Genomic DNA, 113,712 nt, shown 5'->3' on the forward strand with positions numbered 1-113,712 from the left:
CGCCCGCCCGCTCGCCGAAGGGCGGCAGCACAGGAGGGAAGCACATGGCGCAGGGACTGCGTTCTCAGGCCGCAGGCGCGGCGCTGGTGCTCGGTGCGGCCGCGGTCTGCGCCGCGCTGCTGGCACTCGCCATGGTCCTGGCGCCGCGGGACGGCATCGACTTCCGGGTTTACGTGGCCGGTGGGCAGACTGTCCTGAAAGCCAGCGGTGAACTCTATTCCGTGGGGATCCCCAATCCGCCTAATCCTTCGCTGATGTTTACCTACCCGCCCGTATCGGCACTGCTGTTCGCGGTCCTGGCGCCTTTCGGCGACGTCATCGGATTCAACATCTTCTTCGGGCTCTCCCTGGCCTTGACCGCGCTGACTGCGCTGTGGCTGGTGGCTCATTTCAGCGGTTCCGGCAGTGTAAGGGCCGTGCTGAGGGGGTTCTGGCTCCGGCCGGCGGCGATCGTGGCGTTTGGGCTCATAGCAGCCCTGGGGCCATGGCGGGACACACTGGCGCTGGGCCAGATCAACATCATCCTGTTCGCACTGGTAATGATCGACTTCCTCAACCGCAGCGAGCAGTGGCCGCGGGGGCTGCTCACCGGTGTGGCCGCCGGGTTCAAGCTGACTCCGCTGGCCTTCGCCTTCTACTACCTGGTGCGCGGCGACTGGCGGGGGCTGCGGAATATGGCCTTTGGCTTCCTTGCCACCTTCGGGCTGGGGTTCCTGATCCTGCCCCGGGAGTCGAAGACTTATTGGGGAGAACTGCTCCCGGACACGTCACGGGTCGGCGGGGGAGCGTACGTGGACAACCTTTCCTTCCGCGGCGCGCTGCTGCACTTCGCCGGACCGGATGCGGACGTGACTGCCCCCTGGCTGCTCTTGTGCCTCGCCGCAGCGGCTGCTGCAGCCGTCATCATCCGACTGGCAACACTGGCCGGGATGGATCTGCTGGCTCTGGCGGCCGCAGCACTGCTGATGCTGCTGGCCTCACCGGTCTCCTGGTCCCACCACTGGGTCTGGGTGGCCATCTTCCTTCCCCTGACCGCGGCAGCGGTGCAGGGGCTTCCCGGACGGCGAAGGACGATGCGTGCCACCGGCTGGATCCTGCTGGCCGCCACGACGGTGATTTTCTACCTGACACCCAAGGGCATTGCCACTCTGCTGGGCGCGGGGGACCTTGACTCCCAAGCCCCGGGACTGTGGCTGATGGCCGCCAGCGCCGGAGTCTTCTGCGGCGCCGGCCTGCTGGCCTGGTTCCTGGTCCTGCTGTGGCCCGCCCGGCCCCGCCGCTGGTGGCGCGCCGCACCCGTTTCCGGGGATATCCAGGTACCTCGGACCTAGACTGTTGCCCATGACTACCGGATCCCTCCTGGCTATCTGCCGCGTGCACGCCCTGCGGCCCACCTCCGACGCGGTGGGAGTGAGCGCGATCGACAAGCGTGCCGTTGAGGGACCCGTCAAGCTTTACTCGCTGGGGCTCACCGGCGATGTGCAGGCAGACCGCCGGCACCACGGCGGTGAATCCAAGGCTGTCTACGCGTACTCGCAGGAGGACGCGGACTACTGGGCTGCGGAACTGGGCGAGCCGGTGCCGCCGGGCCGTTTCGGTGAAAACCTCCGGGTGGCAGGCATCGACGCGTCCCACGCGGTAGTGGGGGAGCAGTGGCGGATCGGTGCGGATGTGGTCCTGGAAGTGACCTGCCCGCGCACACCCTGCCGGAACTTCGCCCAGTACATGGGCCAGCCGAAGTGGGTGGCCCGGTTCGCCGCGGCCGGACGACTGGGAACCTACCTCCGCGTTGTCAGCCGCGGCTCAATCCAGGCCGGAGACGCAGTGGAAGTCATTTCCCGCCCGGAGCACGGAGTAAGCGTGGCGGACGTGTTTACCGGCCTCTCCGCTGAGCAGCATTTCCGCCTGTCAGAAGCACATTCGGAGGGCATGTACCTGTCTCCGGAAATCCGCAAGGTGCTCCGCCGGCAGGCTGCAGTCCAGGACGCCGTTTAGGCTGTGTGCCGGACCTCACTGCCCTAATCTTCGGGGATAGCGGCTGCCATGCCGTACACTTGAGGAATCCCCCACTCCGGTATTCCCTGATTTCCCTGCGGACTTGAGTCCATTGCAGGTACGTTGTGTTGGGGCCCGCATGAAACATGCGGGCAGATTCATCTCCTGGGAGCGCCGGCAAAGAAATCGTCACACCGAGCCGCGGTCGCAACCCAGTGATACAGGCCCACAGCTGTGACGGAGAGTCCTGCCTGGGATTGCAACAGTGCCCGGACTTATGTACTCGCAGCCGTTAGAGCGCGCTGCCCGGTCCCACTGATGAGGAATACTCCTTTGCTTGATAACGCCCAAGACATTCTTGAAGAAAACACCACCCCCGAAGCTGAAGAAGCCGAGGTGCTGTTCTCTGATTTCGATCTGGACCCCCGCGTCCTTGCCGCTCTGAAGGACGTTGGCTACAAGACGCCGTCGCCTATCCAGGCAGCCACCATTCCGCTTCTCCTCGAAGGCCGCGACGTCGTAGGCCTGGCACAGACAGGTACCGGCAAGACCGCCGCCTTCGCTGTTCCCGCACTGTCCCTGCTGGCCGGACGCCCGGCCACCAAGGACACCCAGGTTCTGGTCCTGGCACCCACCCGTGAACTGGCACTGCAGTCCGCAGAGGCCTTCACCTCCTACGCAGCACACATGGATGCCATCACCGTCCTGCCCGTGTACGGCGGATCCGCTTACGGCCCCCAGCTTGCCGGACTGCGCCGCGGCGCCCAGGTGGTTGTTGGAACCCCCGGCCGAGTGATCGACCACATCGCCAAGGGCTCACTGGACCTGTCCAACCTTGAATACCTGGTGCTGGACGAAGCCGATGAAATGCTGCGCATGGGCTTTGCCGAAGACGTGGAGCAGATCCTTTCCTCCACCCCGGCGGACAAGCAGGTTGCCCTGTTCTCCGCCACCATGCCGCCGGCCATCCGCAAGATTGCCAAGAAGTACCTGAACAACGCTGCGGAAATCACGGTCAAGTCCAAGACCACCACCGGCGTCAACACCCGCCAGCGGTACGTTCAGGTCATGGGCCCGCACAAGCTGGACGCCATGAGCCGCATCCTCGAGACCGAGGACTTCGACGGCGTCATCGCCTTCGTGCGTACCAAGATGGCTACCGAGGACCTGGCTGACAAGCTGAAGTCCCGCGGCTACAAGGCTGCCGCCATCAACGGCGACATCCCGCAGCAGCAGCGCGAGCGCACCGTCGAGGCCCTGCGCGACGGCAAGATCGACATCCTGGTTGCCACCGACGTCGCCGCCCGCGGCCTGGACGTCGAGCGCATCAGCCACGTCTTCAACTACGACATCCCGCACGACACCGAGTCATACGTGCACCGCATTGGCCGCACCGGCCGCGCGGGACGCAGCGGCGACGCCATCCTCTTCATGACCCCGCGCGAAAAGTACCTGCTGCGCGCCATTGAGAAGGCCACCCGCCAGCCCGTTGAGCACATGCAGCTGCCGAGCGTTGACCTGGTCAATGCCAAGCGCCTTGCCAAGTTCTCCGAGCGCATCACCGAGACCCGGAACACCGAAGACCTCTCCGTCTTCCGTGACCTGGTTACCAAGTACATCGCCGAGAACGACGTTCCCGCCGAGGAAATCGCCGCTGCACTGGCCGTTATGGCCCAGGGCGGACGCCCGCTGCTGATGGAAGAGATTCCGCAGGCACCGGCCCGCCAGCGCGAGCGTTCCGAAGGCCGAAACGACGGTTTCGGCTCCCGCGGCCCGACGCGCCCGCTGACCGAAGGCAACGCGACCTACCGCATCGCCGTCGGACGCCGCCAGCGCGTCATGCCCGGCTCGATCGTCGGCGCCATCGCGAACGAGGGCGGCCTGTCCTCCTCGCAGATCGGCGGCATCGACATCCGTGCCGACCACACCCTCGTGGAACTGCCGGCTGACCTTTCCAAGGACCAGCTGCGTGCCCTGTCCCGCACCCGGATCGGCGGCGAGCTGATCCACCTGGAGCTGGACAAGGGACGCCGTCCTTCCCGCGAAGGCGGCTCCTACGACCGCGCTGACCGCGGTTTCAAGAAGGACTTCAAGAAGCGCGACGGCGAGCGGTCCTTCGGTGACCGCGGCTCGGACCGCCCGTACAAGAAGAAGTTCGACGGCGACCGCAGCTTCAGCAAGCCTGCCGGTGCCGGCGCCGGTGCGCGCAAGCCGCGTTTCCGCGACTAAGAGTTCCTAACAGGTTGGGTGTCCCCGGAAAGGGGGCACCCAACCTGCGTTTAACGCCCTTGGTGCTGCCGGTTTGCCGCCGGCGGCGCGGGTTCTGTCTGGTTTACGCGGCGGCTGCGCCGGACACGGTAGAGGTGGAAGAACCATACGCCTGGTCCCAGGACGGGAAACCCGAGAATGCCGAGCAGGCACAGGAACTTCGTGCCTGGCGTCAGGGTACGATCCCGGGCCAGGGAAATGACCGCAGCGACTGTCAGCGCCAGGATCACCGCTCCCATGGCGGTGACCATGAACTCCCATACTGCCGGAACGGCCGGATTGGTGCCTTGGTCCATGCTGGGCTCCTCTTTGAACGCTTGCCGCCTTTCGGCGCGGTTCCGAGTCAGTCTGCCACAGCAGGCTCGCCGTTCAGGAACTCAGCGGCATGCCTGGCGTCCCTGGCGTCCCTGCGCAGCTGCAGTACATCGGCTGCCAGTGCAGCGAAGTCGCGCAGCGTCGCTTCCTGCTCCCCGGTGAGGCTGCGCGCCCTGCGGTCCATGACACAGAGGGTGCCAAGGGCAAGCCCGTTGGCGTTGCGCAGCGGCACTCCGGCATAGAAGCCAAAACCGGGGGACGCGGCCACCAGCGGATTATCAGAGGTGCGCGGGTCCTTCTGCACGTCATCGACGATGAACAGATTGTCTTCCCGGACCGTCACCGGGCACAGGGAGCCGCTCTGATCCGTGGAACCCCTGCTGGCGCCGCTGCCGGACACTGTCCAGACCTGTTCCCCGCCCACAATTGAAACTGCCGCCACTGGAACGCCCAGCACGCGTGCGGTGAGGGCGGTGATCCGGTCCAGGATTGGATCCGCTTCGTCTTCTGACGCCGCTCCCAGCTCCTCGGCCGCACGGACCCGCTCGGGATCCTCACCTGCAGCCATGCTGCGGCGTCCGCGGCCTGCCGTCGCCAAGTCCTGCATGGCCTCGGACACCTCGTGGGCCGATGGCCGCTCAGCGGGGTCCAGGGCCGTCATGGCACGGAGGATTCCAGCCCACTGCCGTCCCAGGGAATCGGGGATCTCCGGACCGCGGAACAGGCGTGCCAGTGCGCTTTCAACCGCCAGGCCGGGAAAGGCGCGCTCTCCGGTCAGGCAGCGAAGCAGTACCAGTCCCAGCGAATAGACATCGCTGTGCGGCCCCGCCGGCTCGGAGCGCACCTGCTCCGGGCTCATGAACCCAGCAGTCCCGGTGAACTCTTCTCCCTGCGGGTTGGGATCTCCGGCCATCTGTGCCACGCCGAAGTCGGTCAGTTTGGCGCGCAGCCGGGTTTCGTCTTCCCGGTAGTCAAAGAGCAGGATGTTCGCCGGCTTGATGTCCCGGTGCACAATGCCGCCGCGGTGCATGTAATCGAGGCCGATAGCCAGGTCATACGCGAGATGCGCTACCTGGCGGGCAGGCAGCTTGCCCGTGGCCAGCCTGCGGCTCAGATCGGAACCCTGGACCAGTTCCATGGCCAGCCACACAATCGAGGTGCCCGACGGCGAAACTTCGGTACCGGCGTCGAACAGTGTGATCAGGCTGTGGTGGTTGAGCTGGGAGAGGACTTTGGCTTCCGCTTCGTTGCGGCTGCGTTCTTCTTCCGTCCGGGCTCGGGAAGCAATGAGTTTCACGGCTACATCGCGGCCCAGCAGTTCATCCACTGCGCGGTGGACCGAGCCCATGGAGCCGGAACCGATCCGCTCCTGCAGGCGGTATCTGCCGCCCACGACCGTTCCGGGACCCATTTGCCTAGGCATCCACGCACTCCTGTAAGAATCTGATCCGGCCGGCAGGGGAACGGCGGTGTGGAAACCCTGTTGTTCCCTGTTATGCAGTCTAAGTCCGCTCTTGCCTCCAGGTGCCGCAAGACAGGCCGCTGACATGCAGAAACAGTGTCTTCAATCACACTGGGGCGGTTTGGGGGAAATCGATTTCGTGATGCGCAGAAAGTACTGGTAGAGTCTTATGTCGTTGCCCCGGACAGGGGCGATGCCCCGATAGCTCAGTGGTAGAGCGCCATCTTGGTAAGATGGAGGTCCCGGGATCGATTCCCGGTCGGGGCTCTCAATGGGAGGGTCCGCGTTTCTAAGCCTGCTGTTCCACACTAGGCCAGGTGCGCGGGCTTGACTCATTTATGGCGGTGTAGCTCAGTTGGTTAGAGCGCACGACTCATAATCGTGAGGTCGGGAGATCGAGCCTCCCCACCGCTACCAAAAGAAAACCCCCGGGATCTTCCCGGGGGTTTTCTGTTTGCCCCGGCACCTGGAAACTACGCAGGGACACGCAGCGCCCGGACCTGGCCGGAAGGGACCGGCTTGTAGGATCACATCAGAGCGCCGTCCCGATCAATCGCACCGAGCACGGAACGAAAGATGCAGACCCGATGACAGAGAACACTCCCGCTGCTGCCGAGCAGGCCCTTCCGAGCCGGCGGGCCCGCAGGGCTGCGCAGAACCCCGACGCCGGTGCCTCCGCCGCGGACGGATCGGTTACACGGCGCGATTCAAGGGCAAAGTCTGATCCAGGGGCTCAATCCGGTTCAGGGACACATCCCGGTGCCGGCGACGGCATTGCCTCCGCTGTGAAACGTTCAGCAGTGCAGGCGCCTGTGGAGGAACCCCTCACCCGCCGGCGTGCCCGGGCGGAACTCCGGTCCTGGGGCGGCAGCACGGTTCCTGCGGCAGAGAATATTCCCGAGGCAGAGAGTGTTCCTGCGGAGCGGGTGCCGGTGGAGACCGCCGCGGATGTCACTGCCGGGCAGGAACCCGTTTCGGATGTTCCCACTGAGCATGCCGGTCCTTCCACCAGCCATGCCGGCCCATCCGCCGAAAGCGCCGGTCCCAGCGCCCGTCCCTCCACCGAATCCGCGGCGTACGATTCCGTGCCCCAGTGGTCCGTCCCGCAGGGCCCAGCCGAAACCGGCCAGGAGCCGGATATGGACTGGACCGAAGCGGCTCCGCCCGAACCCGTGATCCAGCCGGAACCGGCGGCTGCCATAGCGGAGGCGCCCAGCGCGGCGTCCTTTGATCCCCGCACCGCCGTCATCCTTCCCGAATTGCCGGAGGCTCCGCCGGCCCTGCCGCAGCCGGAAGGGGAGGACCGCCCGTTGGCAGACGGCTTCGGCTCCACGGCAGGCAATGCGTTTGAGCCCGTTTTCCTGGAGCCGGAACCGGAACTGGAACCGGAACCGGAATCAGAACCAGAATCAGAAGCTTGGGCCGTAGTTGAACCGGTCCCGGAAGCTGTAGTTGAACCGGAATCCGAAACCTCGCCGGAAGCCGCGGTGGACGCGGAACCGGACCTTGAGGCGGAACTGGACGTTGAGGCGGGGCATCCCGCGGGGTTGCCGCTTGATCCAGTACTGATGCCCTCTGACCTGCGCGAACGCACTCGCCAGGCAGTGCGCGGCGAACCGAACGACGTCCGCAGGGCCACCTTCCTGGATACCAAAACCGCAAAGATCCCCGCCACCCGCGGTTTCCGCGGATTCCTGGCTTCACTGGGGATCCGGATAGCGCCGTCTGCCCGTGAGCTGGAGGAACGGCGGGACACCCGCATGGTGAGCCAGCACTGGCCCGGCCCGCGCACCATCTCCGTGGTGAACGGTAAGGGCGGAGCTAACAAAACGCCCACCACCGTGATGCTGGCCGCCATCTTTGCCCGCAACGGCGGCGGGCCGGTCCTGGCCTGGGACAACAACGAGACCCGCGGCACCCTGGGCTGGCGCACCGAGCAGGCGCAGCACGATGCCACCGTTATGGACCTGCTCCCCGAAACGGGGCTCCTGCTCTCGCCTGCCGCACAGTCGGCCATGCTCGCGAAGTTTGTCCACCACCAGACGGACGACAAATACGACGTCCTGCGCTCCAACCCGAACGTGCTCGCCTCGGAGCAGAAGGTCACGAAGGCAGATTTTGATTCCCTGCACTCCGTGGCGTCGAAGTACTTCCGGCTGAACATCGTGGACTCCGGCAACGATGAAAGTGCCGAACGCTGGCTGCGGATGATCGACCACACGGACCAGCTGGTTATTGCCACCACTACGGTCGAAGAGCATGCCGAGGCCGGTGCCCTGCTCCTGGAAGCCCTCCAGGAACGTGGTGGGAAATATGCGGAACTGGCGCGCGGCGCCGTCGTGATTGTCTCCCAGGCAGACCGTAACGGGACCGAAGCCCAGGCACGCAGGGTGGCCGAGGCGTTCAAGGTGCTGGCACGGGCGGCGGTGACCATTCCTTACGACCCTGCACTGGTCAAGGGACAGATCCGGTATGCCTCGCTCCGGCCGGTAACCCAGCGGGCGTGGCTGAGGGCAGCGGCCGCTGTTGCGGGCGGCCTCTAGAAAGATCAGCTTGCTTATCTTTACCTCTTTTTCCTAGGGTAGGTAGCAGCGGCGGTTCAGACCGGACCGCCAGACCCACGAACGGAGGCAAAATGTCAGCACATGATATTTCCGGCAAGAAGGTCGCTTTCCTGCTCACGGACGGCGTAGAGCAGGTCGAACTCACCAGCCCCTGGGAAGCCGTAAAGGAAGCCGGCGGATCGCCGGTCCTGGTTTCGCCGTCCAGCGGCAGCATCCAGGGCTTCAACGGTGTGGACAAGGGCGACACGTTCTCCGTCGACCTCGATGTCGCCGATGCCAACGCCTCGGACTTCGACGCACTGGTACTCCCCGGCGGGGTTGTGAACGCCGACTACCTGCGCGTGAACAAGGACGCCCAGAAGTTTGCGCGGGACTTCTTCGAAGCTGGCAAGCCGGTCGCCGCGATCTGCCACGGACCGTGGCTGCTCATCGACGCCGAAGTTGTGAAGGGCCGTGACCTGACGTCTTTCCACACCCTTGCCACCGACCTGCGCAACGCCGGTGCCAACTGGAGCGACGAGGAAGTTGTCGTCGACCAGGGACTGGTCACCAGCCGCACCCCGGATGACCTGGAGGCGTTCAACGCCAAGGTTGTGGAGGAGATCTCCGAAGGCCAGCACGCGGGACAGCACGCCTAGGCCTCTTCCCGCCTTTCTCCGCCCCGGATGCCGGCAGGCATCCGGGGCGGAGTGCTGTCCGGGGTTCTGTGCGGGTTGACCCAGGCATTGGATGAGACGTCCATGGTCTTTTGCCCCAGGCTCCCTAGGGTGGGTGGCAACCATGGAGTCCGCATCGGCGGCCGAGCAAAGGGGGAGTATGCCTGCGACCAGCAGCGACAACGTACCGGCGGGCCCAGGCCAGCGGCCGCTGGAGGGGATTGTGGTGGCAGACTTTTCCCGTGTCCTCGCCGGGCCTTTGTGCACCATGACCCTCGCGGACCTGGGCGCCCGGGTCATCAAAGTGGAACGGCCCGGGACCGGGGACGACACACGCAGCTGGGGCCCGCCCTGGTCGCCCACCGGGTCCACCTACTTTGAGTCCGTCAACCGGAACAAGGAGTCGGTCTGCCTGGACCTGGGAGATGAGGGTGACAGGCAGCTGGCCCGCGAACTGGCCCTGCGGGCCGACGTCCTGGTGGAGAACTTCAAGCCCGGCGGCCTGGACCGGCTGGGACTCGGCTACGCAGAACTGAGCGCCGCGAACCCCGGACTCGTCTACGCTTCCATCTCCGGGTTCGGGTCAGCCGGAGGCCGTGACCTTCCCGGCTACGACTTTGTGGTGCAGGCCCTGGGCGGGCTGATGAGCATAACCGGAGAAGCCGACGGCACCCCGCTGAAGGCCGGAGTGGCGCTGGTCGATGTACTCACCGCCAAGGACGCCGCCATCGCCGTCCTGGCTGCGCTCTCCTCCCGGCGGGCGACGGGCAGGGGCAGCCATGTGCAGGTCAATCTGCTCTCAAGCCTCCAGGGTGCGCTGGCCAACCAGGCCCAGGCCTGGCTTGGCGCCGAAGTGGTCCCCGGCAGGATGGGCAATGCCCACCCGTCGATCGTGCCCTACCAGCTGCTGGACTGCGGCGATGTTCCGCTGGCAGTCGCGTGCGGCAACGACGCCCAGTTTGCCCGGCTTGCCGCGGAGCTCGGAGTCCCGGAGCTGGCTTCCGATGAGCGGTTCGCCACCAACAGTGCCCGGGTTGCACACCGGGAAGTGCTGATTCCCCTGCTGGAGCGCCGGCTGGCCGCCGCACCGGCAGCACAGTGGCAGGAACGGCTAAGCAAGGCAGGGATACCGGCAGGAAAGGTCTCCGGCATCGATGAGGGCATAGCGTTCGCCGAGTCCCTCGGCCTGGACCCGGTTCTGGAAGTCCTGGATTCCAACGGCGATCCGGCAGGCCGGCAGATCCGGCACCCGGCCACGTGGGAACCGCCCCTGGCGACCCGGGCTGAGGCTCCGCCAAAGCTTGGTGCGCACACGGAGGAGATCCGGGCGTGGCTTCGGACACCAGTGCACGAAGGTCATCTCTCGCGCTGACGCAGCTCCAGCCACAGCGGCGCCGAAACGTCCGGGTCATCGAGGTCGACGCCGAGCAGCGCCGTTGCGAGTCCGATGCGGTGGCGCAGTGAATTCCGGTGCACGCCCAACGCCCGTGAAGCGTTCTCCCAGTGGCCGCGGTGCCGCAGGTACTCCCTCACGGTTCCCGCCAGGTCCGTTCGCGGGTACTCCGCCAGGGCAGCAGCCCAGGCCTGGGCAGCCGGATGTGCCGGTCCTGCTGTCCCGGCGAGTGCGCCGGCGGCCGCCTGGCCGAGCGCACGTCGCAGGCCAGGAAGCACCCCGGGGACTTCGCCCAGCGTGACGGGTTCGCTGACCGCGCCGGACAGCTCCGGCACCTCTGCGGGCAGCGGCACGGACTCAGCTGCCGCCCAGGCCTCCTGGCCGTTGTCGGGCACCAGGACGTAGAGCACTCTGTCACGCTCGTGCCGGAGCGTGCAGGAAGTGCTCTGCGCCGGCAGCGGCTCTACCCCCGGAGCAGGTTCCAGTGACAGCGCCGCCCGCACCAGCTGCTCCGCAGCGTGCCCGCCGGGTGCGGAGAGTGCCAGGACCCGCACCCGCCGGGGGAGCTCGGAGTGCCCTGCGTCTTCGGCCAGTATCCGTGCTGCTTCGGTGAGCCCGTGCAGTATCAGCTTGGCTACTGCAGACTGGAGGACTGCCGCGGCACCGGAGGCAGCCTCACGCTGCCGCGCCTTGAGAGCCAGGAGCGTGCAGACCGTCATGATTACCTGGCGGTCGGGCGCTGCGAGCTTCCGCCCCGGGCCCACCGCCAGGAAGCCGTGGATCCGGCCGTTGACCGCAATGGGGTACTCCACCACAGGCTGGCCGTGCAGCTCGAAAGTCGCAGCCGAATGGGTACCAGCGCGGTTTAACCGGATGGTCTCTTCGCGCAGGGGCTCGAGCAGGGCGCCGGTGCTCTCCGGCCAGTAACGTGCAGGCTCGGTACCCGAGGGTAAAAACACGGCCCACCCGCCCAGCGCCTGGGCAAGTCCGCGGACGACGGCGGCGGCGCCGTCCGGCCGCATGGCGGCCTGTGCCAGCGAAGTCTGGGTTCCCAGGCTGCCCAGCAGCTCGGCCTGCCCGCTGCGGGCAGAAAGGGACCAGAATGCCCGGGAAACGTTTTGGAAAGGCACGCCGTCGGGGACGGCGAGCAGATGGATGCCTGCCTCGTCACACGCCTGGGACAAATAGTCCGGCACCTCCGCAAGCCAGGGCCCCAGGCCAATGCCGAGGGCATGCAGGCCCTTGGCGCGCAGCCGTTCCACGTACCTGGCAGTCGTTGCCGGACTCCCTCCCAGGGGCATGCCCGTGGTCAGCAGGAGCTCGCCGCCGTCGAGGTACGGCGTGGGATCCTCCAGCTCGGAGACGTGGACGCCGGTCAGCTGCCTGCCCCGGAGGGAGTGGCCGCTGACGGGAACCAGATGCGGGCCGAGCACCGCGCAAAGCTCAGAAAGGGAGACCATGGGATAAATCATCCGCTATCGGGCCGGAACTTGGCCGGAATGCTCAATGACGCATGTCGCAGGCGTCCGTAGCGTGTGGTCATGACTTTCACTGCATCCGAGGCCACGCTGCCCCAGACCCGTCATCTTGCCACCGCAGTTCCGGGGCCGCGCTCCCGGGAACTGCACGCTGAACGCAGGCAGCAGGTCAGTTCTGGATTCGGCACGGTGCTGCCGGTCTTCATCGAGCGGGCAGAGGGCGGAATCCTCCAGGACGTGGACGGAAACCGTTTCATCGATTTTGCCTCGGGCATCGCAGTGACCAGCGTTGGCGCGTCCAACGCCCGGGTCCGGGAGCGGGTCGCAGCACAGCTGGAGCGGTTCACCCATACCTGCTTTATGGTCACCGAATACGAATCCTTCACACAGGTGTGCCGCTGGCTCAATGAACACACCCCGGGAACTTTCGAGAAGCGGACGGCTCTCTTCTCCACCGGTGCGGAAGCGGTCGAAAACGCCGTCAAGATCGCCCGCGCCGCGACAGGGCGGCCGAACGTCCTGGTCTTTGACGAGGCATACCACGGCCGAAGCCTGCTCACCATGGCCATGACGGCAAAGGAAAACCCCTACCGCCTCAACTTTGGCCCGCTGCCGGGAGAAGTGCTGCGGGCACCGTCAGCGAATCCGCTGCGTCCGTCCCGGGCGTCCGTTCCCGGGGCCGATCCTGCCGCTGCCGCGCTGGCCGGCGTCGAAGAGCTCCTGTCCGAGCACGGGGCCGGGTCCTTCGCAGCAATGGTGATCGAACCGATCCAGGGAGAGGGCGGTTTCGTTGTCCCGGCCCCCGGTTTCCTGCAGGGGCTGCGGTCCCTGGCCGACCAGCACGGGATTGTGCTGGTTATCGATGAAATCCAGGCCGGCATGGGCCGCACCGGCACCCTCTATGCCAGCGAGCACGAAGGTGTGGCCGGAGACATCACGCTCAGCGCCAAGGCCCTGGCCGGCGGGCTGCCCCTCTCCGCAGTCACGGGGCGCGCGGACCTCATGGACGCAGTGCACACCGGTGGCCTGGGCGGAACTTACGCCGGCAACCCGCTGGCCTGCGAAGCGGCACTCGCCGTCTTCGAAGAATTCGAGGACGGCACGCTGCTGGCGAATGCACGTGCAATCGAAGAGACGGTCCGCGAAGTCCTCGAACCGCTGGTGGCCCAAGTGCCCGCGGTTGCCGAGTTCCGCGGCCGGGGCGCAATGCTGGCCCTCGAATTCGCGGACCCGGAAACTCTGGAACCGCGTGCGGACCTGGCCCAGGCCGCGTCCGCAGCCTGCCACGCCCAGGGCGTGCTGACACTCACCTGCGGCACCTACGGCAACGTCATCCGGCTCCTGCCTCCGCTGGTCATACCCCGGGACCTGCTCCTCGACGGACTTCATGTCCTGCGCTCGGCCATCCTCGAAGCCGCGGCGAATTCCTAGCCAGCTGCCAACCGGTCAACCACCGCCAGCCGGCTGACGCCGGCCGTCCGAAAGAGATGAAACACCATGAGCACAACCACCGCACCTGCCACGGAGACCCTGGACCCCTCGGACCTGATCAGTTTCGACTCGCTGCTGACCAGCGAGGAACTGGAGCTGCGCGCCCGCGTCCGCACTTTCGTGGATGAGGCTATCCGCCCCAACATTGCAGGATGGTTCGAGGCAGCACACTTCCCGCTGGAGATAGTCCCGGAAATGGGGAAGCTTGGCCTGCTGGGCATGCACCTGCACGGGTACGGCTGCGGCGGACGCTCGGCCGTGGAGTACGGACTGGCCGGGGCTGAACTGGAAGCCGGAGACTCCGGGCTGCGGACATTCGTCTCCGTCCAGGGGTCACTGGCCATGAGCGCGATCTCCAAGTGGGGTTCCGAGGAACAGAAGACCCGCTGGCTTCCAGGCATGGCCCGCGGCGAGGAAATCGGCTGCTTCGGCCTGACCGAGCCCACTGCCGGTTCGGACCCTTCAGCCATGAAAACCTTCGCCCGGCGCGACGGCGATGACTGGGTACTAAACGGCACCAAGCGCTGGATCGGCCTCGCCAACGTAGCCTCCGTGGCAGTCATCTGGGCACAGACCGAGGAGGGAATCCGGGGTTTTGTGGTTCCCACTGAAACTGCGGGCTACACCGCAACGCCGATTGAGCCCAAGCTGTCCATGCGAGCCAGCATCCAGTGCGAAATCGAGCTCAGCGACGTCCGCCTGCCCGCCGACGCGATGCTCCCCGGGGCACGCGGACTGCGCGGTCCGTTCTCCTGCCTCAACGAGGCACGCTACGGAATCATCTGGGGATCCATGGGCGCGGCACGGGATTCCTTCGAAGCTGCGCTGGCCTACTCCAAGGAGCGGCTGCAGTTCGACAAGCCCCTGGCCGGGTACCAGCTTACCCAGCAGAAGCTCGTGGATATGGCCCTGGAAATCAACAAGGGGTTCCTGCTTGCCCTGCATCTGGGCCGCCTGAAGGACGCGGGCACCCTGCAGAACCACCAGATCTCCGTGGGGAAACTGAACAACGTCCGCGAAGCCATCGCGATCGCCCGCGAAGCGCGGACGATCCTGGGCGGCAACGGCATCACCCTGGACTACTCGCCGCTGCGCCACGCGAACAACCTTGAATCGGTGCGCACCTACGAGGGCACGGACGAGGTACACACGCTCATCCTCGGCCAGCACCTCACCGGCGTCCCAGCCTTCCGCTAACCAGTCCGCACACCACACAGGAGAACCCCTTGGCCAACAACACACCTGCCGCAGCGCTCCGGCAGTTCATCGCCGGCAAATGGGAAGACGGCGAGGCCGCCCGGCTCAGTTCCGCCAATCCCGCCCGTCCGCAGGAAACCGTGGCGGAGGGGAACCAGGCGTCGGTGGAGCAGCTGAAGCAAGCGGTAGCTGCGGCTTCTGACGCGGCACGGTCCTGGGCAGCGGTGCCGATGCACGAACGCGGCGCCGTCCTGCTCCGTGCTGCCGCCCTGCTGGAGGGGTCAGCCGATGAACTCGGGCTGGAACTGGCACGTGAAGAAGGCAAGACCCTGGCTGAGGGCAGGGGAGAAGTGGCCCGCGCAGCGCAGATCCTGAGGTACTACGGGAACGAGGGAGACCGCAGTGCCGGAGAAATCTTCTCCTCTCCGAGACGCGGCGAACAGATCCTGGTAGTGCGCAAGCCGCTCGGCGTCATCGGCGTTGTCACCCCGTTCAATTTCCCCATCGCCATCCCCGCCTGGAAGATCGCTCCTGCCCTGGTGTACGGCAACACCGTGGTGTGGAAGCCTGCCAGCACCGTGCCGCTCCTGGCACAGCGGCTCGCCGAGGCCCTTGACGCAGCCGGTCTGCCCAAGGGTGTCCTGAACCTCGTGATCGGTCCGGGTGCCCTGGGAAGTGTACTGGTGGAACATCCACTGCTGGACGGACTCACCTTCACCGGTTCCACCGGGGTGGGCCGGAAGCTCGCGGCGGCCGGCGCTGCACGGGGAGTCCCCGTGCAGGCGGAAATGGGCGGAAAGAATGCCGCCGTTGTCCTGGCCGGGGCAGATCTTGACCTGGCCGCAGAGCAGGTACTGTTCGGTGCGTTCCGGTCCACGGGGCAGAAATGCACGGCAACGTCGCGGCTGATCGTGGAGGAACAGGTCGCGGATGACCTGCTGGCCAGGCTGACCAGCAGGTTGGGGGAGTGGTCCACGGGGGACCCGGCCGACCCCTCAATCCACATGGGCCCACTGGTCAGCGCGTCAGCGGCAGCGGACGTGCGCAGGGGGATCGACGCCGCAGTTTCCGCCGGCGCCCGTGTTGCCTTCCAGGGTTCAATTCCCCGGGACGCCGGCGAAGACTCGGCGTTCGTGGCGCCAACCATCCTGGAACTGCCGGAGGGCTCCGAAGCGGAACGCAACCCGGCCTGGACTGAGGAGTTCTTCGGCCCGGTGCTGGCAGTCCGCCGGGCGGCCAGCACCGCCCAGGCTTTCGAATGGGCCAACCAGGGAGACTACGGCCTCTCCGCCGCGGTCTTCACTCAGGACGTCACCCGGGTGCTCGACGCCGTGGACGGCCTCGACGTCGGGATCCTCCACGTAAATTCCGAGTCCGCCGGTGCAGACCCGCACGTTCCGTTCGGCGGGGCGAAGAAGTCGGGGTACGGACCCAAGGAGCAGGGCCAGTCCGCCAGGGAGTTCTTCACCCACACCACCACCGTTTACCTCCGCGGGGGTACCCCCGGCTAGTACTGTTCCCTCCAACAGTCGAACCGCTGGTTCTGCACCACCTTCACCAACGCTCTGCATCACACGCACCGCAACCAAAGGGGTAAGGGAATGGCTACATCGGAAGTCGGCGCCGCGAAAGCGGAACCCTCGCTGTTGAAGGTCCTGGGCAACTGGGACGTCCTGGCACTTGGATTCGGAGCCATGATCGGCTTTGGCTGGGTGGTGCTGACCGGGGACTGGATATCCTCCGCCGGAACCATGGGCGCCGTCCTGGCCATGGCGGCGGGCGGGCTGATCATGGCCGTCGTGGGGCTGACCTATGCAGAGCTCGTGGCGTCCATGCCCAAAGCAGGCGGCGAGCACAACTACCTGCTGCGGGGCATGGGGCCGCGCTGGTCGTTCATTGGGTCATGGGCGATCACCGGCGGTTACATCAGCATTGTTGCCTTTGAAGCCGTTGCCCTTCCCCGCACCGCCACCTACCTCTTCCCCAACCTCAACGCCGTGCCGCTGTGGGAGATAGCCGGGGACCAGGTGCACCTGACCTGGGCGCTGGTTGGCGTGATTGCCGCCGTTGTAATTACCGGCATCAACATCCTCGGCGTCAAGCAGGCGGGTATCGCGCAGACCTTCGTGGTCCTGCTGCTGCTCGTCATCGGCCTCATGCTGGTCTTTGGCTCCTTTACCGGCGGTTCCGCAGTGAACATGGAGCCGTTCTTCAGCGGCGGCCTGGGCGGATTCTTCGCCGTCCTGGTGGTGGTGCCGTTTATGTTCGTCGGCTTCGACGTGATTCCCCAGTCCGCAGAGGAAGCCAAAATCCCGCCCCGGCAGATTGGGCGCCTGGTAGTCATCGCCGTCGTGCTCGCCACCGTCTGGTACGTGGGTGCAATCCTCACGACCTCGTCCGCCATGCCCGCCTCAGAGCTGGCCGGAGCAGACATTGCGACGGCGGACGCCATGGGTGCGCTGTTCAACAGCGACACCATGGCCAAGGTCCTGATTGCCGGCGGTATAGCGGGCATCCTCACCTCGTGGAATTCCCTGCTTCTCGGAGCATCACGGCTGATGTACTCAATGGCCCGTTCCGGAATGCTGCCGGAGTGGTTTGGCCGCCTGCACCCGAAGTACCGCACCCCGGCCAACGCACTGCTGTTCATCGGCGGACTATCGGTCCTTGCACCGTTCTTTGGGCAGAACATGCTCGGCTGGCTGGTGGATTCCGGCTCACCCAGCATCGTGATCGCCTACGCGATGGTCTCGCTGGTGTTCGTCCTGCTGCGCCGCCGCGAACCAGGCATGGACCGGCCGCTGCGGATCGGAGGCCGGGGCAACGGCGGGCAGGTAATCGGGATCGCGGCGCTCATCCTGTGCCTGGGACTGCTTTCGCTCTACCTGCCCGGAATGCCCGCAGCCCTGGGCCTGGCGCCATGGGTGATGTTCGGCCTGTGGTGGATCCTGGGCATGGTTTTCCTGTTCCGGATTCCAGCCGGGATCCGTCCCGGGATCGGTGCCGAAGAGAACCTGCTGGAACGCCTGGCTGCCCGGAAGGGACGCTAGCGGCCGGCCCGGCTGTTGTCCGTGGACCGGCGCTAGGACCAGGCCACAACCAGCCTGGCAGCCTGCTGCGGGACGGTGACGTCGATTCCCGTCAGCTGCTCGAAGCGGTGCAGCCGGTTCATGAGGGTGTTGCGGTGGCAGAAGAGTTCCTCTGCTGACCGCGCCACGCTGCCGCTGGCCAGGTAGGAGCGGACGGCCTCGCTCAGCCGGGCCCTCTCCGCCGGGCCGCAGGAGGCCAGGGCGCTGTCAACATCGGGAACAACCGGAGCGCCGGTCTCCGCGAGGCGAAGCCGGGCGAGCCGGGCCCAGGCGTTGCTCATGGTCAGGGCCCCGGAGTCCTGTTCCCCTGCCAGGGACGCCAGGGTTCGTGCCGTCTGTGCTGCCGTCCGCACCCCTGCGAGCCCGGGTACCTGCTCCACCAGCCCGCACCGCAGGCTGCGGACCTGCGCGGTGGCTTCCTGGCGGGGACTTCCGGGGCGGTCGTCCGCCGCCCAGAAGGCGGTCAGCCCGTCAGGCATGGGGTGGGTGAAGAGGTCCGTTCCCCGGCGCGCGGCCGCAGCCACCACCAGATGCAGTGCGGGGGTGTTCTCGGTGGTCGTAGCTGCCACGACGAGGGTCGCGCCGGCCGCAACACCGAGTCCCTCGGCAATGCGGGAGAGTATTTCCGGGGGCGGAACGGCGGTACCGAACAAAGCGGCGACGTGTCCCTGACGCAGAGATGACGCTTCCTGGGCCATCCGCTGGCGTTCACGCATGTAGGTCGCCTGCGTCTGTGCAGCGTAGGAGTCCACCACCTCCCAGACAGTCTCGGCACGGTGGACCATAAGCTCCGCGTCGCTGCTGCCGGCCAGTGCGGTCAGCTCGCTCCATAGCACCGTGAAGTCCTGGCGGATCGCCGTCATGAGCGACTCCACCGGCAGTCCTGCCCGTGCCCGGGAAACTCCGACCTCCAGGGCAATGTCCTGCCGGGCAGCGACCAGCTCAGGACTGTCCTGGCCGCTGCGCAGGCTCTCGATCAGTGCTTCGAAGGATGCAGCGGCGGTACGCCGGATTTCACTGGCCGGCAGGGTGCCGTCACGGTAGTCCTCGAGCTGCAGGACCCGGTCCAGGAAGCAGTTTGTGAGGCGCTCTACACTCAGGCCGTCCAGGAGGGTGTTCCAGCGCTCAGACTCGGGCGTGTTAATACTGCGTTTCTGTGTGATTACCACGGCGCGAAAACCTCCATTTTTGGGCTTTCGCACATCCTAGCGGCCCAAACCCGCGCGATTTGTTACTCCCGCCACGTTAGGTTCCCTGACAAGCTTGGCTCGTTCCCGTCCGTTGGAGCGCAAAGCCGGTTCCTGCGGACTCCAGTTGACGCGGAGGCCCCCAATGGCACAGACAACGAACCTCGAGGTGGGTGCGGCACGCACCCTCACCGACAAGGAGGCCATGAAGGTCTCTGTCGGAGCCCTGATTGGTACCGCTATGGAGTGGTACGACTTCTTCCTTTTCAGCGCCGCTGCCGCACTCGTCTTCAACGTCCAGTACTTCTCCAACGAGAACGCAACTGCTGCAGCCCTGGCCTCCTTTGCAACCTTCGGCGTGGGTCTTGTGGCCCGCCCCATTGGCGGAATGATCTTCGGATCCATGGGAGACAAGATCGGCCGCCGGAAGACGCTCATGGTGACGATCGTGGGCATTGGAGTCATCACCGGCCTGATCGGCGCGCTGCCGACCTACGCTGCGATCGGAATAGCGGCACCGGTGCTGCTGGTCCTCCTGCGGATCGCGCAGGGCCTCTTCGTCGGCGGCGAATGGTCCGGGGCCATGACCATCGTCGTCGAGAACGCCCCGCTTGAACGCCGGGCACGCTACGCCGCCTTCCCGCAGATCGGTTCGCCCATCGGAACGATTCTTTCCTCCGGCGGCTTCTTCATCATGACGCTGATCTTCTCCCAGGAGAACTTCGACAGCTTCGGCTGGCGGATCCCCTTCCTGGCTGCGATCCCCATGCTCCTGGTCGCCGTCTACATCCGGAGCAAACTCGACGAGTCTCCGGTCTTCGCAGAACTGCTTGAACGCGGGCAGGTTGAAAAGACTCCGATCCGCACCACCCTGTCCGAATCCTGGCGGCAGATCTTCATCGGCATGGCAGCGGCGCTCCTGGGCGTCGGCGGCTTCTATCTCGTCACTGCATTCGTGGTCTACTACGGCGTGTCCATCCTGGGCTATTCCTCGCAGCTCATGCTGCTCGGCGGCATGGTGGCTGCCGTGGTTGAAATCCCGGTCCTGATTCTGGGCGGACGGCTCGGCGAGCGCTTCGGGGCCAGCCGCGTCATCCTTTACGGCGGAATCGGCTCTGCCGTCGCCGCTGTTCCGTCCTTCCTCCTGATTACCAGCGGCACCCCGGTGCTGGTGATCCTGGGCATGACACTGGCCGTAGCCACCCTTTCCCTGCCGTATGCCGCCAACGGGACCATTCTCACCGGCCTGTTCCCGGCCCGGACCCGGTACACGGGTGTTGGATTCGCCCAGAACACTGCAGGCATGGTCTCGGGGTTCATCCCGCTGGCGGCAACGGGAATGGTGGCCGCCGCGGCGGACCACTGGTGGCCCGCTGCCGCGCTGCTGGTTGGCCTGAGCCTGTTCACCGCGGCAGCGGGGATTCTCGCTCCGCGGCTGAGCGTTGACCTGCCCGGCTTCAAGCACTAGCACCACGAGGAGACCCGTATGACGTCCGCCGGCCACCTGATTGTCCGCCAGCTCGAAGCCCATGGAGTGCCCCGCATCTACACCGTGCCCGGTGAGAGTTTCCTTGATGTCCTGGACGGGCTTCATGACTCACCGATCGAAACCGTGGTCTGCAGGCATGAGGGAGGCGCGGGCTTTATGGCGCTCGCGGAGTCGAGGCTTACCGGTACCCCCGGCATAGCAATGGTCACGCGCGGCCCTGGGGCAGCGAACGCCATGATCGCCGTCCACACGGCCTGGCAGGACGCGACGGCGCTCGTCCTCTTCGTCGGTCTGGTCCCGGTCGGGGACCGGGGCCGGGACGCCTTCCAGGAATTCAGCCTGGAAGGATGGTTCTCCACCACGGCCAAGCGTGTGCTGGTGCTGGAAGATGAACTGCGGGCCGCCGAGGTGGTGGCAGACGCGATGCGCATTGCCTCGGCGGGACGCCCCGGCCCGGTCATCGTTGGCTTGCCGGAAGACGTCCTTGTGCGTACTGCCTCCGCCGGTACCGTTCCGCCCCGGCAGCAGTCTGCTGCGGACCCCGGTGCACCGGCCATGCAGGAATTCACGGAACGACTGTCCGCCGCCGGCCGCCCGCTGATGATCGTGGGTGGAGACGGCTGGGCAGCCCGAGACAGCCATGAGCTGGCGAGGTGGGCGGCGGCCGCCCGGATTCCGGTGGCAGGGGATTGGCGGGCCTACGACGCCGTTTCGCACCAGTCGCCGGCCTTCGCAGGCTGGCTGGGGTACGGAAGGGCTGACACGCTGGCGCAGCGCCTGGACGAGGCGGATCTCCTGGTCTATGTGGGCTGTGCACGCACCGACGTGCCAAGCGACGGCTACACACGGGGCATGGAGACACCCACCGTCCTGGTACTGCCGGACCCTGAGGCTTCCGGCCACGCCGGAAGGATCGACCAGCACATCGCGGTGCAGCCGGCGTCCTTTGCGGCAGCGCTCCCGGACCCCGACGCGGTCTCCGGCGAACGGGACCGCACCTGGGTGAAGGCGCTCGCCGCGGACCAGCAGCGTTTCTGCGCCCCGCGGGTCCCGGACATACAGAAGGACGCAGGCACCGGCGTCGACCTCGCTGCGGCTTTTGCGCTGCTGGACCAACGCCTTCCGCAGGACCGCGTCGTGACCTATGGCGCGGGAAACGCCACGATCTGGGGACACCGGTACCTGGCCCACAGCGGACCGGGCACCCTGGTGGGACCCCGCAACGGTGCGATGGGACTGGCCGTTCCGGCGGCCGTAGCCGCGTCGCTGGTCCATCCATCGCGTTGTGTCGTTGCCGTCTGCGGAGACGGGGATTTCCTGATGAACGCCCAGGAGCTGGCCGTGGCGGCAGCGCACGGGGCGGCGCCGCTTGTGATTGTGGTGGACAACGGCATCTACGGAACCATCGTGGCCCACCAGCAGAAGCACTATCCCGGCAGGCCTTCCGGAACCGCTATTCCCAACCCGGACTTTGCCGGCTGGATTGCCAATTTCGGCGGACACGGCGAGCGAGTGGAGAAGACCAGCGAGTTTGGCCCGGCGCTTGACCGGGCGATGGAGAGCGGACGGCTGGCGCTGATCCACCTTGTGGTCGATCCGAAGCTGATGCCACCCGAGGCGTCCAACTCTGAACAGACCGCTTCTGCAGGAGGCCCGGCATGAAACTTGACCTGATCCTGCGCGGCGCAGACATTCTCACCCTGGAACCCAAACGTCCCTCGGCCCACGCCGTCGGAGTGCTCAACGGGCGTATCGCCGGATTCGATGAGGAACTCGAAGGCTGTACGGCGGAGCGGGACATCGACCTGGGCGGCGCTGTTGTGGTTCCCGGCTTTATTGATGCCCACTGCCACACCACCTGGTGGGGTCTGGGGCTCAGCGCCGTGGATTTGGAACAGGCGCGCGGCCTTGAGGAACTGTATGGGCTGATCGAGGAGGAGGCCCGGCGGCTGAAGGACAGCCCGGGCGCCTGGATCAAAGGCACCGGGTTCAACCACAAGCACCACGGCGGCGCCTATCCTGACATCCGCCGGCTGGATGAGATCACCGGAGACCACCCGCTGTACCTGCGTCACGTCTCCGGCCATCTTTCAATCACCAACTCGGCGACGCTGCGGCTGGCAGGGGTCTTCGAGCCCGGGTTCGAAAACCCCACGGGCGGAGCGGTGCAGCGCGGTGCCGGGGGCTACCCGAACGGGATCGTGGAGGAATCGGCGCAGCAGCTGCTGCAGAACCTGCTCCTGCCGTACCCGGTCGAGGAGATCATCGAGGCACTGGACGCGGCCACCACCCGGTATGCGATGGCGGGAATCACCAGCTTTACCGAAGCCGGGGTGGGAGGAGGATGGATTGGCCACAGCCCGGTTGAACTCCAGGCCTACCTGCAGGCCCGGCTGGCCGGAAAGCTGCACGCCCGCGCACAGCTGATGCCGGCCCTAGACACGCTGCATCCGATTACATCGAACGCCGGCGACATGCACGGCACGGGAACCGGCAGGGGCCTGGACCTCGGAGCAGGCGCCGGCTTCGGCGATGACTGGATATCCCTGGGGCCGGTCAAGGTGTTCATGGACGGTTCCCTGCTGGGAGCCACCGCAGCGGTCACCGAGGACTACTGCGGACACCACCACACCAGCGGCTACCTGCTGGATGCCCCCGACACCTACCGGGAACGGGTCGATGCAGCGTACCGCGCAGGCTGGCCGATTGCGCTGCACGCCATTGGCGACGCCGCAATCGACCTGGCCACGGAGATCATCCTCAGCTGCCAGGAAAAGTACGGCCGCAACGCGCTGCCGAATCGGATCGAGCACTACGGCATCGCCCGGCCGGACCAGCTGGAACCGGTCGCAGCAGCAGGGATCGCCGTGACACCGCAGGCAGCCTTCATCGGCCCGCTGGGCGACCAGTTCGCACAGATGGTCGGTCCGGAGCGTGAGGGCTGGCTCTACCGCGGAAGGTCCCTGGTAGACGCAGGAATCCTGGTAGCGGGGAGCTCCGACCTGCCCGTTGCAGACAACAACGTGCTGCGGGCACTGCAGTCCTGCGTGGACCGGCGCACGGAAGGCGGCAGGATCCTGGGCGGACCCGAAGAATGCCTGACCCCTGAGGAAGCGCTGCGCAGCTACACCGAATGGGCTGCCCGCGCCACAGGCGCCCTCGCAGACAAAGGAACCCTCCGCCGCGGAAAACTCGCGGACTTCGCTGTCCTCTCCGGATCACCGCTGACCGCACCGGACATTTCGGAGCTCTCCGTGCTGGCTACAGTCGCAGGCGGGGAATTCACCTACAACCAGCTGGCAGCGTGGGACGGGTCCGTCCTGTCCCCGGCCAACCGACGTACAGGAGCACAGGCATGAGCACTTCCCCCGGGTCCGCGCAGGAAACAGGGTCCTTTCTCGCCGACTTCAGGTCCATGAGCACTTTCGGAGCTACTGCCGGGGGAGGCGTGGACCGGCAGGCCGGAACGGCAGCCGACGGGCAGGTGCGGAACTGGTTCCGGGGGCTGCTTGAAGGGCACGGCTTCGAGGTCCGCTACGACGCGGTTGGAAACCAGTTCGCCGTTCTGGAACTCGTGCCGGGAGCGCCGTGCATCGCCGTCGGATCCCACCTGGACTCCCAGCCGCTGGGCGGAAAGTACGACGGCGCGTACGGTGTCCTTGCCGGGGCCCACGCGGCGATCCGGCTGCTGGAGAAGGTGCGCCGCGGGGAACTCGACGCCCAGTTCAACATCGCAGTGGTGAACTGGTTCAACGAGGAAGGATGCCGGTTCAAGCCCTCCATGATGGGAAGCGCGGTCTTCACCGGGAAGCTGCCGCTTGGGCAGGTCCTTGCCACCACCGACCCCTCGGGCACCACAGTGCAGGAAGCGCTTGAAAGCATAGGGACCATCGGGGACTTTGAAGTTGACCTGGCAGCGTACCTGGAAATCCACATCGAACAGGGCCGCTCCCTCGAAGATGCAGGCCTGACCATTGGACTCGTGGAGTCCACCTGGGGTGCGAACAAGTATGAGTTCATCGTGCATGGCGAGCAGGCCCACACCGGGGCCACCGTCATTGCGGACCGGCACGATGCACTGCTCGGTGCCAGTGCACTGGTAATGGCAGCCAGGGAAATCGCGGATACCTTCAGCACTGCCGAGCATGCCGTCATCACCTCCTGCGGTGAGTTCACCGTGTTCCCGAACTCTCCCGTAGTGGTGGCGAGCAGGGTCAATCTCCTGGTGGACATCCGCAGCACGGACCCTGACGTACTGGCTGCGGCCGACACCGAACTGCACAGACGGGTGGCGGCGATCGAGAAAAGCGCATCCGTGCGGATCGAACGCGGCGCTGAGCATGTCTGGGCGGCCAAGGCCTACGACCAGGCCGGGATGGAGCTTGCCGGAGCCTGTGCGCAGGAACTGGGCCTTCCCCACGGAACTGTCCGGACTCTGGCCGGCCATGATTCCACCAACCTCAAGGACGTGGTGCCGACCATCATGCTCTTCGTTCCCAGTGTCGAAGGAATCTCCCACAACGAGAAGGAACTGACCAGCGATGAGGACATGCTGGCCGGCCTGGATCTCCTGACGGAGCTGCTGGGCCGGGTCGCGGCCGGAGGGTTCGTCTCCCGGAGCTAGCCCTCCCGCGCCGGTGGCAGCCGCCGGGTGGACGCTGTCCGGTGGCAGCTGCCCGCCTGCCCGGCCGGGCTGCCACCAGGGTGCGGTACCGTGAAATGGAACCCGTACCGCACCCTGGAGGCCTCCGCAGCATGACCAGTTCCTTCTTTCTGTGCGGCGGCACCGCCTGGGACGGCGACGGTGCATTCCTGCGCCTGGCCGAACCCGGGGGAGCAGCAGCGTTCCTCCGCCTCGCCCCGGGAACGGAGCTGCGTTTCAGGAACCGTTCCGAAGCCCGGCGCTACTGCCTGGGCTATGAACTGGTCCGGGAAGACGGCCGCACGTCCCACCCCTGTCCTGACCAGGCCTGCGCCGAACGCGGCTACCAGTGCCGGCGCTGCTTCTTCCAGGACGAGGGAAGGCTGGTTCACAACAGCCACCGCGGAGGTGACCTGCCGGCCGGACTTCGCAGCTTCCTTGCCCGCCCGCAGTGGCTCTACATCGCCACGTTTGCGGACGGCACCACGAAGGTCGGCACCGCAGCGGACCGGCGGAAGGTCCTGCGGCTGACCGAGCAGGGTGCCCTGGCCGCCCAGTATGTGGCCCGCGCAGACAACGGAATCCGCGTCCGGGTCCTGGAAGACACTCTCTCCTCGGCACTGGGACTTACCCAGGCGGTGCGTTCCGGCCACAAGTGCGCTGCCCTGTCCGCGCCGCTGCCCTCCGCGACCCTCGAGGCCATCAACGCCGGCCACGCCGATGCCGCCCGTACCGTGCTGTTTGATCTTGGACAGGACGGTTTTGAAGTGGTGAAGGAATCCTGGGGCCGTCCCCGGGAGTTCGATGCAGTGCTGCAGAACTACGGGGCGGGGGTGTATCCCCTTCCGCTCACGGCGGGAGAACACGGGCTGGTTCTGCGCGGCGTACTCGGCAGCACGGCGCTCGCAGGCACAGACGACGCCGGGCTCGACTTCCTCGCCGATCTCACCTCGCTGAAGGGGCAGCGGCTGGAACTGGGCGACTACTCGACCAGTCTTCCGGCCCTCCAGGAGCCGCTCTTCTGACCTGTGGTTCCCCTGCGCCTGGCTTGGCCGTTTCGGCGGGTCAGGTGCCCCGACTGTATTCTGAAGCCATGCTTAACACCCCCTGGGAAACCGGTTCTCCGCTCTACCGCCGCCTGGTTGTCATCGCCCTGTCGGTGACGGGCGCGGGAATCCTGATGGTCCTTCTGGGAGCCGTGACCAACCAGCAGATCATCATGTACCTGGCGCTGCCGGTGATCGTCGTGGGCATGAGCGCACACCTGAGCGGTATGGTGGTGCGAGCCCGCGACGCCAAACGCCGGATGAAGGACAACCAATGAGCATCAACACTGAATTGCAGGGCCGCCGGTACCCGGCCACTGAGCCGTACCAGGTGGGCCGGGAGAAGATCCGTGAGTTCGCCCTGGCCGTGAAAGCGACCCACCCCGCACACTTCGACACCACGGCGGCGGAAAAGCTCGGCTACTCCGACGTCGTTGCTCCGCCGACCTTTGCGATCATTGTGGCGCAGCGCGCCGACGCGCAGCTGATCAATGATCCCGAAGCCCGCATCGACTTTTCCCGTGTGGTCCACGCTGACCAGCGGTTCACCCACCACCGGCCGATTGTGGCCGGAGATGAGCTTCTTGCGGAGCTCCACGTGGACAGCATCCGGGCGATGGGCGACGGCGCACTCATCACCACCCGCGCCGAAATAACCACCGTCGAGGGAGAAAAAGTCGCCACCACTCTCTCATCCATTCTCGTCCGCGGAGAGGGCCAGTAACCGTGTCCATTGCACTCAGCGAACTTGTTGCCGGCCAGGAAATAGGCCGCACCACTGTTGAAATCAGCCGGGCGGACCTGGTCCGCTACGCCGGTGCTTCCGGAGACTTCAACCCGATCCACTGGAACGAACGGTTTGCCCGGTCCGTTGAGCTGCCCGGCGTCATTGCACACGGCATGTTCACCATGGGTGCCGCCGTCCAGCTGGTCACCGACTGGATCGGGGATCCAGGGGCCGTCCTGGACTACCAGACCCGCTTTACCCGGCCCGTCACCGTGGAGGACGTCGATGACGCGCCCGGTGCCGTCGTCGAAATCACCGGCACCGTGGGCGCCCTGGACCCCGACAACTCAACCGCGCGGATCGACCTGACGGTCACGTTCAACGGTCAGAAGGTGCTGGTCAAAGCACAGGCGGTTGTACGGGCCTGGTGAGCGCGCTGACCTCGATGCAGCTTGCATCGCTAACTACCTCACGGGTGGGCGGACCTGCCCGCCGCTACCTTAACGCTGAGACCCCGGATGAGCTCATCTCCATGGTCCGGGCAGCCGATGAAGCATCCGAACCGCTGCTGATTGTCGGCGGAGGATCAAACCTCCTTATTTCCGACGCGGGCTTCGACGGCGCCGTTGTACACGTGGGTAACCGCGGCATTGAGTTCCGGACCGGAGAAGGCGGCACCGCCGTCGTTGATGTCCAGGCCGGACATCCCTGGGACGAGCTGGTGGCGACTACCGTTGCTGAAGGCTACTCAGGCTTGGAGGCTCTCTCCGGAATACCGGGGCTGGCGGGTGCGACGCCGGTGCAGAACGTGGGTGCCTACGGGTCCGACGTCTCGCACAGCATCGTCTCCGTGCTGGCCTGGGACCGGCACGCCCGGGAGCGGCGGCGTTTTGGTGCCGCCGAGCTGGAGTTCGGGTACCGGGATTCACTGCTCAAGCGCACCACGGTTAACGGCTCGCCGCGCTACGTAGTCCTGTCCGTTCAGTTCGCCCTGGCCCGGGGAAGTGCCAGCGCGCCGGTGCGGTACGCCGAACTCGCCCGGGCACTTGGCGTCGAAGTGGGAGAGAGCGCCGACACCGCCGACGTCCGGCGTGAAGTGCTCCGCCTGCGGGCCGGGAAGGGCATGGTCCTGAACCCGGAGGACCCTGACACTTTCAGCACCGGATCGTTTTTCACCAACCCAATCCTTCCCGCCCCGGATGCCGACCGGCTGCCTGCAGACGCTCCGCGCTATCCGGTTGCCGAACCGGGGATGGTCAAGCTCAGCGCTGCCTGGCTGATTGAGCATGCCGGGTTTACCAAGGGCTTCGGACTTCCCGGAACAGCAGGTGCCGGCCTCGCCGGAGGCCGGGCTTCACTGTCTTCAAAGCACACCCTTGCAGTCACCAACCGCGGGTCGGCCTCGGCAGAGGACCTGCTGGCCGTGGCACGGGCGGTGGCCGACGGCGTCGAGCAGGCTTTTGGAATCCGGCTCCGGCCGGAGCCGCTGCTGATCAACTGCGCGCTGTAGCAGCCGCCTAACCACCGAGATTACAGAAACTGCCCGTCTGGAGCTCCAAACGGGCAGTTTCTGTCATTTCGGGGTGTCCGGATACGGGCAGGATTGTGCTTAGGGATTCTAATACTTAGAATCTTTAACTATGAGTTTCGATGACTCCCTGCAACTGTCCCGGCAGCTGCGCCCCATGCTGCCCCGGCTCTACCACCTCAGCCGCCGCCGCATCCCGGGCTGGGACCTGACGGGCTCCCAGTCCTCGGCTATGGCCACGCTCGTAGACAGAGGTCCGCTGCGCATGGGAGAGCTCGCGGCCCTCGAAGGCGTTCAGCTGCCCTCGGCCACCTCCGTGGTGAACGGCCTCGTCAAACTGGGCCTGGTGGAACGTCGGGCCGACCCCGCTGACCGGCGGGCCGTCGTCATTGACCTGACCGCGAAGGGCCGCCGCCAGGTAGACCAGCTCGTGGAGCGCCGCAACCATTCTTTTGCGCTGCTGCTGGAACGGCTTCCGGCCCAGGACCGCAGGCTGCTTCAGGACGCGTTGCCGGCTGTTGAACGGCTCCTGTCCATGGGGCCTGCCCCCGAAAACACCCCGGATCCCGAGGCCCGAAATACTGCCGGCGCCCCCGCCGCCGACTAAAAAGACATTCTCCGAAAGGCACCACAACCAATGACTAAAGCTGCAGCCGTGCGGGAGGCTCCCGCACATCCACGGCTCGCGGATGCGCTGAGCGGACAGCCGAAAACTGTCTGGGTCACGGCATTCGCCGCAGTAATCGCGTTTATGGGCATTGGCCTGGTTGACCCGATTCTGAACACCATCACCGAGGACCTGGGTGCGTCCCCCACGGAAACCACCCTCCTTTTCGGCTCCTATCTAGGCGTCCAGGTCCTCGCCATGCTGCTGACCGGCGTGATGTCCTACCGCTTCGGCGCCAAGCGCACGCTTGTGGCCGGGCTTGTGCTCATTGTGCTCGCTGCAGGGGCCTGCTCTCTGGCGAACAGCATTGAGACACTCGTGTGGCTGAGGGCAGTCTGGGGGCTGGGCAACGCCTTCTTCATCGCCACGGCACTCTCTGTCATCGTTGGCGCCGCAGCCGGCGGACAGGCCGGAGCCATCTTGCTGTATGAGGCAGCACTGGGTGTCGGCCTCGCTGTAGGGCCGCTTCTGGGCGCTGCCCTGGGCACCATCTCCTGGCGCGGTCCGTTCGCCGGAACGGCCGTGCTGATGGCCATCGGCGTGATCCTGTGCTCAGCCATGCTGGCCAAGGACAAAGGCAGGACGCAGCGGCAGAAAATCCGCCTGGTTGATCCGATCCTGGCGCTGCGCAACCGGAACCTGCTGATGACATCCCTCGGTTCGGCGTTCTACACCGCTGCGTTCTTCTCGATTATTGCCTGGTCGCCGTTTGTGCTGGAAGAAGGTGCCTTCTTCGTTGGCTTTGTCTTCTTCGGCTGGGGCCTGTGCGTGGCGGTCTCATCAGTGGTGCTGGCACCGAAGGTGGCCGGCTGGTTCGGTGAGCGCGGGGGAGCGGTGATTACGGTGCTCATCTACGCACTGGTGCTGCTGGGCATGGCTGCCGGAAACAAGACCGTGGTGGTGATCGGGATCGTTGTCTCAGGCATCTTCTCCGGCATCCTGAACACCCTTTTCACCGGCACCGCGATGAGCTCGGGTACGGGACCGCGAGCGGTGAACAGCGCCGGCTACAACTTCCTGCGCTGGTTCGGCGGAGCTGTCTCGGCCATCCTGGTGGGCCACATCGCGCAGTGGCTGGGTATGCGCGCACCGTTCTGGGTCGGAGCCATCTGCTGTGCCGTAGCTGCGGGACTGCTGCTCCTGCGCGGCGGTGCCGGCGATCCGGAACCGCACGCGGTACCGGAGGAAGCTGCGGCCGTCGGCGCCGACTAGCGCGCCGCCGTGGGGACGTCCGTCCCCCCAACCAGCGAGAGGCCACTTACGGCTCTTTCCAGGCGTGAAAAGAGCTGCAACTGGCCTCTCGATGAGGGGAAGCTGGAACCTAGAGGTTGCCGGTCGCGATGCGCAGCATCCGGCGCAGCGGCTCGGCTGCACCCCAGAGCAGCTGGTCGCCGATGGTGAACGCGCTGATGTACTCCGGGCCCATTTCGAGCTTGCGGATACGGCCCACGGGGATATCCAGCGTGCCGGTCACGGCCACGGGGGTGAGCTGCTCCATGGTGGCTTCCTTGGTATTCGGAACCACCTTGGCCCACTCGTTGTCTGCGTCGATGATCCGCTCGATCTCTGCGACGGACAGATCCTCGGTGAGCTTCAGGGTCAGTGCCTGGGAATGTGAGCGCATGGCGCCGATACGGACGCAGAGACCGTCGAAGGGGATGCGGGCCGCGTCAACGGTGTGGCGGCCGAGGATCTTGTTGGTCTCCGCGCCGCCCTTCCACTCTTCCTTGGACTGCCCGTTGCCCAGGTCGGCGTCGATCCACGGAATCACGGAGCCGGCCAGCGGTACGCCGAACTGGGAGGAATCCATGGACGGATCCTTCTGCTGGGCCAGCACTGCGCGGTCGATTTCCAGGATGGCCGACGCCGGATCGGCCAGGTTCGAAGCCACGGCGGAGTTCAGCGCGCCGAACTGGTTGAGCAGTTCGCGCATGTGCCGGGCGCCGCCGCCGGAGGCTGCCTGGTAGGTCATGGACGTGCCCCACTCAACGAGGCCGTTGCGGAACAATCCGCCCAGGCCCATGAGCATGCAGGACACGGTGCAGTTGCCGCCCACGAAGTTCTTCACGCCGCGGGCCAGGCCGGCGTCGATGACGTCCCGGTTGACCGGGTCCAGCACGATGATGGCGCTGTCATCCATGCGCAGCGTCGACGCAGCATCGATCCACAGGCCGTCCCAGCCGGCGTCGCGCAGCTTGGGGTAGACCTCGGAGGTGTAGTCGCCGCCCTGGGTGGTGACAATAATCGGCAGCTTGGCCAGCGTCTCAATGTCATAGGCGTCCTGCAGGGCGCCGGCACCTTCAGCGAAGGACGGCGCTGCGCCGCCCGCGTTGGAGGTTGAGAAGAAGACGGGGTTGATCAGGTCGAAATCGCCTTCGTCCTGCATGCGCTGCATCAGGACGGAACCGACCATGCCCCGCCAGCCGACGAAGCCCGCGGTGGGAACAGAAGAAGCTGCTGAAGTCATGCCTTCAGTCTAGGGCAGCCGCTCTCAGCCGTCCTGCTCGGTTACGTTCCGGTTCCGGGTCCACAGTGCGAACCGGTACTGCAGGCCGTTCGCGGACGTGTACCAGTCCTGGGCAGGGCTGACGCCGCTGAACGTCCAGTCTGACCCAAGATGAGGGGCATAGCTGTCGCCCTCGGTCTCGGTATTGATCACTGTGACAACCGCAATGTCTGCCAGCGGTTCGGCCGCGGCATACACCTGCGATCCTCCAACGACCCAGATTCGGCTGCTGCCCTCACTGCCTTCAGCGGCTTCCAGCGCAGCTTCCAGGGACGGCACGACGACGGCGCCCGTCGGTTCCAGCTCGGCGGCCAGACCCTCGCGGGAGGAGATCACGATGTTCTTGCGGCCAGGCAGTGGCCGGAACGCCTCCGGGAAGGACTCCCAGGTGCGCCGGCCCATGATGACGGGGTGGCCAAGCGTGCTGGCTTTGAAATGGGCAAGGTCCTCCGGCAGGTGCCAGGGCATACCGCCGTCCTTGCCGATCACGCCGTCGGTGGTCTGCGCCCAGATCATTCCAACGAGCGGCACGCCGGTGTTCCCGTAGCCCCGGGCTGCCAGGGCGTCGTCGAGTTCCAGCCCCTCTTCGCCGGCGCGGCCGACGGGGTAATAGCGGGTTGAATCTGCGAACCTGTTCGATTCAGTCAAGACGGGTGCCCTTTCACACGGCGATAGGTGCCTTGATGCCGGGGTGGTGCTGGTAGTCCAGGACCTCGAAGTCATCAAGCTCGTAGTCGAAGATGCTGTCAGGCTTCCGCCTCAGCCGCAGTTTAGGATACGGGAACGGCGAGCGGGACAGCTGTTCTGTGACCTGGTCCAGGTGGTTGTCGTAGATATGCACGTCGCCGCCGGTCCAGACGAACTCGCCCGGCTCCAGGCCCACCTGCTGCGCCACCATCAGTGTGAGCAGCGCGTAGGAAGCGATGTTGAACGGGACGCCCAGGAAGGTGTCCGCCGAACGCTGGTAGAGCTGGCAGGAGAGTTTGCCGTCCGCCACGTAGAACTGGAACATGGCGTGGCAGGGCGGCAGGGCCATGTTCTCTACCTCTGCGGGGTTCCAGGCCGTGACGATGTGACGCCGAGAGTCCGGGTTGTTCTTCAGGCCATCGATGAGCTTGGCAATCTGGTCGATCTGGCCCCCGTCCGGAGTAGGCCAGGAGCGCCACTGGACGCCGTAAACCGGGCCCAGCTCGCCGTCGTCGTCCGCCCATTCGTCCCAGATGGTGACGCCGCGTTCCTGCAGCCAGCGCACATTCGACTCCCCGCGCAGGAACCACAGCAGCTCCAGGGCAACGGACTTGAAATGCACCCGCTTGGTGGTGATCAGCGGGAAGGATTCGCTGAGGTCAAAGCGCATCTGCCGGCCGAAGACACTGCGCGTTCCGGTGCCCGTGCGGTCGGATTTTGGGGTGCCGTGCGCCAGGATGTCGCGGAGCAGGTCTTCGTACGGTGTGGGAATCGTGGTCACGGCTCCAGTCTAGTGGGGCGGGCCAGGGCTGAAGCCAGCAGGCTGTGCACAACGGCGTCGCTGAGTCCGTGCCTGCGTGCAGTTTCGGCAAGCTGCCCGACGGCGGCGCGTACCTCGTCCGGAGCAGCATCCGGTTCGGCGGCGGGCGGGGCAGCGCGCTGCGCTATGACCGTGCCTCGGCGGCGCAGGGCGGTGACGGTTCCCTCGGCTTCGAGTTCCTTGTAGGCCCGGGCCACCGTCCCCGGGGCTACACCAAGGTCAGCGGCCAGCATGCGGATGGTGGGCAGCCGGTCTCCCACCGCAAGGGTGCCGGTGGACGCAAGCGTGCTCACCTGTGAACGGATCTGCTCGTAGGGAGGTACAGGGGAGGCCAGGTCGACCCGGATCTGGGCGCTCATGCCCGCTGCGCCGGAGGAAGGTCCGCCTGCTCCGTGTAGCGGGGATCATCCGGGAAATGGGACGGGCCGAACTGGCGCCATGCGACGACGATCGCAGCGAGCAGCAGCAGGGAGGACAAAGCATTGGTCTGCTGAACGAGCGGAGTGAGCCAGGTCAGCGGCGGCTGGAGGTCGATGTCCCCGTTGTAGGTTCTGGCCCAGCGGTTGTCAGAGGACAAGTCCCAGAAGACCAGGCCCGCAGCGGCGAGGCACGTGGCAGTGCTGGCGCGGGTCAGCCGGAACAGGGCAACCCGGCGCAGACGAAGGTCAACGTCACGGTCTGCAGGCAGAGCCGGCCGGAAAAGCACCTTCCGGGACACCAGATCTGTCAGCAGCGGCAGGAGGAGGACCAGCAGCGCAATGGTCAGCGCGAACCGCCAGTCGAAAAAGGGCTCCGGGGCAATAACCGGACTGGCTTCCTGGACGGCACCGAGTCCTCCGGATGGATCCGGGCGGCTGGCGATGTCCCGGGCGTACTGCCACGCCGCCCGGTCCACTGACGGTCCGAGCATCGCCGTTCCCAGAAGGACCGCGAGGCTCAGCGCTGCGGCAACCGTTCCGGTCCAGCCGAGCCAGCGAGGCGGCCGGAGGAAGTTCTGCGCATCCGGGCCGGGCTGTTCGTTGCCGGGGGTGTGCTGCCGGATCCGGCGGGCATGAATGATTTCCGTTCCGAGGCAGAGCACGGTGAAGAGCACAGCGGCGGCCGCCAGTGCCAGGGGAGCTGCCATTCGATGGCCCCAGCTCAGGGCAAGCACGCCCGCACCGGCTGCTGCCGCAGCTACGGGACCGGCAATGCTCAGGCGCAGGCTGGTAGCCATCGACTTTACAGCGAGCCTGGATGGAGCAGAAACTTCGGCGTCCGTGGTGGACGGCTCCGGCAGGGGAACCCGGGGCGCCCGGACCAGCAGAGCCAGAATGCCGGCAAAGACAATCCAGAGAGACACATACCGAAGTGCCTCGCCGCCTGCGCTGAGCCCGGGAGGGTTCGGATAGTTGGAGAGAAAGACGCCTCCGGACCAGGCCAGCATGATCAGGATGCCGGCCGCTGTGCGCATTACCCGGTGGGCCGAGGCCAGGCGGAGTGCGGCGTCGGCTTCCGGGGCCGTGCCCGGAACGGCAGGCCGCACGGAGATGAGTTTGAGGACCCCGGCAACCGCGGCCACGGTGACCAAGAGCCAGGGCGCCCAGCCTGTCAGAAGGTGCTGCGCGGAAGCGGATCCGGGATCACGGGCCAGCGTCGTCGCCAGGATGAGCAGGTTGTAGGCCAGGAAGGCGCCGGCGATGCCTGTCATGTAGCGGGGGATCAGCGCGCGGGCTCCGCGGTGCTCCAGCCGCGCAGTGCGGACGGTTCCCCGCGGCCGCGGCCACGTGATTTCTCCGACGGCCAGCACCGCCAGGGCGAAGACTGTGGGAGCTCCCAGCTGCACCAGGGCGGAGGAAAAGGCATAGTGTCCGTCCCACCAGAGTTCGCCGCCGGTTTCCCGGAGCACCGGCTGCAGAACCCCCGGAAACCACAGAGCCGTGCCCAGGGCCACCATCCCAATCCGGCGGGCATACTTCTGCGCTGCTTCGGTAATGGTCCGTGGATCCGTGCCGGGTTTTGGCCGCACCGTGAGGACCAAAAAAGCGACGATTACCGCGCAGAACGTGATTGTGCCGAAAACCGATAGAGCGGCTGCAGCCATGGGATCCCCCGAAACGATGGACAAAAGATTGTGCCAAGTCTCTGGTACATAACTTTCTCCGTCAACCCCCCGCCCTGGTCCGTCGAGAGGTCAGTTGCGGCTCTTCTGAAGGCTGAAACCAGCCGCAACTGGCCTCTCAGGGGTTAGAGGGCGCCGCCGGCAGCCTCGGGAGCGCCGGCGTCGTCGCCGCCGTCACCAACCCGCTCGCGCGCCATGAAGTTCTCCAGATCGAACAGGTTGTCGGCACGGCGGGCGACGGTCAGCAGCGTGCTCATCGAGGCAACTTCCTCGACCTGTTCCTTCAGGAACCAGAGCATGAACTGTTCACCCAGGGCGTCGCCTTCTTCGCGGGCTGCCGCGAAGAGCGCTTCAATCTGCGAGGTGACCTGCTTCTCCTGGTCCAGGGCCAGTGCGATCGGCTCCACCACGTCACTGAAGTCGTTCTTTACGGGGTCCACGCCGGGAATGCGGACGGGCAGGTCCCGGTCCAGCATGTACTGCACCAGCATCATGGCGTGGTTCCGCTCTTCCACTGACTGGGCGTAGAAGTGGCGGGCCAGCTGCGGAAGGTCTTCGCCGTCGAAGTACACGGCCATGGCCACGTACTGCTGCGAAGCGTTGAATTCGTTCCCGATCTGGGCTTCCAGAAGATCCGTGAATTTGCTCATGGTCTCACAATATGCCCGCTGACCTGCGCAAAGAAAGGACGGATAGGCTTAGCTCGCTAAGGGTTGGCTCAGCTCAGCTCACCCCAAAGCTAGTCGTCGAACGGGCGGTAGCGCTCCAGGGAGACTATCCGGCGCGGGTTTCGCCTGCTCACCTGGCAGATGATCATTTCCCCGGGCGCCAGATACGGATCCTTCTCCGGAAGAAGGGAGGACATTGAATTCGTCATCTGCTGCGAGAGGACCTCGAAGACGAGGGGGAGCACCGGCCGATGGGTGCAGAGCGCCACCGGCCGTGCTTTCTCAAACAGGTTGTCCACCGCCAGCCGGGCCTTGCCGGGTTTCCGCTTGGCGTTGTGCTCGGTAAGGGCATCGACTGTCTTGAACTTGGGTTTGCGGGCATTCACGTAGGGGCCCATGGTCTGGACGCACCTCAGCCACGGACTGGATACCACCCGGTCCGGATGCCAGGCCTGCAGCAGGCGCGCCACGGCCTTGGCCTGACGCTGCCCGGTGGCGGCCAGAGGGCGGTCACCTTCTGCACGTGCCCAGGAGGAGCGCGGCTTGGCTTTTGCATGCCGCACGATGATCAGGGGCCAGGTGTCCAGGTCCCCGGCTTCATGCGCGACGGCGAGTGCTTCCAGCGGCAGCCGGTCCGTGGGGTTGGTGAGGAGGGACGCCGCTTCTTCCGGGGAACACCACCGGACACCGTCCACCTCCTTGCCGTCCGGACGAGGCTTGGCAGTGCTTACATGCGCTGCCCAGTAGTGGACCGACTTCAGCCCGGAAGCAACCGGATAACGGGTTTCCGGGAGGGCAATACCCAGCCGGATCTCCAGGCCCACCTCTTCCATGACTTCCCGCACCGCGCACTCGGGAATGGTCTCCCCGGAGTCGAGTTTTCCCTTCGGCCAGGACCAGTCGCCGTAGCGGGGGCGATGGATGAGCAGTACTTCAAGCTGCTCGGCACGGACCCGCCAGCACAGCGCACCGGCCGCGATGACCTTTGGTTCGCCGGTGAGATCGAGGGCGATTTCACGTTCGCCAAGCAGCAGTGCGGCGGTTTCCGCGGGGGCATCCCGGCCGTCCCCGGGAACCTCCAGATCCGGCTGTTCGCCGCCGCTCTTCTCTGTCCCCTGCATCAGCGGCGTGCCAGGGCGCGCAGGCGCGAGCGGGAGGCGAGCAGCCAGGACTGCACGTCCTCAAGCGGGCTGCCGTCCTCGTCCTTGTGATGCCGGGTCCAGATACCGTCGGCGTCCAGATGCCAGCTGGCTGTCTTGGGATCCAGGTAGCGGTCCATGAGCTCAATCAGATCCGCTATGTCGTCCGTGGAACCCAGCTGGACCAGCGCTTCAACACGGCGGTCCAGATTGCGGTGCATCATGTCCGCTGAGCCGATGTACACCACGGGATCGCCCCCGTTGGCGAAGGCGAAGACCCGCGAGTGTTCCAGGAACCGGCCCAGGATCGAACGTACGGTGATGTTCTCGCTGAGGCCGGGTACCCCGGGACGCACGGAACAGATGCCGCGCACAATCACGTCCACGCGCACCCCTGCCTGCGAGGCGCGGTAAAGGGAATCAATGATCGCCTCGTCCACCATGGAGTTGACTTTGATGATCACCCGGGCGTCCAGTCCCGCCTTCTTGTTGGCGATCTCCCGTTCAATCCGGTCGATGAGGCCGGAGCGCACGGAACGCGGCGCCACCAGGAGCCGCTTGAACGTTGATTTCGGGGCGTACCCGGAGAGCTGGTTGAACAGCTTGGTCAGGTCTTCGCCCACCTTTTCGTTCGCCGTCAGCAGGCCCAGGTCCTCGTAGTAGCGGGCGGTGCGCGGATGGTAGTTGCCGGTGCCGATGTGGCAGTAGCGCCGAAGCCCGTCAACCTCCTGCCGCACCACGAGGGACAGCTTGCAGTGCGTCTTGAGTCCCACGATGCCGTAGACCACGTGGACACCCGCCTGCTCCAGCTTCCGGGCCCAGGAGATGTTGGCCTGCTCGTCGAAGCGGGCCTTGATTTCAACCAGGGCAAGGACCTGCTTGCCGGACTCGGCGGCGTCAATCAGGGCATCGACAATGGGGGAGTCGCCCGAGGTCCGGTACAGAGTCTGCTTGATCGCCTGTACGCGGGGATCAGCCGCTGCCTGCTCCAGGAACGCCTGGACCGAGGTGGAGAACGAATCGTAGGGGTGGTGCAGCAGGATGTCCCGGCGGCGCATGGCAGCGAAGACATCCGCAGGCTTGGAGGTTTCGGATTCCTTCAGGTGAAGGGAAGTGTGCGGCACCTGCTTGGGGTAGTGGAGATCCGGCCGGTCAATCTGGCTGATCGGGCTCAGCCCGCGCAGGTCCAGCGGGCCGGGCAGCGTGTATACCTCGTCTGCCTCCACACCGAGCTCACGCACCAGCAGTTCCCGGATGCTCGGGTTGATGTCCGGGGTGACTTCCAGGCGCACGGGCGGCCCGAACCTGCGGCGCAGCAGTTCCTTCTCCAGGGCCTGCAGCAGGTTCTCGGCGTCGTCCTCCTCGACTTCCAGGTCCTCGTTGCGGGTGACGCGGAAGGTGTAATGCTCCATGACGTCCATGCCCGGGAAGAGCTGGTCCAGGTGCTCGGCAATCACGTCTTCCAGCGGGATGAACCGGGCTGTCCGCCCCGCAATGTTCCCCGCGCGGGGGCCATCCACGGAAATCAGGCGGGGAAGCTGGTCCGGAACCTTCACCCGGGCGAAGAACTCCTTGCCGCTCACGGGATTGCGGACCACGACGGCGAGGTTCAGGGACAGCCCGGAGATGTACGGGAAGGGATGGGCCGGGTCCACAGCCAGCGGCGTGAGGATGGGGAAGACCTTGGCCGCGAACTGGCGGTGCAGCTGGGCCTTGGACGCGTCGTCGAGGTCCTGCCAGCCAACCAGATGGATGTTCTCCTTCTCCAGCGCCGGGCGGATCTGCCGGGCGAAGACCTCGGCATGCCGCTGCTGCAGCCGGTAGCCCGCTTCGGTGATCTGCTCCAGCTGTTCCACCGGGCTGAGGCCGGCCGCGGAGGGTACGGCCAGTCCCGTGGCAATGCGCCGCTTGAGTCCGGCAACCCTGACCATGAAGAACTCGTCCAGGTTGGAAGCGAAAATCGAGAGGAAGTTGACGCGTTCCAGGAGATAGAGATCCGGATCCTCCGCAAGCTCCAGCACCCGGGCGTTGAAGTGGAGCCAGCTGATCTCCCGGTCAAGGAAACGTTCCGGCGTGATGTCACCGCTGGGCAGGAGCGCCGGCCCAAAGTCCGGAATGTCGATGCGGTCCTGCGTGGCCCGCGGTGCCGGCATCGCCTCGGACGAACCGAAGGGTGACCGCGCGCTGGCTACGGTGTCGGAATCCATAGTGTCTCTCCCTGGCAGTTCTGGCAGGCCCGGAACCACTGCTGTGCAGCGGCTAAGGCCATCATCCTCAACACTACAAGCAGCCGGTGCCTATTCGGCCGCGTACATCACGTCCACGTCCCACTGCACGAAACCGAGCTTGCGGTACAGGGCAACTGCGGGAGTGTTGTCAGCGTCGACATAGAGCATGACTGCGTCCAGCCCGGACTCGTGAAGGTGGTTGATGCCGGCCAGGGTCAGTGCCTTGCCCAGTCCGCTTCCCTGTGCCTGTGGCGTCACGCCTACTACGTAAACCTCCCCGATGGCCGGATGGTTACCGGTGCGGGGGTGGACCTTTGTCCAGTGGAAGCCCAGCAGCTCGCCGTCGGACTCGCGTACGGCAAGCAGGAAACCGCTGGGGTCGAACCAGTCCTCAGCCATGCGCGCTTCGAGGTCTGCGCGCGTCATTGCCCCCTGCTCGGGGTGATGGGCGAAGGCCGCGGCGTTGGCAGCAAGCCAGGCATCTTCGTCCTGTCCCGGCACGAACGGACGCAGCAGCACACCTTCGGGCAGCTTTGCGGTCGGCAGGCCGTCAGCCAGGGCATCGTGGGAGAGCCGCATCCGCCAGAGTTCGCGCACCGGCCGGTAGCCGAAGCGGGCTGCGAGCTTGACCGCTGCCTCATGATTGCCGTGGGACCAGGCCTTGAACTCCAGTCCGGTGTCCTGCCGGACAGCAGAGGCCAGCGAGGAACCGACGCCCTTGTTGCGGTAGTTCGGATGCACCACGAGTTCCAGCACACCTGCCGGGTCTCCGGCCTGGGCGGTGAGGACAGCGACGCCGGCGAGCTCCTGTGCGGTTGCGGGGTCAGACCCGTCGTCGTGGGTGAGCGCGAGATACACCCGCAGCAGGTCCGGGTCGGCTGAGGCGGAGCGCAGCTCCACCAGGGTCTGTTCCGAGAGGGGAGGATTGCCGTCGGCTTCGGCGGCGGAGGACGCCAGCTCCAGGACACCGCGCAGCGCTGCCGCTTCCGGGGTTCCGCGGGTAGTCAGGACAGGCCATGTGGTCAGGGGGTTCTCGCTCATTGAAGAAGACTAACCAAACAGAGGGCGCCGCGGGAGGCTGCCTATGCTTCGTGCCGCGCCCCGGCAGCCTGGTCCTCATGGATCCGGGCCTTTGCAAAGCGGTAACCGACGTTGCGGACAGTACCAATGAGGTTTTCGTGGTCCGGGCCAAGCTTCGCCCGCAGCCTCCGGACGTGCACGTCCACGGTGCGGGTGCCTCCGTAGTAGTCGTAGCCCCAGACCTCGTGCAGCAGCTGGTCCCGGGTGAAGACACGTCCGGGGTGCTGGCAGAGGTACTTCAGGAGCTCGAATTCCTTGTATGTCAGGTTCAGCGCGGTGCCGCTGACCCGTGCCGTGTAGCTGGCCTCGTCAATGACGACGCCGGAAGCATGGATTTCGGAGTTGGTGTCCTCGGCGGCGGCCTGGGTGCGGGAGACTGCCAGGCGCAGCCGGGCCTCCAGCTCGGCCGGCCCAGCGGTGTCCAGTACGACGTCGTCGGCGAGCCAGTTCGCGGCGACGGCTGCCATTCCGCCCTCGGTCAGCACCAGGACCAAGGGGGTGCCCAGCCCCGTTGCCTTCAGCAGCTGGGTCAGCGACCGTGCTCCAACGAGGTCCTTGCGTGCATCAATCAGGACGACGTCACAGGGGTCGATGTCCAGCAGCGCAGTCGGTTCAGCGGGGACGATATGGACCCGGTGGTTGAGGAGTTCCAGGGCAGGCAGGACGTCGACAGATGACCCAGGGCTGTTGGTCAGGAGCAGAATGTGCGACATAGATCCTCCGAAAGTTAGGCGCACATCATCGGGCACGTTGTTCCATCCGGTCCCCAGCGGCCGAAGAGTGGTTGAAAGTATACCCAGCAGGGGTCCGCCAGCCCGTAGCTTTTATCCGCGCTGCGTAATAAGGCAGTATGGCTAGGGTGAAACTCTGGAGCATAGCGGTGCCGGCGGCAACTGTACTGGTCGGCATTGTGGTGGCATCCTTTGTCTCACCCGGGGCCACGGCGCTCTTTACCGGGGCTGCTGCGGCACTGGCCGGCTTCAGCTGGCCATATCTGCTGGGTGTTCCGGCCCGCAGGAGCCAGGGCCTGGTGCTCGGACTCGTTGGCGCCGGCGGGGTTGCCGCGGCCTACTTCGCTCCCGCCACAGCCATGCTGACCTGGCTTCCCGGCGTCGTCGCCGTTGGCGTAGGCGCCGTCTTCCTCATCCAGCTGCTCCGCGGTACAGGACAGCCGCACCGGCTGGAATCCACCATCGGCGTCATTGCCGGAGCCCTGGTAGCCGGAATGGCAGCGGGCTGGGTGGCGGCAGACCGCCTGCCGGGCGCAGCCGGATCCGAAGGTCTCATAACCTCAAGTGCAGCCGCAGTCCTCGTCGCCGTCCTCGTTTCCCTGATCCCCCTGCCGGACCGGATCATCGCTCCCTTCGGAGTGGTTGCCGGCGCGCTGGCAGCAGCTGCGGCAGCGGCCCTGGTACCGGGACTGCCCGTCCTGTCCGGAGCTTTCCTTGGCGCACTGTGTGCTGCGGTGATCGTCGCCGTCCGCCGCCTCGCGCTCACCCGGGACGACTCTCCCGGAGTCCTCGGGATCCTGGCCGCGGGCATGGCTCCGGTGCTGGCGCTGGGCACGGCGGTCTACTTCGCCGGACGCCTTTTGGTCCCCTGACCACCCCTCGCACAGGGAGTCACAAGAGACAAAGCACCCGCCGGGCGGGTTAGGATGTAGGCATGTCGCTTCTTGCTCTCGAAATCTTCTTTATTGTCCTTCTGGGTATCACTGGCCTGGCCATGGCGGGTTTCGCAGCCCTGGTTGTTGCTCGCCTGTACAAGGGTCAGAAGTAGCCCGAACCCGCTAACACCACCCGAATTCCACAGGGAAGGGTCCGGCCATGCCAATGGAGATCCCCACAGACCTCACGCCCGAACTCGTTCCCCTCTCCTGGTTGCTGGGAACCTGGGAAGGATCCGGCCGCCTAGGTGAGGGCGACGCCGAATCCGAGCACTTCTCCCAGCGTGTGACCTTTAGGCAGAACGGGCTGCCCTACCTGCAGTACACCGCGGAGAGCTGGCTCACGGATGAGGCGGGCACAGTGCTGCGCCCGCTCGCCGTGGAAACCGGCTTCTGGGCGCTGGACCGGCCGCTGAACGACTCCGACGGCGGTCCCGGCCTTATCCCCGCGGACATTGTTCCTGCCCTCCGCAGCGCGGACGAGGTTGAGGCGCTCCGCAACGATTCCGGCGGCTTCGACATCACGGCAACGATCGTGCACCCGGGCGGAATCGCCGAACTTTACTACGGCCAGATCAAGGGTCCGCAGATCCAGCTCACCACGGACCTGGTGATGCGCGGTGTCAACTCAAAGGAGTACACCGCGGCCACCCGCATCTACGGCCTGGTCAACGGTGACCTTTACTGGCGCTGGGACGTTGCGGCAGAGGGCAAGGCGCTTGAAGCACACGCTTCCGCCATCCTGAAAAAGCAGGCCTGAGCCACACCGTTCGCCCAGGTCATCCATTCGTTCGGAATACCGGTCCCCGGATAGGACGTTGCACCTGACATGAGCATTCAAAGCCCCCTCCTTGCCCGTCCCGGCGCCGTTGAAGCGGCCGGAGCGGATGCAGGCACCGCAGCGCACTACGGCGACCCGCTGCGTGAACAGCGTGCCCTGGCCCGAGGTGAAGCTGTAACCGACCTTTCCAGCCGCGGCGTGGTAACCGTATCGGGGCCGGACCGGCTGAGCTGGCTGAACACCCTTTCTTCACAGCAGGTCCTTTCCCTGGCTCCCGGAGAAAGCACTGAGCTGCTGCTGCTTAGCGTGCAGGGCAGGATTGAGCACGATGCCCACGTACTGGACGACGGCGAACGGGCCTGGCTGATTGTGGAAGGCTCCGAGGCTGCGGACCTGGCGGCCTGGCTCGAAAGCATGAAATTCATGCTCCGGGTGGAGATCAGCGACGTTTCAGGGGACTGGGCTGTTGTCGGTTCCACGGCTCCGGTTCCGGCCTGGGCTGACTTCCTGGTCTGGACCGACCCGTGGCCCCGCGTGGGATCCGGGGGCCACGCCTACACCGAAACCGAAGATGCAGCCCACCCGGGCTATGAACGGCCCTGGTATGAGTACCTGATTCCGCGCGATGGACTTGAAGCGGCCGTGGACGAATCCGGCCGGTCACTCGCCGGCGCGATGGCCGCCGAGGCACTGCGGATTGCAGCGTGGCGTCCGCGGCTGGGCGCAGAGACGGACGACAAGGCAATTCCGCACGAGCTGGACCTCATTCGTACCGCAGTCCACCTCGCAAAGGGGTGCTACAAGGGCCAGGAAACAATCGCCCGCGTCCATAACCTGGGCCATCCTCCGCGCCGGCTGGTCTTCCTGCAGCTGGACGGATCGCAGCACACGCTTCCGGCCGCCGGCAGCCCGGTGAAGCTTGGTGAGCGTGCAGTCGGCCGGGTTACGTCGGTCGCCCAGCACTACGAAATGGGCGCTGTGGCCCTGGCACTCATCAAGCGCTCGGTTGCCCCCGATACCCAGCTGGTTGTGGAAGACGAAGGCGAACTCTACGCAGCGGCCCAGGAACTGATTGTTTCCCCTGATGCCGGAGCTGCCGTGGGACGTCCCGCCGGACTGCTGCGTGCCCCCAGGTCCCGCAGCTAGCCTGCCAAGGTCCCGCTGTACGGTCAGCGGATACAGAGGACTGCCGGCTGCAGCCGGCACGGAAGGACACAAACATGACGATTTCCCCGGAACCGGCCCAGGACGGCGCAGAAGACCAGGAGATGCTCGAACTCGCCGAGCGGCTGTTCGACGCCGCCCGGCAGGGAGACACGGAGCTGCTGCGCAGCTACATCAGCGCGGGAGTTCCTGCGACCCTGACCAACGCCGCCGGTGATTCACTGCTGATGCTGGCTGCCTACCACGGGCATGCGGGGACAGTGCAGCTCCTCATTGACCTTGGTGCGGACGTGGATACCCTCAACGACCGGGGACAGTCCCCGCTGGCAGGTGCGGTGTTCAAGGGCTACGCGGACGTTGTGCGCACCCTGCTGGCCGCGGGCGCTGACGCCGACACCGGCAACCCGTCCGCCCGGGCAACAGCCGCCTACTTCCAGCGCGGGGACCTGCTGGATTCCTAGCGTTCCCGGCCGTTCAGGCGGGGAGGGAAACCGAAGTGCAAAGGCCTGCCGGGATAAACCCGGCTCCGGCCGCGGTGCGCGTAGCCCCCAGGTTATTGCTCTGGATGCGCGACTGGGGGATCAGCCCGGCTGCCATGGCGTCTTCCACGGCGATGGATGTCACATAGGATCCCAGGCCCCGCATCCGGTGGTCGGGCGCAGTCAGCGTACCGACGTCTGCAAGGATCCCTTCCCGGATGGTGTAGCCGGCACCGGCGACGGGCACGGGCGTACCCGGCCCCCGGTCATCTACCAGCACGAACAGGATGTCGTGGCGGGAGAGCTTTGCCTCCACCACGTCGTCCGGCGGGCACAGCCTTTCCAGGGCCTCCGCGTACCGCGAGTCATCAGCGACTGCGAGTTCCTCCGCTGCCGGGACCGGGGGATAGGAATCCGTGTAGTACAGGTGCTCTTCGGCCATGCCGCGCCCGCCGTGGTCCATGGAGAGACGCAGCAGGGTGGACTGCCTGACCATTTCCGCGGTGCTCTTGGAACGTACCTGGTCCGCTGCCCACTCGGGCCCCGAGAAAACCTCGCGGTCGAAGAGACGGACAAACCGAACCTCGCTGGCTGTATCGTGCACGTCGTAGATGCGTTCTTCGCACTCCGCGCCGGATAGTGCGTCATCCTCAAGGCCGAGCCTGCGCGACCAGGCGAGCTGAATGATGGCAATCGTGCCGGGGTCAAGATCCATAAGAGTCAAGCTACACGCATGGGCGGCGGACAAAGCAAGGCTGGGGAACGAATTTGATAGGCGCCCTAACCAAATAAGATGGCGGCTTCTTCATAGCGGTGCTGTGGAACGGTCTTCAGATTGCCCAGGGCCTTCTCGAATCCGACGCGGACTATGTCCGTTCCATCCAGGGAAACCATGGTTCCCCAAAGCCCGTCAACCACGGAGTCCACCGCCGCCATGCCCAGCCGGGTAGCGAGCACGCGGTCAAAGGCCGTGGGCACGCCGCCGCGCTGGATGTGTCCAAGGACGGTGGCACGCGTCTCGATTCCGGTACGCGCCTCAATCTCAGGTGCAAGCAGTTCACCGATGCCGCCCAGCCTCGGACGCCCAAAGGAATCCAGCCCGCGTTCGGAGTGCGGAGCTTCCATATCCGTGGTGACAAAGCCTTCGGCAACAACAACCAGGGGAGCACGTCCGCGTTCCCGGGCTTCGTTGACCCACTGGGCAATCTGGTCCAGGCTTACGGGCTTCTCCGGAATCAGGATGGCATGGGCACCGGAGGCCATGCCCGAATGCAGTGCGATCCAGCCGACGTGGCGGCCCATGACCTCGGCCACCATGCAGCGGTGGTGGGATTCACCCGTGGTCCGAAGACGGTCGATTGCTTCGGTGGCGATCTGCACGGCGGTATCGAAGCCGAAGGTGAAATCAGTGGCGTCGAGGTCATTGTCCACGGTCTTGGGAACGCCTACGATCTTGAGCCCGGCATCGGTGAGGCGCTGGGCGGCGGCCAGGGTTCCTTCGCCGCCAATAGCGATCACGGCGTCAATGCCCAGCCGGTCCAGGGTCTTCCGGATGTTCTCCGGTCCGCCGTTGGGGCCCTCGAAGGGATTGGTGCGGGAGGTACCCAGGATGGTGCCGCCCTGCTTGGAGATGCCGCGGACGCGGGCACGCGGCAGGTCGATGATGTCGCCGTCCACCACTCCGCGCCAGCCGTCCAGGAAGCCGACGAACTCCACTCCGTGGGTCTTGATTCCGTTGAGTACCGCTCCGCGGATCACCGCGTTGAGTCCGGGGCAGTCGCCCCCGCTGGTAAGGATGCCGATCTTCATTGCGTGACCCCTGGATCTGGTAGGTGGGCGGCGGCCTCTCCGATTCTATCCACCAGCGGGCGGCGGCCCGGTACTTCGTGCCTGGTTGGGCGCGGTGTGACGCCCAATATTGCGCTGTTGACCGCTGCTCAGCGGTTCAGAAGCTTCTGCAGCACGATCGTGCCGTCGGTTTTCGGCAGCAGCAGCCAGGCTACAAGGTAGGTGCCCAGGCCAATGAACGGGAGCAGGAAGCTGAGCAGGACCGCAATGCGGACCAGCGAAACATCCCATCCGAACTTCTGGGCGATGCCGGCGCAGATGCCGGCCACCCAGCCGCCGGGGGCACGTTTGATCGGGGAGGTGCGCAGTACGTCAAAGAACTTGTCCATCTGGAGATTCTGCCTTCTTTCGAGGGGACGGGTGGGGTTTCCTGCCGCTTTTGGCCAGCGGCGAAATTGGATGCGGGGTGGGGCGGAGCAGCGCTGTTAGGTCCGCTTTCTGCCCATGACTGCCAGCAGGCCGCCGATCACCAGTGCGGTGCCGGCTCCGATCAGCAGGCCGAGCAGGACCATGCCCGCATCGAGCCGGATTCCCGTGAGCTGGACCGTCAGGATCAGGGCACCGACCGCCGCCAGGACAAGCCCCCACACGATGGTTCCGACCCGCAGCGGGCGGTGCTCCGGCTCAAGCTCGGGGACGTACCTTCCCTCGGAAGGCGTACCGAAAGAGGCGGGATCGGCGTCGTAGTTCTTCGGCTCGTTTCTGGATTCGCTCATCGGTCCAGGCTGCTTTCATTCGTGGTTACCAGCACGCTGCTGGCAATTCCCTTGATTTCGATGATGATGCGGTTGCCCCGGGCATCCGGGTTGAGTTTCCGCTCCTGCGGGCCAACCCACAGCCCGCCGGACGACGTGTGCGTCCCGTCGTGCTCCAGTTCCACATTGCCCATCGCCATTTCCGAGTACACGGAAACGGGAACGTCGTCGGGAACCAGGATCGTGAGGTCGCCCGCGGCGACGCTGACGGGCACGGTAACGTCTCCGTCCCTCAGGTCCGCAGCCACCCCGCGCAGGTCCAGGTTGCCGTCCGCAGCCGCGACACTGTAGCCCTCGGCTGCTGTCCCGGAACGGTCCGCACTCCAGTTGGACTGGTTGGCCACCACGAGATTCCGGTAGGCAAAGCTGCCGGTGAACAGGAGGGCGGCGATGAGCGTAATGACACCGAGGCCTCCCGCCAGCCCGGAGGACCTGCCTGCAGCGCCGAGCCCGACGATTCCCAGGCCGAGGACCACCCCTGCCGCTGCCAGTGCTACGGCCGCGGGGGACCCGGTTTGGTAAATGCCGGAGTAATCCAGTGCCAGCAGGACTCCTGCTGCAAGCAGTGCAAGGCCGCAGATCAGGGCTACCCAGGCCCCGGGCGGGGTGGTGCTGGGCGGTTTAGGCGTGTCCTTGACCACAGCCGGCGGCGGGAACTGCACATACAGTCCGTCGAACGGGCGCTCGGGTGCTGGTGGCTGGCCCGTGGAGCCGGCAGCGTGCGCACCGAACGGCAGCGGCATGGTTGGAGCATCGGGGCCGGGGTATCCGGCTGCCGGCGGGTTGGCGGCCGGCGTTTCGGGAAACGGACCGGGGAGATTGGTGCCTTGGCCAGGGGCAGTAGATCCGCCGGCGGAAGGCCAGCCCTGCTGGCCGGGCGCTGACGGTCCCTGCGTCTGCGGGGCACGGTTTGGGGAATTGTTGTTCCGCGTGGTGAGCCAGTAGATGACGAGCACCACTGCGGCCACCCAGAACAGGCCCCAGAAGATTGAGCCCAGCCAGCCGTCCCAGGCCCAGAAGGAAATGCCCGGGCCGCTGAAGCCCAGGATGGTGAAGGTCAGGGCGCCGGTCATTCCCGCGGTCCAGGTGCCGCGCGTTGCTGCTTCCAGGTGGATGCGGCCGTCGGGCTCCGGAAGCAGGGCCCAGGCAACGCCGTAGAGCACGATGCCGATGCCAAACAGGGCAAGGACGATCACGATTCCGCGGACGAGGATTGGATCCAGCCCGGTGCGCTGGGCGATTCCTCCGGCGACGCCGCCGATCCAGCGGTCCGGGGAGCGCCGGATACCCAGCTGCCGCAGCCAGTTGAAGAACGAGTTTTCGCCCGGAGCACCGCTGGGTGTGCCTTGGGGTGCTGCGCCGGGAGCAGCCGGGGGGAAGGGCTGGGACGGGTCCCCGGACGGGCGTCCGGGGTCAGTTGGATGCGAGTTCATGCCTTCAGTCTTCCCGGAACGGTCCTGCACCACATCGGGGATTCCCCTGAGCCACCCCTGAACGTGTCCCTGATCTGTGCTGCGGGAACCGAAATGATGGCGGTTCGGGCCCTCTGCCGTGCTTGGATTGGAGCATGAGACCCCCATTGCTCCGTTCGCCCGAGAAGGTGGTTGCCGGCGTGTGCGCCGGCCTTGCTGCCCATCTGGGCATGCCGGTGCGCACGGTCCGCATTTTGATGATGGTGCTCTCGGCCCTGGCGGGCGCCGGTGTTGTCCTCTACGGCTGGCTGTGGATCATGGTCCCGACGGCGGAGGAGGAAGCTGCAGCGGGCCCGCAGAACCCACGCAGCGTGGCGGAGAACTTTGCACGTTATCTCCAGCAGGGACAGGGAACCGCCAACGGCACCGGTGCCTCTCTGCTTGGCACCCGGGAGATCCTCGTGGGAGTGGGGCTGCTGCTGGCGGCAGGGGCCATGGTTGCGCAGGCGCTTGGTGCACAAATCAATCTGCAGCTGCTGTTCCCGTTCGCCGTGATCGTGGCCGGCGCAGTCCTGGCCTGGTCCCAGCTGGACGCAAGCAGGAAAGCCGGGCTGGTTGCCGGGGCAGGAGCAGACCGGAAGATGGGCCTGGTCCGTCTGGTCACTGGACTGGTGCTTGTAGTTTCCGGGTTCCTGCTCGTGATTTCCGGATCCTTTAGCTGGGATGTCCTGCTGGCGGCGTCGCTGGCTTCCCTGGCTGTCCTCGCCGGCATCGCACTGGTGCTTGCACCGTGGGCCGTGAAGTCATGGCGTGCCTTCCATGCAGAGCGTGCCGGCCGCATTCGCCAGACCGAACGTGCCGAGATCGCGGCCCATCTGCACGATTCCGTGCTCCAGACACTGGCCCTGATCCAGAACCGTGCCGGTTCCGAGGCCGACGTCATCAAACTTGCCCGGGCCCAGGAACGCGAGCTGCGCCAATGGCTTTACGCTGATCCGGAGAAGGGGACGGGGACCCTGGCGGACGCCCTGAAGAGCGCTGCCGCCGAGGTGGAAGACGCCTACGGGCACCCTGTGGATTTCGTGGCCGTGGGGACCGCTGAGCTCACTGCCCAGAGCTCCGCACTGGTCCAGGCAGCCAGGGCCGCGCTCTTCAACGCCGCCCAGCACGCGGGCGGACAGATTTCGCTCTACCTCGAGTGCAGCCCGGAAGCGGCGGAAGTCTTCGTCCGGGACCGGGGTGCCGGCTTCGATCCCGACGCCGTTCCGCAGGACCGGCTGGGCCTGCGGGAATCGATCATCGGCCGTATGCAGCGCCACGGCGGCACAGCAAGGGTGCGAAGCGGCGCGGACGGCACCGAGATACATTTGGCATTGCCCCTGGCCGGAGCAGACGCTCCGGCGGCGCAGGAAAGGGAAGCGGAGAACTCGTGAGCATCGCGGCAGAACCCATAACGGTGGTGGTGGTGGACGACCACGCCATTTTCAGGTCCGGCCTCAAGGCAGACCTGGACGGACGGATCAGGGTCCTGGCTGAGGCCGCCACCGTTGAAACGGCTGTAGCGGCCATCCGTGAGGCCCGGCCCCAGGTTGTGCTCCTGGACGTGCACCTGCCCGGCGGGTCCGGAGGCGGCGGGGCCGAAGTGATTGCCGGCTGTACCGACATGCTGGGAACCACGCGGTTCCTTGCCCTCAGCGTTTCCGATGCCGCCGAGGACGTGGTCACGGTGATCCGTGCCGGAGCCAGGGGATACGTCACCAAAACCATTTCGGGTGCGGAGATTTCCGACGCCGTTACGAGGGTCGCCGGAGGGGACGCCGTCTTCTCGCCCCGGCTGGCGGGCTTTGTCCTCGACGCGTTCGGGGCATCGACCACCGTCAGCGTCGAGGACGAACTTGACCGGCTCTCAGTCCGGGAACGCGAAGTGATGCGCCTGATTGCCCGGGGCTACAGCTACAAGGAAGTTGCGAAGGAGCTGTTTATCTCGGTCAAGACGGTCGAAACCCATGTTTCCGCCGTCCTGCGGAAGCTGCAGCTCTCATCCCGGCATGAACTCACCAGGTGGGCTGCAGCCCGCAGGCTGCTTTAGGGCTTGGCTTGGCCCAGGAAGTCCTTGAGGCGTTCCATTCCGGTGGCCAGGTCCTCATCGCCCAGGGCATAGGACAGGCGCAGGTATCCGGACGGTCCGAAGGCCTCGCCGGGAACCACGGCGACTTCCACCGCGTCCAGGATCAGGGCGGCCAGCTCCGCTGAGGTCCGCGGACGCACGGGACCTGCGGCATTCGGGAATTCCCTGCCGAGGAGGCTGCGGACGTCCGGGTAGGCGTAGAACGCGCCCTGCGGCATGGGGCAGTCGACGCCGTCAATCGAGTTGAGTGCCTCCACCATCGCCTTCCGGCGGCGGTCGAAGGCAATCTTCATCTCGTCCACGGCCGTCAGCGGACCGGAGACGGCGGCCAGCGCAGCCATCTGGGAGATATTCGAAACGTTGGATGACAGGTGGGACTGCAGGTTGGTGGCTGCCTTGATGACGTCGGGGGCGGCAATCATCCATCCCACCCGCCAGCCGGTCATGGCGTAGGTCTTCGCAACGCCGTTGAGGATAACCACCTTGTCGCCCAGTTCGGGGCAGCGGGTCGCAATGGAGGTGAAGGGCACGTCGCCGTACGTGAGGTGCTCATAGATTTCATCCGTCACCACGAACAGTCCGTGGTCGGCGGCCCACATGCCGATCTCCGCGACGTCGTCCGCCGGGTAGACGGCTCCGGTGGGGTTGGACGGGGAAACGAACAGCAGCACCTTGGTCTTCTCCGTCAGGGCCGCATCCAGCTGGGACACGGTGACCAGATAATCCTGCTCGGGGCCCGCGAAGACCTCCACCGGAACACCTCCGGCAAGGCGGATGGCCTCCGGGTACGTGGTCCAGTACGGGGTGGGTACCAGGACTTCGTCGCCCGGGTTCAGCAGGGTGGCGAAGGCCTCGTACACAGCCTGCTTGCCGCCGTTGGTAACCAGCACCTGCGACGGGTCCACGGAATAGCCGGAGTCCCGCAGGGTCTTCTCGGCGATGGCTTTCTTCAGTTCGGGCAGTCCCGAGGCAGGGGAGTAGCGGTGGAACCGGGGCTCCCGCGCGGCGGCCACGGCGGCGTCAACGATGTACCCGGGGGTGGGGAAATCGGGCTCGCCGGCGCCGAAGCTGATGACCGGCCGGCCGGCGGCCTTCAGGGCCTTGGCCTTCGCGTCAACTGCAAGGGTGGCGGATTCTGCAATGGAGGCGATGCGCTCTGAGATTCGGCCGTTGGAAGGCATGGCGTTCCCGTCTGGTTTTGTACTGGATGCGTGCAGTGTTCGGTTTGGTGTTGCCTGTGACCTGCGCTGGAAGTCCCTCTGAGCCGGGGGGCTCGGGATTGTCCGCACCGTCACTTTATGCAAGCCAAGCTTAGGCGTGCGGGGAGCACATTTCAGTCTTTTACACTTCCGCGGCCCGGTTCAGGGCCGCGATTTGCCGGGCTCACAGCACTGCCTGCCGGAGGAGGCAGCGGGGGCCCGATGCCCTGTTGCGGGCCCGGTTCGACTCCGGGCAAAAGATTGCGTAGACTAGTTCCTCGGTGTTGTTCTCTCGATGCTGGAGCATGCCCGCGAACCGGTTAGGCCGGAAGCGGGATGTACCGGTAGAGTGGAACTCTCCCGAAGGGTAGTGGCGCAATTGGTAGCGCAGCGGTCTCCAAAACCGCAGGTTGCAGGTTCGAGTCCTGTCTGCCCTGCGCATGACGTCGGTTTCGCCGTCTAAAGCAGTCCTTCATGAAGCAGCAGTTCCCGGCCTGAGGCTGCGGCACTGTGAACCGAACAGATGAGTGAGGCGAAAGGTGACCGAGACAGCTGCCAGCAGCTCCAAGGGACACCCCTCCGGCAAGCCAGCGAAGAAGCGGGGCTTCTTCGGCGCCATCGCCCTCTTCCTGCGCCAGGTCATTGCCGAACTGAAGAAGGTGGTGACCCCCACCCGCAAGGAACTGCTTCGGTTCACCGTCGTGGTTCTCGCCTTTGTGGTGGTCATGATCATCATCGTGTCCCTTTTGGACTTTGTCTTTGGAACTGGCGCACTGTGGATCTTCGGTTCGGGCGGCGGCGAAAGCTAGCCATCGAAGTCCCTTCCGCCCGCAGCGCGGGGAAGGTCCGTTCGAAGAACTGAGCTAGTGACAAACCCAATAGAGCTGAAGAAGAAAGCAGGAATCTACGTGTCCGAGCAAGAACTCGATTCACAGATCAATGACGAAACCGCTGATCTGGACACCGAGGATCAGGTGACCGAAGCAGACGCCGCGGCGGCTGCCGGTGACGCATCGGCCGAAGACGCTGAAGAAGCTCCCGCTGAGGAAGCCGAAGAGGCTGCCTCCGAGGACGCTGAAGCGGCTCCTGCTGCTGAGCCCGAAGAAGATCCCGTTGTTGCGTTCAAGGCAAAGCTGCGCCGCCAGGAGGGTGACTGGTACGTCATCCACTCCTACGCCGGCTACGAAAACCGCGTGAAGGCAAACCTCGAGACCCGCATCCAGACGCTCGACATGGAAGACAACATCTTCCAGATCGAGGTCCCGATGGAGGAAGTCGTCGAGATCAAGAACACCACCCGCAAGATCGTGAACCGCGTGCGCATCCCCGGTTACGTCCTGGTCCGGATGGAACTCACGGACGCTTCCTGGGGCGTTGTCCGCCACACCCCCGGTGTCACCGGATTCGTCGGCAACGCACACAATCCAGTTCCGCTGAGCCTGGACGAAGTCTTCTCCATGCTTGAGCACACCGTGGTTTCCCCGAAGACAGCTGCTTCCGGAGCTCCGGCCAAGGCCGCGCAGTCCGCCATTGCCGTGGACTTCGAGGTCGGCGAGTCCGTGACCGTCAACGAGGGCCCGTTCGAGACCCTCCCGGCCACGATCTCCGAGATCAAGCCGGAATCCCAGCAGCTTGTGGTTCTGGTGACCATCTTCGAGCGCGAAACCCCGGTTACGCTCTCCTTCGGACAGGTCACCAAGATCCAGTAACAGACTTCGCTCCGCGCAGGACCGCTTTATCCTGTACGGCAGCGTACGGCCGCCGCGCCACGGCGGCCACCAACCCGGACGGACGCTCCTGTCCTTCGGGAACTTATTTTAGAGAAGGACCCTTTCATGGCCCCCAAGAAAAAGGTCACCGGCCTTATCAAGCTGCAGATCAATGCAGGTGCCGCAAACCCGGCTCCTCCGATTGGTCCTGCCCTTGGCCAGCACGGTGTCAACATCATGGAATTCTGCAAGGCGTACAACGCTGCAACGGAATCCCAGCGCGGAAACGTTATCCCGGTCGAGATCACGGTCTACGAAGACCGCTCCTTCACCTTCATCACCAAGACGCCCCCGGCGGCTGAACTGATCAAGAAGGCTGCAGGCGTTGCCAAGGGCTCCGGCACCCCGCACACCGTCAAGGTTGCGAAGCTGACCCAGGCACAGGTCGAAGAGATCGCCACCGCAAAGATGGAAGACCTGAACGCCAACGACGTTCAGGCTGCCGCCAAGATCATCGCCGGAACCGCCCGTTCCATGGGCATCACCGTCGAAGGCTAATAAAGCTTCACCGCACGGCTGAGAAGCCGGGCATCACCAAATTCATTCAGCCGGACGGCCCATGAGGGTACGCCGGCACGTGGCAGGGCCGAGCGCGGTCCGACAGACCACAACTGCACAAGGAGAAAAAGCAGATGGCAAAGCGCAGCAAAGCATATGAAGCCGCTGTGGCAAAGATCGACGCGGACAAGCTGTACGCGCCGGTTGACGCCGTAGCACTGGCCAAGGAAACGAACCCGTCCAAGACGGATGCAACCGTTGAGGTTGTCTTCCGCCTGGGCGTTGACCCCCGCAAGGCTGATCAGATGATCCGCGGCACGGTCAACCTGCCCAACGGCACGGGCAAGACCGCCCGCGTCCTCGTCTTCGCCACCGGCGAGAAGGCTGAAGCAGCTATCGCTGCGGGCGCCGACTTCGTTGGTTCCGATGACATGATCGAAAAGGTTGCAGCAGGCTGGACCGACTTCGATGCCGCAGTGGCTACCCCGGACCTCATGGGCAAGGTCGGCCGCCTGGGCCGCGTGCTCGGCCCGCGTAACCTCATGCCGAACCCGAAGACCGGCACCGTTACCCCCAACGTCGCCAAGGCTGTCTCCGACATCAAGGGCGGCAAGATCGACTTCCGCGTCGACAAGCACTCCAACCTGCACTTCATCATTGGCAAGACGTCCTTCGACGCCCAGAAGCTGGCCGAGAACTACGCTGCTGCCCTTGAAGAAGTACTCCGCCTGAAGCCGTCCGCTTCCAAGGGCCGCTACATCCAGAAGGCAACCGTGAGCACCACCTTCGGCCCCGGCATCGCCGTGGACCCGAACGTCACCAAGGTTCTCGCAGACGCATAGTCAGCGCATTACTTCGGGAGGCCTCCTCCCCAAAACGGCCGCAGCTCCTAAGCTGCGGCCGTTTTGTGTTTCCGCGGCGGAACCCGCTTTGGTTCCGGCGGAGCTCTCCGGCAGGATAAGGGCCATGACTCCCTTGGCTGTGGAACCGTTTGTCCTGCCGCAAAGCTCCGACTCCCCGGACGCGGGCGGCTTCCTGGCTGTTGCCCGGCTCTTCAATGACCAGCAGCGAGAGATCTGGGGAAATGACGACTTCTTCGAAACGCCCCAGGCGCAGCTGGCCGGGCTCCGGAGCACGTCCACCCGACGGCGGCAGCTGCTGGTTGCACGGGCCGGTTCCGGGCAGGAAATCCTCGGCGTTGCCCGGCTCAACCTTCCCCTGACCGACAATCTGCACACGGCCACCCTGAACGTGGTGGTGGATGCCCGTTCGCGGCGGAGAGGCGTCGGTGCGGCGCTTTGTGCTGCGGCTGAGGAGCTGGCTGCCGCTGACGGACGGCGGACCCTGATAGCGGAGACCGACCATCGGCAGGACGGCGGGGAATTAACCGCCGGCGACGTTCCGGCGCCGTCGATCCCGCAGGACGCAGCGGCTTCTTTCGCCTCGGCCTGTGGCTTCAGCCTGGAACTCATTGAGCGGATCAGCCGGCTCGACCTTCCGGTGCACAGTGCCGGCGAAGGGCTCCCGGGCAGCACCGATGGCTCAGGCTACGAACTCGTCTTCTGGCAGGACGCGTGCCCGGATGCCCTGGCGGATGCCTACGCCCAACTAAGGCAGAAGATGAGTACCGACGCCCCCCTGGGTGGCTTGGACCTGACGCCGGAGGTCTGGGACGTGCCGAGGGTCCGGGAAGCTGAGGAGAAGGCACGGGGGATGGGGTATGACGTGCTGGTGTGCGCCGTGCGCCATACGGCCTCGGGCGAGCTCGCGGGCCATACCGTGCTGGAAGTCGCGCGGAGTAACCCAGGCGTGGCCTATCAGGACGATACGCTGGTGCTGCAGCATCACCGCGGCAACCGGCTGGGCATGATGTTGAAGGCCGGAAACCTCCAGCGGCTGGGCCGGCTCTTTCCCGAAGTGCAGCGGGTTTACACCTGGAACGCCGAGGAGAACAGGTACATGCTGGCCATTAACGTCCAGCTCGGGTTCCGCCCCATCGGCTATGCGGGGGAGTGGCAGAAGGAGCTCTCGGTGAGCTAGGCACCCCGATTTGTCCCTGCCCGGGATCTCCCGTACTCTTGAACTACCAAAGACCGTCGGTCGATGTGCCTTCAATCCCACAGCCAAGCTGAACCTTCAGTTTACGTGTGTGGAATCCGGTTGGAGAACCATCCGAAAGTCCCTTCCAAGGGCGGCCTGCGCAGGTGAACGAAGTGAGCTCCGGAAGATTATTCCGTTGAGTGCCGCCCCGTGCATCTGCCCGGGGCGTTTTTTGTGTTCGGGACCCGATCCACCGGCATTATTTTCCCCGGAAGGAGGGTTATGGCAACGCCAATCAAGGTGTCAGCAGTTGAAGAAATCACCAATGATTTCAAGGATTCAACCGCTGCTGTCCTAACCGAATACCGCGGGCTCACCGTTGCACAGCTCAAGGAGCTGCGCCGTTCGCTCGGCCAGGACACCAAGTACTCGGTCGTCAAGAACACCCTGACGGGCATTGCAGCCAAGGAAGCCGGCATCGACGCGTTCGATGGCCAGCTCTCCGGCCCCACTGCAATTGCCTTCATCAAGGGTGACGCAGTTGCCGCTGCGAAGAGCCTGACGGATTTTGCAAAGACCAACCCGCAGCTGATCATCAAGACCGGTGTCTTCGAGGGCAATGCCCTTGACGCCTCCGGTGTTGCTGCCCTGGCTGCGCTCGAGTCCCGCGAGTTCCAGCTTGCACGGGTCGCCGGTGTCCTCAAGGCCCCGATGTCCATGCTGGCCCGCTCGGTTGATGCCCTGCGCGTCAAGCTCGAAGAAGAAGGCGGCGCTGCTGCTCCCGCTGCGGAGGAAGCTCCGGCTGCCGCAGAAGAAGCACCGGCCGCCGAAGCAGCCACCGAAGAGTAATAACTCTTCACCCTCAACTCCCGGTGCCCAGCGCACCACTTATAGGAAGGACGCCACATCATGGCGAAGCTCACCAACGAAGAGCTCATTGAAGCTTTCAAGGAACTGTCCATCATCGAGCTCTCCGACTTCGTGAAGCTCTTCGAAGAGACCTTCGACGTCACCGCTGCTGCTGTTGCAGTTGCCGGCCCGGCAGCAGGCGCTGCTGAAGCTGCTGAAGAGAAGAGCGAATTCGACGTTATCCTCGAAGCCGCCGGCGACAAGAAGATCGCAGTGATCAAGGAAGTCCGCGCGCTGACTTCCCTGGGTCTGAAGGAAGCCAAGGACCTGGTTGACGGTGCTCCGAAGGCTATCCTCGAAGGCGCCAACAAGGAGACCGCTGACAAGGCCAAGGAGGCCCTCGAGGCTGCCGGCGCCACGGTTACCCTTAAGTAGTACTGCTTCTGCGGCACTGCCGCAGTACAGAAAGAACCCCCGCTTCGTTTCGAGGCGGGGGTTCTTTGCGTATCCGGGATGCCGGCAGCCTAGGGGAGAGGGTCGGTGATGTCGGCGATGGTTGCGTCCAGGGCCGCCAGCAGGGCATCTCCGTCCACGAAGAGGCTGGCCCCGTGCTCGCCGGCACCCATCGATACACGCCGGCCCCGGATGTCCGGAGCAGCAAAGACAGGCCATGCCACAGTGCTGCCCAGCGGCGTAATGGTTCCGCGGGTATACCCGGTAGCCTCGAACGCCTCGTCCGCGGGCGGCAGCATCAGCTTGTTTGCCCCTGCTGCGGCACGAAGCTTGGGCCAGGAGATCTGGGCGTCGCCGGGGACCAGGACAAACAGGTACTCACCGGCCTTGCGGCGGACAACGAGCGACTTGACGATATCTGCCGGGGTGATGCCGAGCAGTGCTGCCGCCTCGGCCAGGCTGGCAGCAGCAGGGCGCTCGGTGACCTGGACATCCAGGCCAAGGCGCTCCGCAGCTGCCAGCACCCGTTCACGGCCGGCGGGGGAGGACTCCGGCACTAGTTCCGGTACAGCAGCAGGGCTTCACCCTGGCCGCCGCCTCCGCAGAGCCCGACGGCGGCGCGCCCGGAACCGCGGCGGTTCAGTTCGTGTGCGGCATGCAGCGCAAGACGCGCACCGGACGCACCGATCGGGTGGCCCAGCGCGATCGCTCCGCCGTGGATGTTGCAGTCTTCAAGCTCAACACCAAGCTCCTGCAGGGACTGTACGGCCACTGACCCAAAGGCCTCGTTGATTTCCACGAAGTCCAGGTCTGCTGCAGTCCAGCCTGCCCGCTTCAGGGCCTGGGCGATCGCATTCGAAGGCTGGGAGTGCAGGCTGTTGTCCGGCCCGGCCACCTGTCCGGGCATTCCCACACCGGCCAGGATCTCCAGTCCCTGCTCCTCGGCGAAGGCACGGGTGGTAAGGACCAGGGCGCTGGCGCCGTCGGACAGCGGAGAGGAATTTCCAGCAGTGATAGTGCCTTCAGGATCAAAGGCGGGACGCAGCCCGGCCAGCGTGTCCACGGTGGTGGAGGGGCGGATGCCCTCGTCCGCGGTGAGGACCACCGGGTCGCCCTTTCGCTGCGGCACCGTTACGGGGGCAATTTCGACGTCGAAAATCCCCGCCGCGGCTGCGGCAGCGGCGCGCTGGTGGGAAGCAGCAGCGACCTCGTCCTGCGCGGTACGGCCAATCCCCAGTGCAGAGTTGCCGCGTTCAGTGGAAACGCCCATCGATTCGTTGTCGAAGGCATCCGTCAGGCCGTCGTGCGCCACGGAATCCAGCACGGACATGCTGCCGTAGTTCCAGCCCTGCCTTGAACCGGGCAGCACATGCGGGCCGCGGGTCATGGATTCCTGGCCCCCGGCCACCACCACGGTGGCCTCGCCCCCGCGGATCAGCCGCGCAGCGTCGATGACCGCTGCCAGGCCCGAGAGGCAGACCTTGTTGATGGTCACGGTGGGCACATCCCAGCCCAGGCCGGCCTTGATGGCGGACTGCCGTGCGGGATTCTGGCCGCAGCCGGCCTGCACCACGTGGCCCATGATCACGCTGTCCACCTGGGACGCGTCCACGCCCGAGCGCTCCAGGGCGCCGGAGATGGCGAAGGCGCCGAGTTCAACGGCCGTGAAGGACGCGAGCTGGCCGTTGAGCCTGCCCTGCGGGGTGCGTGCCCCGCCGACGATCACTACCTCCGGGATCGAGTCCGTCCCGGGTCCTGCAAATGCCTCAGTGCTCATGCGGTAAGTCCACTTTCATCGAAGGCGAGTCGTACTTTCCAACAGGTTTTGCCCTTAGGCTACCCGTTTGACGTGGCCGGGAACACACTCCGTCACGTGGGCCCGGGCCCGCGTGATGCCATCGGATGCCGTCGGACGGTGCGTCCCGGGCGCCTGCTGTGCAGTGCCGGGAGGAGGGCAGGGAAGAGTGCCGGGAAGAGGACAGGGAAGATCACCGTGCAACCTGGGGAGGGAAAACGCGCGCATCCGCCTGACTTGGGGTACTCTATGTGGGTAGCCAAGCGTCATATCGGTTCGCTGGCACCGCCCGCAGCTCCCCGACAGGAAGCCTCAGAGCAGGAACTTTGAAGTTCCGGCCTCAGGATCCGGGGTCGAGCTGGCAGGGGTTTCGATTACCGGGTAGACTTCTGTGTCCCCAATGCCCTATAGTAGATATTTGCTTCCCTCTCTTAACCTTCAGCCTTCATATAGCGGTGGGCTGTGTCACGGGCCAGGCGGCGTCCGGAGTGTTCATGCAGGCGTTTCTCGTAAACGCGGCAGACAGTTACGGTGCCCAAAACCCGTTCAGGACGCACGCGGACCAGGTCCGTCAGTGCAGAGTGGGAGCGCGAACACGCCTGAAGGTCTGTGGAAGGATCCCTCTTGGTCGCCTCGAGCACCTCTAATAATGCAACCGCTACCACTCCGGAGAACGCAGCTTCCCGGATTTCATTCGCAAAGATTCACGAACCGCTGGATGTTCCCAATCTTCTTGCCCTGCAGACAGACAGCTTTGACTGGCTTGTAGGCAACGAGCGCTGGAAGGAACGCCTGCGCAAGGCCCAGGAAGAGGGCGACGCGGGCTTCGCGACAACCTCCGGCCTCGCGGACATCTTCGAAGAAATCTCCCCGATTGAAGATTTCCAGGGCACCATGTCCCTGAGCTTCTCGGAGCCGGAATTCGCTGACCCGAAGTACACCATGGCCGAGTGCAAGGACCGGGACGCAACGTACTCGGCCCCGCTGTACGTTAAGGCCGAGTTCATGAACAACAACACGGGCGAAATCAAGCAGCAGACCGTGTTCATGGGCGACTTCCCGCTGATGACCGACAAGGGTACCTTCGTCATCAACGGCACCGAGCGCGTCGTCGTTTCCCAGCTGGTCCGGTCCCCGGGCGCCTACTTTGAGCGCGCCGCTGACAAGACCAGTGACAAGGACATCTACACCGCGAAGATCATCCCTTCCCGCGGTGCCTGGTTCGAACTTGAAATCGACAAGCGCGACCAGGTGGGCGTCCGCCTGGACCGCAAGCGCAAGCAGTCCGTCACCATCCTCCTGAAGGCCCTGGGCTGGACCGAAGGCCAGATCCTGGAGACGTTCGGCGAGTACGACTCGATCCGTGCAACCCTGGAGAAGGACCCCACGGAGACCCAGGAAGATGCCCTGCTGGACATCTACCGCAAGCTCCGTCCGGGAGAGCCGCCCACGGTCGAGGCTGCCAAGACGCTGCTGGAGAACCTGTACTTCAACCCGAAGCGCTACGATCTGGCCAAGGTTGGCCGTTACAAGATCAACCGCAAGCTCGGTGTCGAGAAGCCGATCGGTGACTCGGACGCTTCGGTACTGAACATCGATGACATTGTCGCGATGATCAAGTTCCTGGTGGCCCTGCACGCCGGCGAAAAGACCATCCCGGGCAAGCGCGACGGCCAGGACGTGGATATCCGCGTTGAGGTCGACGACATCGACCACTTCGGCAACCGCCGCATCCGCGCAGTCGGTGAACTGATCGAGAACCAGATCCGCACCGGCCTGTCCCGTATGGAGCGTGTTGTCCGCGAGCGGATGACCACCCAGGACGTCGAAGCCATCACGCCGCAGACGCTGATCAACATCCGTCCGGTCGTTGCTGCGATCAAGGAGTTCTTCGGAACCTCCCAGCTCTCGCAGTTCATGGACCAGAACAACCCGCTGGCCGGCCTGACGCACAAGCGCCGCCTGTCCGCGCTGGGCCCGGGCGGTCTGTCCCGTGACCGTGCAGGCATGGAAGTCCGTGACGTCCACCCCTCGCACTACGGCCGTATGTGCCCCATCGAAACCCCTGAAGGCCCGAACATTGGCCTGATCGGTTCGCTGGCGTCCTACGCCCGGATCAACGCCTTCGGCTTCATCGAGACCCCGTACCGCAAGGTTGTGGACGGCGTCGTTACCGATCAGGTTGATTACCTGACCGCAGATGACGAAGTTGAGCGCACCATCGCACAGGCAAACGCCCCGCTGCGCGAAGACATGCACTTCGAAGAGGACCTGGTCCTCGTCCGTGCCCGCGGCGGATCCGGCGAGCCCGTGCTCGTTGAGCCCGAAGGCGTGGAGTACATGGACGTTTCCCCGCGCCAGATGGTGTCGGTCGCAACGGCCCTGATCCCGTTCCTCGAGCATGACGATGCCAACCGTGCACTCATGGGTGCCAACATGCAGCGCCAGGCTGTTCCCCTGCTCCGTTCCGAGCGTCCCGTTGTGGGCACCGGCATGGAGAAGTACGCAGCCATCGACGCCGGCGACTCCGTCACCGCCGTCAAGGCCGGCGTCGTCACCGAAGTTTCGGCTGACCTGGTCACCGTCATGAACGACGACGGCACCGAGACCAGCTACCCGATCATGAAGTTCGCGCGCTCGAACCAGGGCAACGCCTACAACCAGCGCGTGATCGTCTCCGAGGGCACCCGGGTTGAGGTCCACGACGTCATCGCCGACGGTCCCTCCACCGATCAGGGTGAACTGGCCCTGGGCAAGAACCTGCTGGTCGCGTTCATGTCCTGGGAAGGCCACAACTACGAAGATGCCATCATCCTCTCGCAGCGCATGGTCTCCGACGATGTCCTGACCTCGATCCACATCGAGGAGCACGAGGTTGACGCCCGCGACACCAAGCTTGGTGCCGAGGAAATCACCCGTGACATCCCCAACGTGTCCGAGGAAGTGCTCTCGCAGCTCGACGAGCGCGGCATCATCCACATCGGTGCCGAGGTTGAAGCCGGCGACATCCTCGTTGGCCGCGTCACCCCGAAGGGCGAAACGGAACTGACCCCCGAAGAGCGCCTGCTGCGCGCCATCTTCGGCGAGAAGAGCCGCGAAGTCCGCGACACCTCCCTGAAGGTTCCCCACGGCGAGTCCGGAACCGTCATCGGCGTGCGCATCTTCGACCGCGACAACGACGACGAGCTGCCCCCGGGCGTAAACCAGCTGGTCCGCGTCTACGTGGCACACAAGCGCAAGATCACGGACGGCGATAAGCTGGCCGGCCGCCACGGCAACAAGGGCGTCATCTCCAAGATCCTCCCGATCGAGGACATGCCGTTCCTGGAAGACGGGACCCCCGTTGACATCGTCCTGAACCCGCTGGGTGTTCCGGGTCGAATGAACGTCGGCCAGGTTCTGGAAATCCACCTGGGCTGGGCTGCCAAGCAGGGCTGGAAGATCGAAGGCGAGCCGGACTGGGTCAAGGACCTGCCTGCACTGCCGCGTGAAACCGGTCCGACGACCGTTGCCACCCCGGTGTTCGACGGCGCCAGCGAGGATGAGATCACCAACCTCCTGGACTCCACGAACGTCACCCGCGACGGCGACCGCCTGATCGGTGCTTCCGGCAAGACCCGTCTGTTCGACGGCCGCTCCGGCCAGCCGTTCCCGGATCCGATTTCCGTTGGCTACATGTACATCCTGAAGCTGCACCACCTTGTCGATGACAAGATCCACGCTCGCTCCACAGGTCCGTACTCCATGATCACCCAGCAGCCGCTGGGTGGTAAGGCACAGTTCGGTGGCCAGCGCTTCGGTGAAATGGAAGTCTGGGCCCTGGAGGCCTACGGTGCCGCCTACACCCTGCAGGAACTGCTCACCATCAAGTCCGATGACATCCACGGCCGCGTCAAGGTCTACGAAGCCATCGTCAAGGGTGAGAACATCCCGGAGCCCGGCGTTCCGGAATCGTTCAAGGTGCTCATCAAGGAAATGCAGTCGCTCTGCCTGAACGTGGAAGTACTCTCCACCGAGGGCAACACGATTGAAATGCGTGACTCGGATGAAGAAGTCTTCCGGGCCGCGGAAGAGCTGGGTATTGATCTGTCCCGCGCAGAGCCGAGCTCAGTAGAAGAGGTTTAGGTTTCATCCGTCCTGGCTCCGCACCGGTGCCCGGAACGGCGGCAACGAAATTCCCAGCTCGCAGAGCTCGCAAGGAATATTAAAGCCGCCTTCCTCCGGACACCGGCGCGGGGCTGGGGTTGGATGGTTGCCTTCGCTTCTTCCCGTACCCGAGACATTCAGATTTAGAGAACAAGAGAGAACAGGGACCCATGTCCAACGATTCCACGTTCGGCCTCATGCGAATCGGCCTTGCCACTGCGGACGAAATCCGCAACTGGTCTTACGGCGAGGTCAAAAAGCCGGAAACCATCAACTACCGAACCCTGAAGCCGGAGAAGGACGGTCTTTTCTGCGAAAAGATCTTCGGTCCCTCCCGTGACTGGGAGTGCTACTGCGGCAAGTACAAGCGCGTGCGCTTCAAGGGCATCATCTGTGAGCGCTGCGGCGTCGAAGTTACCCGCGCAAAGGTTCGCCGCGAACGGATGGGCCACATTGAGCTCGCCGCTCCGGTAACCCACATCTGGTACTTCAAGGGTGTTCCCTCCCGCCTGGGCTACCTCCTTGACCTGGCTCCGAAGGACCTCGAAAAGGTCATCTACTTCGCTGCCTACATGATCACTTCGGTCGACGAAGAGAACCGCCACGCCGAACTGCCGAACCTGCAGGCCGAGCACGACCTGGAGCGCAAGCACCTGGTTGACCAGCGCGACTCCGACATCGCCGCGATCGCCAAGGACCTCGAAGGCGAACTGGCGCGCCTTGAAGGTGAAGGTGCGAAGGCAGCGGACAAGAAGAAGGCACGCGACTCCGCCGACCGCCAGATGGCCAAGGTCCGCCGCGACGCCGACAACAACATCGAGCGCCTCGAGCAGGTCTGGGAACGCTTCAAGAACCTCAAGGTCGGCGACCTCGAGGGCGACGAAGGCCTGTACCGCGAACTGCGCGACCGCTACGGCCTGTACTTCGAAGGCTCCATGGGTGCCGAAGCCATCAAGAAGCGTCTTGAGGACTTCGACATGCAGCAGGAGTCCGAGAACCTGCGCGAGATCATCCAGAACGGCAAGGGCCAGCGCAAGACGCGTGCCCTGAAGCGCCTGAAGGTTGTCAACGCGTTCCTCACCACGTCGAACAGCCCCATGGGCATGGTCCTCGACGCCGTTCCGGTGATCCCGCCGGAACTGCGCCCGATGGTGCAGCTGGACGGCGGCCGTTTCGCGACGTCCGACCTCAACGACCTGTACCGCCGCGTGATCAACCGCAACAACCGCCTGAAGCGCCTGCTCGATCTCGGTGCCCCCGAGATCATCGTGAACAACGAAAAGCGCATGCTCCAGGAAGCTGTTGACTCCCTGTTCGACAACGGCCGCCGCGGCCGTCCGGTCACCGGACCGGGCAACCGTCCGCTGAAGTCGCTCTCCGACATGCTCAAGGGCAAGCAGGGCCGGTTCCGCCAGAACCTGCTCGGCAAGCGCGTGGACTACTCCGGCCGTTCCGTGATCGTCGTTGGTCCGCAGCTGAAGCTGCACCAGTGTGGCCTGCCCAAGCAGATGGCACTGGAGCTCTTCAAGCCGTTCGTGATGAAGCGCCTGGTTGACCTCAACCACGCCCAGAACATCAAGAGCGCCAAGCGCATGGTCGAGCGATTCCGTCCGCAGGTCTGGGACGTGCTGGAAGAGATCATCACCGAACACCCGGTGCTGCTCAACCGTGCACCTACCCTGCACCGCCTCGGCATCCAGGCCTTCGAACCGCAGCTGGTTGAGGGCAAGGCACTGCAGCTTCACCCGCTGGTCTGTGGCGCATTCAACGCTGACTTCGACGGTGACCAGATGGCAGTACACCTGCCGCTGAGCCCCGAAGCACAGGCTGAAGCCCGCATCCTGATGCTGTCCTCGAACAACATCCTGAAGCCGTCGGACGGCCGCCCGGTCACCCTGCCTTCGCAGGATATGATCATCGGCCTGCACCACCTCACCACCAAGCGGGCAGACGCTGCCGGCGAAGGCCGTGTGTTCTCCTCGACGGCTGAAGCCGTTATGGCACACGACCTGGGCGAGCTGCACCTGAACGCACCGGTGCGGATCCGCGTTGACGGTTTTGTGCCCAGCGATGAGCAGCCGGCTCCGGAAGGCTGGGAAGAGGGCACTCCTGCGCTCATCCCGACCACCCTTGGCCAGGTGCTGTTCAACCAGACCCTGCCCGCGGACTACCCGTGGGTCGAGGCTGTTGCCGACAAGGGCCAGCTCTCCAAGATCGTCAACGATCTCGCTGAGCGGTACCCGAAGGTCGTCACCGCTGCCACGCTGGACAACCTGAAAGATGCCGGTTTCTACTGGGCCACGCGCTCGGGCGTTACCGTCGCCATCTCCGACATCGCTGCTCCGATCGACAAGCCGGCCATCATGGAGGTTTACGAAGCACGCGCTGCCAAGGTTGAAAGCCAGTACGGCAAGGGCCTGATCGCTGAAGACGAGCGCCGCCAGGAGCTCATCGACATCTGGAACCAGGCGACCAACGAGGTTGCCAAGGCTATGCGTGACAACATGCCGATCCAGAACAACATCAACCGCATGGTTTCCTCCGGTGCACGAGGCAACTGGCTGCAGGTCCGGCAGATTGCCGGTATCCGTGGCCTGGTGGCCAACCCGAAGGGCGAGATCATCCCGCGTCCGATCAAGTCCTCCTACCGTGAGGGCCTGTCGGTTCTGGAGTACTTCATCGCCACGCACGGTGCCCGTAAGGGTCTGGCCGATACCGCTCTGCGTACCGCCAACTCGGGTTACCTGACCCGTCGTCTGGTGGACGTTTCGCAGGACGTCATTGTCCGCGAAGAGGACTGCGGTACCGAGCGCGGCCTGAACGTCACCATTGCCGTTCCGGATCACAACGGTGAACTGGTGCTGCACGAAGAGGTCGAGAACTCGGCGTACGCCCGTACGCTGGCCACCGACGTCACCGATGCAGAAGGCAATGTCCTGGCCAAGGGCGGCGACGACGTCGGCGATGTGCTGATCGAGAAGCTGTTCAAGGCCGGCGTCACCGACATCAAGGTCCGCTCCGTGCTGACCTGTGAGTCGGCTGTCGGAACCTGCGCCCTCTGCTACGGCCGCTCGCTGGCCACCGGCAAGACCGTGGACATTGGCGAAGCCGTAGGCATCATCGCCGCACAGTCCATCGGTGAGCCCGGTACCCAGCTGACCATGCGTACCTTCCACACCGGTGGTGTTGCATCGGCCGAAGATATTACCCAGGGTCTGCCCCGTATCCAGGAGCTCTTCGAAGCACGTACCCCCAAGGGCGTTGCTCCGATCTCCGAGACGGCCGGCCGGGTCACCATCGAAGAGACCGACCGCCAGATGCGCCTGGTTGTCACTCCCGATGACGGCTCCGAGGAAATCGCGTACCCGGTCCTGCGCCGTGCCCGCCTGCTGGTTGCCGACGGCGACCACGTCGAGGTTGGCCAGCAGCTGGTTGCAGGTGCAGTGGATCCCAAGCAGATCCTCCGCATCCTCGGCCCGCGCAAGGCTCAGGAGTTCCTGGTGGACGAAGTCCAGCGCGTGTACCGCAGCCAGGGCGTAGGCATCCACGACAAGCACGTGGAAGTCATCGTCCGGCAGATGCTGCGCCGCGTAACCGTGATCGAATCCGGCGATTCCGACCTGCTCCCGGGTGAGCTGGCCGAGCGCCGCCGGTTCGAAAGCGAGAACCGCCGTGTGGTCTCCGAAGGACGCCGTCCGGCCGCTGGCCGTCCGGAACTGATGGGTATCACCAAGGCATCCCTGGCGACCGAGTCCTGGCTGTCCGCTGCTTCCTTCCAGGAAACCACCCGCGTCCTGACGCAGGCGGCCATGGAAGGCAAGAGCGATCCGCTGCTCGGCCTGAAGGAGAACGTCATCATCGGTAAGCTGATCCCGGCCGGAACGGGCCTGCCCCGTTACACCGAGGTCACGGTTGAACCGACTGAGGAAGCAAAGGCCAATCTCTTCACCGGCCCGAGCGCCTTCAGCGACTTCGACTACGCCGGAGTTGACGGTGGCCTTAGCCCCGAGTTCCACGCCATCCCGCTGGATGACTACGACATGGGCAGCGAGTTCCGCTAAGGCTGAAAAGCTAAAACGAACCGCACACCGCGAAGGAAGGACCCTGCCGAAAGGCGGGGTCCTTCCCCGTTTAAGTCCGTGGCCTGAGGCCATAGTTCCGGTAGGGGGATGAACTTTTTATCCGGGCGCAGAATTACGGAGACTCTCCAGCCTGACCGCCGCAGTACACACGGCGGGAGGCGCCGCCGTCGTATGCCAAAGTACTGGTATGGCCAATTCCCCCTCCGGCGACTCCATGGCGGAGCGCATCGTGCGCGTGATCTCGGCTTTCGACGCCGAGCGCCCCGCAATGCCGGTCGCCATGCTTGCGCGCAGGGCAGGACTGCCGCTGTCCACCGCCCACCGGCTGGCCGGGGAACTGGTTTCCCTGGGACTGCTGCAGCGGACGACGTCAGGTGAGTTACGGCTCGGCCTGCGGCTGTGGGAACTTGCCAGCCGCAGTTCATCTGCCCTGGACCTGAGACAGGTGGCGATGCCCTTTATGGAAGACATCCAGGCAGTCATCCGCCAGCACACGCAGCTCTCCGTGCTCCAGGAGGATGAGGTCCTCTTCATCGAGCGCCTTTCCAGCCGCGGATCAGTCTCCAACTTTGCAAAAGTGGCAGGGCGCCTGCCGCTGCACATCTCCTCCTCGGGAATGGTCCTGATGGCGCATTCGCCCCGCCATGTGCAGGAGGAATTCCTGAAGCGGCACCGTGATGCACCGCGCCCGTTCCCGGCAGCAGACGTCCTGCGCCGGCAGTGGGCCGGGATCCGCCGGGAGGGGTGCGCCACGCTGCCCGGCGTCGTAGACCCGGACACCACCGGAATCGCGGTACCTGTCTTCGGTCCCGAGGGGTCCGCCGTCGCAGCGCTGGGTGTGGTGGTGCCGCGCGGGCAGGAGAACACGGCAGCCACGGTACCTGCCCTCATGACGGCTGCGCGGGGGATCTCCCGGGGCCTTGGCACTGCTGCTTCAGAAGCCGGTCCGCGTAATGAGGGGCCCGCGGACTAGGACTCCGGGGGAGTTGTTCTCATTGAATGGGAAACGGCTCGCGCCGGGATTGTGCCGGTCCTCACACTGGAGAAAGGCGTTCCGCGCCCCCGTCCCGCCTGCCCGCATTAAAGGAGTCCTGCATTGGCTGCAGTCCGTACCGTCCTGAAGACCAAAGTCGGCATAGTCGGAGGTGGTCCTGCAGGACTGATGCTCTCCCACCTGCTGGCCCAGTCCGGCATCGAGAGCATTGTCGTGGAAAAGCGTGACCACGAAACCATCCGCACCACCCACCGTGCAGGCATCCTGGAACACGGCAGCGTCCGGATGCTGACCGAAGGCGGCGTCAGCAAGCGTGTGCTGACCGACGGCTACAAGCATGACGGAATCGACCTGCGCTTCGGCGGGGAAAGCCACCGGATCGATTTCGAAGACCTGGTGGGGGAGTCCGTCTGGCTCTACCCGCAGAACGAGGTCTTCGTGGACCTCGCCGCAGCGCGGGAGCGGGACAACGGAGACGTCCGCTATGCGGTCAGCGACACTGAAGTCCTGGACCAGACGACGTCCGTGCCCAAGATCCGTTTCACGGACGCTGAGGGAGCCGACTTCGAAATCCACTGCGACATCCTGGTTGGCGCTGACGGCTCCCAGGGCATCTGCAAGCGCTCCATCCCCAGGGAGCTGCGGACGGACAACTTCATCGAATACCCGTTCGCCTGGTTCGGCATCCTCACCGAAGCTCCGCCCAGCGCGCCCGAGCTTATCTATGCGAACTCCGAGCACGGCTTCGCGCTGATCAGCCAGCGCAATGACAACGTCCAGCGCATGTATTTCCAGTCCGATCCCAACGAGGATGCCGATGCCTGGAGCGATGAACAGATCTGGAATGAACTGCAGCGACGGGTCGACGGGCCGGACGGATTCCAGCTCAAGCGCGGTCCCATTTTCGAAAAGACCGTCCTGAAGTTCCGGTCCTACGTCTGCGAGCCGCTGCGCTACGGCAACATGTTCCTGGCCGGCGATGCCGGGCACACCGTTCCCCCCACCGGTGCCAAGGGCCTGAACCTGGCCCTGGCTGACGTCAAGGTCCTGCATGAGGCCATCGATTCCTTCTATGCGACAAAGTCCGCGGACCTGCTTGACGGTTACAGTGACAAGGCCCTGCAGCGGGTATGGAAGGCGCAGAACTTCTCCTACTGGATGACTTCGATGCTGCACACCCGTCCAGATGCCACGGACTTCGAGCGCAAGCGCGCGCTGGGTGAGCTGAACGGCGTCGTGTCTTCCCGCCACGGCCAGGCGTACCTTGCCGAGGCCTATACCGGCTGGCCGGAACACTAGGGTCTGTCAGCAAATGTTCACATTGTGAACGTCTGTACTAAGAGTGAACACGGGTGTACTGTGGGTTCCATCCACGGGATGCCTACCCATCGCGGGACGCAGCGACGCGTCCTGCCCTGACAGGAAGAAGGACCATGGACGAGAACACCATGGACACGGACAACGGTTCCGCGCTTGCGGAAGACCTCTTCGCGGACAGCCATGTCATCGAGCGGCTCGATGCCGCTGAGGCATCGCAGGACCAGATCTCCGATGAGATCCGGACAATCCACGAAGCGTACCGGAAGGGCGTGGAAAACGGTGCTGCTGAGGAAACCCAGCCGCGCGTGGACTTCCGTCCCTACCGCAGCTCGCTGCTGCGCCATCCCACCAAGAACCTGCACCACACCGACCCGGAGACCATTGAGCTGTGGTCGCCGGCGTTCGGGCACCAGGACGTGCATCCCCTGGAATCAAACCTGACCATCCAGCACAACGGTGAACCCCTGGGCGAGCGCATCATCGTGCGCGGACGGGTGCTCGACGGCGATGGCCGTCCGGTCCGCAACCAGCTGATCGAGGTATGGCAGGCCAACTCTGCCGGCCGCTACATTCACAAGCGGGACCAGCATCCGGCGCCGATCGATCCGAACTTCACCGGTGTCGGCCGTGCCATTACCGGTGATGACGGCTCCTACGAGTTCACCACCATCAAGCCCGGCCCCTACCCGTGGAAGAACCACTTCAACGCCTGGCGCCCGGCACACATCCACTTCTCCCTCTTCGGGACTGACTTCACCCAGCGCATGATCACCCAGATGTACTTCCCGGGTGATCCGCTCTTCGCACTGGATCCGATCTACCAGTCCATTACCGACCAGAAAGCCCGCGACCGCCTCGTGGCGACCTACGATCACGGCATCACCTCCCATGAGTGGGCCACCGGCTACAACTGGGACATCGTGCTGACCGGCAGCAACCGCACCTGGATGGAAGAAGAGGACGCAGAGTAATGAGCGAGAAACTCACCGCCACGCCCGGCCAGACTATTGGTCCCTTCTACGGCTATGCCCTCCCCTTCGAGAAGGGCGGGGAACTGCTGGCCCCGGGCCTGCCCGGGGCGATCCGGCTGCAGGGAACAGTCCGTGACGGAGCCGGAGACCCGATTCCCGACGCGCTGCTGGAGATCTGGCAGGCCGACGCAGACGGCAACATTCCGCAGAAGACCGGTTCGCTGGTCCGTGACGGCTACACGTTCACCGGCTGGGGCCGGGTCCCCGTTGACAACACCGGCAACTACACGTTCACCACGGTCAACCCCGGGCCAACCGAAGAAGGATCGGCGCCCTTCATCTCGGTGGTCATTTTTGCCCGCGGCCTGCTGAACAAGCTCCACACCCGGATGTACCTGCCGGAAGACGAAGCTGCCCTGGCCAGCGATCCGCTGCTGTCCTCCCTCCCGGAGGACCGCCGCCGCACCCTGATCGCCACCCGCGAAGCCGACGGCGGACTGCGCTGGGACATCAAGCTGCAGGGCGAAGACGAAACCGTCTTCCTCGCCTACCCGGAAGCGTAATCCCTTGGCCTCTGCGGAAACTGCCGACTACGGACTCCTGTCGCCGGCATGGGCCGGCACCCGCGCAGCCGCGCTGACCTCTGATGAGGCGCTGCTGCAGGCGATGCTCGACGTCGAACTCGAGTGGCTGCGGGTGCTCGCTTCCGCGGGCCTGATCGATGCGCATGTTCCCGACGCCGTTGCCCCGGCCTGCCAGGCCGCCCGCTATGACATTGCGGACCTGGCAGCCCGGGCGCAGGGCGGCGGTAACCCCGTCATTCCGCTGCTCGCAGACCTCCGGGCAATTGTCCGCGAAGAAGCTCCGGCAGCAGTGGGACCAATTCACAGAGCTGCCACCAGCCAGGACATCCTGGACACAGCACTCATGCTGATGTCGGCGCGGGCGCTGGAAACCATCCTCGCCGACGCCTACCGGGCCCAGGCGGGACTGGCCGCCCTCGCACGCGGCCACGCCGAAACCCTCAGCGTGGCGCGCACCCTCACCCAGCATTCGCTCCCGTCCACTTTCGGGCTCAAGGCAGCCCAGTGGCTCCACGGAATTGGGCAGGCAACGGCGGCGCTGGAGAGTGCAGCTGCGTCGCTGCCCCTGCAGTGGGGCGGAGCATCCGGCACCATGGCAGCGCTCACCGCAACGGTTGAAGGAACCCAGGCGTCGCCGCTCGATCTTGCTGCCGAGCTTGCCGCCCGCCTTGGCCTCGCCGATCCAGTGGCTCCGTGGCAGACCAACCGGCTTCCGGTCACGTCTCTGGGCACAGCCCTGGCGGACCTGCTGGCTGCCGCCGGGAAGGTTTCAAACGACGTTCTGCTCCTCAGCCGGCCGGAGATCGGAGAAGTCAGCGAGCCCCGGGCAGCCGGACGCGGCGGATCCTCCGCCATGCCGCAGAAGCAGAACCCCGTTCTTTCGGTGCTGATCCGCAGCGCTGCCCTGTCCGCCCCCGGCTACGCAGCGATGCTGCAGGCTGCCGCGGGCGCCGCCGACGATGAGCGTCCCGGCGGATCCTGGCATGTCGAATGGCAGGCACTGCGGCAGATGCTGCGGCTGGCCGGGGGAGCAGCAGCCAAACTCGCCGAACTCACCAGCGGTCTGCAGGTCCATACCGACGCTGTTGCCGGGAACCTCTCCCTCGCCGGCCCGCTCGTTGTCAGCGAGAAGGTCATGGCACGCGTGGCCCCGCTGCTGGACGCCGGTACGCCGGGCCAGGGAAAGAAGAAGGTCCAGGAACTGGTGTCCCGCTCACTGGCAGGCGAGGACTTCGCTGCGCTGCTGCGCTCGGCGGTTCCGGCCGAAGCCCTCAGCGATGCCGAAATCAAGGAGCTGCTGGACCCGGCAAATTACGTCGGCCAGTCCAGCGCACTGATCGAACGAATTATCTCGGCCTACCCCGGAAGGAACAACGCGTGAGCGTCCCGCAGATCAAAGCAACCCAGCTCTCCAACGCAGGCCCCTCTGCACCCGTGCTGATCGCCGGCCCTTCCCTGGGCACCTCCGGCACTGCACTCTGGGCCAGCACCGCGGCGCTGCTGGATGGTTTCACCGTCATCGCCTGGGACCTGCCCGGACACGGAAACAGCCCGGCCGCCGCCGACGGTTTCTCCATGGAAGAACTGGCCACCGCTGTATCCCGGCTTGTGGAAGGCGCCGTCTCTGCCGGCGATATCTCCGCGGCACAGGAGCTGCACTACGCCGGTGTCTCGCTGGGCGGAGCCGTGGGCCTGCAGCTGGGACTGGACTTCCCGTCCACCTTCAAGTCCCTGGCCATCCTGTGCTCCGGCGCGAAGATCGGCGACGCCGACAGCTGGGAAGCCCGCGCTGAGACCGTCCGGAACCAGGGCACGCCTGCGGTGCTGATTGGCTCGGCCCAGCGCTGGTTCGCCGAAGGGTTCATCGAACGCGAGAAGGGCGCCTCCGCGGCACTGCTTCACTCCCTCCAAGACGCCGACCGGTTCTCCTACGCCTTCTGCTGCCAGGCCCTGGCTGCCTTCGACGTCCGCAGCCGGCTGGCGGAGATCCAGGTCCCGGTCCTGGCCGTGGCCGGCGCCGAAGATGTGGTGACGCCTGCATCCTTCGCCGAACTGATCGCCGACGGCGTACCAGGCGGCCGTTCCGCCGTCGTCCCCGATGCCGCCCACCTGGTGCCTGCCGAACAGCCGGCCGATACCGCCGAACTGCTTGGCAGTTTCTTCCGCGCGGCACAGTAACCAACGCATCCGAGTACCCCTGAAGTCCAGAGAACAGGCAACACAGTGAACGAATCCTCCAGCGCCAAGACCCAGCAGGAAATCTACGACGAGGGCATGGCGGTACGCCGCGAAGTCCTGGGTGACGCCCACGTGGACCGCGCCAACGCAGCCAAGGATGACTTCACCACCGACTTCCAGGACATGATCACCCGCTACGCCTGGGGGACCATCTGGACCCGCCCCGGACTGGACCGGAAGATGCGCAGCGCCGTCACGCTCACCGCGCTCATCGCCCACGGACATCTGGAAGAACTCGCCATGCATGTCCGTGCAGCGCTGCGCAACGGGCTGACCCGGGACGAGATCAAGGAAATCCTGCTCCAGTCCGCCATCTACTGCAGCGTGCCGTCCGCCAACGCGGCCTTCAAGACGGCGCAGAACGTCTTCAGGGAACTCGACGCCGCTGAGAAATAAGGCTGGCACAAACAGCCGATCTCGGATAAATTCGCATCTTGTACGCATGTTCGCTGAATGAACATTCGGGGTTTTGCCCGGAACGATGCGTACAGGAACCAGCCAAAGGAGCCATGGTGAACCAGGCCTACATTTATGACGCCGTCCGCACTCCGTTCGGGCGCTTTGGCGGTGCCCTTGCAGGCATCCGGCCCGACGACCTCGCTGCGCAGGTGATTCAGGCCTCGGTGTCCCGCGCACCGGAACTTGATCCAGGACGGATCGACGAAGTCATCCTTGGCAACGCAAACGGTGCCGGTGAGGAAAACCGAAATGTGGCGCGGATGGCCACGCTGCTTGCAGGCCTCCCGGTATCAATTCCCGGCACGACGGTGAACCGCCTCTGCGGTTCCTCACTCGATGCCGCCATGATCGCTTCCCGCCAGATCAACACGGGAGAGGCCGACCTGATGCTGGTGGGCGGTGTTGAATCCATGAGCCGGGCGCCCTGGGTGCTCCCCAAGAATGAGAAGCCGTTCCCCGCCGGCGACCAGACCCTGGCGTCCACCACCCTCGGGTGGCGCCTGGTGAACCCGAACATGCCCAGGGAATGGACAGTTTCGCTGGGCGAAGCCACCGAGCAGCTGCGTGAAAAATACGGAATCACCCGAGAACGCCAGGATGAATTCGCCGCGAAGTCCCATGAGGCGGCAGCCCGCGCCTGGGATGAGGGCCGCTACGCGAACCTCACCATTGCGGTCGACGGCGCAGACCTGGCAAGGGATGAAAGCATCCGTGCCGGTTCCACGGTGGAAAAACTCGCAACCCTGAAAACGGTCTTCCGTCCGGTCTCCGATTCGCCTGCCGGCGGCACGGTCACGGCGGGCAACGCCTCGCCCCTGAACGACGGCGCCTCCGCCGCATGGCTGGGCAGTGAAGCAGCAGCGGGGATGCTGGGCCTGGCGCCCCTGGCCCGGATCGCAGGCCGGGGCGCTGCGGCCAATGAGCCCCAGTTCTTCGGCTACGCACCCGTCGAAGCGGCAAATACCGCGCTGAAGCGCGCGGGGATTTCCTGGGGTGACGTCGGTGCTGTGGAACTCAACGAGGCTTTTGCGGCACAGTCGCTGGCCTGCCTTGATGCGTGGGATATCGACCCGGACATCGTCAACGCCTGGGGCGGCGCCGTATCCATCGGGCATCCGCTGGGCGCCTCCGGCACCCGCATCCTGGGCACACTCGCCCGCCGGCTCGAAGCCACCGGCGAACGGTGGGGCGTCGCAGCCATTTGCATCGGCGTCGGGCAGGGCCTCGCCGTCGTACTCGAAAACATCAACGCCTAGGAGAACCGTGCTGAACATACTGCAGGATGTCGACGAAGCCGTCGCACCGATTTACGACGGAGCCACCGTGATGATCGGCGGATTCGGCAAAGCCGGACAGCCGGTTGAGCTCATTGAAGCGCTGCTGCGCCAGGGAGCGACAGACCTGACGGTCGTGAACAACAATGCCGGCAACGGAGAAGAGGGACTGGCGGCACTCATCGGCGCCGGCCGCGTCCGGAAAATTGTCTGCTCCTTCCCGAGGCAGTCCGACAGCCAGATCTTTGATGCGAAGTTCCGTGCCGGGGAGATCGAGCTGGAACTGGTGCCGCAGGGCAACCTTGCTGAACGCATCCGCGCCGCCGGAGCCGGCATCGGCGGGTTCTTCACCCCCACCGCCTACGGCACTCCGCTGGCGGAGGGCAAGGAAACCCGTGTCATCGACGGGCGCGGATATGTCTTCGAGACTCCTCTGCACGCGGACTTCGCGCTGGTGAAGGCACTTAAAGCTGACAAAGCCGGAAACCTGATCTACCGCAAGACTGCCCGCAACTTCGGCCCGATCATGGCGGCAGCGGCAAAGAACGCAATTGTCCAGGTGCGCCAGATCGTGGAAGTAGGCGGGATCGATCCGGAAACCGTCGTGACTCCAGGCATCTACGTCAACAGCCTGGTCCAGGTATCCCGCGAGAAAGAACCGGCAGCAGCATGAGCGAGAAGGCAGTGAATACCACCGTGAGCGAAAAACTGGACCGCAACTCCCTGGCAGAACTCGTTGCCGGGGACATTGCGCCGGGTTCCTTCGTCAACCTGGGCATCGGCCAGCCGACCCTGGTCTCCAACTACCTCAAGCCTGAGCAGCATGTCACCCTCCACACCGAGAACGGCATGCTGGGCATGGGTCCGGAGGCCCGCGGCGAGGAAATCGACGGTGACCTCATCAACGCAGGCAAGATCCCGGTCACGGAACTGCCCGGTGCGTCCTATTTCCACCACGCGGATTCATTCGCGATCATGCGCGGGGGACACCTGGACGTCTGCGTCCTTGGGGCCTTCCAGGTGTCTGCCACAGGCGACCTCGCCAACTGGCACACCGGCGCACCTGACGCGATTCCCGCCGTCGGTGGTGCCATGGACCTCGCCACCGGCGCCAAGGATGTCTACGTGATGATGTCCCTGTTCACCCGCGAGGGCGTGAGCAAGCTCGTGGCGGAGTGCTCCTACCCGCTCACCGGCGTTGGCTGCGTCACCCGCGTCTACACTAATGAGGCGGTCTTTCTCCTGAAGGAGGACGGGGTCCACGTTCGCGAGACCTACGGGATCAGCTTCGAGGAGCTTGCCGCGAAGGTGGACGTGCCGTTGATCGGCCCGTCAGCCGGTACCGACTAAGACCATCAGCGGGGGAGACATGAGCGAAACCATCGCGGCCAGTGACCAGTTCGTCCAGTCACTGGCCCGCGGCCTGGCCGTCATCCGGGCCTTCGACGCAGAACACGTCCAGATGACGCTGAGTGATGTCTCCCGCCGCACCGGCCTTACCCGGGCAACCGCCCGCCGGTTCCTGCTGACCCTGGTGGAACTGGGATATGTCCGCACGGACGGACGCAGCTTCGAGCTCACGGCCCTGGTGCTGCAGCTGGGTTATTCCTACCTGGCCGGGCAGTCGCTGCCCCAGCTGGCACAGCCGCTCCTGGAGGATCTCTCGCGGGAAATCCACGAATCGACCTCTGCCTCGATCCTGGACGGAAACGAGATTGTCTACGTTGCCAGGATCCATACCCGCCGGCTTATGACCGTGGGTATTACCGTTGGTACCCGCTTCCCCGCCTATGCGACTTCCATGGGCAGGGTGCTGCTGGCCGGACTGGACGCCGAAGCACTCAACGCCTACTTCGCCGCGGTGGAACTCACCCCGCTGACAGAGCGCACCATCACCACTGAGTCCGGGCTCCGTGCGGAGGTCCGGAAAGTGCGTGACCAGGGCTGGGCCGTGGTCGACCAGGAACTTGAACGGGGCCTTCGCTCGGTGGCAGTGCCCATCTTCAGCCCCGGCGGGGAAGTGATCGCTGCGCTGAATACCTCCATGCAGGCGACCCTTGGGCTTGACGGGCCTACACTGGAGGAAGCGGCGGCGCAGGTGCTGCCGCATTTGCAGGAGGCGTCACGGAAGATCACGCAGGCGCTGGCGGCACGGAGCTAAACCGAGCTAAACCGGTCCGCTGCAGCCCCGGATTAATCCAGCCGGGAAGTCTGCTAGACTGTTAATAATTGTTTGTGTGGCAGTGGATGAAGGCCGCTCGCATGTTCTCTCGGATTCCGTCTCCGAGGCGCGGGTGGGGGCCTGTTTCCGGGTTGCAGGGTTCTTGTGCAACGAATGCCACACTTTTGCACGCCTACGGTCGCTTCGGATCACGGAACGTCTCGGGGGTACTGCGGCAACAACTTTGAAAAGCCTCGCTGAGGGCCTGCAGGATGCGGGCCGGAGCAAGCGCAACCAGAGAATTTTTCTCGAGATAAAACGGAGAACTGATAAGTGCCTACGATTCAGCAGCTGGTCCGCAAGGGCCGCTCACCCAAGGTCTCCAAGACCAAGGCTCCTGCCCTTAAGGGCAGCCCGATGCGCCGTGGTGTGTGCACCCGTGTTTACACCACCACCCCGAAGAAGCCGAACTCGGCTCTGCGCAAGGTAGCCCGTGTCCGCCTCAACGGCGGCGTGGAAGTTACTGCCTACATCCCCGGTGTGGGTCACAACCTGCAGGAACACTCCATCGTGCTGGTCCGCGGTGGCCGTGTGAAGGACCTGCCCGGTGTCCGTTACAAGATCGTTCGCGGCGCACTGGACACCCAGGGTGTCAAGAACCGCAAGCAGGCTCGCAGCCGCTACGGCGCGAAGATGGAGAAGAAGTAATATGCCCCGCAAGGGTCCGGCCCCCAAGCGGCCGCTCGCAGTCGATCCCGTCTACGGCTCCCCGCTGGTCACGCAGCTGATCAACAAGGTCCTCGTCGACGGCAAGAAGTCCACCGCAGAGCGCATCGTTTACGGTGCACTTGCAGGCGCACAGGAGAAGACCGGCCAGGATCCGGTTGCAGCCCTGAAGAAGGCCATGGACAACATCAAGCCGAGCCTTGAGGTCAAGTCCCGCCGTGTTGGTGGCGCCACCTACCAGGTTCCGGTTGAGGTCAAGCCGGGCCGTGCAACCGCACTGGCCCTGCGCTGGCTGGTTGGCTACTCCAAGGCCCGCCGCGAGAAGACGATGACTGAGCGTCTGCGCAACGAAATCCTGGACGCCTCAAACGGTCTTGGTGCTGCTGTGAAGCGTCGCGAAGACACCCACAAGATGGCCGAGTCCAACAAGGCCTTCGCCCACTACCGCTGGTAATAAGCACCACGTACATCTTTTCAGCCAAGGCCCTGCGGCCCGCTTCGGCGGGCCCAGGGCCGAAGGCCGAATAGGTGACCGGCGGGGCCAGAACCAAAACTAGGGAGTAACCGTGGCACTGGACGTGCTTACCGACCTCAACAAGGTCCGCAACATCGGCATCATGGCGCACATTGATGCCGGCAAGACCACCACCACCGAGCGCATCCTGTTCTACACCGGTGTCAACCACAAGATTGGCGAAACGCACGACGGCGCTTCGACCATGGACTGGATGGCACAGGAGCAGGAGCGGGGTATCACCATTACCTCCGCAGCTACCACGTGCTACTGGGACAACAACCAGATCAACATCATCGACACGCCGGGTCACGTTGACTTCACTGTCGAGGTTGAGCGGTCCCTGCGCGTGCTTGACGGCGCCGTAGCCGTATTCGACGGCAAGGAAGGCGTGGAGCCGCAGTCTGAGACTGTCTGGCGCCAGGCTGACAAGTACAACGTTCCGCGTATCTGCTTCGTCAACAAGATGGACAAGCTGGGCGCCGACTTCTACTTCACCGTCGACACCATCATCAACCGCCTTGGCGCCAAGCCGCTGGTCCTCCAGCTGCCGATCGGTGCTGAAAGCGAATTCGAGGGCGTTGTTGACCTCCTCGAAATGCGTGCACTGACCTGGCGCGGCGACGCCAAGGGCGACGTGACCATGGGCGCCAAGTACGAAGTTGAGCCGATCCCCGCAGACCTGCAGGAAAAGGCCGAAGAGTACCGCGCCAAGCTCGTTGAAACCGTTGCCGAAGCCAGCGAAGAGCTGATGGAAAAGTACCTCGAAGGTGAAGAACTCACCGTTGAGGAACTGAAGGCCGGTATCCGCAAGCTGACCGTCAACTCCGAGGTCTACCCGGTGCTGTGCGGTTCCGCGTTCAAGAACCGCGGCGTTCAGCCGATGCTTGACGCCGTCGTCGCCTTCCTGCCGTCCCCGCTCGATGTCCCGAACATCAAGGGCCACGACATCCGCGACGAAGAGGTCATCCTCGAACGCGCCGCTGACGCTGATGCTCCGTTCTCCGCACTGGCATTCAAGGTTGTGACGCACCCGTTCTTCGGCCGTCTGACCTACATCCGCGTTTACTCCGGCAAGGCTGCTTCCGGCGCCCAGGTCATGAACTCGACCAAGCAGAAGAAGGAGCGCATCGGAAAGCTCTTCCAGATGCACGCCAACAAGGAGAACCCGGTGGATGAAATCACCACCGGCCACATCTATGCAGCCATCGGCCTGAAGGATACGACCACGGGCGACACCCTGTGCGACCTTCAGAACCCGATCGTCCTGGAATCGATGAGCTTCCCCGAGCCCGTCATCTCCGTGGCAATCGAGCCGAAGACCAAGGGTGACCAGGAGAAGCTCTCCACGGCCATCCAGAAGCTCTCCGAAGAGGACCCGACCTTCCAGGTCTCCCTCGACGAAGACACCGGCCAGACGATCATCGCCGGCATGGGCGAGCTCCACCTGGACATCCTGGTGGACCGCATGCGCCGCGAGTTCAAGGTTGAGGCAAACGTGGGCAAGCCCCAGGTTGCCTACCGCGAAACGATTCGCCGTACGGTCGAGCGCTACGACTACACGCACAAGAAGCAGACGGGTGGCTCCGGCCAGTTCGCAAAGATCCAGATTGCCATCGAGCCGCTGGATACTGCAGAAGGTGCGCTGTACGAGTTCGACAACAAGGTCACCGGTGGCCGTGTTCCGCGCGAGTACATCCCCTCCGTTGACCAGGGCATCCAGAGCGCCCTGAACGACGGCATCCTCGCCGGCTACCCGGTGGTGGGCATCAAGGCAACGCTGATTGACGGCGCTTACCACGATGTTGACTCCTCCGAAATGGCGTTCAAGATCGCCGGCCGCCAGGCTTTCAAGGAAGCTGCGAAGATGGCCAGCCCGGTTCTTCTGGAACCGATCATGGATGTCGAAGTCCGCACCCCTGAGGAATACATGGGTGAAGTCATCGGTGACATCAACTCGCGCCGCGGGCAGATGCAGTCGATGGAAGACGCCAGCGGCGTGAAGGTCATTCGTGCCCTCGTTCCGCTGTCCGGCATGTTCGGGTACATCGGTGACCTGCGGTCCAAGACCCAGGGCCGCGCCGTTTACTCGATGCAGTTCAACAGCTACGCAGAGGTCCCGAAGGCAGTAGCCGACGAGATCATCCAGAAGACGCGCGGCGAGTAAGACCAAGCCGGCGTTCCGGACATCCGGAACGCCGGCCGTGTGTGGCCCGTCCTAAGGGGAAACCCGGACGGACGGGCCGCACGGCCAGACTGGGCGGGACCTGCGGGAACCGTGGCACAAGGCAATTTCATCAAATAAACAGCCCCCAGTAGACTTGTATCGGATCAGTTGCGAGAAGCGCGGCTGGTGATTGAGTCTTCTAACCTTTCTAGGAGGAACCCGTGGCGAAGGCAAAGTTCGAGCGGACTAAGCCGCACGTCAACATCGGCACCATTGGTCACGTTGACCATGGAAAGACCACGTTGACCGCTGCCATTTCGAAGGTGCTTGCTGACAAGTACCCTGACCTGAACGAGCAGCGCGACTTCGCTGCTATTGACTCCGCGCCGGAAGAGCGCCAGCGCGGTATCACCATCAACATCTCGCACATTGAGTACCAGACCGAGAAGCGTCACTACGCACACGTTGACGCCCCGGGCCACGCTGACTACATCAAGAACATGATCACCGGTGCTGCTCAGATGGACGGCGCAATCCTCGTGGTTGCCGCTACTGACGGCCCGATGGCTCAGACCCGCGAGCACGTTCTGCTGGCCCGCCAGGTTGGTGTTCCCTACCTGCTGGTCGCACTGAACAAGTCCGACATGGTTGAGGACGAAGAACTCCTCGACCTCGTGGAAATGGAAGTTCGCGAACTGCTGAGCTCCCAGGAGTTCGACGGCGACAACGCTCCCGTCGTTCGCGTTTCCGGCCTGAAGGCACTGGAAGGCGACCCCAAGTGGGTTGCGTCCGTCGAAGAACTGATGGAAGCCGTTGACAACAACGTTCCTGACCCCGTTCGCGACAAGGACAAGCCGTTCCTGATGCCGATCGAGGACGTCTTCACCATCACCGGTCGTGGCACCGTTGTTACGGGCCGCGCCGAGCGCGGTACCCTCGCTATCAACTCCGAGGTCGAGATCGTTGGCATCCGCCCGATCCAGAAGACCACGGTTACCGGTATCGAGATGTTCCACAAGCAGCTTGACGAAGCATGGGCCGGCGAGAACTGTGGCCTGCTGCTCCGCGGCATCAAGCGCGAAGACGTAGAGCGTGGCCAGGTTGTCGTGAAGCCGGGTTCCATCACCCCGCACACCGACTTCGAGGCCAACGTCTACATCCTGTCCAAGGATGAAGGCGGCCGCCACAACCCGTTCTACTCGAACTACCGCCCGCAGTTCTACTTCCGCACCACCGACGTCACGGGTGTCATCACCCTGCCCGAGGGTACGGAAATGGTTATGCCCGGTGACAACACCGAAATGACCGTTGAACTGATCCAGCCGATCGCAATGGAAGAGGGCCTCGGCTTCGCTATCCGCGAAGGCGGCCGCACCGTTGGATCCGGCCGCGTCACCAAGATCATCAAGTAATTTGATCTATTGACGCTCGGACCATCCGGTTCAGCATTAAAGGGTCCCGCTGCTACGGCAGCGGGGCCCTTTTGCGTTCCCGGGTGACGCCGGCCAGCTGCTGCGCGACAGCTGTGCCGGCTTCCAGCCCCTGGGCGAAGGCGCGGACGGCGTTGAGTCCCGCGGCGGAGGCAGCACCGCCGATCACGGTGTGGGGCACGCCGGCGCGGCGAAGATCCCGCTGCAGGCGGGTGTTCTCCACCTGTCCCGCAGCGACAATGACCGCCTCCGCGGGGATGAGTTCCTCAGTGCCGCCGGCAGCGGTGATTTCAAGGCCGCCGGGAGCCAGCCCCCGGTAGCTCACGCCGGTGTACAGGCGGACCCCGGCGCTGCGCAGGGCCTGCAGTGCCGCCCAGCGCGTCGACGGTCCGATTCCTTCGCCGATGCGTCCGCCGCGGCGAAGCAGGGTGACGCACCGGCCGCCCGGCTGCGCGGTTCCGTCCCGCAGGTGTTCCCGCGCGAAACGTGCCCTTGCGGCATCCGTTGATTCCGGCCCGGAGCGGGGGAGTGCATGGGGCTGCAGGAGCAGGTGCGCCAGGTCCACGGCTATGCCTCCGGCGCCGACGACAGCGACCCGCCCGGGAAGAGCATCCGGGTCGGCGAACGCCTGGTGGTAGTCCAAAACGGGCACACCGCCGGAACCGGCCAGCCGGACTGCGCGGGGCAGGACACCGGTGGCGTCCAGCACGTGGTCGAAGCCGGCCAGGTGCACCGCACCGGCACGGAATCCGGTGCGGATCTTCACGCCCAGGCGGGGCAGTTCCACACTGAAATAACGGATTGTCTCGTCGAAGTCGGCTTTGCCGGGCACCAAACGGGCTAGGCGGAACTGCCCTCCCAGCTCCGCTTCGGCTTCGAAAAGGACTACTTGAATACCCGCGGCGGCCAGCGTGGCAGCAGCCTGCATTCCGGCAGGTCCACCACCGACTACAGCGGCACGTGCTCTGTCTCCGGAAATGCGCCCGGTTAAACGGAGGGCAGGATAGTCCAGTTCACGCCCGGCACGCGGATTCACCAGGCAGGAAACAGGTTCAGTTCCCAGCGACCTGTCGATGCACGCCTCATTGCAGGCAATACAGGTATTCACCAGATCCATCCGTCCGGCCTCGGTCTTCGCCAGGATCCGGGGATCCGCCAGAAACGGCCGCGCCATCGACACGAAGTCCACGGTTCCGTCCGTGAGCACAGCCTCCGCCTGGGCCACGGAGTTTATCCGGTTGGAACCAATCACCGGGACGCTGAGTCCCTGCCCGCGCAGGTTCCTGCGGATCCGGCCGGCGACCGGCAGCCAGCTGCCGTGGGGTACCAGCGCCTGGACCGTTGGTGTCCGTGATTCATGCCAGCCGATGCCAATATTGAGTGCGTCGGCACCTGCGCGTGCCAGGGCCGCTGCCAGTGCCAGATGTTCCCTGGGCGGGCCGCTGCCTTCAACCAGGTCATCGCCGGACATCCGGAAGATTACCGGAAAGCCGGAGCCCGCTCCCTCACGGACTGCAGCCAGCACCGCCAGCGGAAATGCCTGACGGCGCTCCGCGTCTCCGCCCCATTCATCGTCCCGCAGGTTTGTCAGCGGGGAAGCGAACTGGTTGACCAGATAACCTTCGGAGCCCATGATTTCGACCGCATCAAAGCCCAGTTCACGGGCCAGCGACGCCGCGGCGGCGAAGTCCTGGACGGTGCGCGCGATGTCGGACTCGTTCATGGCACGCGGCAGGACGCTGGAATAGGCGGACCACACAGCCGATGGCGCCAGTGGCTGCAGCCCGTAGGTGTCCTGGAAGCCGTAGCGCCCGGCGTGGAACAGCTGCAGGGCGAGCCGCCCGCCGGCGTCGTGCACTGCCTCCAGCGCTGAGCGAGCGGCTTTGAGGAAAGGCTTTTCGGCGCTGACAAGGTAGGTACTGCCGCCGGAACCCTCCCGGTTGACGGCAGCACCTCCCGTGACGATCAGTGCCGCTCCGGCAGCAGCGCGCTCCCCGTAGAAGGCGGCGAGAGCCTGGGGATTGGACTCGAAGTTCAGATGCATGGAGCCCATGATGATCCGGTGCGGCAGGGCGAGCCCGCCTATGCCGCCGGGTGAGAACACGTGCGGAAAGCTGCGGACTCCCAGCCGCGGATCATCGGGCACCGGGCTGCTCCTAACCCAGGTCCCCGCCCAGCAGGTCCCTGGCGATGACCGCCTTCTGGATCTCATTGGTGCCCTCTTCGAAGCGCTGCGCACGGGCGTCGCGGTAGACGCGCTCAATGGGCTGGGTCTGCCAGTAACCGATTCCGCCGTGCACCTGCAGGGCTTTGTCCGTGACCCGGGTGAGCATGTCCACGGCAGTCAGCTTGGCCATGGAAGACAACGCCGCGGCACCCGGATCCGCGTCCTGCCATGCCGACGCTGCCGTGAGGGTGAGTGCCCGCGCAGCAGCGATGTCCGCCGCATTCTCCGCAAGACTGAAGGCTATTGCCTGCCGCGAAGTCAGCGGCTTGCCAAACGTGGTGCGCTGCCGGGCATAGTCAACGGCGAGCTGCTGGGCACGCTGCGCCAGGCCCACACAGCTCATGGCCACGGAGATGCGGCTTGGGGTGAGGAAACCGCCCAGGGCTACCGCCAATCCGTCCCCTTCGGCGCCAAGCCGGTTGGCCACAGGAACCGGGGCATCGGTAAAAGTCAGTGATGCATGGTCGGTGCCGTGCACTCCCATGGTCCGGGACGTATCCTCCACGACCGTGCCCGGCGTGTTCCGGTCCACGAGCAGGGCAACAGTGCCCCCGCGTCCCGTACTTCCCTCCAACCGGGCGAAGAGCAGCCAGTAGTCGCAGCGGACTCCGAATGTGATGAGGTGCTTGCGCCCGGTGAGGTAGTAGGTGTCGCCGTCACGGCGGACCGAAGAGGTAATGTCCACGCCGCTGCCGTTCGCCGGTTCGGTCAGCGTGAACGCCACCACGGATTCCCCGGCCACCGCCGGAATAATGAACTTCTGCCGCTGCGTTTCGTCTGCGAACGGGTTCATGGCGCGCCACGTTCCGTTAAGCACGTGCACGATCATCCGCACGGAGGCATGGGATCTGGAAAAGACTTCCATGAGGCCCATCCACTGCAGGAAACTAAGCCCCGCCCCGCCTAGGCTGCGCGGCGCGGCCAGGGACAGGAAGCCTTCCCTTCGCAGCTCCTTCCACAGGTCATCGGAGACGCTTCCGGAGGACTCGATTTCCTCTGCCCAGGCCTCACCGGGCCCCTGGACCCAGTCCGTCACCCGGGCCAGCAGTTCCCGGTACTCGCCCTCCGGGATTGAACTTCCGCGTCCGTCTGCGGTCACGGTGCTGGAGATGACGCTGCTGGGGTTGACGCTGCTGGTCTTCACGACTGGCTCCTGTCTGTTCCGGCAGAGGGATTCCCCGCTGCCTGCCGTGCCCGCTCCCGCAGCAGGAACTTCTGTACCTTTCCGACCGGGTTGCGGGGAATGGCCTCGAGCAGTTCCAGCCGTTCCGGCCAATAGTGCTTGGACACCTGGCAACTGTCCAGATAGTCCGTGAGTTCCGCCAGGGTCGGTGCAGGGGTGCCCGGAGCCGGGACAACAAACGCGCAGGCACGCTCACCGAGCCGGGGGTCGGGCATGGCTGCCAGTGCGACGTCGTCCACGGACGGGTGCCGGTACAGCAGCTGTTCGATTTCGGCCACCGGGATCTTCTCCCCGCCGCGGTTGATTACGTCCCGAACCCGCCCCGTGATGCGCAGGTAGCCGGCGTCGTCGAGCGCGGCCAGGTCTCCCGTCCGGTACCAGCCGTCTTCGGTAAAGGCTTCCTTGGTGAGGTCCGGCCGGTCCAGGTAACCCTCGAACATGGTGGGGCTCAGCAGCTCGAAGTTGCCTTCCGTCCCCGGCGGCAGGAGCTGTCCGTTGTCGCTGACGATCCGGGCCCGCACACCGGGCAGCAGCTGTCCGTCCGTTCCCCAGACCAGGGCCGGGTCGCCCCCGGGGGAGGAGACCGCGCCAAGACAGGTTTCTGTGGTGCCGAACGCTCCGCAGACCCAGGCGCCGAGGACCCGGGTGGCCCGCTCGGCCAGATGGCGCGGGACGGCTGCACCGGTATTGACGAAAATCCGCAGGCTGGCAGGTGCCGGTGCCCCGGCTTCCACGGCCTTCACCAGGTCGCTGAGGAAGGGGGTGGCTGCCTGGACAAAGCTGCCTTTCCAACCCTGCAGCAGGTTCAGTGCCCGGTTCGGATCCCAGACCGGCTGCAGGATCTGGGGAATTCCCAGTACGAAGGAAAGCCACATTCCGTAGAGAAAGCCCGTCTGGTGAGCCAGTGGCGAAGGCACGAACACGGCGTCCTGCGGCTGCAGCCCAAGATGCCGGGCCTGCAGGGCGGCAGCCATGGAGAGGGTGGAATGCCGGTGCAGTACCCCTTTGGGTTCGCCTGTGGTGCCCGAGGTGAACAGCAGCTGGGCCGGGGCATCGGACGCCGGGGCCGCTGCATCGATTCGGGTACGGTCCACGAATGTCTCAGCGAGTGCCTGCTCCCAGGCGTGCCAGGTGAGGCCGCCGTCGGCCGGCGGCAGGGCGGGAGCGGCTGCGCCTATGACCACTGCATGGCGTACCGCGAGTTCATAGGCCGGATCCGCGCCGGTCCCGGAGGAAAGGATTCCGCGCAGTTCCTCCGCGTAGCGCCGGCCGCGGAATTCCTCCGGAACCACTACGACGGCGGCACGCGAGCGGTGGAGGGCAAAGGCGACTTCCCGTTCCCTGAAGATTGGCATAACGGGTGCAGCGACCGCTCCAATCCGCAGCACCGCTGCGGAGAGCAGGACGAACTCGGACCAGTTGGGCAACTGGAAAGCCACCCGGTCTCCGGGACGGACCCCCAGGTTCAGCAGAAGGGCCGCGGCCTGGTCGGCACCGGCGTCGAGCTCGGCCCAGGTAAGGTGCCCGTCCTCCCTCCCGTCTGTGACCGCAGTCTGGTCCGGCCGTTCCGCCGCCCAGCGGCGGACCCAGTCCGCGCCGGTAACCGAGGCTGCCTCGTCCGGTGACAGGACCTGTTGCCGGTTCGCCTGGGCGCTGGCCGTGCGGCTGGTTTTCTGCCGCGGTACCGGGCCTTCCTGGACCTTCATGGGGAGCCCGAAGGAGTTCATCGCGTCCAGGAACTCCGGGTAGGAAATGCGGTAGGCGTTCGGATAGCTCAAGGTGCTGCGCCCCACTGCTCCGGAGGCAGCCACGGCCAGGGACATCAGGACCCGGTGATCGTTGAAGGAGGACAAATCTGCTGCAGTGAGCTGTTCCGTGCCGCTGACCAGCAGGTCGGTGCCTGAAATCCGGACCCCCGCGCCCATGGAGTTCAGCTGCAGCATGGCCGCTACCCGGTCCGATTCCTTCAGCCTCACGTGGCCCACGTTGCGGAAGATGCTTTCGCCGTCCGCGCAGGCAGCCATCGCGGACAGGACCGGCAGCATGTCAGGGACCGTCCGGCAGTCGATCTCCGCCGGCTGAAGCCTCAGCCCGTTGTGGCGAACGCGCACGCCGTCAGCCCCGGCGTCGTACTCCATGGGAAGCCCCATGGCCCCGGCAATATCCAGGAAGTCCGACTCGGGATGGTCGGCACCTCCTGCAGTGACGGACCGCAGTCCCTTCAACAGCAGGTCGGCGGGATGCAGGGCCGCCGCCGCGAGGCCAAAGGCGGCTGAACCAATGTCTTCCGGCATGCGCATGTCCGTGGGGAGTGCCTCCTGCTGCGGAGGTACTTCAAAGCGGTGCCAGTCATCGCGAACCTCTACCTCCAGGCCGAAGCGCCGCATCATGTTGACGGTCAGCTCCAGATACGTCCTCTCGTTGAGGGTTCCGTCCACCACCACAGAAGTGGGCCGGTCGGCAAACGGGGCAAGCAGGAGCAGGCCGGAGATCCACTGGGACAGCGTCCCGGCGATGTGGACCTCTCCACCTGAGGGGCGGCGGGCACGGACCCGAATCGGCGGACAGCCGGTTGGTGAATCGACGTCGAGGCCCATATCCGTCAGCGCTGCCAGCAGCGGGCCGACTGGGCGCCGCTGGAAGTACTTCTGGCCCGTTACGGTGACGTCGCTGGAGCCAAGGGCAGCCAGTCCCACCATGAAATACAGCGTGGTTCCGGAGCTCCCGGCCGAAACCTCGTTCCGGACGGGACGGTAAGGCCCGCCGTGCACCACATAAGTGCCGCCGTCTATATCGATCCGGGTGCCGAGCAGGCGCAGCATGGCCACGGTGTAGTGGACGTGCCGGGCGTCCGTAAGACCGGTGATGCGGCTGATGCCGGGCGCCAGGGAAGCCAGGATCAGCGCCCGGTGGGCATGGTATTTCGAGTTGGGCACCTGTGCTTCACCAAAGATGCGCTGCTGTGTTCCCAGGACTGAAAGATACATGGCACCGATGCCCTTCGAACAGCTGTCCTTTTCAGGCGGCCACCCCGCTTGCCGACGCTACCAGCTGGGTTCCGGAGCCGGAACAGACCAGCCTCCCGGCACGCTGGGGACCGGCCAATCCGCCCGGCCCTTTTCGGTGCGGGGGAGGACCGGGGAGGGCGGGGAGAAGAGAGTCCGGGAGTGCGCTGACACACTGCAGCCCGCTCCGTTAGGCTCGGGAGATGGAACTTCTTATCTTCTTGGTCATCGCGGTGGTTGTTATTGGCGGCGTAGCGTGGGGCAAGCGGCACTTCTCCCATGAGATTGACCGGGCCAAGCGGATCCGCCGGGCAAACCGCCGCGACACGTAGGCCATTCCCGGAGAGCCCCCACCGGGCCGCGGAATGTTCAGCATGGCCCGGCGGCTGATTTTAGCCGTGAACAGTGCTGGGCTAGACTGATAGAAAATGACGCGCCATGAATCGGGCAATCCCGGTTCGCGGCAACTCCATATGCTAAAAGCCACAAACAGAAGGTGGACGCTGATTCGCGTTCTGCCGGAAGATCTGGCAGACTAGAGAAGTTGTTCAAGCGCTTTTGTGCCCGCACGCGCTTCAGCAGGCCGCTAACGCGGCACTGTGTGCGTGATGAGATTGCGTCCCGGTCAGGATAATGCCTGGCGCAGGGTCGGATCCTTCAGGGGAAAAGCCCATATATAACCCGCCCCCATTCTTGAACGGGTGTTGCCAGTTTCGAATCTGCGACACGCCCGAGCGCGGGGGTCGGAGCCTCGGCAGGTTGAGGAACCCGGAGCTTCCGGATTCAGCTTGTTGGAGGAGCGCCGGGGCCAACATGGCCGCCAGGGGCAAAAACTGTACAGAGAGCAATACTCGAAGAAAGAGGCACGACGCCATGGCGGGACAAAAAATCCGCATCCGGCTGAAGTCGTATGACCACGAGGTCATCGACGTATCAGCACGGAAGATCGTTGAGACGGTCACGCGTGCAGGCGCAACGGTAGTAGGCCCCGTGCCGCTGCCCACGGAAAAGAACGTGTACTGCGTTATCCGTTCGCCGCACAAGTACAAGGACAGCCGCGAGCACTTTGAAATGCGCACGCACAAGCGTCTGATCGACATCATTGACCCCACGCCTAAGGCCGTTGACTCGCTGATGCGTCTTGACCTGCCTGCAGACGTGAACATCGAAATCAAGCTGTAGGGGGGAGCAGATAATTATGTCTTCTTCACTTACCCGCCAGGTTAAGGGCCTCCTGGGCACCAAGCTGGGCATGACCCAGGTCTGGGACGAGAACAACAAGCTCATCCCCGTCACCGTGGTCCAGGCTGATTCCAACGTCATCACCCAGCTGCGCAATGCGGAGAAGGACGGCTACACCGCCGTTCAGATCGGCTACGGCCAGATCGATCCCCGCAAGGTAACCAAGCCGCTGGCCGGCCACTTCGAGAAGGCCGGCGTTACGCCTCGCCGTCACGTTGTTGAGCTGCGCACCGCTGACGCTGACACCTACGAGCTCGGCCAGGAACTCTCTGTTGAGATGTTCGAAGCCGGCCAGAAGGTCGACGTCGTCGGTACCTCCAAGGGCAAGGGCTTCGCCGGTGTCATGAAGCGTCATGGCTTCCACGGCGTTGGCGCTTCCCACGGTGCCCACAAGAACCACCGCAAGCCCGGTTCCATCGGTGGCGCATCCACCCCCGGCCGCGTCTTCAAGGGTCTCCGGATGGCCGGCCGCATGGGCGCCGTCCGCCACACCACGATGAACCTCACCGTCCACGCTGTGGATACCGAGAAGTCGCTGCTGCTGATCAAGGGTGCCGTTCCCGGCGCCCGCGGCCAGGTCGTCCTCGTACGCACCGCCGTGAAGGGAGCTTAGTCTCATGGCTAACAAAGCAACTGTTGAATTCCCCGCAGCAATCTTCGACGTTCAGACGAACGTTCCGCTGCTGCACCAGGTAGTTGTGGCTCAGCTTGCTGCCGCCCGCCAGGGCACGCACAAGACGAAGACCCGCGCCGAGGTTTCCGGTGCAGGCCGCAAGCCGTTCAAGCAGAAGGGCACCGGCCGCGCCCGTCAGGGTTCCATCCGTGCTCCTCACATGACCGGTGGCGGCGTTGTCCACGGACCGACGCCCCGCGACTACAGCCAGCGCACCCCCAAGAAGATGATTGCCGCCGCACTTCGCGGAGCTCTCTCTGACCGGGCACGCAACGGCCGCATCCACGTGCTGGAAACCCTGGTAGCCGGCGAAACGCCGTCCACCAAGGCTGCACGCGAAGCGCTGCGTTCACTTACCGACCGCAAGAACATGCTCGTTGTTATCGAGCGCGCCAACGATATTGCTGCACTCTCCGTGCGCAACCTCACCGATGTTCACGTGATCTACGTAGATCAGCTGAACACCTACGACGTGCTCGTTGCTGACGACGTGGTCTTCACCCAGGCTGCCTACGACGAGTTCGTCGGCAAGAACACTGTCAAGGAGGACGCCAAGTGAGCGCGACCACCGCAAAGGACCCTCGCGACGTGGTGCTTGCACCCGTCGTCTCGGAAAAGAGCTACGGCCTGATCGACGAAGGTAAGTACACCTTCCTGGTCGACCCCCGCTCGAACAAGACCGAGATCAAGCTGGCCGTGGAGAAGATTTTCTCCGTCAAGGTCGACTCGATCAACACCATCAACCGTGCCGGTAAGCGCAAGCGCACCAAATTCGGATGGGGACAGCGCAAGAGCACCAAGCGTGCGATTGTCACCCTGAAGGAAGGCACAATCGACATCTTCGGCGGTCCGCTCAGCTAGGGCGGAGACCACTTTAACGAGGAATAAATAATGGGAATCCGTAAATACAAGCCGACTACCCCGGGCCGCCGCGGCTCGAGCGTAGCCGACTTCACCGAAATCACGCGGTCGACGCCGGAAAAGTCGCTGGTACGTCCGCTGCCCAAAAAGGGCGGCCGTAACAACACCGGCAAGATCACGACCAGGCACAAGGGTGGCGGACACAAGCGCCAGTACCGCCTGATCGACTTCCGCCGGCACGACAAGGACGGCGTCAACGCTCGCGTTGCCGAGATCGAATACGATCCGAACCGCACCGCCCGCATTGCGCTGCTGCACTACGTTGATGGCACCAAGCGTTACATCATTGCGCCGAACAAGCTCAAGCAGGGCGACTTCGTAGAGGCCGGCGCCGGGGCTGACATCAAGCCCGGCAACAACCTGCCGCTGCGCAACATCCCCGTGGGTACCGTTATCCACGCCGTTGAACTGCGCCCGGGCGGCGGTGCCAAGATGGCCCGCTCCGCCGGTGCATCGGTTCAGCTGGTTGCAAAGGAAGGCCGCTTCGCCCAGCTGCGTCTGCCTTCCGGCGAAATCCGCAACGTCGACGTCCGCTGCCGCGCCACCATTGGCGAGGTCGGCAACGCCGAGCAGTCCAACATCAACTGGGGCAAGGCCGGCCGCATGCGCTGGAAGGGCGTTCGCCCGACCGTTCGCGGTGTCGCCATGAACCCGGTTGACCACCCGCATGGTGGCGGCGAAGGCAAGACCAGTGGTGGACGCCACCCGGTCAACCCGAACGGTAAGCCCGAGGGCCGTACCCGCCGCCCCAACAAAGAGAGCGACAAGCTTATTGTGCGTCGCCGTCGTTCCGGCAAGAACAAGCGATAGGAGCCTGGAAACATGCCACGCAGCCTGAAGAAAGGCCCCTTCGTCGACCAGCACCTCTTCCTTAAGGTGCAGGCCGAAAACGAGAAGGGCACCAAGAACGTCATCAAGACGTGGTCCCGCCGCTCGATGATCATCCCCGACATGCTCGGGCACACGATCGCCGTGCACGACGGACGCAAGCACATTCCGGTGTTTGTCACCGAGTCGATGGTCGGGCACAAGCTCGGCGAATTCGCTCTGACGCGTACATTCCGCGGCCATGTGAAGGACGACCGCAAGGGCAAGCGCCGCTAGGCGCTGCTCTTTCGGCAGAAGACGAGAGAAGGAAAGCAATGGAAGCCAAGGCAATTGCGCGTCATATCCGCGTAACGCCTATGAAGGCCCGGCGCGTCGTCAACCTTGTTCGTGGCAAGCAAGCGAATGAGGCATTGGCAATTCTGAAGTTTGCCCCCCAGGCAGCTTCGGAGCCGGTATTCAAGGTAGTTCAGTCGGCAATGGCCAACGCACGTGTCCTCGCGGACCGTGACGGCGTGGCCTTCGACGAAGGTGACCTCTACATCAGCGAAGCATTCGTTGACGAAGGACCCACCATGAAGCGGTTCCAGCCGCGGGCCCAGGGCCGCGCCTACCGCATCAACAAGCGGACCAGCCACGTCACCGTGGTTGTCGCAACCCCCGAGAACGAGGAGGACCGTTAAGTGGGACAGAAGGTAAACCCGCACGGGTTCCGACTCGGCATCACCACTGATCACGTTTCGCACTGGTTTGCTGACAGCAACAAGCCGGGCCAGCGTTACAAGGACTTCGTCCGCGAGGACATCAAGATCCGTCAGCTGATGTCCACCGGCATGGACCGCGCCGGCATCGCCAAGGTTGAGATCGAGCGCACCCGCGACCGTGTCCGTGTGGATATCCACACTGCACGTCCGGGCATCGTGATCGGCCGCCGCGGCGCCGAAGCAGACCGCATCCGCGGCGAGCTCGAAAAGCTCACCGGCAAGCAGGTCCAGCTGAACATCCTCGAGGTCAAGAACCCCGAGATGGAAGCACAGCTGGTTGCCCAGGGTGTTGCAGAGCAGCTCTCTTCCCGCGTGGCTTTCCGCCGTGCGATGAAGAAGGCAATTCAGTCCGCACAGCGTGCAGGCGCAAAGGGTATCCGTATCCAGTGCTCCGGCCGCCTGGGTGGCGCTGAAATGAGCCGCTCGGAGTTCTACCGCGAAGGCCGTGTGCCCCTGCATACCCTCCGCGCGAACATCGACTACGGCTTCTTCGAAGCCAAGACCACCTTCGGCCGCATTGGCGTGAAGGTCTGGATCTACAAGGGCGACGTCACTTCCAAGGAACTGGCTGCACAGCAGGCTGCTGCACCGTCCCGCGGACGTTCCAACGACCGTCCGGGCCGCGGCCCGGCCGACCGTGGGGACCGTCGTCGTCGTAACGACCGCGGCGACAAGGCCGCCGCGCCTGCTGCAGAGGCTCCGGCCGCTGAGGCAGCTGCCCCCGCAGCAGAAGGAGGACAGGCTTAAATGCTTATCCCACGTCGAGTCAAGTACCGCAAGCAGCACCACCCGGGTCGTTCCGGCGCTGCAACCGGTGGCACCGCTGTCAGCTTCGGTGAATGGGGTATCCAGGCTCTTACGCCTGCATACGTAACCAACCGCCAGATTGAAGCTGCACGTATTGCCATGACGCGCCACATCAAGCGCGGCGGCAAGGTCTGGATCAACATCTACCCGGACCGTCCGCTGACGAAGAAGCCTGCTGAAACCCGTATGGGTTCCGGTAAGGGTTCGCCGGAGTGGTGGGTTGCAAACGTCAAGCCGGGGCGGGTTCTGTTCGAACTCTCCGGTGTTTCCGAAGAGGTAGCTCGCGAGGCACTGCGCCTGGCGATCCATAAGCTGCCGTTGAAGGCACGCATTGTGCGTCGCGAGGGTGGTGAATAGCAATGGCTATCGGTTCAAAGGAACTTGCAACTGATCAGCTGGACGGGTTCGACAACGAGCGTCTCGTTGAAGAACTGCGCAAGGCCAAGGAGGAGCTGTTCAACCTCCGTTTCCAGTCGGCCACCGGCCAGCTGGAAAACAACGGACGGCTCCGTGCCGTAAAGCGCGACATCGCCCGCATCTACACGGTGCTGCGTGAGCGTGAACTGGGAATTCGTCCCGAGGCAGTTGCTCCCGTCGAGGAAGCAGCCCCCGAGAAGAAGAAGTCCAAGAAGAAGGCTGCGGAGTCCGAAGCTGCGGTTGCCGAGGATGATGCCAAATGAGCGAAAACAAGAATGAGGCAGCAGTGACAACTGACGCAAACGGAGCCGATGCCCGCGGGTACCGGAAGACCGCTCGCGGCTACGTGGTCTCCGACAAGATGGACAAGACCATTGTCGTCGAGGTTGAAGACCGCGTGAAGCACGCGCTGTACGGCAAGGTTCTTCGCCGCACCGAGAAGCGCAAGGCACATGACGAGCAGAACGCTGCCGGCATTGGTGACCTCGTGCTGATCGCCGAGACCCGCCCGCTCTCCGCTACCAAGCGGTGGCGCCTGGTCGAGATCATCGAAAAGGCCAAGTAGCCAAACGCCGAAAGGCACAGTAGCTGCAAAGCACATAACAGGCCGGAGCGTGTGCCGGGGGAGAGGCTGAGAAGCAGCTCCTTCGGCACGCAGGCGCCGTCCAAAGCGTCAGGGCCCCGGCGGCGGAATCATTCGATTTCGTTTCCGGGGCCCTTTCGCGGTAAACTTGAAATCTTGTCTGTGTGGTGCGGAAGCATGTCCTCTTTTGGACACCCATCCTCACCGCCGAATAAGACAAAAGCCCGATAATCTTGTTCAGCATGGTGCTGCGGCTTGCGCTGCAGAGCGGCCCGTAGGGGCCGGTGCTGAGTACCAGTATTACGGGGTCCACCCATATCCGTTCCGCAAGGCTCAGGAAACACTGAGAACCGGCGCGACGACAGGAGTAATAAGTGATTCAGCAGGAGTCGCGACTGAAGGTCGCCGACAACACGGGTGCCAAGGAAATCTTGACCATCCGCGTTCTCGGTGGATCCGGCCGTCGCTACGCAGGCATTGGCGACACCATTGTTGCCACCGTCAAGGATGCAATTCCCGGCGGCAACGTCAAGAAGGGCGATGTGGTCAAGGCCGTCATCGTCCGTACCAAGAAGGAACGCCGCCGCCAGGACGGTTCCTACATCAAGTTCGATGAGAACGCTGCAGTGATCTTGAAGAATGACGGCGACCCCCGCGGTACCCGTATCTTCGGCCCGGTCGGCCGCGAACTTCGCGACAAGAAGTTCATGAAGATCATTTCGCTGGCTCCGGAGGTGCTGTAGATCATGGCAAAGATCAAGAAGGGTGACCTGGTTCAGGTCATCACCGGTGCCAAGGCTGAGCGCGGCGGAGACCGCGGCAAGCAGGGCAAGGTACTGAAGGTTTTCCCGGAGACCAACCGCGTGCTCGTAGAGGGCATCAACCGCGTCACCAAGCACACCAAGGTTGGCCAGTCCTCCCGTGGTTCCAAGACCGGCGGCATCGAGGTTGTTGAAGCCCCGATCCACGTTTCCAACGTGGCCGTTGTGGATCCCGAGACGAAGAAGCCCACCCGCGTTGGCTACCGCACCGAAATCGTCGAAAAAGACGGCCGGACCCGCACCGTGCGCATCCGCGTCGCCAAGGGCTCTGGGAAGGACCTCTAATGACTGAGACTGTCACCAAGATCGTTCCCCGTCTGAAGACCCGCTACGCAGCGGAAATCAAGCAGACTCTGCAGGACGAATTCAACTACGCAAACGTCAACCAGGTTCCGCGCCTCGTCAAGGTCGTTGTGAACATGGGTGTTGGAGATGCCGCTAAGGACTCCAAGCTCATTGACGGTGCTGTACGCGACCTGACGGCCATCACCGGCCAGAAGCCGCAGATCACCAAGGCACGCAAGTCGATCGCACAGTTCAAGCTGCGCGAAGGCATGCCGATCGGTGCGCACGCTACGCTGCGCGGCGACCGCATGTGGGAATTCGTGGACCGCCTGGTCACCCTGGCGCTCCCGCGTATCCGCGACTTCCGCGGCCTGAGCGGCAAACAGTTCGACGGCAACGGCAACTACACGTTCGGTCTGACCGAGCAGTCGATGTTCCACGAAATCGATCAGGACAAGATCGACCGCGTACGCGGCATGGACATCACCGTGGTTACCACCGCCAAGACCGATGACGAGGGACGCGCGCTGCTGAAGGCGCTCGGCTTCCCGTTCAAATCCGAAGATTAATTACTACGTAAAAGGTCTGTTGCTTAACGCAGGGCACGCTTTGCGCCGAGCAGCAGAAACCGTTACGAGGGAGGGCTAGAGCCCACATGACAATGACAGATCCTGTCGCAGACATGCTCACGCGTCTGCGCAATGCAAACTCGGCATACCACGACACCGTGTCCATGCCGTACAGCAAGCTGAAGGCACGCGTTGCCGACATCCTGAAGGCCGAAGGCTACATCGCCGGCTGGAAGGAAGAAGAGGCACAGGTTGGCAAGACGCTGACCCTGGACCTCAAGTTCGGTCCGAACCGCGAGCGTTCGATTGCTGGCGTCCGCCGCATCTCCAAGCCGGGCCTGCGTGTATACGCAAAGTCCACCAACCTGCCGCGCGTTCTGGGCGGGCTGGGTATCGCCATCCTGTCGACGTCGTCAGGTCTGCTGACCGACCGCCAGGCCGCCAAGAAGGGTGTGGGTGGGGAAGTCCTCGCCTACGTCTGGTAGCAGGGAAGGGAAAGAATAATGTCACGTATTGGACGTCTGCCCATCTCTGTCCCCGCCGGTGTCGACGTTGCCATTGATGGCAACACCGTCACGGTCAAGGGTTCCAAGGGCGAGCTGAGCCACGTTGTGCCCAGCCCGATCTCGGTTTCCATGGACGAGAACACCATCACCGTCGCCCGCCCCAATGACGAGCGCGAATCCCGTTCCCTCCACGGCCTGACCCGCACCCTGATCTCCAACATGATCACCGGTGTGACCGAAGGCTACAAGAAGGACCTGGAAATCGTTGGCACCGGTTACCGTGTGCAGGCCAAGGGCTCGGACCTCGAGTTCGCCCTGGGCTACAGCCACCCGGTATCCGTGAAGGCTCCGGAGGGCATCACGCTCACCGTTACGGGCCCGACCAAGCTCACCGTTTCCGGCATTGACAAGCAGCAGGTCGGCGAGGTTTCCGCCAACATCCGCAAGCTGCGCAAGCCTGACCCCTACAAGGGCAAGGGCATTCGTTACGCCGGCGAGATTGTCCGCCGCAAGGTCGGAAAGGCTGGTAAGTAATCATGGCCATCAGCATCAATAAGAAGCGCAATTCCAAGAGCAAGGCCGCTTCCCGGAGCCGCCGTCAGCTGCGGATCCGCAAGCGCATTGCCGGCACCGCGGCCCGTCCGCGCCTGGTCGTCAACCGCTCTTCGCGCCACGTGTTCGTCCAGGTTGTCGATGACAGCCGCGGCGTAACCGTTGCATCCGCGTCCACCATGGAAGCAGATCTGCGTTCCATGGAGGGCGACAAGACTGCCAAGTCGAAGCGCGTCGGCGAGCTCGTTGCCGAACGTGCCAAGGCTGCCGGCGTCGAAGCCGTGGTGTTTGACCGCGGCGGCAACCGCTACCACGGCCGCATCGCGGCTGTTGCAGACGGCGCACGCGAAGGTGGGCTGGCACTGTGACCGAGGCAAACAAGGAAAAGGAAAATCAGGTGACTGAAGCTACATCTGCTGAGGCAACTGAGACCAAGGAAACCGCTGCCGCAGGCACCGACGACCGCCGCGGCGGCCGCCGGGGCGAGCAGCGCTCTGACCGTGGAGGCCGTGACCGCGGCGGACGCGGCGGACGCGACGGCGGACGCAACGATGACAAGGACAAGTTCATTGAACGCGTCGTTACCATCAACCGCGTCGCCAAGGTGGTCAAGGGTGGTCGTCGCTTCAGCTTCACCGCTCTGGTAGTTGTCGGTGACGGCAACGGCATGGTCGGCGTTGGCTACGGCAAGGCAAAGGAAGTTCCTTCGGCTATCGCCAAGGCAGTCGAGGAAGCGAAGAAGTCCTTCTTCCGCGTTCCCCGCATTGCCGGCACCGTCCCGCACCTGGTGCAGGGCGAGGCAGCCGCAGGCGTTGTCCTGCTCCGTCCGGCTTCCCCGGGTACCGGCGTTATCGCCGGTGGTCCGGTCCGAGCCATCCTCGAGTGCGCCGGTATCCACGACGTGCTGTCCAAGTCGCTGGGTTCCTCCAACGCGATCAACATCGTGCACGCCACGGTTGACGCGCTGAAGCGCCTCGAAGAGCCCCAGGCTGTGGCTGCCCGCCGTGGCCTGCCGCTGGACGAAGTTGCTCCCGCAGCGATGATCCGCAACATGCAGAAGGCTGGTGCATGATGACTACTCCGAAGCGCGTTGCCGTCAGCTCGGCACAGCTGGAAATCACCCAGATTAAGTCCACCATCGGTGGTAAGCAGAATCAGCGCGACACGCTGCGTTCACTCGGCCTGAAGCACATCGGCGACTCCGTCGTCCGCAGTGCAGATGCCGTGACCGTTGGCATGATCAACACGGTTCCGCACCTCGTGAAGGTTGAGGAGGCGAAGTAACATGGCCGAAGATAACAAAGCTCTGAAGGTCCACCACCTGCGTCCTGCTCCGGGTGCCAAGACGGCTAAAACCCGTGTTGGCCGCGGTGAAGGTTCCAAGGGTAAGACCGCAGGCCGCGGTACCAAGGGTACGGCTGCCCGCTACCAGGTCAAGGCCGGTTTCGCAGGCGGGCAGCTGCCGCTGCACATGCGCCTGCCGAAGCTGCGCGGCTTCAAGAACCCGTTCAAGGTCGAGTTCCAGGTTGTAAACCTGGACAAGATCTCTGAGCTGTTCCCCGAAGGAGGCGAGGTCACCGTTGAGGCCCTCGTTGCCAAGGGTGCCGTGCGCAAGAACCAGCCCGTCAAGGTGCTGGGCACCGGCGACATCACCGTCAAGGTTGATGTGAAGGCAGATGCATTCTCTGCCAGCGCCGCTGAAAAGATCGCTGCAGCAGGCGGATCGACCACGGCGCTCTAAGCTCCGTGACTTTCCGTGCACTTCTCCGCTGCCGGCCCCGGGTTTTCCCGGGTGCCGGCAGCGGGTTGTGCGCACACCTGCGTGCTACTAAGCTCCCGGAAGGCCTTTAAACGGCCAGCCGGGGGCTTGGTGCCTTTAACGCTCCCGCCGCTGCCATGTTCGATAACGCAACAGCGGCCCTGAGCGGATAGACTCAGGTTTTGTTCAAGTCCCGCCGGGACTCATTTCCACACTTTCTTCAGGAGGACGCTTGCTTAGCGCTATTGGCCGGGCTTTCCGGACGCCAGACCTGCGACGCAAGCTGTTGTTTACGCTGGGAATCATCACTATCTTCCGCATGGGTGCTTTTATCCCGGCCCCGGGTGTTGACTACGGCAATGTGCAGCAGTGCTTGGCTCTTGGTGCCACTTCCGGTGGCCTCTACGAGTTCGTAAACCTCTTCAGCGGCGGCGCCCTGCTGCAGGTCTCAGTCTTCGCCCTCGGCATCATGCCGTACATCACCGCCAGCATCATCGTGCAGCTGCTGCGCGTGGTGATCCCTCACTTCCAGGCACTGTATGAGGAAGGCCAGCAGGGTCAGTCCACGCTCACGCAGTACACCCGCTACCTGACCATCGCACTGGGCCTGCTGAATGCAACCACCGTGGTCTCGCTGGCCCGTTCGGGCGCACTGTTCAACAACATGTGCTCCGTGCCGATCATCCCGGACGACAACATCATCACCATCCTGCTGCTGATCATCACGCTGACGGCCGGCACCGGCCTGATCATGTGGATGGGTGAGCTTGTCACCGAAAAGGGCGTCGGCAACGGCATGTCCCTGCTGATCTTCACCTCGATCGTTGCCAGCTTCCCGAGCGCGCTCGGAGCTATCCTGTCCGCACAGGGCTGGACCATCTTCCTGGGCGTAATCGCGATCGGTATCGTGACGGTTGCGCTGGTGATCTTCGTGGAACAGTCCCAGCGCCGTGTCCCGGTCCAGTACGCCAAGCGTATGGTTGGGCGCCGCACGGTCGGCGGCACGAACACCTACATCCCCATCAAGGTCAACATGGCCGGCGTGATCCCCGTGATCTTTGCGTCCTCCATGCTGTACCTGCCCTCCCTGCTGGCTCAGTTCAACACCCCTTCGGACGGCTCTGCTCCGCCGGAATGGGTTGTCTGGATCAACAACTACCTGACCAGCGGAGACCACCCGCTGTACATGGCCGTGTACTTCCTGATGATCGTGTTCTTCACGTACTTCTACGTGTCGATCACCTTCAATCCGGAGGAAGTATCGGAAAACATGAAGAAGTACGGCGGTTTCATTCCCGGCATCCGTGCCGGCCGCCCCACCGCCGAATACCTGCAGTACGTGCTTTCCCGCATTACCCTGCCCGGCGCCATGTATTTGGGCATTGTTGCCCTTATTCCGCTGATTGCCCTGGTGCTGGTCGGGGCAAACCAGAACTTCCCGTTCGGCGGAACCTCGATCCTCATCATGGTTGGTGTGGGACTCGAGACGGTCAAACAAATTGACGCGCAGCTCCAGCAGCGTCACTACGAAGGGTTATTGCGATGACACGTCTGCTCATTATTGGGCCTCCCGGTGCCGGCAAGGGAACACAGGCTTCCCGCATCTCCGAACGCCTTGGTGTCAGCGCGATTTCAACGGGAGACATCTTCCGCTCCAATGTGAAGAACCTGACCCCGCTCGGCATCGAAGCCAAGAAGTACATCGACGCCGGAAACTTCGTGCCGGACGAGGTCACCAACAACATGGTCCGTGCCCGGCTCCTGGAAGAAGACGTTACGGAGGGCTTCCTGCTCGACGGCTACCCGCGCACTGTTGCGCAGGTCGAAGAGCTCGATGACATCCTTGCAGCCGGCGGCGACAGCCTTGACGCCGTGCTGCTGCTGACGGCCGACGACGAGGAACTGGTTTCCCGCCTGCTCCGCCGTGCGGAGATCGAGGGCCGGACCGACGACAACGAAGAAGTCATCCGGCACCGCCTCGAGCTGTACAAGCAGCAGACAGCCGACGTCGTCGACGCCTACGAGAAGCGCGGAATCGTTACCCGCGTTGACGGCCTGGGCGACATCGACGAGGTTACCGAGCGCGTCATGCAGGCACTCAAGCAGACCAGCTAGAACAGACAGAAGGCGAGACGTTGGCCCAGCCACGGATCCAGTACAAAACCAATGCGCAGATGCGCACCATGCGCGAGGCAGGCCTGGTGCTGATCAAGGCACTGGACGCGGCGGTTGCAGCCGCCCGCCCCGGCATCACCACGGCAGAGATCGACCAGGTCTTCGCCGGAGTGCTCGCCGAGGCGGGGGCGACGTCGAACTTCCTCGGGTATTACGATTTCCCGGCCACCATCTGCACCTCGGTGAATGAGGAAGTCGTTCACGGCATCCCCGGGAACCGGGTACTGGCCGACGGCGACATTATCTCCATCGACGGCGGTGCCATCGTGGACGGCTGGCACTCCGACTCGGCACGCACCGTCATTGTCGGTACAGCTGATCCGGAGGACCAGCGGCTCTCCGACGTCACCGAGAACGCCATGTGGCACGGCATCGCGGCTGCAGCCAAGGGCCGGTTTGTCGGGGACATCGGTGCCGCCATCGATGACTACGTCAGTTCCGTTCCGGGGAAACCGCTGGGAATCCTCGAGGACTACGTCGGACACGGCATCGGCTCGGAAATGCATCAGGCTCCGGATGTGCTCAATTACCGCACGAGCCACCGGGGACCGAAGCTGAAGGCCGGGATGTGCCTGGCGATCGAGCCCATGCTCGTTCGCGGCGGCATTGAAACGGCCACGCTGGATGATGACTGGACCGTCGTTACCACCGACGGCGCCCGTTCCTGCCAGTGGGAGCATTCAGTTGCGATCCACGAAAAGGGGATCTGGGTGCTTACGTCGCCCGACGGCGGTGCGTCGCGGCTTGCGCCCCTGGGCGTGACCCCCGTGCCGATTCCGTAAGGCAGCTCTGCAGAAGGGCCTGTTCCGCTTTTAGCGGGACAGGCCCTTCTGCGTTTCCCGGTACGGCGGTGCGGCGGCGGCCGCGGAATCGTCCCTTGGGGCGGACCGCCGGTACCACTGAAGACAGAAGACGACCATGACGGCCAGCTCGACGGCTCCGCCGGCGTAGTACATTGCCATGGCCCCTGTCTCGGCTTCACCCGCAGGAATACCTGCGGGTGGCTGGGCGTACAGCGACTTGGCCAGGATGTTGTGCGCCGCAGCAGTGAACACCAGGACACCGGCCCGCAGCCGCAGGCCTGCCCGGTGGGGATTAGGGTCACGTCCGATCAGCGCCGCGGTCCACAGGTAGCCCGCTGCCACCAGATGGAACGTGACGATCCAGTGCACCGGTGCGTAAGCGCGCATCGCATCAAAGAGCGGAGTCCGGAACATCAGGTACATGCCGCCGAGGTTCAGCACCGTCGCAGTGAGCGGGTTGGCGAGTATCCGGGCCGGAGCGCTGCGCAGGATCCTTACGGTCCGGAGCGCCGGCATCCGGTCCATGGACCGCAGAGCGAGGGTCACGGGCCGGGAAAACACCAGCAGCAGGGGTACAAGCATGCCGGCAATGACGTGGGAAAGTGCCAGCAGAGTGAAGTTGCCGTGGGCCAGGCCGGGCAGCGGACCAAGGACCGTCAGCAGCGCCAGGACCACGCCCAGAATGAACAGGACAGTACGGTGCAGCGGCCACCCCCTGGCCCTGGGCGAACAGGCGCCGGCCACATAGGCGGCGGCAGCTGCGCAGGCCGGGACCAGGAAGAGAACTTCGACCGGAAAGGCGCCCGAAGGATGCTGCATTAGCGTCCAGGTTCGCCTGCGGCCGCTGCCCGCGTCCGCAGCAGCAGGAATATCCCCGCCGCAATCATGACCACAGCAGCAATATTCCAGGCCAGGTCGTAGGGCAGAAGCTCAACGTCATAGCGGATCTGGTGCAGGGTCAGCAGCTTGTGCTGGATAGTGCCGTCATAAAACTGGAAGGCACCGGTGCCCAGAAGCACTGCGCCGGCCCAGCGCGCCGGGTTCAGGACGTTGTGGCGTCGAAGGTCAGCGAACAGGAACAGGCCGGCGACTATGGCAAACCAGCCAAACGCGTGGAACAGGCCGTCAGAGAACAGGCCAACGGAAGCGGTGGACTTGTCATAGAAGTGATGCCACTGCAGCAGCTGGTGGAATACCACCTCGTCGACGAACGCTGCGACGCCAATACCCACCAGGACTCCGGAAAGCACGTTCCTGCGGGCCGGCCTGAGTACTTCGGTGCGTGGGGAATTCATGGCCCCGACCCTAGCAAGAGTGTTCCGGCATGGCAGCAGGACGGACGCGCAGGACCCGCCGGCGGGGAACACGGACCAAGACCCGCAGTGGAGACGAGCGGTGGCCGCGTCACTAAATGAACGCCCTGTTAACTCCGGCTGAAAGCACTTCCAACGGACGCTGAAGTCTTCTTCAAATGCCCTGGTTCCGGCCGTTTGCCGCGGGGCTGAAACCTACGCTGAAGGCGTCAATCATCTCCCGACGAAGGTTCGCACCTGTTATGTCATCTTCCACTTTGTCCCCACCCGGCCAGGCCGCCGCCAGCGGTCCGGGAAACGGGTCCGCGCGGGCCGGCATGCCGCCCCGCCGCGCCGAAGCACGGCGGCCGGACGCGCGGCGCCGGAACAAACCCTCAAACTGGCTCCTGTTCGCGCTGCTGGCCGGCCCGAACATCGTGCTCCTGCTGGTCTTCACCTTCAAGCCGCTGCTTCAGTCCCTGTATTACTCCACGCTCCAGTGGAACATCGGTTCGGCAATCGCCCGTCCAGTCGGTTTCCGGAACTACACCGACTGGCTGACCGCACCCGGCACCCCGCAGGTCATCACCGTAACCCTCATCTTCACCCTGGCTACCGTGGGCGGAGGGATGGTCATCGGACTTGCCCTTGCCCTGCTCCTGAACAGCAGGCTCAAGCTCAGGGGAGCAGCCCGAACCATCGTCGTCGCGCCGTACGTGCTCTCCGGCGTCGCCGTCGGACTGCTTTGGCTCTTTGTCTTTGACCCGAACTTTGGTGTCACGTCCGCGCTGCTGCAGGCCTTTGGCCTGTCCTCGCCGGACTGGTACAACGATCCCGGCTACGCACTGGCCATGGTCATCATCGTCTACCTCTGGAAAAACGTGGGCTACGTGGCCCTCATTTATCTGGCGGGCCTGCAGGCAATTCCCAGGGACCTGCTGGAAGCCGCGTCCCTGGACGGGGCGGGACGGCTGAGGACGCTGGCGGGAATAACCCTTCCGCTGCTGGGGCCAACCACTTTCTTCCTCTCGGTGACGACCCTGCTCAGCTCACTGCAGTCCTTCGACATCATTCAGGCCATGACCAGGGGCGGACCGCTGGAAGGCACCACCACCATGATGTACCAGATCTACCAGCAGGGCTTCGTAGCCGGGACCGCCGGCTACTCGTCGGCGATCGCGACCATCCTGTTCCTGGTGCTCCTCGCCGTAACCCTGCTGCAGCTGAAGTTCGTTGAACGGAAGGTGCATTACTCGTGAGCAACGCTGTGCGCCCCGCCCTGACCGCCCGGCGGCCCGGTGGTCCCGGAACCCGGAGACGTCCGGCCGGCTACGCTGCCCTGGCGGCCGCCGTCGCCGTCATGATCCTGCCGCTGGTCTGGATGATGCTGGCCAGCTTCAAGGAACCGGATGAGATCTACACAGTGCCAATTCAGTGGCTGCCCGCCGGATGGGACCTGTCCAACTATGCGGCAGCACTTGAACGCGTCCCGTTCGGAGCCTTCTTTGCCAATTCGCTGCTGGTAACCGTGATCGGTGCCGGGCTCAAGATTCTCCTGGGCCTCACCACTGCCTATGCCCTGGTCTTCCTGGATGTGCCGTTCAAGAAGGTGTTCTTCGCCGTCGTCATCTTCGCCCTGCTCGTTCCGCAGCAGATTGTGATCATCCCGAACTACACGCTGGTGGCGGAACTGGGCTGGCTCAATACCTACCAGGGCATCATCCTTCCGGGGCTGGCCAGTGCCTTCGGAACCTTCCTGTTCCGCCAGCACTTCCTCTCCCTGCCGCAGTCGGTCATGGAAGCCGCGGTGCTTGACGGCGCCGGCCACCTGCGCAGGCTGTTCCAGTTTGTGGTTCCCATGTCAGCGCCCACGATCGCGGCAGTTGCCCTGGTCTCCGTGGTCAACGAATGGAACGAGTACCTCTGGCCGCTGCTGGTAGTGGACCGCGCGGAGATGATGACGCTGCCCGTAGGGCTGACGCTGCTGCAGAACAACGACGGCGTTACCAACTGGGGCGTGCTGATGGCTGGAACTGTGCTCATTACGGTTCCCGTCCTGGCCCTGTTCTTCGTTCTCCAGCGCCGGATCGTTTCCGGCCTGACCGCAGGTGCCGTGACCGGCTGACCCCGTCCGTATACCCGCCCCCGTATCCCACCTGTCCCGATCTCCTTTCTTTCATTGCCCCGCTTTCCGCTACATAACCGAAGGAAACCATGAACAAGCGTCTTGCCCCCGCCGTCGCCGCAGCAGCTCCCGCCGGCGGGCTGACCCGCCGCAGCATGCTGGCCCTTGCCGGGCTCCTGGGCGGGACCGCCGCCCTGGCAGCCTGCGGCGGACCGTCCACTGCCGGCACCGGAGGAGCAATGGAAACTGCCGGAACCGACTGGGCGTCCATCAACGCCGCCGGCAAAATCACCTGGTGGTCCAACCACCCCGGTGCCTCGAAGCCGATCGAGGAGGAACTCATCCGCCGGTTCACAGCCAAGACCGGCATTGAGGTGGAGCTGGTGACCGCCGGCGCCGATTACGACGAAGTTGCCCAGCGCTTCCAGGCATCGGCCGGCACAAACAACGTTCCGGACCTCGTAGGCGCCAGCGATGTCTGGTGGTTCCGCTACATGATCAACGGGCAGATCCTGCCCGTCGACGACGTAGCCGCACACCTGGGGATCGAAACGGCCGACTACAACACCGGCCTGTACAACGACTACGAGTTCAACGGGAACCACTGGGCCTTCCCATACGCCCGGTCCACCCCGCTGTTCTATTACAACCGCGACCTGTTCGCGGCGGCGGGACTGCCCGACCGTGCGCCGAAAACCTGGGAAGAGTACAACTCCTGGGCGCCGGCCCTGGCAGAGGCCAACGGCGGTGCCGTCCCCATGGCCCTCGGATCGGACACCTCCTGGTCTGCCTGGTGGTTCTGCAACATCATGTGGGGCATGGGCGGGCAGTACTCCAAGGACTGGACCCTCACCCTGGACGATCCCAGGACACTCGAAGCAGGAGAGTTCCTGCGTGGGATGATCCACGAGCGCAGGAGCGTGGCGGTTTCGGCCGCTGACTACGTAGCGGACTTCACCGCCGGAGTGAGCGCCTGCACCATCGCTTCCACCGGATCGCTGAGCGGGATTATGGAAGCGGCGAAGTTCGACGTCGGTACGGGCTTCCTTCCCGAAGGTCCTGCGGGGCCCGCGTGTCCTACGGGTGGAACAGGCATTGCCATCGCCGCGGAGAAGTCTCCCGAGCAGCAGCTGGCAGCGGCCATGTTCCTGCAGTTCATCGGCGAGCCGGAGCAGACCGCCTACTTCTCCGCGAACACCGGGTACATGCCGGTGCGGACCTCTGCCGCGGACGGCGCCGAGATGCAGGCGGTCTATGCCAAGGCACCGCAGTTCCGTACCGCCGTCGACCAGCTGGGCACAACCCGGGTACAGGACTGGGCACGCTCCTTCGTGCCATCCGGCGACCAGCACTTGACCACCGCCCTGGAGAAGATCATGCTTCAGGACACTCCGGCGGCCGAAGCCTTCGCGGCGGCATCGGATGCCATTGCCAAGTCCTTCGAGCAGAACGTTGAGCCGTACCTGTGAACCTGCTGAACATTGCCCATCGCGGCAACTCTGCACAGGCACCGGAAAACACCCTGGCTGCCTTCGCCTCGGCTGCGGCTGCAGGGGCGGGGATGATCGAGACCGATCTGCAGCTCAGCGCGGACGGAGCCGTCGTGCTGATCCACGACCAGACCCTTGACCGCACGGGTGGCCGGGCCGGCCGGGTTGACGAGCTGACTGCCCCGGAACTGGGCCAGGCAGACGCGGGAAGCTGGTTCTCGCCGATCTTCGCCGGGGAACCCATTCCCAGGCTCGAAGACCTGGTGGACTTTGCCGCCCGGAACACCGGGCTGCGCTGGCTGCTCGAGTTCAAGGGCGATTGGACACCGGACCAGGCCGCACCCGCGGCCGGCATGCTGCGGGATGCAGGTCTCGGCGGACGCTGCGTGCTGCAGGGTTTTTCTCCGCGCACTCTCCGCAGCCTTCAGGCGGCGGCACCGGACATTGACCGCGGGCTGCTCATCACGCTGCCCCCCGCTCCGGGGGAGGAGCAGCACCTCCTTGGCTTCCTGGCAGAAACCGGTGCCGGCTACTGCAACCCCCACGGGGGTGTCCTGGAAGCATCGCCGCAGCTGGTTTCAGCCCTCCAGGCTGCGGGCGTGAAAGTCTGCACCTGGACACTGAACCTGCCGGAGCAGTGGGCGGCAGCAGCAGCCGCGGGAGTCGACGGGATCATTACTGACCGGCCCGCCGAGCTTGCCGCCTGGATCGCGGGCATCCCGGATACCCCTTGACGGACGCGGCAGCGGCGGCAGGATTTAACTTATCCGGCCCTGTGCCGTAGAGTTATCTGTTGGTTGTCTCTACATTCGTGCCCTTTTCCAACCGGTTTCGACCGGCTGGATGGGCTTGGGGAGAGACCATCTAACACCAAAAACCGCTGCCCCTGCAATTAAGGGCGGCACAGACGTTAGCGGAGGATATGGCCAAGAAAGACGGCGTCATAGAGATTGAGGGCTCGGTCAACGAAGCCCTGCCCAATGCGATGTTCCGCGTTGAGCTGGCCAACGGCCACATTGTGCTCGCACACATCTCGGGAAAGATGCGTCAACACTACATTCGCATCCTCCCCGGAGACCGCGTTGTGGTGGAACTTAGCCCGTACGACCTCACCCGGGGCCGTATCGTCTACCGCTACAAGTAACAACCAAGGCTCCGGCTTCCTCCCAGGAGGGGACCGGAGTTCAACCCTGCAACCACGCAAAGGAAAACCATGAAGGTCCAGCCGAGCGTCAAGCAGATCTGCGATAAGTGCAAGGTGATTCGCCGTAACGGCCGAGTCATGGTGATCTGCGAGAACCCGCGCCACAAGCAGCGCCAGGGCTAACAAGCGCTCTTTGTTCCGGCCCCAGGCCGCGGACGCGCCCAAGCCCACGCGTAGTAGTAATTGAATATGGCAGTACAGCGTCTGATACGCGTGACGCACACCCCCGGTACGGAGGCCGGGGACCTGGAAACAGGGACGTACTGCTTCAGACCTCCGGTAACACCAAAGGAGAACCGCCAATATGGCACGTCTCGCCGGCGTAGACATTCCCCGCGAAAAGCGGGTTGTCATTGCGCTTACCTACATCTACGGCGTGGGCAAGACCCGTGCAGAGCAGACCCTTGCCGAGACCGGCATTAGCCCGGATACTCGCGTCAAGGACCTCACCGATGCTGAACTCGTTCAGCTGCGTGACTACATCGAGGGCAACTTCAAGGTTGAGGGTGACCTCCGCCGCGAGGTAGCAGCCGACATCCGCCGCAAGGTTGAGATCGGCAGCTACCAGGGCATTCGCCACCGCCGCGGTATGCCTGTCCATGGCCAGCGCACCAAGACCAACGCTCGTACCCGCAAGGGCCCGAAGCGCACCGTTGCCGGTAAGAAGAAGGCCGGCCGCTAAATCTAGCGGTCTCCAGGCCAACGGCCTGCACAGCAGGTCACCTATTCCAAACTCTTTGTAGGAGAAGTAATGCCCCCCAAGACTCGTGGAGCGGTACGCAAGCCGCGTCGCAAGGATAAGAAGAATATCGCGCTGGGCCAGGCGCATATCAAGAGCACTTTTAACAACACCATCGTCTCCATCACGGACCCGACCGGTGCTGTTATCTCATGGGCTTCCGCCGGTGAGGTTGGCTTCAAGGGCTCCCGTAAGTCCACTCCCTTCGCTGCACAGATGGCTGCCGAAGCTGCTGCCAAGCGTGCACAGGAGCACGGCGTCCGCAAGGTCGACGTCTTCGTGAAGGGTCCGGGATCCGGCCGCGAAACCGCGATCCGTTCGCTGCAGGCCACCGGCCTGGAAGTTGGCACCATTCAGGATGTCACCCCGAGCGCACACAACGGCTGCCGTCCCCCGAAGCGCCGCCGCGTATAAGCAGCACTGCGGTTCCGGTTTCCTTCCGGCGGGCATTTCGCTTTTCGAAGCGGGTGTCCGCCGGAGGAGCCGGTCCAGGGCTGGCTGTTAGCCGTCCAAGACGCCCGCGGAAGACCCGTCGTCGTCGTTTCCACCATTTGTGTTGCGTCATATAGCGGACGCTCGCTGAAAGGAAATGCAAGTGCTCATTGCACAGCGCCCCACCCTCACTGAAGAAGTAGTAGCCGACAACCGGTCACGGTTCATCATCGAACCGCTGGAACCCGGCTTCGGTTACACGCTTGGCAACTCGCTTCGCCGTACGCTCCTTTCCTCCATCCCCGGTGCAGCTGTAACCAGCATCCGGATCGACGGAGTTCTGCATGAGTTCACCACCGTTCCGGGTGTTAAGGAGGATGTCACTGAGATCATCCTTAACGTCAAGAACCTCTCGGTGTCCTCCGAGCACGACGAGCCCGTCGTGGCCTACCTGCGCAAGCAGGGCCCCGGCGTCGTCACCGCCGCGGACATTGCTCCGCCGGCCGGTGTGGAGTTCCACAACCCGGATCTGCACATTGCCACCCTGAACTCGAAGGGCAAGTTCGAGCTCGAACTGACCATCGAGCGTGGACGTGGCTACGTTTCCGCTAGCCAGAACAAGTCCGGCGACCAGGAGATCGGCCGTATTCCGGTTGACTCCATCTACTCGCCGGTCCTGAAGGTGACCTTCCGCGTGGAAGCCACCCGTGTCGAGCAGCGCACCGACTTCGACCGCCTGATCGTCGACGTCGAAACCAAGGACGCCATTGCACCGCGCGACGCTGTCGCCTCTGCAGGCACCACCCTGGTTGAGCTTTTCGGCCTGGCACGTGAACTGAACACCGCAGCTGAAGGCATCGAAATTGGCCCGAGCCCGACGGATGCCGCACTGGCAGCCGACATGGCCCTGCCGATCGAGGACCTTGAGCTGACCGTGCGCTCCTACAACTGCCTCAAGCGCGAAGGCATCCACACCGTGGGTGAACTCGTTGCCCGCTCCGAGGCTGACCTGATGGACATTCGTAACTTCGGTGCGAAGTCCATCGACGAGGTGAAGGCAAAGCTGGTCGAACTGGGTCTGTCCCTGAAGGATTCCCCTCCCGGGTTTGATCTGGCCGCCCGCGCCGCAGCCATCGAAGAGGACGAGTCCGAGTTCTCGGACGACGAGCTCTAAACACGCAAAATCTTGCCGTAAGTGCCATGAGGTACTTCAGCGGCACCGTTTGAGGAGAAAAAGTAATGCCTACACCCACCAAGGGTAAGCGCCTCGGAGGCAGCCCGGCTCACCAGCGCCTGATGCTGGCGAACCTGGCAGCCCAGCTGTTCGAGCACAAGCAGATCACCACCACGGTGACCAAGGCCAAGCGCCTGCGCCCGTACGCCGAGCGCCTGATCACCTTCGCAAAGCGTGGAGACCTGTCTTCCCGCCGCCGCGTCCTGGCCCTGATCTCTGACAAGGGACTCGTTCACGAGCTCTTCACCGAGATCGCACCGGCTGTCGCCCAGCGCGACGGCGGTTACACCCGCATCACCAAGATCGGCAACCGCAAGGGCGACAACGCTCCCATGGCTGTCATCGAACTGGTGCTGGAACCGCTTTCCGCCAAGCAGTCTGTCGTAGCAGAAGCATCCACCGCTGCTGCTGCCGCAGCTCCGGCTCCGGTTGCCGAGTCCGCTGATTCTGCCGAGTCCGCTGACTCCGCAGAGTCTGCCGAGTCTGCTGACTCCGCCGATTCGGCCGAGTCCGCTGAGTCTGCTGACGAAGCTGCTGAGGAAACCGAAGAGAAGAAGTAATTCTCTGATTAGCCCGCTGTGCCCTTAATATTGGGGTATGACGATCGAGAGGCCCGCTGTCCCTAACCCGGACGGCGGGCCTCTTCGTATTCGCCTGGACCTTTCCTACGACGGCGGGCCGTTTGCAGGGTGGGCAACCCAGCCCGGGCTGCTGACTGTCCAGGGAACGCTGGAGACCGCCCTTGCCGTCTTGTTCCGGCGTCCGGTCCGTGTCACTGTGGCCGGCCGAACCGATGCGGGCGTCCACGCCCGTGGACAGGTGGTCCACTTCGATACCCCGGAAGACCAGTGGATAGCGCAGGCCCGCAGTACCGACCTCGAACCCGCCGAAGCCTTCCGGCGCAGGCTCCGGGGAGTCCTGAACCGCGAGCTGACGGTTCCGCTGAAGGAAGCCGGTCTCTCCAAGCGCACGGTTGAGGCCATGGCAGGGGCGATCGAGGTGCATCAGGCGTCCATAGCGCCCCGCGGTTTCGATGCCCGCTTCTCCGCCTTGTGGCGCCGCTACAGCTACCGCATTGCGGACCGGCAGCAGACCTGGGACCCGCTTCAGCGCAACGTCACCCTGTGGCACAAAACGACGCTGGATGAGGATGCGATGAATGAGGCAGCGCAGAGCGTGCTGGGCGTCCAGGATTTCCTGTCCTTCTGCAAACCCCGCATGGGTGCCACCACTATCCGGGAATTGCAGGAGTTCAACTTCTCCCGGCGCCCGGACGGGATCCTGGAAGCGCACCTGAAGGCGGATGCCTTTTGCCACAACATGGTCCGGTCCCTGATTGGAGGCGCCCTCCTGGTTGGAACGGGGGAGCGGAAGCCGGCCTGGCTGGCCGAGCGGATGTTTGCCCGGATTCGGGATTCAAACTCCAAGCTGGCCCCGCCGCATCCGCTGGTACTTGAAGAGGTGAAGTATCCCAGCGGTGCTGAGCTGGCCGCCCGAGCGGAAACGACACGGGCACTCAGAGGGTAGAATGGACTCCAGCAGCAGCGTGCCTGCCGGGACTTTTGACCTGACCCGGCAAGCAGGCTATTGTTTATAGTCGTTGTGCGTGTCCTACCTCGATAGGCCTATGCCCACGGGAGCGGCTCAGTTGCAGAGCCACCTGGCCCCGGGGAAATAGCCGAGATCTCAGGACCACTGGTTAATTCAGTCCTCACCTGACCATCCGGTAACGCATAGAGAAGCTGCACTGCGTATGGCATCCATGCGCGGCGCGCCACCTAAGAAGAAGAAACGAAGGCAAAAACCGTGCGTACGTACACCCCGAAGCCCGGCGACATCAACCGCCAGTGGCACGTCATTGACGCCACCGACGTTGTCCTAGGCCGTCTTGCCAGCCAGACCGCAACACTGCTGCGCGGAAAGCACAAGCCGACCTTTGCTCCCCACATGGACATGGGCGATTTCGTCATCATCATCAACGCTGAGAAGGTTGCCCTGACCGGCGCCAAGCTCGAACAGAAGCGTGCCTACCGCCACTCCGGTTTCCCGGGCGGCCTGTCCTCTGTCAACTATGCCGAACTGCTGGAAAAGAACCCGGTGCGTGCAGTTGAGAAGGCCATCCGCGGCATGCTGCCCAAGAACTCCCTCGCTGCACAGCAGATGGGCAAGCTGAAGGTATACAAGGGTGCCGAGCACCCGCATGCAGCCCAGCAGCCCAAGACCTTCGAAATCACCCAGGTCGCCCAGTAGTTCTGGCCCGCCAACTAAGAAATTAATTCAAGGAGAATCGTGGCTCAGAACACTGAAGAGCTCAATGAAAACACCGAGGAGCTCACCAGCTACACCTCGGAAACCCCTGACGCTGCCGAATCGGCAGTCAAGGAGCGCCCGGCACTGACCGTCGCAGGTTCGGCTGTTGGCCGCCGCAAGGAAGCAATCGCCCGCGTGCGTGTTGTCCCCGGCACCGGCAAGTGGATCGTCAACGGCCGCGAGCTGTCTGACTACTTCCCGAACAAGCTGCACCAGCAGGAAGTCAACGAGCCGTTCAAGCTCCTCGACCTGGACGGCGCATACGACGTCATCGCCCGTATCCACGGCGGCGGCGCTTCCGGCCAGGCCGGCGCACTGCGTCTCGGCGTTGCCCGCTCGCTGAACGAGATCGACCGCGAGAACAACCGCCCGGCCCTGAAGAAGGCCGGCTTCCTGACTCGTGACGCCCGCGTCATCGAGCGCAAGAAGGCAGGTCTCAAGAAG

General features: G+C 64.6%; 115 protein-coding genes and 3 tRNA genes (1 of these 118 running past the window's edge). 91 read left to right on the forward strand and 27 right to left on the reverse strand.

What is annotated here, in order from left to right; all coding sequences use genetic code 11:
* Positions 1 to 44: 44 nt before the first annotated feature.
* The 3 genes from AO716_RS01985 (at position 45) to AO716_RS01995 (ending at position 4,224) form a co-directional block, all read left to right on the forward strand.
* On the forward strand, positions 45 to 1,331 hold the full coding sequence (locus AO716_RS01985) for a glycosyltransferase 87 family protein (protein ID WP_055239280.1): 1,287 nt from the start codon (positions 45 to 47) through the stop codon (positions 1,329 to 1,331).
* A 10-nt stretch (positions 1,332 to 1,341) separates the two neighbouring features.
* Positions 1,342 to 1,995, forward strand: coding sequence for an MOSC domain-containing protein (locus AO716_RS01990; protein WP_055239281.1), 654 nt, complete (start codon positions 1,342 to 1,344; stop codon positions 1,993 to 1,995).
* Positions 1,996 to 2,313: 318 nt separating this feature from the next.
* The gene (locus tag AO716_RS01995) at positions 2,314 to 4,224 is read left to right on the forward strand and encodes a DEAD/DEAH box helicase (RefSeq protein ID WP_082413248.1); all 1,911 of its coding nucleotides are present in this window, start codon (positions 2,314 to 2,316) and stop codon (positions 4,222 to 4,224) included.
* 50 nt (positions 4,225 to 4,274) lie between these two features.
* Here AO716_RS01995 and AO716_RS02000 read toward each other — a convergent pair whose 3' ends face one another.
* Positions 4,275 to 4,559 (reverse strand): PLD nuclease N-terminal domain-containing protein, encoded by a 285-nt coding sequence (locus AO716_RS02000; RefSeq protein ID WP_055239283.1) that lies wholly within the window; start codon positions 4,557 to 4,559, stop codon positions 4,275 to 4,277.
* Between the two features lie 47 nt (positions 4,560 to 4,606).
* Positions 4,607 to 6,001, reverse strand: coding sequence for a protein kinase domain-containing protein (locus AO716_RS02005; protein ID WP_160317899.1), 1,395 nt, complete (start codon positions 5,999 to 6,001; stop codon positions 4,607 to 4,609).
* A gap of 234 nt (positions 6,002 to 6,235) precedes the next feature.
* Between AO716_RS02005 and AO716_RS02010 the strand changes: the two genes are divergently transcribed.
* The 5 genes from AO716_RS02010 to AO716_RS02030 all read left to right on the forward strand — a co-directional run bounded on the left by AO716_RS02010 (position 6,236) and on the right by AO716_RS02030 (position 10,632).
* Positions 6,236 to 6,307: transfer RNA gene (locus AO716_RS02010), tRNA-Thr, on the forward strand.
* A gap of 73 nt (positions 6,308 to 6,380) precedes the next feature.
* Positions 6,381 to 6,457: transfer RNA gene (locus AO716_RS02015), tRNA-Met, on the forward strand.
* 170 nt (positions 6,458 to 6,627) lie between these two features.
* On the forward strand, positions 6,628 to 8,583 hold the full coding sequence (locus AO716_RS17490) for an AAA family ATPase (RefSeq protein ID WP_200907573.1): 1,956 nt from the start codon (positions 6,628 to 6,630) through the stop codon (positions 8,581 to 8,583).
* A 92-nt stretch (positions 8,584 to 8,675) separates the two neighbouring features.
* On the forward strand, positions 8,676 to 9,242 hold the full coding sequence (locus tag AO716_RS02025) for a type 1 glutamine amidotransferase domain-containing protein (protein WP_055239285.1): 567 nt from the start codon (positions 8,676 to 8,678) through the stop codon (positions 9,240 to 9,242).
* Positions 9,243 to 9,420: 178 nt separating this feature from the next.
* Positions 9,421 to 10,632 carry a CaiB/BaiF CoA transferase family protein gene (locus AO716_RS02030; protein ID WP_055239286.1) on the forward strand — a complete coding sequence of 404 codons (1,212 nt, stop codon included), beginning with the start codon at positions 9,421 to 9,423 and terminating at the stop codon, positions 10,630 to 10,632.
* Here the strand turns inward: AO716_RS02030 and AO716_RS02035 are convergent.
* A complete protein-coding gene (locus tag AO716_RS02035; protein WP_055239728.1) occupies positions 10,617 to 12,113 on the reverse strand; it encodes a PucR family transcriptional regulator in 1,497 nt (498 codons plus the stop codon). The two genes, AO716_RS02030 and AO716_RS02035, sit on opposite strands and share 16 nt — an antisense overlap.
* 81 nt (positions 12,114 to 12,194) lie before the next feature.
* Between AO716_RS02035 and AO716_RS02040 the strand changes: the two genes are divergently transcribed.
* From AO716_RS02040 to AO716_RS02055, 4 genes are all read left to right on the forward strand, one after another.
* Positions 12,195 to 13,562, forward strand: a complete 1,368-nt coding sequence (locus AO716_RS02040; RefSeq protein WP_055239729.1) for an aminotransferase class III-fold pyridoxal phosphate-dependent enzyme — start codon at positions 12,195 to 12,197, stop codon at positions 13,560 to 13,562.
* Between the two features lie 66 nt (positions 13,563 to 13,628).
* Positions 13,629 to 14,819 carry an acyl-CoA dehydrogenase family protein gene (locus AO716_RS02045; protein WP_055239287.1) on the forward strand — a complete coding sequence of 397 codons (1,191 nt, stop codon included), beginning with the start codon at positions 13,629 to 13,631 and terminating at the stop codon, positions 14,817 to 14,819.
* 29 nt (positions 14,820 to 14,848) lie between these two features.
* Complete coding sequence (locus tag AO716_RS02050; protein WP_055239288.1) at positions 14,849 to 16,330, forward strand: aldehyde dehydrogenase family protein; 1,482 nt, start codon at positions 14,849 to 14,851, stop codon at positions 16,328 to 16,330.
* 90 nt (positions 16,331 to 16,420) lie between these two features.
* Positions 16,421 to 17,869, forward strand: coding sequence for an APC family permease (locus AO716_RS02055; protein WP_055239289.1), 1,449 nt, complete (start codon positions 16,421 to 16,423; stop codon positions 17,867 to 17,869).
* Between the two features lie 32 nt (positions 17,870 to 17,901).
* Here AO716_RS02055 and AO716_RS02060 read toward each other — a convergent pair whose 3' ends face one another.
* Complete coding sequence (locus AO716_RS02060; RefSeq protein WP_055239290.1) at positions 17,902 to 19,077, reverse strand: PucR family transcriptional regulator; 1,176 nt, start codon at positions 19,075 to 19,077, stop codon at positions 17,902 to 17,904.
* A gap of 163 nt (positions 19,078 to 19,240) precedes the next feature.
* Between AO716_RS02060 and AO716_RS02065 the strand changes: the two genes are divergently transcribed.
* From AO716_RS02065 to AO716_RS02115, 11 genes are all read left to right on the forward strand, one after another.
* Positions 19,241 to 20,563 carry an MFS transporter gene (locus AO716_RS02065; RefSeq protein WP_055239291.1) on the forward strand — a complete coding sequence of 441 codons (1,323 nt, stop codon included), beginning with the start codon at positions 19,241 to 19,243 and terminating at the stop codon, positions 20,561 to 20,563.
* Positions 20,564 to 20,581: 18 nt separating this feature from the next.
* Positions 20,582 to 22,246, forward strand: coding sequence for a thiamine pyrophosphate-dependent enzyme (locus AO716_RS02070; protein WP_055239292.1), 1,665 nt, complete (start codon positions 20,582 to 20,584; stop codon positions 22,244 to 22,246).
* On the forward strand, positions 22,243 to 23,943 hold the full coding sequence (locus AO716_RS02075; RefSeq protein WP_055239293.1) for an amidohydrolase: 1,701 nt from the start codon (positions 22,243 to 22,245) through the stop codon (positions 23,941 to 23,943). Before AO716_RS02070 ends, AO716_RS02075 begins: the two co-directional genes overlap by 4 nt.
* Positions 23,940 to 25,208 (forward strand): M20 family metallo-hydrolase, encoded by a 1,269-nt coding sequence (locus AO716_RS02080; protein WP_055239294.1) that lies wholly within the window; start codon positions 23,940 to 23,942, stop codon positions 25,206 to 25,208. Before AO716_RS02075 ends, AO716_RS02080 begins: the two co-directional genes overlap by 4 nt.
* 131 nt (positions 25,209 to 25,339) lie before the next feature.
* Complete coding sequence (locus AO716_RS02085; RefSeq protein ID WP_152969827.1) at positions 25,340 to 26,251, forward strand: DUF2797 domain-containing protein; 912 nt, start codon at positions 25,340 to 25,342, stop codon at positions 26,249 to 26,251.
* 68 nt (positions 26,252 to 26,319) lie between these two features.
* Complete coding sequence (locus tag AO716_RS02090; RefSeq protein ID WP_055239296.1) at positions 26,320 to 26,550, forward strand: hypothetical protein; 231 nt, start codon at positions 26,320 to 26,322, stop codon at positions 26,548 to 26,550.
* Entirely contained in the window at positions 26,547 to 26,996 is a 450-nt protein-coding gene (locus AO716_RS02095; protein WP_055239297.1) for an FAS1-like dehydratase domain-containing protein, read from the forward strand. Before AO716_RS02090 ends, AO716_RS02095 begins: the two co-directional genes overlap by 4 nt.
* 2 nt (positions 26,997 to 26,998) lie before the next feature.
* Positions 26,999 to 27,430 carry a MaoC family dehydratase gene (locus tag AO716_RS02100; protein WP_055239298.1) on the forward strand — a complete coding sequence of 144 codons (432 nt, stop codon included), beginning with the start codon at positions 26,999 to 27,001 and terminating at the stop codon, positions 27,428 to 27,430.
* Positions 27,431 to 27,435: 5 nt separating this feature from the next.
* A complete protein-coding gene (locus tag AO716_RS02105) occupies positions 27,436 to 28,509 on the forward strand; it encodes a UDP-N-acetylmuramate dehydrogenase (RefSeq protein ID WP_055239730.1) in 1,074 nt (357 codons plus the stop codon).
* 130 nt (positions 28,510 to 28,639) lie between these two features.
* Positions 28,640 to 29,134, forward strand: coding sequence for a MarR family winged helix-turn-helix transcriptional regulator (locus tag AO716_RS02110; protein ID WP_055239299.1), 495 nt, complete (start codon positions 28,640 to 28,642; stop codon positions 29,132 to 29,134).
* Between the two features lie 30 nt (positions 29,135 to 29,164).
* A complete protein-coding gene (locus AO716_RS02115; protein ID WP_055239300.1) occupies positions 29,165 to 30,406 on the forward strand; it encodes an MFS transporter in 1,242 nt (413 codons plus the stop codon).
* A 109-nt stretch (positions 30,407 to 30,515) separates the two neighbouring features.
* On the opposite strand, the gene asd is transcribed toward AO716_RS02115, so the two are convergent.
* The 10 genes from asd to AO716_RS02165 form a co-directional block, all read right to left on the reverse strand.
* On the reverse strand, positions 30,516 to 31,661 hold the full coding sequence (gene asd / locus AO716_RS02120; protein WP_055239301.1) for an aspartate-semialdehyde dehydrogenase: 1,146 nt from the start codon (positions 31,659 to 31,661) through the stop codon (positions 30,516 to 30,518).
* Between the two features lie 24 nt (positions 31,662 to 31,685).
* Positions 31,686 to 32,348 (reverse strand): dihydrofolate reductase, encoded by a 663-nt coding sequence (locus AO716_RS02125; protein ID WP_229780212.1) that lies wholly within the window; start codon positions 32,346 to 32,348, stop codon positions 31,686 to 31,688.
* 13 nt (positions 32,349 to 32,361) lie between these two features.
* A complete protein-coding gene (locus tag AO716_RS02130; RefSeq protein WP_055239302.1) occupies positions 32,362 to 33,168 on the reverse strand; it encodes a thymidylate synthase in 807 nt (268 codons plus the stop codon).
* Positions 33,165 to 33,566: a GntR family transcriptional regulator gene (locus AO716_RS02135; protein ID WP_055239303.1), complete on the reverse strand. Its 402-nt coding sequence runs from the start codon at positions 33,564 to 33,566 to the stop codon at positions 33,165 to 33,167. Before AO716_RS02135 ends, AO716_RS02130 begins: the two co-directional genes overlap by 4 nt.
* Positions 33,563 to 35,314 (reverse strand): hypothetical protein, encoded by a 1,752-nt coding sequence (locus AO716_RS02140; RefSeq protein WP_055239304.1) that lies wholly within the window; start codon positions 35,312 to 35,314, stop codon positions 33,563 to 33,565. Before AO716_RS02140 ends, AO716_RS02135 begins: the two co-directional genes overlap by 4 nt.
* 119 nt (positions 35,315 to 35,433) lie before the next feature.
* Positions 35,434 to 35,958, reverse strand: coding sequence for a ferritin (locus AO716_RS02145; protein ID WP_055239305.1), 525 nt, complete (start codon positions 35,956 to 35,958; stop codon positions 35,434 to 35,436).
* 89 nt (positions 35,959 to 36,047) lie between these two features.
* Positions 36,048 to 37,097 carry an NUDIX hydrolase gene (locus AO716_RS02150; protein WP_082413250.1) on the reverse strand — a complete coding sequence of 350 codons (1,050 nt, stop codon included), beginning with the start codon at positions 37,095 to 37,097 and terminating at the stop codon, positions 36,048 to 36,050.
* Positions 37,097 to 39,322, reverse strand: coding sequence for an RNA degradosome polyphosphate kinase (locus AO716_RS02155; RefSeq protein WP_055239306.1), 2,226 nt, complete (start codon positions 39,320 to 39,322; stop codon positions 37,097 to 37,099). The genes AO716_RS02150 and AO716_RS02155 overlap by 1 nt, the downstream gene beginning before the upstream one ends.
* Positions 39,323 to 39,412: 90 nt before the next feature.
* The gene (gene mshD, locus AO716_RS02160; protein ID WP_055239307.1) at positions 39,413 to 40,384 is read right to left on the reverse strand and encodes a mycothiol synthase; all 972 of its coding nucleotides are present in this window, start codon (positions 40,382 to 40,384) and stop codon (positions 39,413 to 39,415) included.
* Positions 40,385 to 40,425: 41 nt separating this feature from the next.
* Positions 40,426 to 41,136 carry a winged-helix domain-containing protein gene (locus AO716_RS02165; RefSeq protein WP_055239308.1) on the reverse strand — a complete coding sequence of 237 codons (711 nt, stop codon included), beginning with the start codon at positions 41,134 to 41,136 and terminating at the stop codon, positions 40,426 to 40,428.
* Between the two features lie 137 nt (positions 41,137 to 41,273).
* Here AO716_RS02165 and AO716_RS02170 point away from each other — a divergent pair, with 137 nt between their 5' ends.
* From AO716_RS02170 to AO716_RS02185, 4 genes are all read left to right on the forward strand, one after another.
* On the forward strand, positions 41,274 to 42,026 hold the full coding sequence (locus AO716_RS02170; RefSeq protein ID WP_152969828.1) for a hypothetical protein: 753 nt from the start codon (positions 41,274 to 41,276) through the stop codon (positions 42,024 to 42,026).
* Between the two features lie 223 nt (positions 42,027 to 42,249).
* Positions 42,250 to 42,849 carry an FABP family protein gene (locus AO716_RS02175; RefSeq protein ID WP_055239310.1) on the forward strand — a complete coding sequence of 200 codons (600 nt, stop codon included), beginning with the start codon at positions 42,250 to 42,252 and terminating at the stop codon, positions 42,847 to 42,849.
* 69 nt (positions 42,850 to 42,918) lie between these two features.
* Positions 42,919 to 44,016: a YgfZ/GcvT domain-containing protein gene (locus AO716_RS02180; RefSeq protein ID WP_055239311.1), complete on the forward strand. Its 1,098-nt coding sequence runs from the start codon at positions 42,919 to 42,921 to the stop codon at positions 44,014 to 44,016.
* Positions 44,017 to 44,090: 74 nt separating this feature from the next.
* Positions 44,091 to 44,495: an ankyrin repeat domain-containing protein gene (locus AO716_RS02185; protein WP_055239312.1), complete on the forward strand. Its 405-nt coding sequence runs from the start codon at positions 44,091 to 44,093 to the stop codon at positions 44,493 to 44,495.
* A gap of 13 nt (positions 44,496 to 44,508) precedes the next feature.
* Here AO716_RS02185 and AO716_RS02190 read toward each other — a convergent pair whose 3' ends face one another.
* The 5 genes from AO716_RS02190 to AO716_RS02210 all read right to left on the reverse strand — a co-directional run bounded on the left by AO716_RS02190 (position 44,509) and on the right by AO716_RS02210 (position 48,549).
* Entirely contained in the window at positions 44,509 to 45,228 is a 720-nt protein-coding gene (locus tag AO716_RS02190; protein WP_055239313.1) for a GNAT family N-acetyltransferase, read from the reverse strand.
* A gap of 65 nt (positions 45,229 to 45,293) precedes the next feature.
* Positions 45,294 to 46,322 (reverse strand): 6-phosphofructokinase, encoded by a 1,029-nt coding sequence (locus AO716_RS02195; RefSeq protein ID WP_055239314.1) that lies wholly within the window; start codon positions 46,320 to 46,322, stop codon positions 45,294 to 45,296.
* A 128-nt stretch (positions 46,323 to 46,450) separates the two neighbouring features.
* On the reverse strand, positions 46,451 to 46,690 hold the full coding sequence (locus tag AO716_RS02200; protein ID WP_055239315.1) for a PspC domain-containing protein: 240 nt from the start codon (positions 46,688 to 46,690) through the stop codon (positions 46,451 to 46,453).
* A gap of 96 nt (positions 46,691 to 46,786) precedes the next feature.
* Positions 46,787 to 47,077, reverse strand: coding sequence for a hypothetical protein (locus tag AO716_RS17650; protein WP_235471978.1), 291 nt, complete (start codon positions 47,075 to 47,077; stop codon positions 46,787 to 46,789).
* The gene (locus AO716_RS02210; RefSeq protein WP_160317900.1) at positions 47,074 to 48,549 is read right to left on the reverse strand and encodes a PspC domain-containing protein; all 1,476 of its coding nucleotides are present in this window, start codon (positions 48,547 to 48,549) and stop codon (positions 47,074 to 47,076) included. Before AO716_RS02210 ends, AO716_RS17650 begins: the two co-directional genes overlap by 4 nt.
* 134 nt (positions 48,550 to 48,683) lie before the next feature.
* On the opposite strand from AO716_RS02210, the gene AO716_RS02215 reads away from it, so the two are divergent.
* On the forward strand, positions 48,684 to 49,961 hold the full coding sequence (locus AO716_RS02215; protein ID WP_055239317.1) for an ATP-binding protein: 1,278 nt from the start codon (positions 48,684 to 48,686) through the stop codon (positions 49,959 to 49,961).
* Positions 49,958 to 50,617: a LuxR C-terminal-related transcriptional regulator gene (locus tag AO716_RS02220; protein WP_055239318.1), complete on the forward strand. Its 660-nt coding sequence runs from the start codon at positions 49,958 to 49,960 to the stop codon at positions 50,615 to 50,617. The genes AO716_RS02215 and AO716_RS02220 overlap by 4 nt, the downstream gene beginning before the upstream one ends.
* Here the strand turns inward: AO716_RS02220 and AO716_RS02225 are convergent.
* Complete coding sequence (locus tag AO716_RS02225) at positions 50,614 to 51,837, reverse strand: pyridoxal phosphate-dependent aminotransferase (RefSeq protein ID WP_055239319.1); 1,224 nt, start codon at positions 51,835 to 51,837, stop codon at positions 50,614 to 50,616. The genes AO716_RS02220 and AO716_RS02225 overlap by 4 nt on opposite strands.
* Positions 51,838 to 52,219: 382 nt before the next feature.
* Here AO716_RS02225 and AO716_RS02230 point away from each other — a divergent pair.
* The 8 genes from AO716_RS02230 to rplL all read left to right on the forward strand — a co-directional run bounded on the left by AO716_RS02230 (position 52,220) and on the right by rplL (position 57,446).
* Positions 52,220 to 52,292: transfer RNA gene (locus AO716_RS02230), tRNA-Trp, on the forward strand.
* Positions 52,293 to 52,394: 102 nt separating this feature from the next.
* A complete protein-coding gene (gene secE / locus AO716_RS02235) occupies positions 52,395 to 52,664 on the forward strand; it encodes a preprotein translocase subunit SecE (RefSeq protein ID WP_082413252.1) in 270 nt (89 codons plus the stop codon).
* 99 nt (positions 52,665 to 52,763) lie between these two features.
* The gene (gene nusG, locus AO716_RS02240) at positions 52,764 to 53,564 is read left to right on the forward strand and encodes a transcription termination/antitermination protein NusG (protein ID WP_055239321.1); all 801 of its coding nucleotides are present in this window, start codon (positions 52,764 to 52,766) and stop codon (positions 53,562 to 53,564) included.
* Positions 53,565 to 53,690: 126 nt separating this feature from the next.
* A complete protein-coding gene (rplK, locus tag AO716_RS02245) occupies positions 53,691 to 54,122 on the forward strand; it encodes a 50S ribosomal protein L11 (RefSeq protein ID WP_055239322.1) in 432 nt (143 codons plus the stop codon).
* 134 nt (positions 54,123 to 54,256) lie between these two features.
* Positions 54,257 to 54,964, forward strand: a complete 708-nt coding sequence (gene rplA / locus AO716_RS02250; protein WP_055239323.1) for a 50S ribosomal protein L1 — start codon at positions 54,257 to 54,259, stop codon at positions 54,962 to 54,964.
* 124 nt (positions 54,965 to 55,088) lie between these two features.
* A complete protein-coding gene (locus AO716_RS02255) occupies positions 55,089 to 56,162 on the forward strand; it encodes a GNAT family N-acetyltransferase (protein WP_055239324.1) in 1,074 nt (357 codons plus the stop codon).
* A gap of 282 nt (positions 56,163 to 56,444) precedes the next feature.
* Positions 56,445 to 57,011: a 50S ribosomal protein L10 gene (gene rplJ / locus AO716_RS02260; RefSeq protein WP_055239325.1), complete on the forward strand. Its 567-nt coding sequence runs from the start codon at positions 56,445 to 56,447 to the stop codon at positions 57,009 to 57,011.
* Positions 57,012 to 57,071: 60 nt separating this feature from the next.
* A complete protein-coding gene (rplL, locus tag AO716_RS02265) occupies positions 57,072 to 57,446 on the forward strand; it encodes a 50S ribosomal protein L7/L12 (protein WP_055239326.1) in 375 nt (124 codons plus the stop codon).
* Positions 57,447 to 57,535: 89 nt separating this feature from the next.
* On the opposite strand, the gene AO716_RS02270 is transcribed toward rplL, so the two are convergent.
* Positions 57,536 to 58,021, reverse strand: coding sequence for an aminoacyl-tRNA deacylase (locus tag AO716_RS02270; protein WP_055239327.1), 486 nt, complete (start codon positions 58,019 to 58,021; stop codon positions 57,536 to 57,538).
* On the reverse strand, positions 58,021 to 59,241 hold the full coding sequence (locus tag AO716_RS02275; RefSeq protein WP_055239328.1) for an acetyl-CoA C-acetyltransferase: 1,221 nt from the start codon (positions 59,239 to 59,241) through the stop codon (positions 58,021 to 58,023). Before AO716_RS02275 ends, AO716_RS02270 begins: the two co-directional genes overlap by 1 nt.
* Before the next feature lie 642 nt (positions 59,242 to 59,883).
* Here AO716_RS02275 and rpoB point away from each other — a divergent pair.
* The 17 genes from rpoB to tuf all read left to right on the forward strand — a co-directional run bounded on the left by rpoB (position 59,884) and on the right by tuf (position 82,307).
* Positions 59,884 to 63,384 carry a DNA-directed RNA polymerase subunit beta gene (gene rpoB / locus AO716_RS02280; RefSeq protein WP_055239329.1) on the forward strand — a complete coding sequence of 1,167 codons (3,501 nt, stop codon included), beginning with the start codon at positions 59,884 to 59,886 and terminating at the stop codon, positions 63,382 to 63,384.
* Positions 63,385 to 63,575: 191 nt separating this feature from the next.
* Complete coding sequence (locus AO716_RS02285) at positions 63,576 to 67,466, forward strand: DNA-directed RNA polymerase subunit beta' (protein ID WP_055239330.1); 3,891 nt, start codon at positions 63,576 to 63,578, stop codon at positions 67,464 to 67,466.
* A gap of 208 nt (positions 67,467 to 67,674) precedes the next feature.
* Entirely contained in the window at positions 67,675 to 68,460 is a 786-nt protein-coding gene (locus AO716_RS02290; RefSeq protein WP_055239331.1) for an IclR family transcriptional regulator, read from the forward strand.
* 123 nt (positions 68,461 to 68,583) lie between these two features.
* Positions 68,584 to 69,780, forward strand: coding sequence for a 4-hydroxybenzoate 3-monooxygenase (locus tag AO716_RS02295; protein ID WP_055239332.1), 1,197 nt, complete (start codon positions 68,584 to 68,586; stop codon positions 69,778 to 69,780).
* Between the two features lie 134 nt (positions 69,781 to 69,914).
* The gene (gene pcaH / locus AO716_RS02300; RefSeq protein WP_055239333.1) at positions 69,915 to 70,772 is read left to right on the forward strand and encodes a protocatechuate 3,4-dioxygenase subunit beta; all 858 of its coding nucleotides are present in this window, start codon (positions 69,915 to 69,917) and stop codon (positions 70,770 to 70,772) included.
* Entirely contained in the window at positions 70,772 to 71,335 is a 564-nt protein-coding gene (pcaG, locus tag AO716_RS02305; RefSeq protein ID WP_055239334.1) for a protocatechuate 3,4-dioxygenase subunit alpha, read from the forward strand. Before pcaH ends, pcaG begins: the two co-directional genes overlap by 1 nt.
* 4 nt (positions 71,336 to 71,339) lie before the next feature.
* Complete coding sequence (locus AO716_RS02310; RefSeq protein WP_055239335.1) at positions 71,340 to 72,737, forward strand: lyase family protein; 1,398 nt, start codon at positions 71,340 to 71,342, stop codon at positions 72,735 to 72,737.
* Entirely contained in the window at positions 72,734 to 73,534 is an 801-nt protein-coding gene (locus tag AO716_RS02315; protein ID WP_055239336.1) for an alpha/beta fold hydrolase, read from the forward strand. Before AO716_RS02310 ends, AO716_RS02315 begins: the two co-directional genes overlap by 4 nt.
* A 45-nt stretch (positions 73,535 to 73,579) precedes the next feature.
* On the forward strand, positions 73,580 to 73,990 hold the full coding sequence (gene pcaC / locus AO716_RS02320; protein ID WP_055239337.1) for a 4-carboxymuconolactone decarboxylase: 411 nt from the start codon (positions 73,580 to 73,582) through the stop codon (positions 73,988 to 73,990).
* Between the two features lie 116 nt (positions 73,991 to 74,106).
* Positions 74,107 to 75,309, forward strand: a complete 1,203-nt coding sequence (locus tag AO716_RS02325; RefSeq protein WP_055239734.1) for a thiolase family protein — start codon at positions 74,107 to 74,109, stop codon at positions 75,307 to 75,309.
* A gap of 7 nt (positions 75,310 to 75,316) precedes the next feature.
* Positions 75,317 to 76,000 (forward strand): 3-oxoacid CoA-transferase subunit A, encoded by a 684-nt coding sequence (locus AO716_RS02330; RefSeq protein ID WP_055239338.1) that lies wholly within the window; start codon positions 75,317 to 75,319, stop codon positions 75,998 to 76,000.
* Positions 75,997 to 76,677, forward strand: a complete 681-nt coding sequence (locus AO716_RS02335) for a 3-oxoacid CoA-transferase subunit B (protein WP_055239339.1) — start codon at positions 75,997 to 75,999, stop codon at positions 76,675 to 76,677. The genes AO716_RS02330 and AO716_RS02335 overlap by 4 nt, the downstream gene beginning before the upstream one ends.
* 19 nt (positions 76,678 to 76,696) lie before the next feature.
* Complete coding sequence (locus AO716_RS02340) at positions 76,697 to 77,488, forward strand: IclR family transcriptional regulator domain-containing protein (RefSeq protein ID WP_055239340.1); 792 nt, start codon at positions 76,697 to 76,699, stop codon at positions 77,486 to 77,488.
* Positions 77,489 to 77,821: 333 nt separating this feature from the next.
* Complete coding sequence (rpsL, locus tag AO716_RS02345; protein WP_055239341.1) at positions 77,822 to 78,196, forward strand: 30S ribosomal protein S12; 375 nt, start codon at positions 77,822 to 77,824, stop codon at positions 78,194 to 78,196.
* Between the two features lies 1 nt (position 78,197).
* Positions 78,198 to 78,668 carry a 30S ribosomal protein S7 gene (rpsG, locus tag AO716_RS02350; protein ID WP_055239342.1) on the forward strand — a complete coding sequence of 157 codons (471 nt, stop codon included), beginning with the start codon at positions 78,198 to 78,200 and terminating at the stop codon, positions 78,666 to 78,668.
* 112 nt (positions 78,669 to 78,780) lie between these two features.
* Positions 78,781 to 80,895 carry an elongation factor G gene (gene fusA / locus AO716_RS02355; RefSeq protein ID WP_055239343.1) on the forward strand — a complete coding sequence of 705 codons (2,115 nt, stop codon included), beginning with the start codon at positions 78,781 to 78,783 and terminating at the stop codon, positions 80,893 to 80,895.
* A gap of 221 nt (positions 80,896 to 81,116) precedes the next feature.
* Positions 81,117 to 82,307, forward strand: coding sequence for an elongation factor Tu (tuf, locus tag AO716_RS02360; RefSeq protein ID WP_055239344.1), 1,191 nt, complete (start codon positions 81,117 to 81,119; stop codon positions 82,305 to 82,307).
* Between the two features lie 52 nt (positions 82,308 to 82,359).
* Here the strand turns inward: tuf and AO716_RS02365 are convergent, their stop codons facing one another.
* Genes AO716_RS02365 through aroA form a run of 3 tightly spaced genes read right to left on the reverse strand, consistent with a single transcriptional unit; the run spans position 82,360 to position 88,722 of the window.
* Complete coding sequence (locus AO716_RS02365) at positions 82,360 to 84,471, reverse strand: FAD-dependent oxidoreductase (RefSeq protein WP_200907574.1); 2,112 nt, start codon at positions 84,469 to 84,471, stop codon at positions 82,360 to 82,362.
* A gap of 10 nt (positions 84,472 to 84,481) precedes the next feature.
* Positions 84,482 to 85,696: an acyl-CoA dehydrogenase family protein gene (locus AO716_RS02370; RefSeq protein ID WP_200907575.1), complete on the reverse strand. Its 1,215-nt coding sequence runs from the start codon at positions 85,694 to 85,696 to the stop codon at positions 84,482 to 84,484.
* Entirely contained in the window at positions 85,693 to 88,722 is a 3,030-nt protein-coding gene (gene aroA / locus AO716_RS02375; protein WP_055239345.1) for a 3-phosphoshikimate 1-carboxyvinyltransferase, read from the reverse strand. Before aroA ends, AO716_RS02370 begins: the two co-directional genes overlap by 4 nt.
* 221 nt (positions 88,723 to 88,943) lie before the next feature.
* Here aroA and AO716_RS17805 point away from each other — a divergent pair, with 221 nt between their 5' ends.
* The 24 genes from AO716_RS17805 (at position 88,944) to map (ending at position 102,421) form a co-directional block, all read left to right on the forward strand.
* Positions 88,944 to 89,072 (forward strand): hypothetical protein, encoded by a 129-nt coding sequence (locus AO716_RS17805; protein WP_268753542.1) that lies wholly within the window; start codon positions 88,944 to 88,946, stop codon positions 89,070 to 89,072.
* Between the two features lie 541 nt (positions 89,073 to 89,613).
* Entirely contained in the window at positions 89,614 to 89,922 is a 309-nt protein-coding gene (gene rpsJ / locus AO716_RS02380) for a 30S ribosomal protein S10 (protein WP_003803825.1), read from the forward strand.
* Positions 89,923 to 89,938: 16 nt separating this feature from the next.
* Positions 89,939 to 90,595, forward strand: a complete 657-nt coding sequence (rplC, locus tag AO716_RS02385) for a 50S ribosomal protein L3 (protein WP_055239346.1) — start codon at positions 89,939 to 89,941, stop codon at positions 90,593 to 90,595.
* Between the two features lie 4 nt (positions 90,596 to 90,599).
* Positions 90,600 to 91,214, forward strand: coding sequence for a 50S ribosomal protein L4 (rplD, locus tag AO716_RS02390; protein ID WP_055239347.1), 615 nt, complete (start codon positions 90,600 to 90,602; stop codon positions 91,212 to 91,214).
* Positions 91,211 to 91,516, forward strand: coding sequence for a 50S ribosomal protein L23 (rplW, locus tag AO716_RS02395; RefSeq protein ID WP_055239348.1), 306 nt, complete (start codon positions 91,211 to 91,213; stop codon positions 91,514 to 91,516). The genes rplD and rplW overlap by 4 nt, the downstream gene beginning before the upstream one ends.
* Before the next feature lie 30 nt (positions 91,517 to 91,546).
* Positions 91,547 to 92,386 (forward strand): 50S ribosomal protein L2, encoded by an 840-nt coding sequence (gene rplB, locus AO716_RS02400; RefSeq protein ID WP_055239349.1) that lies wholly within the window; start codon positions 91,547 to 91,549, stop codon positions 92,384 to 92,386.
* A gap of 12 nt (positions 92,387 to 92,398) precedes the next feature.
* Complete coding sequence (rpsS, locus tag AO716_RS02405) at positions 92,399 to 92,680, forward strand: 30S ribosomal protein S19 (protein ID WP_055239350.1); 282 nt, start codon at positions 92,399 to 92,401, stop codon at positions 92,678 to 92,680.
* A 38-nt stretch (positions 92,681 to 92,718) separates the two neighbouring features.
* Complete coding sequence (gene rplV, locus AO716_RS02410) at positions 92,719 to 93,084, forward strand: 50S ribosomal protein L22 (protein WP_055239351.1); 366 nt, start codon at positions 92,719 to 92,721, stop codon at positions 93,082 to 93,084.
* Positions 93,085 to 93,912, forward strand: a complete 828-nt coding sequence (rpsC, locus tag AO716_RS02415; RefSeq protein WP_055239352.1) for a 30S ribosomal protein S3 — start codon at positions 93,085 to 93,087, stop codon at positions 93,910 to 93,912.
* Complete coding sequence (gene rplP, locus AO716_RS02420) at positions 93,913 to 94,329, forward strand: 50S ribosomal protein L16 (protein WP_055239353.1); 417 nt, start codon at positions 93,913 to 93,915, stop codon at positions 94,327 to 94,329.
* A 2-nt stretch (positions 94,330 to 94,331) separates the two neighbouring features.
* Entirely contained in the window at positions 94,332 to 94,652 is a 321-nt protein-coding gene (gene rpmC / locus AO716_RS17655) for a 50S ribosomal protein L29 (RefSeq protein ID WP_055239354.1), read from the forward strand.
* Positions 94,649 to 94,954 carry a 30S ribosomal protein S17 gene (rpsQ, locus tag AO716_RS02430; protein ID WP_055239355.1) on the forward strand — a complete coding sequence of 102 codons (306 nt, stop codon included), beginning with the start codon at positions 94,649 to 94,651 and terminating at the stop codon, positions 94,952 to 94,954. Before rpmC ends, rpsQ begins: the two co-directional genes overlap by 4 nt.
* Before the next feature lie 392 nt (positions 94,955 to 95,346).
* Entirely contained in the window at positions 95,347 to 95,715 is a 369-nt protein-coding gene (gene rplN, locus AO716_RS02435) for a 50S ribosomal protein L14 (RefSeq protein ID WP_055239356.1), read from the forward strand.
* A 3-nt stretch (positions 95,716 to 95,718) separates the two neighbouring features.
* Positions 95,719 to 96,078, forward strand: a complete 360-nt coding sequence (gene rplX / locus AO716_RS02440; protein WP_055239357.1) for a 50S ribosomal protein L24 — start codon at positions 95,719 to 95,721, stop codon at positions 96,076 to 96,078.
* A complete protein-coding gene (gene rplE, locus AO716_RS02445) occupies positions 96,078 to 96,647 on the forward strand; it encodes a 50S ribosomal protein L5 (RefSeq protein WP_055239358.1) in 570 nt (189 codons plus the stop codon). The genes rplX and rplE overlap by 1 nt, the downstream gene beginning before the upstream one ends.
* An 86-nt stretch (positions 96,648 to 96,733) precedes the next feature.
* On the forward strand, positions 96,734 to 97,132 hold the full coding sequence (gene rpsH, locus AO716_RS02450) for a 30S ribosomal protein S8 (RefSeq protein ID WP_055239359.1): 399 nt from the start codon (positions 96,734 to 96,736) through the stop codon (positions 97,130 to 97,132).
* An 18-nt stretch (positions 97,133 to 97,150) separates the two neighbouring features.
* Positions 97,151 to 97,687: a 50S ribosomal protein L6 gene (gene rplF / locus AO716_RS02455; protein ID WP_055239360.1), complete on the forward strand. Its 537-nt coding sequence runs from the start codon at positions 97,151 to 97,153 to the stop codon at positions 97,685 to 97,687.
* Between the two features lie 2 nt (positions 97,688 to 97,689).
* On the forward strand, positions 97,690 to 98,073 hold the full coding sequence (gene rplR, locus AO716_RS02460; RefSeq protein ID WP_055239361.1) for a 50S ribosomal protein L18: 384 nt from the start codon (positions 97,690 to 97,692) through the stop codon (positions 98,071 to 98,073).
* A gap of 29 nt (positions 98,074 to 98,102) precedes the next feature.
* Positions 98,103 to 98,777, forward strand: a complete 675-nt coding sequence (gene rpsE, locus AO716_RS02465) for a 30S ribosomal protein S5 (RefSeq protein WP_191746925.1) — start codon at positions 98,103 to 98,105, stop codon at positions 98,775 to 98,777.
* Positions 98,777 to 98,989, forward strand: coding sequence for a 50S ribosomal protein L30 (gene rpmD / locus AO716_RS02470; RefSeq protein ID WP_055239737.1), 213 nt, complete (start codon positions 98,777 to 98,779; stop codon positions 98,987 to 98,989). Before rpsE ends, rpmD begins: the two co-directional genes overlap by 1 nt.
* 1 nt (position 98,990) lies before the next feature.
* Positions 98,991 to 99,446, forward strand: coding sequence for a 50S ribosomal protein L15 (gene rplO, locus AO716_RS02475; protein WP_055239363.1), 456 nt, complete (start codon positions 98,991 to 98,993; stop codon positions 99,444 to 99,446).
* Positions 99,447 to 99,696: 250 nt separating this feature from the next.
* Positions 99,697 to 101,010, forward strand: coding sequence for a preprotein translocase subunit SecY (gene secY, locus AO716_RS02480; protein WP_055239364.1), 1,314 nt, complete (start codon positions 99,697 to 99,699; stop codon positions 101,008 to 101,010).
* Complete coding sequence (locus AO716_RS02485; protein ID WP_055239365.1) at positions 101,007 to 101,579, forward strand: adenylate kinase; 573 nt, start codon at positions 101,007 to 101,009, stop codon at positions 101,577 to 101,579. Before secY ends, AO716_RS02485 begins: the two co-directional genes overlap by 4 nt.
* Before the next feature lie 20 nt (positions 101,580 to 101,599).
* The gene (gene map, locus AO716_RS02490; protein ID WP_082413254.1) at positions 101,600 to 102,421 is read left to right on the forward strand and encodes a type I methionyl aminopeptidase; all 822 of its coding nucleotides are present in this window, start codon (positions 101,600 to 101,602) and stop codon (positions 102,419 to 102,421) included.
* Positions 102,422 to 102,451: 30 nt separating this feature from the next.
* Here the strand turns inward: map and AO716_RS02495 are convergent, their stop codons facing one another.
* Positions 102,452 to 103,261: a cytochrome c oxidase assembly protein gene (locus AO716_RS02495; RefSeq protein WP_055239366.1), complete on the reverse strand. Its 810-nt coding sequence runs from the start codon at positions 103,259 to 103,261 to the stop codon at positions 102,452 to 102,454.
* A complete protein-coding gene (locus tag AO716_RS02500; protein WP_055239367.1) occupies positions 103,261 to 103,737 on the reverse strand; it encodes a DUF2243 domain-containing protein in 477 nt (158 codons plus the stop codon). Before AO716_RS02500 ends, AO716_RS02495 begins: the two co-directional genes overlap by 1 nt.
* Before the next feature lie 260 nt (positions 103,738 to 103,997).
* Between AO716_RS02500 and AO716_RS02505 the strand changes: the two genes are divergently transcribed.
* From AO716_RS02505 to rpsI, 13 genes are all read left to right on the forward strand, one after another.
* Positions 103,998 to 104,993: a carbohydrate ABC transporter permease gene (locus AO716_RS02505; RefSeq protein WP_082413255.1), complete on the forward strand. Its 996-nt coding sequence runs from the start codon at positions 103,998 to 104,000 to the stop codon at positions 104,991 to 104,993.
* Positions 104,990 to 105,859 carry a carbohydrate ABC transporter permease gene (locus tag AO716_RS02510; RefSeq protein WP_055239369.1) on the forward strand — a complete coding sequence of 290 codons (870 nt, stop codon included), beginning with the start codon at positions 104,990 to 104,992 and terminating at the stop codon, positions 105,857 to 105,859. Before AO716_RS02505 ends, AO716_RS02510 begins: the two co-directional genes overlap by 4 nt.
* Positions 105,860 to 105,948: 89 nt before the next feature.
* The gene (locus AO716_RS02515) at positions 105,949 to 107,328 is read left to right on the forward strand and encodes an ABC transporter substrate-binding protein (protein ID WP_055239370.1); all 1,380 of its coding nucleotides are present in this window, start codon (positions 105,949 to 105,951) and stop codon (positions 107,326 to 107,328) included.
* Positions 107,325 to 108,083: a glycerophosphodiester phosphodiesterase gene (locus AO716_RS02520; protein ID WP_055239371.1), complete on the forward strand. Its 759-nt coding sequence runs from the start codon at positions 107,325 to 107,327 to the stop codon at positions 108,081 to 108,083. The genes AO716_RS02515 and AO716_RS02520 overlap by 4 nt, the downstream gene beginning before the upstream one ends.
* A gap of 188 nt (positions 108,084 to 108,271) precedes the next feature.
* Complete coding sequence (infA, locus tag AO716_RS02525) at positions 108,272 to 108,493, forward strand: translation initiation factor IF-1 (RefSeq protein WP_055239372.1); 222 nt, start codon at positions 108,272 to 108,274, stop codon at positions 108,491 to 108,493.
* Between the two features lie 69 nt (positions 108,494 to 108,562).
* Positions 108,563 to 108,676: a 50S ribosomal protein L36 gene (gene rpmJ / locus AO716_RS02530; RefSeq protein WP_012397712.1), complete on the forward strand. Its 114-nt coding sequence runs from the start codon at positions 108,563 to 108,565 to the stop codon at positions 108,674 to 108,676.
* A 181-nt stretch (positions 108,677 to 108,857) separates the two neighbouring features.
* Positions 108,858 to 109,235 (forward strand): 30S ribosomal protein S13, encoded by a 378-nt coding sequence (gene rpsM / locus AO716_RS02535; protein ID WP_055239373.1) that lies wholly within the window; start codon positions 108,858 to 108,860, stop codon positions 109,233 to 109,235.
* Positions 109,236 to 109,304: 69 nt separating this feature from the next.
* Entirely contained in the window at positions 109,305 to 109,706 is a 402-nt protein-coding gene (gene rpsK / locus AO716_RS02540; RefSeq protein ID WP_055239374.1) for a 30S ribosomal protein S11, read from the forward strand.
* A 181-nt stretch (positions 109,707 to 109,887) separates the two neighbouring features.
* Positions 109,888 to 110,898, forward strand: coding sequence for a DNA-directed RNA polymerase subunit alpha (locus AO716_RS02545; protein WP_055239375.1), 1,011 nt, complete (start codon positions 109,888 to 109,890; stop codon positions 110,896 to 110,898).
* A gap of 65 nt (positions 110,899 to 110,963) precedes the next feature.
* Positions 110,964 to 111,518, forward strand: coding sequence for a 50S ribosomal protein L17 (gene rplQ, locus AO716_RS02550; RefSeq protein ID WP_055239376.1), 555 nt, complete (start codon positions 110,964 to 110,966; stop codon positions 111,516 to 111,518).
* Positions 111,519 to 111,555: 37 nt separating this feature from the next.
* On the forward strand, positions 111,556 to 112,485 hold the full coding sequence (locus AO716_RS02555; protein WP_055239377.1) for a tRNA pseudouridine synthase A: 930 nt from the start codon (positions 111,556 to 111,558) through the stop codon (positions 112,483 to 112,485).
* A gap of 279 nt (positions 112,486 to 112,764) precedes the next feature.
* Positions 112,765 to 113,208 (forward strand): 50S ribosomal protein L13, encoded by a 444-nt coding sequence (rplM, locus tag AO716_RS02560; protein ID WP_055239378.1) that lies wholly within the window; start codon positions 112,765 to 112,767, stop codon positions 113,206 to 113,208.
* Between the two features lie 39 nt (positions 113,209 to 113,247).
* Positions 113,248 to 113,712: the 5' portion of a 30S ribosomal protein S9 gene (gene rpsI / locus AO716_RS02565; RefSeq protein WP_055239379.1), read on the forward strand. Its footprint extends 33 nt past the window's final position; the window shows 465 of its 498 coding nt (coding positions 1–465); the start codon lies at positions 113,248 to 113,250; the stop codon falls past the right edge of the window.

It is taken from the genome of Arthrobacter sp. Edens01, from assembly GCF_001307035.1.
In the GTDB taxonomy this organism is placed as follows: Bacteria; Actinomycetota; Actinomycetes; order Actinomycetales; family Micrococcaceae; genus Arthrobacter_B.

Bases quoted from the DNA above. Each gene is read 5' to 3' on its own strand.
- AO716_RS01985 (WP_055239280.1), top strand. From the start codon at position 45: ATGGCGCAGGGACTGCGTTCTCAGGCCGCAGGCGCGGCGCTGGTGCTC.
- AO716_RS01990 (WP_055239281.1), top strand. From the start codon at position 1,342: ATGACTACCGGATCCCTCCTGGCTATCTGCCGCGTGCACGCCCTGCGG.
- AO716_RS01995 (WP_082413248.1), top strand. From the start codon at position 2,314: ATGAGGAATACTCCTTTGCTTGATAACGCCCAAGACATTCTTGAAGAA.
- AO716_RS02000 (WP_055239283.1), bottom strand. From the start codon at position 4,559: ATGGACCAAGGCACCAATCCGGCCGTTCCGGCAGTATGGGAGTTCATG.
- AO716_RS02005 (WP_160317899.1), bottom strand. From the start codon at position 6,001: ATGCCTAGGCAAATGGGTCCCGGAACGGTCGTGGGCGGCAGATACCGC.
- AO716_RS17490 (WP_200907573.1), top strand. From the start codon at position 6,628: ATGACAGAGAACACTCCCGCTGCTGCCGAGCAGGCCCTTCCGAGCCGG.
- AO716_RS02025 (WP_055239285.1), top strand. From the start codon at position 8,676: ATGTCAGCACATGATATTTCCGGCAAGAAGGTCGCTTTCCTGCTCACG.
- AO716_RS02030 (WP_055239286.1), top strand. From the start codon at position 9,421: ATGCCTGCGACCAGCAGCGACAACGTACCGGCGGGCCCAGGCCAGCGG.
- AO716_RS02035 (WP_055239728.1), bottom strand. From the start codon at position 12,113: ATGGTCTCCCTTTCTGAGCTTTGCGCGGTGCTCGGCCCGCATCTGGTT.
- AO716_RS02040 (WP_055239729.1), top strand. From the start codon at position 12,195: ATGACTTTCACTGCATCCGAGGCCACGCTGCCCCAGACCCGTCATCTT.
- AO716_RS02045 (WP_055239287.1), top strand. From the start codon at position 13,629: ATGAGCACAACCACCGCACCTGCCACGGAGACCCTGGACCCCTCGGAC.
- AO716_RS02055 (WP_055239289.1), top strand. From the start codon at position 16,421: ATGGCTACATCGGAAGTCGGCGCCGCGAAAGCGGAACCCTCGCTGTTG.
- AO716_RS02065 (WP_055239291.1), top strand. From the start codon at position 19,241: ATGGCACAGACAACGAACCTCGAGGTGGGTGCGGCACGCACCCTCACC.
- AO716_RS02070 (WP_055239292.1), top strand. From the start codon at position 20,582: ATGACGTCCGCCGGCCACCTGATTGTCCGCCAGCTCGAAGCCCATGGA.
- AO716_RS02075 (WP_055239293.1), top strand. From the start codon at position 22,243: ATGAAACTTGACCTGATCCTGCGCGGCGCAGACATTCTCACCCTGGAA.
- AO716_RS02080 (WP_055239294.1), top strand. From the start codon at position 23,940: ATGAGCACTTCCCCCGGGTCCGCGCAGGAAACAGGGTCCTTTCTCGCC.
- AO716_RS02085 (WP_152969827.1), top strand. From the start codon at position 25,340: ATGACCAGTTCCTTCTTTCTGTGCGGCGGCACCGCCTGGGACGGCGAC.
- AO716_RS02090 (WP_055239296.1), top strand. From the start codon at position 26,320: ATGCTTAACACCCCCTGGGAAACCGGTTCTCCGCTCTACCGCCGCCTG.
- AO716_RS02095 (WP_055239297.1), top strand. From the start codon at position 26,547: ATGAGCATCAACACTGAATTGCAGGGCCGCCGGTACCCGGCCACTGAG.
- AO716_RS02110 (WP_055239299.1), top strand. From the start codon at position 28,640: ATGAGTTTCGATGACTCCCTGCAACTGTCCCGGCAGCTGCGCCCCATG.
- AO716_RS02115 (WP_055239300.1), top strand. From the start codon at position 29,165: ATGACTAAAGCTGCAGCCGTGCGGGAGGCTCCCGCACATCCACGGCTC.
- asd (WP_055239301.1), bottom strand. From the start codon at position 31,661: ATGACTTCAGCAGCTTCTTCTGTTCCCACCGCGGGCTTCGTCGGCTGG.
- AO716_RS02135 (WP_055239303.1), bottom strand. From the start codon at position 33,566: ATGAGCGCCCAGATCCGGGTCGACCTGGCCTCCCCTGTACCTCCCTAC.
- AO716_RS02145 (WP_055239305.1), bottom strand. From the start codon at position 35,958: ATGAGCAAATTCACGGATCTTCTGGAAGCCCAGATCGGGAACGAATTC.
- AO716_RS02150 (WP_082413250.1), bottom strand. From the start codon at position 37,097: ATGCAGGGGACAGAGAAGAGCGGCGGCGAACAGCCGGATCTGGAGGTT.
- AO716_RS02155 (WP_055239306.1), bottom strand. From the start codon at position 39,322: ATGGATTCCGACACCGTAGCCAGCGCGCGGTCACCCTTCGGTTCGTCC.
- mshD (WP_055239307.1), bottom strand. From the start codon at position 40,384: ATGAGCGAGAACCCCCTGACCACATGGCCTGTCCTGACTACCCGCGGA.
- AO716_RS02165 (WP_055239308.1), bottom strand. From the start codon at position 41,136: ATGTCGCACATTCTGCTCCTGACCAACAGCCCTGGGTCATCTGTCGAC.
- AO716_RS02170 (WP_152969828.1), top strand. From the start codon at position 41,274: ATGGCTAGGGTGAAACTCTGGAGCATAGCGGTGCCGGCGGCAACTGTA.
- AO716_RS02175 (WP_055239310.1), top strand. From the start codon at position 42,250: ATGCCAATGGAGATCCCCACAGACCTCACGCCCGAACTCGTTCCCCTC.
- AO716_RS02180 (WP_055239311.1), top strand. From the start codon at position 42,919: ATGAGCATTCAAAGCCCCCTCCTTGCCCGTCCCGGCGCCGTTGAAGCG.
- AO716_RS02185 (WP_055239312.1), top strand. From the start codon at position 44,091: ATGACGATTTCCCCGGAACCGGCCCAGGACGGCGCAGAAGACCAGGAG.
- AO716_RS02190 (WP_055239313.1), bottom strand. From the start codon at position 45,228: ATGGATCTTGACCCCGGCACGATTGCCATCATTCAGCTCGCCTGGTCG.
- AO716_RS02195 (WP_055239314.1), bottom strand. From the start codon at position 46,322: ATGAAGATCGGCATCCTTACCAGCGGGGGCGACTGCCCCGGACTCAAC.
- AO716_RS02200 (WP_055239315.1), bottom strand. From the start codon at position 46,690: ATGGACAAGTTCTTTGACGTACTGCGCACCTCCCCGATCAAACGTGCC.
- AO716_RS17650 (WP_235471978.1), bottom strand. From the start codon at position 47,077: ATGAGCGAATCCAGAAACGAGCCGAAGAACTACGACGCCGATCCCGCC.
- AO716_RS02210 (WP_160317900.1), bottom strand. From the start codon at position 48,549: ATGAACTCGCATCCAACTGACCCCGGACGCCCGTCCGGGGACCCGTCC.
- AO716_RS02215 (WP_055239317.1), top strand. From the start codon at position 48,684: ATGAGACCCCCATTGCTCCGTTCGCCCGAGAAGGTGGTTGCCGGCGTG.
- AO716_RS02225 (WP_055239319.1), bottom strand. From the start codon at position 51,837: ATGCCTTCCAACGGCCGAATCTCAGAGCGCATCGCCTCCATTGCAGAA.
- rplK (WP_055239322.1), top strand. From the start codon at position 53,691: ATGGCCCCCAAGAAAAAGGTCACCGGCCTTATCAAGCTGCAGATCAAT.
- rplA (WP_055239323.1), top strand. From the start codon at position 54,257: ATGGCAAAGCGCAGCAAAGCATATGAAGCCGCTGTGGCAAAGATCGAC.
- AO716_RS02255 (WP_055239324.1), top strand. From the start codon at position 55,089: ATGACTCCCTTGGCTGTGGAACCGTTTGTCCTGCCGCAAAGCTCCGAC.
- rplJ (WP_055239325.1), top strand. From the start codon at position 56,445: ATGGCAACGCCAATCAAGGTGTCAGCAGTTGAAGAAATCACCAATGAT.
- rplL (WP_055239326.1), top strand. From the start codon at position 57,072: ATGGCGAAGCTCACCAACGAAGAGCTCATTGAAGCTTTCAAGGAACTG.
- AO716_RS02275 (WP_055239328.1), bottom strand. From the start codon at position 59,241: ATGAGCACTGAGGCATTTGCAGGACCCGGGACGGACTCGATCCCGGAG.
- AO716_RS02285 (WP_055239330.1), top strand. From the start codon at position 63,576: ATGTCCAACGATTCCACGTTCGGCCTCATGCGAATCGGCCTTGCCACT.
- AO716_RS02290 (WP_055239331.1), top strand. From the start codon at position 67,675: ATGGCCAATTCCCCCTCCGGCGACTCCATGGCGGAGCGCATCGTGCGC.
- pcaH (WP_055239333.1), top strand. From the start codon at position 69,915: ATGGACGAGAACACCATGGACACGGACAACGGTTCCGCGCTTGCGGAA.
- pcaG (WP_055239334.1), top strand. From the start codon at position 70,772: ATGAGCGAGAAACTCACCGCCACGCCCGGCCAGACTATTGGTCCCTTC.
- AO716_RS02335 (WP_055239339.1), top strand. From the start codon at position 75,997: ATGAGCGAGAAGGCAGTGAATACCACCGTGAGCGAAAAACTGGACCGC.
- AO716_RS02340 (WP_055239340.1), top strand. From the start codon at position 76,697: ATGAGCGAAACCATCGCGGCCAGTGACCAGTTCGTCCAGTCACTGGCC.
- rpsG (WP_055239342.1), top strand. From the start codon at position 78,198: ATGCCCCGCAAGGGTCCGGCCCCCAAGCGGCCGCTCGCAGTCGATCCC.
- aroA (WP_055239345.1), bottom strand. From the start codon at position 88,722: ATGTATCTTTCAGTCCTGGGAACACAGCAGCGCATCTTTGGTGAAGCA.
- AO716_RS17805 (WP_268753542.1), top strand. From the start codon at position 88,944: ATGGAACTTCTTATCTTCTTGGTCATCGCGGTGGTTGTTATTGGCGGC.
- rpsJ (WP_003803825.1), top strand. From the start codon at position 89,614: ATGGCGGGACAAAAAATCCGCATCCGGCTGAAGTCGTATGACCACGAG.
- rplC (WP_055239346.1), top strand. From the start codon at position 89,939: ATGTCTTCTTCACTTACCCGCCAGGTTAAGGGCCTCCTGGGCACCAAG.
- rplD (WP_055239347.1), top strand. From the start codon at position 90,600: ATGGCTAACAAAGCAACTGTTGAATTCCCCGCAGCAATCTTCGACGTT.
- rplB (WP_055239349.1), top strand. From the start codon at position 91,547: ATGGGAATCCGTAAATACAAGCCGACTACCCCGGGCCGCCGCGGCTCG.
- rpsS (WP_055239350.1), top strand. From the start codon at position 92,399: ATGCCACGCAGCCTGAAGAAAGGCCCCTTCGTCGACCAGCACCTCTTC.
- rplV (WP_055239351.1), top strand. From the start codon at position 92,719: ATGGAAGCCAAGGCAATTGCGCGTCATATCCGCGTAACGCCTATGAAG.
- rplP (WP_055239353.1), top strand. From the start codon at position 93,913: ATGCTTATCCCACGTCGAGTCAAGTACCGCAAGCAGCACCACCCGGGT.
- rpmC (WP_055239354.1), top strand. From the start codon at position 94,332: ATGGCTATCGGTTCAAAGGAACTTGCAACTGATCAGCTGGACGGGTTC.
- rpsQ (WP_055239355.1), top strand. From the start codon at position 94,649: ATGAGCGAAAACAAGAATGAGGCAGCAGTGACAACTGACGCAAACGGA.
- rplX (WP_055239357.1), top strand. From the start codon at position 95,719: ATGGCAAAGATCAAGAAGGGTGACCTGGTTCAGGTCATCACCGGTGCC.
- rplE (WP_055239358.1), top strand. From the start codon at position 96,078: ATGACTGAGACTGTCACCAAGATCGTTCCCCGTCTGAAGACCCGCTAC.
- rpsH (WP_055239359.1), top strand. From the start codon at position 96,734: ATGACAATGACAGATCCTGTCGCAGACATGCTCACGCGTCTGCGCAAT.
- rplF (WP_055239360.1), top strand. From the start codon at position 97,151: ATGTCACGTATTGGACGTCTGCCCATCTCTGTCCCCGCCGGTGTCGAC.
- rplR (WP_055239361.1), top strand. From the start codon at position 97,690: ATGGCCATCAGCATCAATAAGAAGCGCAATTCCAAGAGCAAGGCCGCT.
- rpmD (WP_055239737.1), top strand. From the start codon at position 98,777: ATGACTACTCCGAAGCGCGTTGCCGTCAGCTCGGCACAGCTGGAAATC.
- rplO (WP_055239363.1), top strand. From the start codon at position 98,991: ATGGCCGAAGATAACAAAGCTCTGAAGGTCCACCACCTGCGTCCTGCT.
- AO716_RS02485 (WP_055239365.1), top strand. From the start codon at position 101,007: ATGACACGTCTGCTCATTATTGGGCCTCCCGGTGCCGGCAAGGGAACA.
- AO716_RS02495 (WP_055239366.1), bottom strand. From the start codon at position 103,261: ATGCAGCATCCTTCGGGCGCCTTTCCGGTCGAAGTTCTCTTCCTGGTC.
- AO716_RS02500 (WP_055239367.1), bottom strand. From the start codon at position 103,737: ATGAATTCCCCACGCACCGAAGTACTCAGGCCGGCCCGCAGGAACGTG.
- AO716_RS02505 (WP_082413255.1), top strand. From the start codon at position 103,998: ATGTCATCTTCCACTTTGTCCCCACCCGGCCAGGCCGCCGCCAGCGGT.
- AO716_RS02515 (WP_055239370.1), top strand. From the start codon at position 105,949: ATGAACAAGCGTCTTGCCCCCGCCGTCGCCGCAGCAGCTCCCGCCGGC.
- infA (WP_055239372.1), top strand. From the start codon at position 108,272: ATGGCCAAGAAAGACGGCGTCATAGAGATTGAGGGCTCGGTCAACGAA.
- rpmJ (WP_012397712.1), top strand. From the start codon at position 108,563: ATGAAGGTCCAGCCGAGCGTCAAGCAGATCTGCGATAAGTGCAAGGTG.
- rpsM (WP_055239373.1), top strand. From the start codon at position 108,858: ATGGCACGTCTCGCCGGCGTAGACATTCCCCGCGAAAAGCGGGTTGTC.
- rpsK (WP_055239374.1), top strand. From the start codon at position 109,305: ATGCCCCCCAAGACTCGTGGAGCGGTACGCAAGCCGCGTCGCAAGGAT.
- rplQ (WP_055239376.1), top strand. From the start codon at position 110,964: ATGCCTACACCCACCAAGGGTAAGCGCCTCGGAGGCAGCCCGGCTCAC.
- AO716_RS02555 (WP_055239377.1), top strand. From the start codon at position 111,556: ATGACGATCGAGAGGCCCGCTGTCCCTAACCCGGACGGCGGGCCTCTT.